At 66.7% G+C, this 111748-nt stretch carries 107 protein-coding genes (1 of these 107 cut by a window edge); 50 read left to right on the top strand and 57 right to left on the bottom strand.

Annotated features, from left to right (window positions below; translation table 11 throughout):
- Positions 1 to 471 carry the 3' end of a porin gene (locus AC3A6M_RS19245; protein WP_487854333.1) on the top strand. Its footprint begins 585 nt before the window's first position, so only the last 471 of its 1056 coding nucleotides appear in the window; the start codon falls outside the window, past its left edge; its stop codon occupies positions 469 to 471.
- 2 nt (positions 472 to 473) lie between these two features.
- Here AC3A6M_RS19245 and AC3A6M_RS19240 read toward each other — a convergent pair whose 3' ends face one another.
- The 3 genes from AC3A6M_RS19240 to AC3A6M_RS19230 all read right to left on the bottom strand — a co-directional run bounded on the left by AC3A6M_RS19240 (position 474) and on the right by AC3A6M_RS19230 (position 4396).
- Positions 474 to 1766 (bottom strand): ATP-binding protein, encoded by a 1293-nt coding sequence (locus AC3A6M_RS19240; RefSeq protein ID WP_487854332.1) that lies wholly within the window; start codon positions 1764 to 1766, stop codon positions 474 to 476.
- A gap of 163 nt (positions 1767 to 1929) precedes the next feature.
- Positions 1930 to 3009, bottom strand: a complete 1080-nt coding sequence (locus AC3A6M_RS19235; RefSeq protein WP_487854331.1) for a type II asparaginase — start codon at positions 3007 to 3009, stop codon at positions 1930 to 1932.
- Between the two features lie 115 nt (positions 3010 to 3124).
- Positions 3125 to 4396, bottom strand: coding sequence for a dicarboxylate/amino acid:cation symporter (locus AC3A6M_RS19230; protein WP_487854330.1), 1272 nt, complete (start codon positions 4394 to 4396; stop codon positions 3125 to 3127).
- A 161-nt stretch (positions 4397 to 4557) separates the two neighbouring features.
- On the opposite strand from AC3A6M_RS19230, the gene AC3A6M_RS19225 reads away from it, so the two are divergent.
- Positions 4558 to 5283 carry an amino acid ABC transporter ATP-binding protein gene (locus AC3A6M_RS19225; protein WP_487854329.1) on the top strand — a complete coding sequence of 242 codons (726 nt, stop codon included), beginning with the start codon at positions 4558 to 4560 and terminating at the stop codon, positions 5281 to 5283.
- Here the strand turns inward: AC3A6M_RS19225 and AC3A6M_RS19220 are convergent.
- Both AC3A6M_RS19220 and AC3A6M_RS19215 read right to left on the bottom strand, forming a co-directional pair.
- Positions 5280 to 6032 carry a GntR family transcriptional regulator gene (locus AC3A6M_RS19220; RefSeq protein ID WP_487854328.1) on the bottom strand — a complete coding sequence of 251 codons (753 nt, stop codon included), beginning with the start codon at positions 6030 to 6032 and terminating at the stop codon, positions 5280 to 5282. The two genes, AC3A6M_RS19225 and AC3A6M_RS19220, sit on opposite strands and share 4 nt — an antisense overlap.
- A gap of 103 nt (positions 6033 to 6135) precedes the next feature.
- A complete protein-coding gene (locus AC3A6M_RS19215) occupies positions 6136 to 7029 on the bottom strand; it encodes a LysR family transcriptional regulator (protein ID WP_487854327.1) in 894 nt (297 codons plus the stop codon).
- 96 nt (positions 7030 to 7125) lie between these two features.
- Between AC3A6M_RS19215 and AC3A6M_RS19210 the strand changes: the two genes are divergently transcribed.
- Both AC3A6M_RS19210 and dctA read left to right on the top strand, forming a co-directional pair.
- A complete protein-coding gene (locus AC3A6M_RS19210; RefSeq protein ID WP_487854326.1) occupies positions 7126 to 8157 on the top strand; it encodes a YeiH family protein in 1032 nt (343 codons plus the stop codon).
- A gap of 235 nt (positions 8158 to 8392) precedes the next feature.
- A complete protein-coding gene (gene dctA, locus AC3A6M_RS19205) occupies positions 8393 to 9706 on the top strand; it encodes a C4-dicarboxylate transporter DctA (RefSeq protein ID WP_487854325.1) in 1314 nt (437 codons plus the stop codon).
- Positions 9707 to 9781: 75 nt separating this feature from the next.
- On the opposite strand, the gene AC3A6M_RS19200 is transcribed toward dctA, so the two are convergent.
- From AC3A6M_RS19200 to AC3A6M_RS19140, 13 genes are all read right to left on the bottom strand, one after another.
- A complete protein-coding gene (locus tag AC3A6M_RS19200) occupies positions 9782 to 10285 on the bottom strand; it encodes a hypothetical protein (RefSeq protein WP_487854324.1) in 504 nt (167 codons plus the stop codon).
- Positions 10286 to 10546: 261 nt separating this feature from the next.
- On the bottom strand, positions 10547 to 11284 hold the full coding sequence (locus tag AC3A6M_RS19195) for a sulfite exporter TauE/SafE family protein (RefSeq protein ID WP_487854323.1): 738 nt from the start codon (positions 11282 to 11284) through the stop codon (positions 10547 to 10549).
- A 31-nt stretch (positions 11285 to 11315) separates the two neighbouring features.
- Positions 11316 to 12311 carry an Ldh family oxidoreductase gene (locus AC3A6M_RS19190; protein ID WP_487854322.1) on the bottom strand — a complete coding sequence of 332 codons (996 nt, stop codon included), beginning with the start codon at positions 12309 to 12311 and terminating at the stop codon, positions 11316 to 11318.
- Complete coding sequence (locus AC3A6M_RS19185; protein WP_487854321.1) at positions 12284 to 13258, bottom strand: hydroxyacid dehydrogenase; 975 nt, start codon at positions 13256 to 13258, stop codon at positions 12284 to 12286. The genes AC3A6M_RS19190 and AC3A6M_RS19185 overlap by 28 nt, the downstream gene beginning before the upstream one ends.
- A 12-nt stretch (positions 13259 to 13270) precedes the next feature.
- Entirely contained in the window at positions 13271 to 14146 is an 876-nt protein-coding gene (locus AC3A6M_RS19180; protein WP_487854320.1) for an ABC transporter permease, read from the bottom strand.
- Positions 14139 to 14948, bottom strand: a complete 810-nt coding sequence (locus AC3A6M_RS19175; RefSeq protein ID WP_487854319.1) for an ABC transporter ATP-binding protein — start codon at positions 14946 to 14948, stop codon at positions 14139 to 14141. The genes AC3A6M_RS19180 and AC3A6M_RS19175 overlap by 8 nt, the downstream gene beginning before the upstream one ends.
- A 26-nt stretch (positions 14949 to 14974) precedes the next feature.
- Positions 14975 to 15979: an ABC transporter substrate-binding protein gene (locus tag AC3A6M_RS19170; protein WP_487854318.1), complete on the bottom strand. Its 1005-nt coding sequence runs from the start codon at positions 15977 to 15979 to the stop codon at positions 14975 to 14977.
- A gap of 178 nt (positions 15980 to 16157) precedes the next feature.
- Positions 16158 to 17912: an L-aspartate oxidase gene (locus AC3A6M_RS19165; protein ID WP_487854317.1), complete on the bottom strand. Its 1755-nt coding sequence runs from the start codon at positions 17910 to 17912 to the stop codon at positions 16158 to 16160.
- Positions 17909 to 18532: a FumA C-terminus/TtdB family hydratase beta subunit gene (locus AC3A6M_RS19160; RefSeq protein WP_487854316.1), complete on the bottom strand. Its 624-nt coding sequence runs from the start codon at positions 18530 to 18532 to the stop codon at positions 17909 to 17911. The genes AC3A6M_RS19165 and AC3A6M_RS19160 overlap by 4 nt, the downstream gene beginning before the upstream one ends.
- A gap of 12 nt (positions 18533 to 18544) precedes the next feature.
- On the bottom strand, positions 18545 to 19420 hold the full coding sequence (locus AC3A6M_RS19155) for a fumarate hydratase (protein WP_487854315.1): 876 nt from the start codon (positions 19418 to 19420) through the stop codon (positions 18545 to 18547).
- 12 nt (positions 19421 to 19432) lie between these two features.
- Positions 19433 to 19801: a succinate dehydrogenase, cytochrome b556 subunit gene (gene sdhC, locus AC3A6M_RS19150; protein WP_487854314.1), complete on the bottom strand. Its 369-nt coding sequence runs from the start codon at positions 19799 to 19801 to the stop codon at positions 19433 to 19435.
- On the bottom strand, positions 19798 to 20142 hold the full coding sequence (locus AC3A6M_RS19145) for a succinate dehydrogenase (RefSeq protein ID WP_487854313.1): 345 nt from the start codon (positions 20140 to 20142) through the stop codon (positions 19798 to 19800). The genes sdhC and AC3A6M_RS19145 overlap by 4 nt, the downstream gene beginning before the upstream one ends.
- Positions 20139 to 20852 carry a succinate dehydrogenase/fumarate reductase iron-sulfur subunit gene (locus tag AC3A6M_RS19140; RefSeq protein ID WP_487854312.1) on the bottom strand — a complete coding sequence of 238 codons (714 nt, stop codon included), beginning with the start codon at positions 20850 to 20852 and terminating at the stop codon, positions 20139 to 20141. The genes AC3A6M_RS19145 and AC3A6M_RS19140 overlap by 4 nt, the downstream gene beginning before the upstream one ends.
- Positions 20853 to 20987: 135 nt before the next feature.
- Here AC3A6M_RS19140 and AC3A6M_RS19135 point away from each other — a divergent pair, with 135 nt between their 5' ends.
- On the top strand, positions 20988 to 21872 hold the full coding sequence (locus AC3A6M_RS19135) for a LysR family transcriptional regulator (RefSeq protein WP_487854311.1): 885 nt from the start codon (positions 20988 to 20990) through the stop codon (positions 21870 to 21872).
- A gap of 140 nt (positions 21873 to 22012) precedes the next feature.
- Here the strand turns inward: AC3A6M_RS19135 and AC3A6M_RS19130 are convergent, their stop codons facing one another.
- Both AC3A6M_RS19130 and AC3A6M_RS19125 read right to left on the bottom strand, forming a co-directional pair.
- On the bottom strand, positions 22013 to 23182 hold the full coding sequence (locus AC3A6M_RS19130) for a UxaA family hydrolase (RefSeq protein ID WP_487854310.1): 1170 nt from the start codon (positions 23180 to 23182) through the stop codon (positions 22013 to 22015).
- Positions 23183 to 23231: 49 nt separating this feature from the next.
- The gene (locus AC3A6M_RS19125) at positions 23232 to 23513 is read right to left on the bottom strand and encodes a UxaA family hydrolase (protein ID WP_487854309.1); all 282 of its coding nucleotides are present in this window, start codon (positions 23511 to 23513) and stop codon (positions 23232 to 23234) included.
- A 196-nt stretch (positions 23514 to 23709) separates the two neighbouring features.
- Here AC3A6M_RS19125 and pyrC point away from each other — a divergent pair, with 196 nt between their 5' ends.
- From pyrC to AC3A6M_RS19100, 5 genes are all read left to right on the top strand, one after another.
- The gene (pyrC, locus tag AC3A6M_RS19120) at positions 23710 to 24759 is read left to right on the top strand and encodes a dihydroorotase (RefSeq protein WP_487854308.1); all 1050 of its coding nucleotides are present in this window, start codon (positions 23710 to 23712) and stop codon (positions 24757 to 24759) included.
- A 6-nt stretch (positions 24760 to 24765) separates the two neighbouring features.
- Entirely contained in the window at positions 24766 to 25590 is an 825-nt protein-coding gene (locus AC3A6M_RS19115) for a DUF3025 domain-containing protein (protein ID WP_487854307.1), read from the top strand.
- Positions 25587 to 26573: a Gfo/Idh/MocA family protein gene (locus tag AC3A6M_RS19110; RefSeq protein ID WP_487854306.1), complete on the top strand. Its 987-nt coding sequence runs from the start codon at positions 25587 to 25589 to the stop codon at positions 26571 to 26573. Before AC3A6M_RS19115 ends, AC3A6M_RS19110 begins: the two co-directional genes overlap by 4 nt.
- A gap of 16 nt (positions 26574 to 26589) precedes the next feature.
- On the top strand, positions 26590 to 26964 hold the full coding sequence (locus tag AC3A6M_RS19105) for a 50S ribosome-binding protein YggL (protein WP_487854305.1): 375 nt from the start codon (positions 26590 to 26592) through the stop codon (positions 26962 to 26964).
- A gap of 150 nt (positions 26965 to 27114) precedes the next feature.
- Positions 27115 to 27531, top strand: a complete 417-nt coding sequence (locus tag AC3A6M_RS19100) for a hypothetical protein (protein WP_487854304.1) — start codon at positions 27115 to 27117, stop codon at positions 27529 to 27531.
- Positions 27532 to 27607: 76 nt separating this feature from the next.
- Here the strand turns inward: AC3A6M_RS19100 and AC3A6M_RS19095 are convergent, their stop codons facing one another.
- Positions 27608 to 28351: a CPBP family intramembrane glutamic endopeptidase gene (locus tag AC3A6M_RS19095; RefSeq protein ID WP_487854303.1), complete on the bottom strand. Its 744-nt coding sequence runs from the start codon at positions 28349 to 28351 to the stop codon at positions 27608 to 27610.
- A 231-nt stretch (positions 28352 to 28582) separates the two neighbouring features.
- On the opposite strand from AC3A6M_RS19095, the gene AC3A6M_RS19090 reads away from it, so the two are divergent.
- Complete coding sequence (locus AC3A6M_RS19090) at positions 28583 to 28957, top strand: hypothetical protein (protein ID WP_487854302.1); 375 nt, start codon at positions 28583 to 28585, stop codon at positions 28955 to 28957.
- 105 nt (positions 28958 to 29062) lie between these two features.
- Here the strand turns inward: AC3A6M_RS19090 and recG are convergent, their stop codons facing one another.
- The gene (gene recG, locus AC3A6M_RS19085) at positions 29063 to 31126 is read right to left on the bottom strand and encodes an ATP-dependent DNA helicase RecG (RefSeq protein WP_487854301.1); all 2064 of its coding nucleotides are present in this window, start codon (positions 31124 to 31126) and stop codon (positions 29063 to 29065) included.
- 87 nt (positions 31127 to 31213) lie between these two features.
- On the opposite strand from recG, the gene queA reads away from it, so the two are divergent.
- The 5 genes from queA to secF all read left to right on the top strand — a co-directional run bounded on the left by queA (position 31214) and on the right by secF (position 36920).
- On the top strand, positions 31214 to 32233 hold the full coding sequence (gene queA / locus AC3A6M_RS19080) for a tRNA preQ1(34) S-adenosylmethionine ribosyltransferase-isomerase QueA (RefSeq protein ID WP_487854340.1): 1020 nt from the start codon (positions 31214 to 31216) through the stop codon (positions 32231 to 32233).
- A 5-nt stretch (positions 32234 to 32238) separates the two neighbouring features.
- Positions 32239 to 33378, top strand: a complete 1140-nt coding sequence (gene tgt, locus AC3A6M_RS19075) for a tRNA guanosine(34) transglycosylase Tgt (protein WP_487854300.1) — start codon at positions 32239 to 32241, stop codon at positions 33376 to 33378.
- Positions 33379 to 33588: 210 nt separating this feature from the next.
- Positions 33589 to 33924, top strand: coding sequence for a preprotein translocase subunit YajC (yajC, locus tag AC3A6M_RS19070; protein WP_487854299.1), 336 nt, complete (start codon positions 33589 to 33591; stop codon positions 33922 to 33924).
- A gap of 65 nt (positions 33925 to 33989) precedes the next feature.
- Positions 33990 to 35882 (top strand): protein translocase subunit SecD, encoded by a 1893-nt coding sequence (gene secD / locus AC3A6M_RS19065; RefSeq protein WP_487854298.1) that lies wholly within the window; start codon positions 33990 to 33992, stop codon positions 35880 to 35882.
- 15 nt (positions 35883 to 35897) lie between these two features.
- The gene (secF, locus tag AC3A6M_RS19060; RefSeq protein ID WP_487854297.1) at positions 35898 to 36920 is read left to right on the top strand and encodes a protein translocase subunit SecF; all 1023 of its coding nucleotides are present in this window, start codon (positions 35898 to 35900) and stop codon (positions 36918 to 36920) included.
- 461 nt (positions 36921 to 37381) lie between these two features.
- Here the strand turns inward: secF and AC3A6M_RS19055 are convergent, their stop codons facing one another.
- Both AC3A6M_RS19055 and AC3A6M_RS19050 read right to left on the bottom strand, forming a co-directional pair.
- Positions 37382 to 38215 carry an HDOD domain-containing protein gene (locus AC3A6M_RS19055; RefSeq protein ID WP_487854296.1) on the bottom strand — a complete coding sequence of 278 codons (834 nt, stop codon included), beginning with the start codon at positions 38213 to 38215 and terminating at the stop codon, positions 37382 to 37384.
- Positions 38216 to 38233: 18 nt separating this feature from the next.
- Positions 38234 to 38515, bottom strand: a complete 282-nt coding sequence (locus tag AC3A6M_RS19050) for a hypothetical protein (RefSeq protein ID WP_487854295.1) — start codon at positions 38513 to 38515, stop codon at positions 38234 to 38236.
- A 143-nt stretch (positions 38516 to 38658) separates the two neighbouring features.
- On the opposite strand from AC3A6M_RS19050, the gene AC3A6M_RS19045 reads away from it, so the two are divergent.
- The 11 genes from AC3A6M_RS19045 to AC3A6M_RS18995 all read left to right on the top strand — a co-directional run bounded on the left by AC3A6M_RS19045 (position 38659) and on the right by AC3A6M_RS18995 (position 55130).
- A complete protein-coding gene (locus AC3A6M_RS19045; RefSeq protein WP_487854294.1) occupies positions 38659 to 39570 on the top strand; it encodes a DMT family transporter in 912 nt (303 codons plus the stop codon).
- An 18-nt stretch (positions 39571 to 39588) separates the two neighbouring features.
- The gene (locus AC3A6M_RS19040) at positions 39589 to 40530 is read left to right on the top strand and encodes a GlxA family transcriptional regulator (protein WP_487854293.1); all 942 of its coding nucleotides are present in this window, start codon (positions 39589 to 39591) and stop codon (positions 40528 to 40530) included.
- A gap of 229 nt (positions 40531 to 40759) precedes the next feature.
- Positions 40760 to 41998 (top strand): acetylornithine/succinyldiaminopimelate transaminase, encoded by a 1239-nt coding sequence (locus tag AC3A6M_RS19035; protein WP_487854292.1) that lies wholly within the window; start codon positions 40760 to 40762, stop codon positions 41996 to 41998.
- Positions 41999 to 42074: 76 nt separating this feature from the next.
- On the top strand, positions 42075 to 43127 hold the full coding sequence (locus tag AC3A6M_RS19030) for an arginine N-succinyltransferase (protein WP_487854291.1): 1053 nt from the start codon (positions 42075 to 42077) through the stop codon (positions 43125 to 43127).
- A gap of 13 nt (positions 43128 to 43140) precedes the next feature.
- Entirely contained in the window at positions 43141 to 44175 is a 1035-nt protein-coding gene (gene astA / locus AC3A6M_RS19025) for an arginine N-succinyltransferase (RefSeq protein ID WP_487854290.1), read from the top strand.
- Positions 44168 to 45643: a succinylglutamate-semialdehyde dehydrogenase gene (astD, locus tag AC3A6M_RS19020; protein ID WP_487854289.1), complete on the top strand. Its 1476-nt coding sequence runs from the start codon at positions 44168 to 44170 to the stop codon at positions 45641 to 45643. Before astA ends, astD begins: the two co-directional genes overlap by 8 nt.
- A 1-nt stretch (position 45644) precedes the next feature.
- Positions 45645 to 46988: an N-succinylarginine dihydrolase gene (gene astB / locus AC3A6M_RS19015; protein WP_487854288.1), complete on the top strand. Its 1344-nt coding sequence runs from the start codon at positions 45645 to 45647 to the stop codon at positions 46986 to 46988.
- A 196-nt stretch (positions 46989 to 47184) separates the two neighbouring features.
- Positions 47185 to 51912 carry an NAD-glutamate dehydrogenase domain-containing protein gene (locus AC3A6M_RS19010; RefSeq protein ID WP_487854287.1) on the top strand — a complete coding sequence of 1576 codons (4728 nt, stop codon included), beginning with the start codon at positions 47185 to 47187 and terminating at the stop codon, positions 51910 to 51912.
- A gap of 4 nt (positions 51913 to 51916) precedes the next feature.
- Positions 51917 to 52915 (top strand): succinylglutamate desuccinylase, encoded by a 999-nt coding sequence (locus AC3A6M_RS19005; RefSeq protein ID WP_487854286.1) that lies wholly within the window; start codon positions 51917 to 51919, stop codon positions 52913 to 52915.
- A gap of 123 nt (positions 52916 to 53038) precedes the next feature.
- The gene (locus tag AC3A6M_RS19000; RefSeq protein ID WP_487854285.1) at positions 53039 to 54154 is read left to right on the top strand and encodes an NADH:flavin oxidoreductase/NADH oxidase; all 1116 of its coding nucleotides are present in this window, start codon (positions 53039 to 53041) and stop codon (positions 54152 to 54154) included.
- Between the two features lie 112 nt (positions 54155 to 54266).
- The gene (locus tag AC3A6M_RS18995; protein WP_487854284.1) at positions 54267 to 55130 is read left to right on the top strand and encodes a head GIN domain-containing protein; all 864 of its coding nucleotides are present in this window, start codon (positions 54267 to 54269) and stop codon (positions 55128 to 55130) included.
- An 81-nt stretch (positions 55131 to 55211) separates the two neighbouring features.
- Here AC3A6M_RS18995 and hmpA read toward each other — a convergent pair whose 3' ends face one another.
- Positions 55212 to 56405: an NO-inducible flavohemoprotein gene (hmpA, locus tag AC3A6M_RS18990; RefSeq protein WP_487854283.1), complete on the bottom strand. Its 1194-nt coding sequence runs from the start codon at positions 56403 to 56405 to the stop codon at positions 55212 to 55214.
- Positions 56406 to 56497: 92 nt separating this feature from the next.
- Positions 56498 to 56971: an RrF2 family transcriptional regulator gene (locus tag AC3A6M_RS18985; protein WP_487854339.1), complete on the bottom strand. Its 474-nt coding sequence runs from the start codon at positions 56969 to 56971 to the stop codon at positions 56498 to 56500.
- A gap of 163 nt (positions 56972 to 57134) precedes the next feature.
- On the opposite strand from AC3A6M_RS18985, the gene AC3A6M_RS18980 reads away from it, so the two are divergent.
- On the top strand, positions 57135 to 58622 hold the full coding sequence (locus tag AC3A6M_RS18980) for an APC family permease (protein ID WP_487854282.1): 1488 nt from the start codon (positions 57135 to 57137) through the stop codon (positions 58620 to 58622).
- Here the strand turns inward: AC3A6M_RS18980 and AC3A6M_RS18975 are convergent.
- The 7 genes from AC3A6M_RS18975 to AC3A6M_RS18945 form a co-directional block, all read right to left on the bottom strand.
- A complete protein-coding gene (locus tag AC3A6M_RS18975) occupies positions 58619 to 59299 on the bottom strand; it encodes a hypothetical protein (protein WP_487854281.1) in 681 nt (226 codons plus the stop codon). The genes AC3A6M_RS18980 and AC3A6M_RS18975 overlap by 4 nt on opposite strands.
- A 2-nt stretch (positions 59300 to 59301) precedes the next feature.
- Positions 59302 to 60414: a hypothetical protein gene (locus tag AC3A6M_RS18970; RefSeq protein WP_487854280.1), complete on the bottom strand. Its 1113-nt coding sequence runs from the start codon at positions 60412 to 60414 to the stop codon at positions 59302 to 59304.
- A gap of 13 nt (positions 60415 to 60427) precedes the next feature.
- Positions 60428 to 61141, bottom strand: a complete 714-nt coding sequence (locus AC3A6M_RS18965; RefSeq protein ID WP_487854279.1) for a toll/interleukin-1 receptor domain-containing protein — start codon at positions 61139 to 61141, stop codon at positions 60428 to 60430.
- Positions 61142 to 61144: 3 nt separating this feature from the next.
- Entirely contained in the window at positions 61145 to 62014 is an 870-nt protein-coding gene (locus AC3A6M_RS18960) for a Tll0287-like domain-containing protein (RefSeq protein WP_487854278.1), read from the bottom strand.
- A 141-nt stretch (positions 62015 to 62155) separates the two neighbouring features.
- Complete coding sequence (locus AC3A6M_RS18955) at positions 62156 to 64315, bottom strand: S46 family peptidase (RefSeq protein ID WP_487854277.1); 2160 nt, start codon at positions 64313 to 64315, stop codon at positions 62156 to 62158.
- Positions 64316 to 64539: 224 nt separating this feature from the next.
- A complete protein-coding gene (locus AC3A6M_RS18950) occupies positions 64540 to 65817 on the bottom strand; it encodes a phospholipase D-like domain-containing protein (protein ID WP_487854276.1) in 1278 nt (425 codons plus the stop codon).
- 66 nt (positions 65818 to 65883) lie between these two features.
- Positions 65884 to 66153, bottom strand: coding sequence for a GlsB/YeaQ/YmgE family stress response membrane protein (locus AC3A6M_RS18945; protein WP_230029688.1), 270 nt, complete (start codon positions 66151 to 66153; stop codon positions 65884 to 65886).
- Between the two features lie 284 nt (positions 66154 to 66437).
- Here AC3A6M_RS18945 and AC3A6M_RS18940 point away from each other — a divergent pair, with 284 nt between their 5' ends.
- A complete protein-coding gene (locus AC3A6M_RS18940; protein WP_487854275.1) occupies positions 66438 to 67934 on the top strand; it encodes a hypothetical protein in 1497 nt (498 codons plus the stop codon).
- Positions 67935 to 68049: 115 nt separating this feature from the next.
- On the opposite strand, the gene AC3A6M_RS18935 is transcribed toward AC3A6M_RS18940, so the two are convergent.
- Genes AC3A6M_RS18935 through AC3A6M_RS18925 form a run of 3 tightly spaced genes read right to left on the bottom strand, consistent with a single transcriptional unit; the run spans position 68050 to position 69807 of the window.
- Positions 68050 to 68622, bottom strand: coding sequence for a YceI family protein (locus AC3A6M_RS18935; protein ID WP_487854274.1), 573 nt, complete (start codon positions 68620 to 68622; stop codon positions 68050 to 68052).
- A 35-nt stretch (positions 68623 to 68657) separates the two neighbouring features.
- Positions 68658 to 69236 carry a YceI family protein gene (locus tag AC3A6M_RS18930; RefSeq protein ID WP_487854273.1) on the bottom strand — a complete coding sequence of 193 codons (579 nt, stop codon included), beginning with the start codon at positions 69234 to 69236 and terminating at the stop codon, positions 68658 to 68660.
- A 10-nt stretch (positions 69237 to 69246) separates the two neighbouring features.
- Positions 69247 to 69807, bottom strand: a complete 561-nt coding sequence (locus tag AC3A6M_RS18925; RefSeq protein ID WP_487854272.1) for a cytochrome b — start codon at positions 69805 to 69807, stop codon at positions 69247 to 69249.
- A gap of 258 nt (positions 69808 to 70065) precedes the next feature.
- Between AC3A6M_RS18925 and AC3A6M_RS18920 the strand changes: the two genes are divergently transcribed.
- Positions 70066 to 72033 carry a TOL_0244 family TonB-dependent receptor gene (locus AC3A6M_RS18920; protein WP_487854271.1) on the top strand — a complete coding sequence of 656 codons (1968 nt, stop codon included), beginning with the start codon at positions 70066 to 70068 and terminating at the stop codon, positions 72031 to 72033.
- 88 nt (positions 72034 to 72121) lie between these two features.
- On the opposite strand, the gene purB is transcribed toward AC3A6M_RS18920, so the two are convergent.
- On the bottom strand, positions 72122 to 73501 hold the full coding sequence (gene purB, locus AC3A6M_RS18915) for an adenylosuccinate lyase (RefSeq protein ID WP_487854270.1): 1380 nt from the start codon (positions 73499 to 73501) through the stop codon (positions 72122 to 72124).
- A 174-nt stretch (positions 73502 to 73675) separates the two neighbouring features.
- On the opposite strand from purB, the gene AC3A6M_RS18910 reads away from it, so the two are divergent.
- Entirely contained in the window at positions 73676 to 74293 is a 618-nt protein-coding gene (locus AC3A6M_RS18910) for a glutathione S-transferase N-terminal domain-containing protein (protein ID WP_487854269.1), read from the top strand.
- Positions 74290 to 75273 (top strand): PfkB family carbohydrate kinase, encoded by a 984-nt coding sequence (locus AC3A6M_RS18905; RefSeq protein WP_487854268.1) that lies wholly within the window; start codon positions 74290 to 74292, stop codon positions 75271 to 75273. Before AC3A6M_RS18910 ends, AC3A6M_RS18905 begins: the two co-directional genes overlap by 4 nt.
- On the opposite strand, the gene bfr is transcribed toward AC3A6M_RS18905, so the two are convergent.
- The 3 genes from bfr to AC3A6M_RS18890 form a co-directional block, all read right to left on the bottom strand.
- On the bottom strand, positions 75260 to 75742 hold the full coding sequence (gene bfr / locus AC3A6M_RS18900; RefSeq protein ID WP_487854267.1) for a bacterioferritin: 483 nt from the start codon (positions 75740 to 75742) through the stop codon (positions 75260 to 75262). The genes AC3A6M_RS18905 and bfr overlap by 14 nt on opposite strands.
- A 40-nt stretch (positions 75743 to 75782) precedes the next feature.
- Entirely contained in the window at positions 75783 to 76472 is a 690-nt protein-coding gene (locus AC3A6M_RS18895; protein ID WP_487854266.1) for a PepSY-associated TM helix domain-containing protein, read from the bottom strand.
- A 186-nt stretch (positions 76473 to 76658) separates the two neighbouring features.
- Entirely contained in the window at positions 76659 to 76877 is a 219-nt protein-coding gene (locus tag AC3A6M_RS18890) for a (2Fe-2S)-binding protein (RefSeq protein ID WP_487854265.1), read from the bottom strand.
- A gap of 242 nt (positions 76878 to 77119) precedes the next feature.
- On the opposite strand from AC3A6M_RS18890, the gene AC3A6M_RS18885 reads away from it, so the two are divergent.
- The 3 genes from AC3A6M_RS18885 to AC3A6M_RS18875 are packed head-to-tail and all read left to right on the top strand — an operon-like array spanning position 77120 to position 79560.
- A complete protein-coding gene (locus AC3A6M_RS18885) occupies positions 77120 to 77386 on the top strand; it encodes a FeoA family protein (RefSeq protein WP_487854264.1) in 267 nt (88 codons plus the stop codon).
- Positions 77387 to 77396: 10 nt separating this feature from the next.
- Positions 77397 to 79295, top strand: coding sequence for a ferrous iron transporter B (gene feoB, locus AC3A6M_RS18880; RefSeq protein WP_487854263.1), 1899 nt, complete (start codon positions 77397 to 77399; stop codon positions 79293 to 79295).
- Between the two features lies 1 nt (position 79296).
- Positions 79297 to 79560, top strand: coding sequence for a DUF6587 family protein (locus tag AC3A6M_RS18875; protein WP_487854262.1), 264 nt, complete (start codon positions 79297 to 79299; stop codon positions 79558 to 79560).
- 83 nt (positions 79561 to 79643) lie between these two features.
- Here AC3A6M_RS18875 and AC3A6M_RS18870 read toward each other — a convergent pair whose 3' ends face one another.
- Positions 79644 to 80510, bottom strand: a complete 867-nt coding sequence (locus AC3A6M_RS18870) for a DUF72 domain-containing protein (protein ID WP_487854261.1) — start codon at positions 80508 to 80510, stop codon at positions 79644 to 79646.
- Between the two features lie 115 nt (positions 80511 to 80625).
- Complete coding sequence (locus tag AC3A6M_RS18865) at positions 80626 to 82554, bottom strand: CocE/NonD family hydrolase (protein ID WP_487854260.1); 1929 nt, start codon at positions 82552 to 82554, stop codon at positions 80626 to 80628.
- A gap of 129 nt (positions 82555 to 82683) precedes the next feature.
- Here AC3A6M_RS18865 and AC3A6M_RS18860 point away from each other — a divergent pair, with 129 nt between their 5' ends.
- From AC3A6M_RS18860 to AC3A6M_RS18850, 3 genes are read left to right on the top strand one after another with little or no spacing between them, the layout of a single operon-like run.
- A complete protein-coding gene (locus tag AC3A6M_RS18860) occupies positions 82684 to 83355 on the top strand; it encodes a glutathione S-transferase (RefSeq protein WP_487854259.1) in 672 nt (223 codons plus the stop codon).
- Between the two features lie 5 nt (positions 83356 to 83360).
- On the top strand, positions 83361 to 84137 hold the full coding sequence (locus AC3A6M_RS18855) for a 5'-3' exonuclease (RefSeq protein ID WP_487854258.1): 777 nt from the start codon (positions 83361 to 83363) through the stop codon (positions 84135 to 84137).
- 22 nt (positions 84138 to 84159) lie between these two features.
- A complete protein-coding gene (locus AC3A6M_RS18850) occupies positions 84160 to 84543 on the top strand; it encodes an ANTAR domain-containing response regulator (protein ID WP_487854257.1) in 384 nt (127 codons plus the stop codon).
- A gap of 5 nt (positions 84544 to 84548) precedes the next feature.
- On the opposite strand, the gene AC3A6M_RS18845 is transcribed toward AC3A6M_RS18850, so the two are convergent.
- The 3 genes from AC3A6M_RS18845 to AC3A6M_RS18835 form a co-directional block, all read right to left on the bottom strand.
- Positions 84549 to 85025: a chemotaxis protein CheW gene (locus AC3A6M_RS18845; protein ID WP_487854256.1), complete on the bottom strand. Its 477-nt coding sequence runs from the start codon at positions 85023 to 85025 to the stop codon at positions 84549 to 84551.
- Between the two features lie 153 nt (positions 85026 to 85178).
- A complete protein-coding gene (gene mnmA, locus AC3A6M_RS18840; protein ID WP_487854255.1) occupies positions 85179 to 86285 on the bottom strand; it encodes a tRNA 2-thiouridine(34) synthase MnmA in 1107 nt (368 codons plus the stop codon).
- A complete protein-coding gene (locus AC3A6M_RS18835; RefSeq protein ID WP_487854254.1) occupies positions 86285 to 86788 on the bottom strand; it encodes an NUDIX hydrolase in 504 nt (167 codons plus the stop codon). Before AC3A6M_RS18835 ends, mnmA begins: the two co-directional genes overlap by 1 nt.
- Before the next feature lie 258 nt (positions 86789 to 87046).
- On the opposite strand from AC3A6M_RS18835, the gene AC3A6M_RS18830 reads away from it, so the two are divergent.
- From AC3A6M_RS18830 to AC3A6M_RS18820, 3 genes are read left to right on the top strand one after another with little or no spacing between them, the layout of a single operon-like run.
- Positions 87047 to 88159 carry a Re/Si-specific NAD(P)(+) transhydrogenase subunit alpha gene (locus tag AC3A6M_RS18830; protein ID WP_487854253.1) on the top strand — a complete coding sequence of 371 codons (1113 nt, stop codon included), beginning with the start codon at positions 87047 to 87049 and terminating at the stop codon, positions 88157 to 88159.
- Between the two features lie 12 nt (positions 88160 to 88171).
- Complete coding sequence (locus AC3A6M_RS18825; protein ID WP_487854252.1) at positions 88172 to 88525, top strand: NAD(P) transhydrogenase subunit alpha part 2; 354 nt, start codon at positions 88172 to 88174, stop codon at positions 88523 to 88525.
- Positions 88522 to 89979, top strand: coding sequence for an NAD(P)(+) transhydrogenase (Re/Si-specific) subunit beta (locus tag AC3A6M_RS18820; RefSeq protein ID WP_487854251.1), 1458 nt, complete (start codon positions 88522 to 88524; stop codon positions 89977 to 89979). The genes AC3A6M_RS18825 and AC3A6M_RS18820 overlap by 4 nt, the downstream gene beginning before the upstream one ends.
- A gap of 4 nt (positions 89980 to 89983) precedes the next feature.
- On the opposite strand, the gene AC3A6M_RS18815 is transcribed toward AC3A6M_RS18820, so the two are convergent.
- The 7 genes from AC3A6M_RS18815 to AC3A6M_RS18785 form a co-directional block, all read right to left on the bottom strand.
- Complete coding sequence (locus AC3A6M_RS18815) at positions 89984 to 90703, bottom strand: class I SAM-dependent methyltransferase (RefSeq protein ID WP_487854250.1); 720 nt, start codon at positions 90701 to 90703, stop codon at positions 89984 to 89986.
- A complete protein-coding gene (locus AC3A6M_RS18810) occupies positions 90703 to 91698 on the bottom strand; it encodes a TRAP transporter substrate-binding protein (RefSeq protein ID WP_487854249.1) in 996 nt (331 codons plus the stop codon). The genes AC3A6M_RS18815 and AC3A6M_RS18810 overlap by 1 nt, the downstream gene beginning before the upstream one ends.
- Before the next feature lie 38 nt (positions 91699 to 91736).
- Positions 91737 to 92537 carry an HpcH/HpaI aldolase/citrate lyase family protein gene (locus AC3A6M_RS18805; protein ID WP_487854248.1) on the bottom strand — a complete coding sequence of 267 codons (801 nt, stop codon included), beginning with the start codon at positions 92535 to 92537 and terminating at the stop codon, positions 91737 to 91739.
- A gap of 3 nt (positions 92538 to 92540) precedes the next feature.
- Positions 92541 to 93908 carry an MmgE/PrpD family protein gene (locus tag AC3A6M_RS18800; protein ID WP_487854247.1) on the bottom strand — a complete coding sequence of 456 codons (1368 nt, stop codon included), beginning with the start codon at positions 93906 to 93908 and terminating at the stop codon, positions 92541 to 92543.
- A 117-nt stretch (positions 93909 to 94025) separates the two neighbouring features.
- Entirely contained in the window at positions 94026 to 95204 is a 1179-nt protein-coding gene (locus tag AC3A6M_RS18795; protein WP_487854338.1) for a CaiB/BaiF CoA transferase family protein, read from the bottom strand.
- Between the two features lie 22 nt (positions 95205 to 95226).
- Complete coding sequence (locus tag AC3A6M_RS18790) at positions 95227 to 96390, bottom strand: acyl-CoA dehydrogenase family protein (RefSeq protein WP_487854246.1); 1164 nt, start codon at positions 96388 to 96390, stop codon at positions 95227 to 95229.
- 26 nt (positions 96391 to 96416) lie between these two features.
- Positions 96417 to 97277, bottom strand: coding sequence for an HTD2 family dehydratase (locus AC3A6M_RS18785; RefSeq protein ID WP_487854245.1), 861 nt, complete (start codon positions 97275 to 97277; stop codon positions 96417 to 96419).
- A gap of 167 nt (positions 97278 to 97444) precedes the next feature.
- Here AC3A6M_RS18785 and AC3A6M_RS18780 point away from each other — a divergent pair, with 167 nt between their 5' ends.
- The 4 genes from AC3A6M_RS18780 (at position 97445) to AC3A6M_RS18765 (ending at position 100424) form a co-directional block, all read left to right on the top strand.
- Positions 97445 to 98101 carry a hypothetical protein gene (locus AC3A6M_RS18780; protein WP_487854244.1) on the top strand — a complete coding sequence of 219 codons (657 nt, stop codon included), beginning with the start codon at positions 97445 to 97447 and terminating at the stop codon, positions 98099 to 98101.
- Positions 98102 to 98292: 191 nt separating this feature from the next.
- Positions 98293 to 98622 carry a hypothetical protein gene (locus tag AC3A6M_RS18775; protein WP_487854243.1) on the top strand — a complete coding sequence of 110 codons (330 nt, stop codon included), beginning with the start codon at positions 98293 to 98295 and terminating at the stop codon, positions 98620 to 98622.
- 148 nt (positions 98623 to 98770) lie between these two features.
- Positions 98771 to 99412 (top strand): uridine kinase, encoded by a 642-nt coding sequence (gene udk / locus AC3A6M_RS18770; protein WP_487854242.1) that lies wholly within the window; start codon positions 98771 to 98773, stop codon positions 99410 to 99412.
- Positions 99413 to 99521: 109 nt separating this feature from the next.
- Entirely contained in the window at positions 99522 to 100424 is a 903-nt protein-coding gene (locus tag AC3A6M_RS18765; protein ID WP_487854241.1) for a LysR family transcriptional regulator, read from the top strand.
- On the opposite strand, the gene AC3A6M_RS18760 is transcribed toward AC3A6M_RS18765, so the two are convergent.
- Genes AC3A6M_RS18760 through AC3A6M_RS18745 form a run of 4 tightly spaced genes read right to left on the bottom strand, consistent with a single transcriptional unit; the run spans position 100421 to position 104709 of the window.
- On the bottom strand, positions 100421 to 101593 hold the full coding sequence (locus AC3A6M_RS18760; RefSeq protein WP_487854240.1) for a UbiH/UbiF/VisC/COQ6 family ubiquinone biosynthesis hydroxylase: 1173 nt from the start codon (positions 101591 to 101593) through the stop codon (positions 100421 to 100423). The genes AC3A6M_RS18765 and AC3A6M_RS18760 overlap by 4 nt on opposite strands.
- Complete coding sequence (pepP, locus tag AC3A6M_RS18755; protein ID WP_487854239.1) at positions 101590 to 102924, bottom strand: Xaa-Pro aminopeptidase; 1335 nt, start codon at positions 102922 to 102924, stop codon at positions 101590 to 101592. Before pepP ends, AC3A6M_RS18760 begins: the two co-directional genes overlap by 4 nt.
- A complete protein-coding gene (gene murU / locus AC3A6M_RS18750) occupies positions 102921 to 103640 on the bottom strand; it encodes an N-acetylmuramate alpha-1-phosphate uridylyltransferase MurU (RefSeq protein ID WP_487854238.1) in 720 nt (239 codons plus the stop codon). Before murU ends, pepP begins: the two co-directional genes overlap by 4 nt.
- Before the next feature lie 10 nt (positions 103641 to 103650).
- Positions 103651 to 104709: an aminoglycoside phosphotransferase family protein gene (locus tag AC3A6M_RS18745; protein WP_487854237.1), complete on the bottom strand. Its 1059-nt coding sequence runs from the start codon at positions 104707 to 104709 to the stop codon at positions 103651 to 103653.
- A 95-nt stretch (positions 104710 to 104804) separates the two neighbouring features.
- On the opposite strand from AC3A6M_RS18745, the gene AC3A6M_RS18740 reads away from it, so the two are divergent.
- From AC3A6M_RS18740 to rsmA, 4 genes are read left to right on the top strand one after another with little or no spacing between them, the layout of a single operon-like run.
- Positions 104805 to 107099 carry an LPS-assembly protein LptD gene (locus AC3A6M_RS18740; RefSeq protein ID WP_487854236.1) on the top strand — a complete coding sequence of 765 codons (2295 nt, stop codon included), beginning with the start codon at positions 104805 to 104807 and terminating at the stop codon, positions 107097 to 107099.
- 51 nt (positions 107100 to 107150) lie between these two features.
- Entirely contained in the window at positions 107151 to 108539 is a 1389-nt protein-coding gene (locus AC3A6M_RS18735; protein WP_487854235.1) for a peptidylprolyl isomerase, read from the top strand.
- A gap of 3 nt (positions 108540 to 108542) precedes the next feature.
- Positions 108543 to 109592 (top strand): 4-hydroxythreonine-4-phosphate dehydrogenase PdxA, encoded by a 1050-nt coding sequence (gene pdxA, locus AC3A6M_RS18730; RefSeq protein WP_487854234.1) that lies wholly within the window; start codon positions 108543 to 108545, stop codon positions 109590 to 109592.
- Between the two features lie 5 nt (positions 109593 to 109597).
- Positions 109598 to 110377 (top strand): 16S rRNA (adenine(1518)-N(6)/adenine(1519)-N(6))-dimethyltransferase RsmA, encoded by a 780-nt coding sequence (gene rsmA / locus AC3A6M_RS18725; RefSeq protein ID WP_487854233.1) that lies wholly within the window; start codon positions 109598 to 109600, stop codon positions 110375 to 110377.
- Here the strand turns inward: rsmA and AC3A6M_RS18720 are convergent.
- Positions 110372 to 111223 carry a DUF6851 domain-containing protein gene (locus tag AC3A6M_RS18720; protein WP_487854232.1) on the bottom strand — a complete coding sequence of 284 codons (852 nt, stop codon included), beginning with the start codon at positions 111221 to 111223 and terminating at the stop codon, positions 110372 to 110374. The two genes, rsmA and AC3A6M_RS18720, sit on opposite strands and share 6 nt — an antisense overlap.
- A gap of 230 nt (positions 111224 to 111453) precedes the next feature.
- Between AC3A6M_RS18720 and AC3A6M_RS18715 the strand changes: the two genes are divergently transcribed.
- Entirely contained in the window at positions 111454 to 111648 is a 195-nt protein-coding gene (locus AC3A6M_RS18715) for a hypothetical protein (protein WP_487854231.1), read from the top strand.
- Positions 111649 to 111748: the final 100 nt, after the last annotated feature.

Below are 111748 nucleotides of genomic sequence, written 5' to 3'. Positions count from 1 at the left end.
GATGCCGGCAAGGGCACGGCGCGCGCGGTGGGCTTCAGCTACGCCAAGGGGATGCTGCTGGCGGCGGGCGCCTACACGGACAAGCAGACCACGACCGGCTTCGACAACCATGCCTTCGTGGTCGGCGGCGGCGTCAGGATCCGCGCCTTCACCGTCAAGGCAGGCCTGTCGCGCGAGCGCCAGGAGACCGCGGCGGCGGGCACCTACCAGACCGAGACGCGCTTCGGCGGCGTCAATGTCCAGGTCAACGTGCCCGTCGAGCTCACCGCGGCCTTCTATCGCTCGGACTACGACAGCCTGGCCGGCGGCGGCCGGCGCGACCTGGCGCTGGTGGGCGGCGCCTACCACTTCTCCAAGCTCACCAACCTGTATGCGGAAGTCGATTTCAACCGCTACGCCGGCGCCCTGGTCCCGTCGACCAAGCAGACTTCCCAGCGCGCCGTGCAGCTGGGCCTGATGAAGATGTTCTGAGCTCAGGCCGCCGGCCGCTTCGAGGCCGGCGGCACGACCGGCAGCCGGAGGGTGAAGGTGGTGCCGACCTCCGGCATCGAGGCGACCTCGATGCGTCCGCCGTGCTTGTTGATGATGCTGTAGGACAGCGACAGGCCGAGCCCCGTCCCGCTGCCGACCGGCTTGGTGGTGAAGAAGGGCTCGAAGATGCGGTTCATGTTCTGCGGCGGGATGCCGCAGCCGGTGTCGCTGATCGCCACCCACACCCAGTCGCCTTCGACCCCGGTGGCGATGGTGATCACGCCGCGCTCGCGGATCGCCTGGGCGGCGTTGACGAGCAGGTTCATGAACACCTGGTTCAGTTGCGACGCCAGGCACTTCACTTCCGGCAGCCTGCCGTAGCGCCGCTCGACGGTGGCCTTGTACTTGATCTCGTTGGCGACGATGTTCAGGGTCGTCTCGAGGCCGGCGTGCAGGTCGGCGAAATGCCAGTCGGTCTCGCCCATGTGCGAGAAATCCTTGAGCGACTGCACGATGTCGCGGACCCGCTTGAGGCCGTCCAGCGACTCGCTCACCAGCTCGCCGATGTCTTCCTGCAGGAACGCCAGGTCCGCCTCGCGGTTGATCGCGTCGATGCGCGCCGCCAGCGCCGTCCCCGGCGCCGCCTGCGCCACCGCCTCGTTGGTGGAGCGCACCACCGACAGCAGGGTCTCGACGTAGCGGTTCAGGGTGCTCATGTTCGAGTTGACGAAGCCGATCGGGTTGTTGATCTCGTGCGCGACGCCCGCCGCCAGCTGGCCGATCGAGGCCATCTTTTCGGACTGCAGCAGCTGGTCGTGGGCCTCGCGCAGCCGGGTGATCAGCTGCCGCTGCTCCTGCTCCAGCTGTTTGCGTGCGGTGATGTTGCTGAGCGAGCCGATCACCTCGAGCGGCGCGCCGCGCTCGTCGCGGATCAGGCGCAGCTGGTCGCGCATCCACAGGTACTCGCCGCTGGCGGCGCGGAACCGGTATTCGTAGGTGCGCTCGCCATCCACGAACAGCAGCGCCAGGCTCGAAAAGATGGCCGGCGCGTCGTCCGGGTGGATATGGTCGAACCAGAAATTGGGATCGGCCAGCATCTCCTCGGGCGCGTAGCCGAGCACGTTGCGGGCGTTGGCGCTCACGAAGGTCATCTTGAAGTCCCCGCTGGGGACCGAGCTGTAGATAATGGCAGGGGTGTTGTCGATCAGGTACTTCAGCCGGACCAGGGGCGAAGCGACAGGCGCCGGTGGCGGGCTGGACGCGAAGGACTCGAATTCTTCAAACTGGATAGCCATGACGGACTCGGCGGACGGATGAGAGCACGATTCCATTATCGCGGCGAACCATCAATACGGAACGCATTCTTGCTTTTTCCGTACGGCAATATTTTGCTTGTATGGCCCCGTTACAACAAAAAAGGCCGCCCGAAGGCGGCCCTGTCCTGGCTGGCGCCCGGGATCAATAGGTGTAGAACATGCGCTGGATCTCCTTGGTGCTGCCGGTCTTCGTCAGCGCCAGCATCAGCAGGATGCGGGCCTTCTGCGGGTTCAGCGTATCCGACACCACGAAGTCCAGCTGGTCGTCGTTGGCCTCGCCGTTGCGCGCCACGATGCCCTGGCCGACGCGGCTCGAGCGCACGATGATCACGCCCTTTTCGCGCGCGGCGGAGAGGGCGGGGCGCACCTTGTTCGGCAGGCTGCCGTCGCCCACGCCGGCGTGGACCAGGCCCCTGGCGCCGGCGGCGACGAAGGCATTGACGGCGGTCGGACCGACGTTGGCATAGGTGTAGGCGATTTCCACGGCCGGCAGCGCATCGAGCCTGCTGACGTCGAATTCGGTGTCGAGCGTGTGCTTGCGGGTCGAGGCGCGGTAGAAGTGCGGCTGGTTGCCGACCACGTAGCCGAGCAGGCCCAGTTCGGTGGCCTTGAAGGTGTCGGTGGTGGTGGTGTTGGTCTTGCTGACGTCGCGCGCGCCGTTGATCTGGTCGTTCATCACCACCAGCACGCCCTTGCCGACGGCTTCCTGGCTGCCGGCGGTCAGCACCGCGTTGTACAGGTTGATCGGGCCGTCGGCCGAGATCGCGGTCGACGGACGCATCGCGCCGACCACCACCACCGGCTTCCGGCTCTTGACCACCAGGTTCAGGAAATAGGCGGTTTCCTCGATCGTGTCGGTGCCGTGGGTGATCACGATGCCGTCCACGTTCGGCTGGGCCAGCAGGGCGTTGACGCGCTTGGCCAGCACCAGCCACTGCTCGTTGCCCATGTTCTCGCTGGCGATCTGGAACACCTGCTCGCCGCTGACATGGGCCACCTTCTGCAGCTCCGGCACGGCGCGGATCAGGGCGTCGACGCCGACCGTGGCGGCGGTGTAGCCGACCGTGGTGGTGCTGGTCGCGCCGGTGCCGGCGATGGTGCCGCCGGTGGCGAGGATGACGACGTTCGGCAGTTTGCCGGCCGCGGTCTGGGCCTGGGCGGCCAGGGCGAACAGGCAGAGGAGCAGCGCGAACAGGGCGCGTGCGGGTTTCAGGTAAGTCATGCGATCTCCAGAAAGACGTCGTCCCCGCGGAGGCGGGGACCCAAGTTTGCATGCGTTTCGTTAGCTCACGCAGAACTTGGGTCCCCGCCTGCGCGGGGACGACGGTTTGAAAAATTCAGCGCAGCGGCGCCGTGGCGATATCCGCGCCGGCCGCTTTCGGGTCGACCAGCTCGCCTTCCCATTTCGCGACCACGGCGGTGGCGATGCCGTTGCCGATCACGTTGGTGGCCGAGCGGGCCATGTCCAGGAAGTGGTCGATGCCCAGCAGGAGCAGCAGGCCGGCTTCCGGGATGTGGAACTGGTTCAGGGTGGCGGCGATCACCACCAGCGAAGCGCGCGGCACGCCGGCCATGCCCTTCGAGGTCAGCATCAGCACCAGCATCATGGTCAGCTGGGTCGACAGCGGCACTTCGATGCCGTAGGCCTGGGCGATGAAGATGGTGGCGAAGGTGCAGTACATCATCGAGCCGTCCAGGTTGAACGAATACCCGATCGGCAGCACGAAGGCGGCCAGGCGGTTCTTCACGCCGAAGCGCTCCAGGCCTTCCAGGGTCTTCGGGAACGCCGCTTCCGACGAGGCGCAGGTGAAGGCCAGGATGGTCGGTTCGCGCAGTTCGCGCAGCAGCTGCAGGATGCGCGGGCCGACGAACAGGATGCCGATCGCGATCAGCACGATCCACAGCAGCGCGATGCCGAGGTAGAACTCGCCCATGAACACGCCATAGGTCGACAGCACGCCGACGCCGCTCTTGGCGATCACGCTGGCGACCGCCGCGAACACCGCGACCGGCGCGAAGTTCATCACGTAGCCGGTCACTTTCAGCATCACGTGGGCGGCGCCGTCGACGGCGTCGATCAGCGGGGTGGCGCGCGCGCCCACGGCGGCGGCGCCGGTGCCGAAGAAGATCGAGAAGATCACGATCTGCAGGATCTCGTTCTTGGCCATGCCGTCCGCGATCGAGGTCGGCACCAGGTGGGTGATGAATTCCTTGAGCGTCAGGCCGGTGACGGCGATGCCCGACGATTCGGTGACGGCCGGCAGGTGGCCGGCGGCGGCCATCGCATCGCCCGGGCGGAACACGTTCACCAGGATCAGGCCCAGGGTCAGCGAGAGGATCGAGGCGATGATGAACCAGCCCAGCGCCTTGACGCCGATGCGGCCGACTTCCGAGGCATCGCCCATCTTGGCGATGCCGACCACCAGGGTCGAGAACACCAGCGGCGCGATGATCATCTTGATCAGGCGGAGGAACAGGGTGGTCACCAGCGACAGCGTGTCCGCGAAGCCGGTCGGATTGGCCAGGTTCGTGTGCGCGACGTAGCCGGCGGCGATGCCGAGCACCAGCCCTACGAGGATGTAAGTGGTCAGGCGGTTTCGATTGTTCATAGGGCTTCCTTCTGGGAGATCATCCATCCTGTCGCCTGGCTTATCGGGCACAATGTCGGTGCTTTTAACGACAAGCCAAACGGTACTGATGATATTGACAAGTTCCGCAGTATCCTAGGGGCTGGTGGTGCTGTCAAGCACGCTCAAATGCTGATAAACATATGATTGAAATAGACAAGGTGAGCAAGTGGTACGGCGGCTTCCAGGTGCTCAGCGACTGCAGCACGCGGGTGGCGCGCGGCGACGTGGTGGTGGTTTGCGGGCCATCCGGTTCCGGCAAGTCGACCCTGATCAAGACCGTCAACGGCCTCGAGCCCTTCCAGCAGGGCAGCATCCACGTCGACGGCACTTCGGTGGGCGACCCCAGGACCCGCCTGCCGGCGCTGCGGGCCCGGATCGGCATGGTGTTCCAGAACTTCGAGCTGTTCCCCCACCTGTCGGTGCGCGACAACCTGAACCTCGCCCAGGTGAAGGTCCTGAAGCGCCCGCGCGAGGAGGCGACCGCCAACGGCCTGAAGTACCTCGACCGGGTCGGCCTGCTGGCGCACCAAGACAAATTCCCCAGCCAGCTCTCGGGCGGCCAGCAGCAGCGCGTGGCGATCGCGCGCGCGCTGGCGATGGACCCGGTGGCGATGCTGTTCGACGAGCCGACCTCGGCGCTCGACCCGGAGATGGTGGGCGAGGTGCTGGACGTGATGACCGGCCTGGCCCAGGAAGGCATGACCATGATGGTGGTGACCCACGAGATGGGCTTCGCGCGCAAGGTGGCCGACCGCATCCTGTTCATGGACCACGGCCGCATCGTCGAGGAAAGCGCCAAGGACGACTTCTTCACGGCGCCGAAGTCGGAACGGGCGCGCGAATTCCTCGCGCGCATCATCCACTAGGAGCGGTGCGCCTCGTCGCTGGCGACGTATTCGTGGTCGGTGCTCAGCACCCAGGAGTGGCGCACCTCGACCACTTCGTCGCGGAAGGTCAGGGCGCGGCGCACGATGTGCAGCAGCGGCGTGCCCTCGGCGATGCCGAGCAGCCCGGCGATCCTGGCGTCCGCGCCGACCGCGTCCAGGCGCTCCTCGGTGCGCAGCACGGCGACGTCGAATTCGTCCTGGTATAGCTGGTACAGCGTGGTGCGGCGCTCGCGCACCTGTTCTTCGGTCATCGCGGCGAAGAAGCGCTCGGGCAGCTGGATGTCGTCGATGATGACGGCGCGCCCGCCCAGGCTGAGGCGGTTCAGGATCCGCACCACCTTCGCGCCGCGGGCGGCGCCGAGCCGCTTGACGGTGTCGGGCTCGGCCTTCTCGCGCGTCAGGCTGATGAACTCGACCTTCGGATATTCCTTCTGCCCGGTCTTCGGGCAGATGTGGAAGAAGCCGAACATGTAGCGGTCCTGGCTGTGCGAGGCGACGAAGGTGCCGCGCCCCTGGTGGCGGATCAGGATGCTCTCGGAGGTGAGCTCGTCCACGGCCTTGCGCAGCGTGCCCACGCTGACGCCGAAGCGTTCGCACAGGCGCTTCTCGGCCGGGATGATCTCGCCCGGCTTCCATTCGCCGTCGCGCAGCGCTTCCATGATCTTGTGCTTGACCTCGCGGTACAGGGGCATGCCGAGGGCGAGGTCGGAACGGAAGACTTGGTCCATGATGGTATCTGCGATGTATGCGTGGATTTGGCGGAGCCGATGGGCGCATCATACCGCAAGCCTCCCCCGTTCGGCGGAAATTCATTTAAATCATCTAATTGAATCAGGACCGTGCCTGCGCCGTGCCGCACAGCGCCAGCAGCGCTTCGATGCCGTCGGTGCGGTACTTCTGCTTGTGCAGCAGGATGTGCAGCGAGCGGGTCAGCTTCAGGAAGGGCGTGTCGACCGCCACCAGGTTGCCGCGCTCGATCGCGCCGGCCAGCGCGACCAGCGACAGGCAGGAAATCCCGATCCCGGCCTCCACGGCGCGCTTGATCGCCTCGGTGCCGCCCAGCTCCATGGCCAGCCGGATGTCGCCGAGCTGGCCGGTCAGCAGCTGCTCGACCACTTCGCGGGTGCCGGAACCGCGCTCGCGCAGGATCCAGGCGGCCTGGCGCAGGGCCTCGGCGCTGGCGCCGCCGGGCTTTGCCAGCGGGTCGCCGGGGCGCGTGCAGATGGCCAGCTGGTCTTCGCGCCAGACGATGGTCTCGATGTCCGCATGCATGCATGGCCCTTCGACGAAGCCGACGTCGATCTCGAAATTCAGCACCGAGTTGATGACCTGCTGGGTATTGCCGACGTCCAGCCGGATCTGGCTGCCCGGCCGCTGCGCCTGCAGCTGGCCGATCAGGCGCGGCAGCAGATAGTTGCCGATCGTGGAGCTGGCGCCGAGGCGCAGGTTGGCCGTGCGCCGGTCGCCGTGGAACAGCTGTTCCATCTCGTGCGCGCGCTCGACCATCTCGACCGCCTTCGGATACAGCAGGCGGCCATCCTCGTTCAGGGCGACGCGCTTGCCGACGCGGTCGAACAGCCGGGTGCCGAGCTGGCGCTCGAAGTCGCCCAGGGCCATGCTGGCGGCCGACTGCGTCATGCCGATCTCCGCCGCGGCCTGGGTGACGCTGCCTTTCCGGGCGGTGGCGACGAAGACTTCGAGCTGCCTGAGGGTGGTGTGGAGCATTGCTTATCAGTTCTACTGATTAATCATATCAATATAACTCGTTTTCATAATGAATGGGAGGCGCGTAGCCTGTGTGCATTGACATAGGAGAATCCCATGACCCACACACCCAGCCGCCCCAGCCAGTTCGCCTGCGGCCTGTTACTGGCGGCACTGATCGCGGCGCTGGCGATCTGGGGGGCCGGCATGCCGGCCGTGCAGGGCCTCGGCATCAGCGCCCTGACCCTCGCCATCGTGCTCGGCATCGCGCTCGGCAACACGGTGTTTCCGCGCATCGCGCCGTTCAGCGCGGAAGGCGTGGATTTCGCCAAGGCCCGCCTGCTGCGCCTGGGCATCATCCTGTACGGCTTCCGCATCACTTTCCAGGACATCGCCCATATCGGCTGGGCCGGCGTCCTGATCGACGTCCTGATCATCGGCTGCACCTTCACCCTGGCCGTGCAGCTGGGCACCCGGGTGTTCGGGCTGGACCGCCAGACCGCGATGCTGATCGGCGCCGGCAGCTCGATCTGCGGCGCCGCCGCCGTGATGGCGACCGAGCCGGTGGTGCGCGGCCAGGCCCACAAGGTGTCGGTGGCGGTCGCCACCGTGGTCATCTTCGGCACGCTGGGCATGTTCGTGTACCCGCTCCTGTATCCCTACCTGCAGCTGTCCGAGACCGCCTACGGCCTGTACGCCGGCTCCACCATCCACGAAGTGGCCCAGGTGGTGGTGGCCGGGCGCTCGGTCAGCGAAGCCGCCGCCTCCGCCGCCGTGATCGAGAAAATGCTGCGGGTGATGATGCTGGCGCCGTTCCTGGTCATCCTCAGCAGCCGCATCGGCGCCGACGGCGCGGGCGAAGCCAATGCCGCGGGCGGGCGCCGCATCGCGATTCCCTGGTTCGCCGTGCTGTTCATCGGCGCCAGCGGCCTGAATTCGCTGCACCTGCTGCCGCCCGCCGTGGTGGCGCTCATCCTGCAGGTCGATACCGTGCTGCTGGCGATGGCCATGGCGGCCCTCGGCCTGCGCACCCATGCCGGGGCGGTGCGCCATGCCGGCGCCAAGCCGATCCTGCTGGCGAGCGTGCTGTTCCTGTTCCTGATGACGGGCGGTTATCTCATCAATCGGATCGTAACGGCAATAGTTTAACTACGGAAACATATAGATGATCTATTTGACAGTGAAAGAAGTGCTGCGTTAGCATGACTTCCACGGCCCACAGAGACCGACCTAGAGGAGACGAATATGATGTATTTCGTTACGCCCCACCCCTCCTGAGCCCGCGCCAGCCTCAGACACCGACGTTCCCCCGTGCCCGCCACAGAAGCGGATCCCCAGATGGCCACTGCCGCGCGGGTTCACAGAGCAGAACCAGGAGGAGAACATGAGGAGCTCGCTTTTTCGCAGTCTGTATTTCCAGGTCGTGATCGCCCTGGTCGCCGGCGTCGCCGTCGGCCACTTCTATCCCGCCATCGCCGTCGACCTCAAGCCGTTCGGCGACGCCTTCATCAACGGTATCAAGATGGTGATCACGCCCGTGATCTTCTGCACCATCGTATCCGGCATCGCCGGCATGGAAAGCCTGAAGAAAGTCGGGCGCGTGGGCGGCAAGGCCGTCCTGTACTTCGAAGTCGTGACCACGGTCGCGATGATCATCGGCCTGGTGGTCGCCAACGTGATGCAGCCGGGCGCCGGCATCAACGCCGACGTCGCTTCGCTCGACACCAGCGCGGTGGCGGCGATCGCCGACAAGGCCCACCCGCAGACCACCGTGCAGTTCCTGGTCGGGATCATCCCGTCCTCGGTGGTCGACGCCTTCGCCAAGGGTAACCTGCTGCAGGTGCTGCTGTTCTCGGTGCTGTTCGGCGTCAGCCTGTCGATGCTGGGCGAGCGCGGCCGCAAGGCGCGCGAGACGATCGACGAGTTCGGCAAGGCCCTGCTGGGCATCGTCTGCATGGTGATGAAGCTGGCCCCGATCGGCGCGTTCGGCGCGATGGCCTTCACGGTCGGCAAATTCGGCATCGGCACCCTGCAGCAGCTGGCCCTGCTGATCGCCTGCTACTACGCCACCACCATCCTGTTCATCGGCATCGTGCTGGGCTCGATGGCGCGCCTGGCCGGGGTCTCGCTGTGGAAGCTGATCAAGTACCTGCGCGAAGAGATCTTCATCGTGCTCGGCACGGCCAGCACCGAATCCGTGCTGCCGCAGCTGATGCTCAAGCTCGAACGCCTCGGCGTGTCGCGCTCGGTGGTCGGGATGGTGGTGCCGACCGGGTACTCGTTCAACCTGGACGGCGCCGCGATCTACCTCACCATGACCTCGCTGTTCATCGCCCAGGCCCTGAACATCGACCTGAACCTGTGGCAGCAGCTTGGCCTGCTGGCGATCCTGATGCTGACCTCGAAGGGCGGCGCAGGCGTGGCCGGCGCGGCGCTGGTGGCGCTGGCGGCGACGCTCGGCTCGACCCACATCCTGCCGGTGGCCGGCATCGCGCTGGTGATCGGCGTGGACCGCCTGATGAACGAGATCCGCGCGCTCACGAACCTGATCGGCAACGCGGTCGCGGCGCTGGTGGTGGCGCGCTGGGAAGGCGAGATCGACCTGGCCACGGCGCGCGGCGTGCTGGCCGGCGAGATCGTGCCGGTGGCCGAGGAGGAAGAGGAGCTGGGGATGCGGCCGGTGCCGGTGGCGCCGTAGGGCGCGGCTTGAGCCAGGCTGGAGCGAAGTGAGGAAGCAGCCGCGGCAGGCATCGACTGCCGCGGCTGCTTCGTTCTATCGTCCCGCAGTCGTGCGCCAGGCGAGCGCCGCCGCGAGCAGCGCTCCGGCGGCATCGGCCATCAGCTGGCCATATTGCACATGGCCGCGTGGCGCTCCACCGTACACCGACACCGTCGCCTGGTCCATCTCGAACCTAATGCACAGCATCAGGTACACGCCCGCCCAGATGAAGGGCGCATACTTGCTTGCCGCTGCGGCCGCGCAAGCCAGCCGGGATGGCCCTGGCCAGCGCCCGGGCATCGGGTTGCGCCAGGGGGCAGTCCGGCCCGGGCGCCCATCGGCCGCGCACAGGAGGAAGCTGTGCAATCCCAGGGGAACGGCAAGCGCCGCCAGGAAGTGCTCGAGCAATGCGCGCCTGTCGGCGCCGATGAACTGGGTGATTGCGTTCCGCACCGTGCAGTCCCAACAGCGCAAGCAGACTGCGACCGAGGCACAGAGCAGCGCGGCCAGCAGCAACGGGCCGGGGACGGGGGACTTGAAGGGATGCTTCGATTTCATGGGATTTCTCCATTTCGCGCTGGTTGCCGGTGCCAGCTCATGTGTTGGCCTGGCGTCCGAGCCAGGCCGGGCGATCGGCGCGCCTTCCCTGTATAGCGAGGAGCAGGGCAAAAACGGGGCCGATTCGGGCGCTCAATGAAGAAAAAAATCCGACGTCGAGAAACGCCGGAATTTCGCAAAAATAATTCTAAATTCGAGTGAAATTTAGAAAAATATTTCCATCGTGGTGGTGCCGCCGAGGGCCGGTCGTGGAAAGTGGTGTCAGATATTCCGCAGCACCAGGCTGGCCCCACCCAGAATCAGCACCCCCCAGATCGCCTGCACCACGCGCGCCGTCGGCAGCCGGCTGTGCAGATGGCTGCCGAGATACAGCCCGCCCATCGCGAAGGGGAACAGGATCGCCGCCAGCTGCAGCAGGCTGCGGTTGTGGTACAGGCCGGCGCTCGAGAACAGGGCCAGGCGCGCCAGGCCGCTGACGAAGATCACGCCGCTGATGGTGGCGCGCAGCACCAGCTTGTCGAGCTGGCGGCGGGTCAGGTAGATGGTGTAGAACGGTCCGCCGGTGCCGAACATGGCGGTGAACATGCCGCCGACCACGCCGAAGGGCAGGGCCCAGCGCGCGCCGACCGGCTCGGGCGCGCGCCGCAGCAGCAGGCTCCAGGCCGCATAGGCGAGGATGAACAGGCCCAGCACCAGCAGCAGGACGCGTTCCGGCGCCCGCACCAGGGCGAACACGCCGAGGCCCATCCCGGCCAGCATGAAGGGGATCAGGCGCATCACTTCGCGCCGTTCGATCACCTTCAGGTTCTTCAGGCCGAGCAGCAATCCCGAGCTCAGGTCGTACACGAGCATCAGCGGCACCGCCATCTTGAGGGGAATGACCTGGACCAGCAGCGGCATCGCCGTGATGGAGGAGCCGAAGCCGGTCAGGCCGAACACCGTGTAGGCAAAGATGACGATCAGCGCCAGCAGCGCGATCGTGTCGAATCCGAACGCCATTGAACCTTTCCAGCCCGGGACGGGTTTCTTTCTAGATCGAAGCCAGCTGTTCCAGCAGGGCGGCGGGCACCTCGATGCCTTCCTCCTGCGCGCGCCGGGCCAGCGCCAGCCTGCGCGCACCGGGCAGGCGCACTTCCTCGTCCGCCAGCATGGCCGACACCAGCGTCTCGATCCGCTCGTGGAACACCTCGGCGCCCGCCAGTGCCCCCGGGTCGATCACCATGAAGGCCTGGCCGATGCGCGGCCGGTTGCCTGCCTCGGTGAAGAACGAGTCGGCCTCGAAGCCGAACGCCGCACCTGTCAAAGAGCAACATAATAGCTCAACGACGAGGGCCAGCATCGCACCCTTCACGCCGCCGGCCGGCAGCATCATGCCTTCCAGCCCCGCCTTCGGGTCGGTGGTGGGATTGCCGTCCCTGTCGAGCGCCCAGCCCAGGGGAATCTGCTTGCCCTCTTTTGCCGCCACCATCAGCTTGCCGCGCGCGACCTCGGACAGTGACAGGTCGATCACCAGCGGCGGCGCGGCGCGGCGCGGGAACACCGCGGCGATCGGGTTGGTGCCGAACAGCGCGCGCTTGCCGCCCCAGGCCGGCATCGCCGCCGGCGAGTTGCCGAAGGCGAGTCCGACCATGCCGGCTTCCGCAACCGCCTCGAGGTGCCAGGAGGCGGCGCCGAAGTGGTGGCTGTTGGTGACGCCGGCGAAGGCGGTCCCGCATTCGCGCGCCGAGCGGATCGCTTCGCGCACCGCGAGCGCGCAGGCGGGAAAGGCGAGTCCCTCCTGGGCGTCGACCAGCAGCGCGGCCGGCCTGGCCTGCTTCAGGGTGGGCTGGGCGTCGCCGTTGACGCGGCCGTTGCGCAGGTGGCCGGCGTACTGCGGCACCCGCGACAGGCCGTGCGAGGCCAGTCCCTGGGCTTCCGCCGCCACCAGCGCTTCGGCGGTCACCTGCGCCATCTCGCGGCGCGCGCCTGCCCGCGCGAGCGCGTCGGCGGCCAGGAGGGTCAGCTGTTCAAGGCTAGATCTTGGCATGCGGTGTTCTCCTTGGATTGGATGGCGTCCAGGCTTGCCGCCACGCGCTCGGCGATCAGGCTGCTCACGCGCTGGTTCGATTCGCGGGTCACGCCGGCGATATGGGGCGTGAGGATCAGGTTCGGCGCGCCCGCCAGCGGGGAGCCGGCGGCCAGCGGTTCGTGCTCGAACACGTCGAGCGCGGCCCCGCCAAGATGCCCGCCGCGCAGCGCCTGCGCCAGCGCCGTTTCGTCGACGATGCCGCCGCGCGCCGTGTTGACCAGCACCGCGCCCGGCTTCATGGCGGCGATGCGGCCCGCATCCAGCAGCGCGCGGGTGGCGTCGGTCAGCGGCACGTGCAGGCTCACGGCGTCGGCCTGCGCCAGCAACTCTTCCAGCGACACGCGGGCGGTCCCGGTCTCGCGCCAGGCCGGCGCATCCGCGGGCAGCAGCGGATCGTAGGCGATGGCGCGCATGCCGAGCGCTCCCGCCATCCGCGCGGCCAGCTGGCCGATGCCGCCGAAGCCGACCAGCCCGAGCGTCTTGCCGGCGCATTCGCGCCCGTCCGACAGCGCCGTGCGCGGCCATTCGCCGGCCGCCACCGCCGCCGTCGACAGCCAGGCGCCGCGCAGCAGCAGCAGGCAGCTGGTGATCACGTATTCCGCGACCGCCAGCGCGTTGGCGCCGGTGGCCGGGATCACCTCGATCGCGCGGGCCCGGCAGGCCGGCACGTCGATGTTGTCGAGGCCGACGCCGAGGCGGCCGACCACGCGCAGGCGCGGCGCGGCATCCAGCAACGCGCCGCGGACTTGGGTACGGTTACGCACCACCAGCGCGTCGGCGTCGGCCAGGTGGCCGTGCAGCTCGGCGCCGCGGTCCACCAGCGCCGGGTCGTACACGACCTCGAAACGCTCACGCAGCACATTCACGGACGGCTCGTCCATGAATTCGCAGATCACGATCTTCATGTCGGCCTCCGTTCAGGACTGCATGCCCCACTTGCGCACCGTGTGGTTCTCGACGGTGCGGAAGACGAGGTTCTCGACCACCAGGCCGATCAGGATCACGGTCAGCAGGCCGGCGAACACGTTCGGGATCTCGAGCTGGTTCTTGTTCTCGTAGATGAACCAGCCCAGTCCGCCCGAGCCCGAGCTGACCCCGAACACCAGCTCCGACGCGATCAGGGTGCGCCAGGCGAACGCCCAGCCGATCTTCAGGCCGGTGAGGATGCTGGGGAAGGCGGCCGGGATCAGGATCTTGCTCACGTAGCTGAAGCCGCCCAGGCCGTAGTTGCGGCCGACCATGCGCAGCGTGTTCGAGACCGCCAGGAAGCCCGAGTGGGTGTTCAGCGCCACCGCCCACAGCACCGAGTGGACCAGCACGAAGACCAGGCTGCCGTTGCCGAGGCCGAACCAGATCAGGGCGATCGGCAGCAGCGCGATCGCCGGCAGCGGGTTGAACATCGAGGTCAGCGTTTCCAGGAAATCGGTGCCGATCTTCGAGGCGATGCCGAAGGCGGTCAGCACGGCGGCCAGGCCGATGCCGGCGCTGTAGCCCATCAGGAGCACCTTCAGCGAGGCCCAGATCTTGAGCGGCAGGCCGCCGTCCGTCATGCCCCTCAGGAAGGCTTCGACGGTGGCGACGAAGGTCGGGAACAGCAGCTCGTTGCCGAGCAGGCGGGCGCCGCCTTCCCAGGCCGCCATCAGCAGCACCAGGATCACGGTCTTGCGCACCACGCTGTAGTTGTACAGCTTCTCGAAAGTGGACAGCGGTTTTTCGACGACCCCGAAAGCCGACGAATCGACCGTCTCGCGGTGGATCGACGGGCGCCTCCATAACACGGCATCTTTAGACATGCTGCACCTCCTTCGCTTCGATATCGTCGGCAAAGAGCATCTTGTGGATCTCCTGCTCCAGCTCCTTGGCCACCGCCGGGTTGGTCTCCTCGCGCGGCACGCTGGCCAGCTCGGCCTTCACCTGGCCCGGGTGCGGCGACAGCAGCAGGATCCGGCTGCCGCACTTGATCGCTTCCGGGATCGAGTGGGTCACGAACAGCACCGTGAAGTGGGTGTCGTCCCACAGCTGCAGCAGCTCGTCCTGCATCTTGCGGCGGGTGAGGGCGTCGAGCGCGGCGTAGGGTTCGTCCATCAGCAGCACGTCCGGCTCCATCGCCATGCCGCGCGCGATCGCCACCCGCTGCTTCATCCCGCCCGACAGCATGTGCGGGTGGTGGTCGGCGAACTTGGCCAGGTTGACCTTCTCGATGTACTGCATGGCCTTTTCCTCGGCCGCCTTGCCGGACAGCTTGCCGGAGGCGCACAGCGGGAACATCACGTTTTCCTTGACCGTCTTCCAGGGCAGCAGCTGGTCGAATTCCTGGAACACCATCATGCGGTCGGGGCCGGGACGCGTCACCAGCCTGTCCTTGAGCCGGATTTCGCCCTCGGTGGGGGTGAGATAGCCGCCGACGGCCTTGAGCAGGGTCGACTTGCCGCAGCCCGAGGGGCCGAGCAGCACGTAGCGGTCCGATTTGAACACCTGGAAATTGACCCGGTAAGTCGCGGTCACCAGGTGCGCCTTGGTCTTGTACTGCAGCGTGACGTCACGCACGTCCAACAGCGGGACGGGCGCGCCTTGCTGGCCTTGAAACTTGTCCATGACACCATCCTCCGTTTGACGTTCCATCAGCTACCCGGCAGGGCGTGCGCGTTGGGGAAGAACAGGTCCTTCCACGATGCCGGTTTGACCTTGATCGCGCCGGTCCTGTTCATGAATTCAACGTACTTGAGCACGTTCTGCGGGGTGGTCGTGAAGGTGATCTGCGGATCGTTCAGCATCTTGACGATGTTGTCCAGGCTGTCCTTGTCCTTCGAGACGCGCAGGTAGGTTTCGGCCGCCCATTTCTTGTCGCGGCCGATCATCGCCATCGCTTCGTCGAGCGCCTTCACGAAGGCGCCGTAGACCTTCGGATTGTCGTTGCGGAATTTGCTGGTGGTCCAGACCAGGTTGAAGGTGGCCGGCCCGCCCAGCACGGTATAGGAATCGATCACCTTGTGGACTGCCTGGTTGTCCAGCTGCTGGTACTGGAACGGCGGCGCGCTGAACTGGGAAGTGACTTCGCTGGTGCCCGACAGCAGGGCGGCCTGGCCGTCCGGGTGGCTCATCGACACCGTCAGCCGGTCCAGCTTGTGGAACTGGCCGGGACCGAATGCCTGCTCGGACGCCATCTGCAGGGTCACCGCCTGGATCGACACCTTCACTGCCGGCAGCGCGATCTTGTCCTTGTCGGTGAAGTCCTTCAGCGTTTTCACCGCCGGGTTGCGGGTATTCAGGTACAGCGGCATCGAATCCAGCGCCGCCACCGCCTTGACGTCGTAATTGCCGCGGGTCTTGGCCCACAAGGTGACCATCGGCGCCACGCCGCCGGCGGCGAAGTGCAGGCTGTCCGACAGCAGGGCATCGTTCATCACGTTGCCGCCGGCGAACTTGGCCCAGGTGACCTTCAGGTCGACGCCGGCTTCCTTGGCGTACTTCTCGACCAGCTTCTGGTCCTCCATGACCATCAGGGGAAGGTAACCGATGCCGTACTGCTCGGCGACTTTCAATTCGGTGACTTCGGCACGGGAGGCGAACGCCGCGGTCAACAGCGCGGCGCCCACCATGTACGACAGGACGGATCTTGCTTGCATTGGATGTCTCCTCCAAGAGTTGGTGCTGGGCGCTGCTTGTGGCGCAGCGTAAGTTCTTTACCCCAACTGGATGCTTCGATCGATCACAGGAACATGAGTGTGAAAATCCATACTAGCCCAATTGTCATCTGAATTCAACTAGATGACCTGTATGACTTGAATGTATTTTCACGTGTTGTCAGGACGGCGCGCCGGCGGTCTCCTCCTGCAGGATGGTTTCGCCGGGCCGCACCCGTTCGAAACGCACCGGTTCGCGCGACAGCGCCACGCCGTCCGCTCCCATGCGCGCCACCGTGAAGCTCGAACCGTTCAGGTCGCCCGCCTGGGGGAAATCTTCGCGGAAATGGGCGCCGCGCGAATCCTCGCGCAGCAGGGCGGCATCCGCGATGACCCGGCTCACCGCGATCAGGTTGCGCAGGTTCATCCAGTCGTGCCAGCCGAGGTTGAAGGCCCGGTCGCCGCCGGCGATGCCGGTATCGAGCAGCTGGGCGTCGAGCTCCGCCAGCCGCTGCCGCGCGCGCTGCAGGCCGGCGGCGTCGCGCAGGATGCCGACGTCGTTCCACATGCAGTCGTACAGGGCTTCGCGGATCGCCTCCAGGTTGCCGGGCGCATGTGCGAACGGCCGCATGTGCTGGGCGATGCTGCGCGCGATCGCCTCCTCGTCCGGCGCGCGCCAGCCGGGATTGCGCGCCGTCCAGCGCGCCATGCTCTCGCCGGCGATGCCGCCGAACACGGTCGAATTCGCCACGCCATTGCCGCCCAGGCGGTTGGCCCCGTGCACCCCGCCGGTATCCTCGCCCGCCGCGAACAGGCCGGTGAGCTCGGTGCTGCAATCGACCCGGAACACCGCGCCGCCCATCATGTAGTGCGCGGTCGGCACCACTTCGACCTTGCCGCCGGCCAGGTCGAAGCCGCAGTCGCCGCAGCGTTCGACCATGCCCTTGAACTGCTTGCGCACCTTGTCGGGGCCCAGGTGCGACATCTGGATCCAGACCCCGCCGTTGGGCGTGGTGCGCCCGGCCCGCATCTCGGCGAAGATGCCGCGCGAGACGATGTCGCGGGTGGCGCGTTCGCCGCGCGGGTCGTAGTTGCCCATGAAGCGTTCGCCCTCGCCGTTGACCAGCCAGCCGCCGGCGCCGCGCAGGCCTTCTTCCAGCACCGTGCCGGTCATGCGCGTGTGGGTGCCGGCCAGCAGCCCGGTCGGGTGGAACTGCACCATCTCCATGTCGCGCAGCGGCAGGCCGGCGCGCAGCGCCATCGCCAGCCCGTCGCAGCTCTTGTCGCCGGACGGCGTGTGGTACTTGTACATGGTCGGGCCGCCGCCGGTGGCCAGCAGCACCGCCTTGGCCTGCACGAACACGAATTCGCCGCTGCGCATGTCGATCATCAGGACCCCGGCCAGCGCCGCGCCGTCGGCCGTTTTGACCAGCTCGACGGCGCGGTGTTCCTCGAGGCGCTCGATGCCGCGCGCCCACACCTGTTCCGACAGGCGGTTGATGATCTCGATGCCGGTCAGGTCGCCCTTGTGCACGGTGCGGTCGAAGGTCTGGCCAGCGAAGGCCTTCTGGTGCACGCTGCCGTCCGGGTTGCGGTCGAAGAAGCAGCCCAGTTCGTTTTCCAGCTCGTGGATCCGCTCGACCGCCTTGGTGACCAGGGTCCAGGCCAGTTCCTGGTTGGCCAGCCACTTGCTGCCTTCGATGGTGTCCATGAAGTGGCGCTCGACCGAGTCGCCGGGCGCCAGCGCCACGTTGTAGCCGCCCTGCACCATGCGCGTGCAGCCGCACTTGCCCAGCAGTCCCTTGACCGCGACCGTGATCGACAGCCCGGGGTTGGCCTGGTGCGCATGCAGCGCCGCGAACAGCCCGGCGCCGCCGGAACCGAGGATCAGGATGTCGGTCTGCAGGCGTTTCAGCGTATTCGTCACGGTGTTCATCGCGCTTCCCCCCGTTCTACTCCCAGGCTGGCCAGCACCCCGGCGCGGCGCGCGGCGACGTCGGCCCTGACATCGGTGTAGAGGCTGTTGCCGTGGCTGTCCATGCCCACCAGCAGCGGGCCGAAATCCTTGATGCGGAACTTCCACAGGGATTCGGGATTCAGGTCGTCCAGGTCGACGTCCTCGATCTGTTCGATCCAGGTGGTCTCCAGTGCCGCGGTGCCGCCGACGATCGCCAGGTAGACGCCGCCCAGATCGCGAAACGCTTCCGCGCTGCCCTCGCGCATGCCGCCCTTGCCGATGATGATGCGCACGCCGTACTGCGTCATCAGCGGGCGCGTGAAGCGCTCCATGCGGTCGGAGGTGGTGGTGCCGATGCAGATCGGCTGGTAGCCGGCCGGGAATTCCTCGCTCGGCGCGACCTTGCGCACGTTGGGCGCGGTGTGGATCACGGCGTGGCCGCGCAGGTCGAAGCGGGTGGTGCGGCCGCGGTCGAGCATGTGGATCTGGGTCGCGTCGCGGATGCCGAACAGGGTCTGCTGCAGGGTGACGGTGTCGCCGACGCGCAGCTGGCGCACCTGTTCTTCCGTGACCGGGGTGGTGAGTTCGTAATGCGCCATGGTGGACTCCTTTCAGTAGCCGTAGGCGACGCCGTCCGGCGTGATGGTCGCGCGCGAGCGCCGGGCCGAATGGCATTGCATATTGACGGCCACCGGATTCATCGTGATGTGGGTGGCGGCCAGCTCGATGTGGACGGCGAACGCGGTGGAATCGCCGCCCAGTCCTTGCGGTCCGACGCCGAGCCGGTTGACGGCCTGGGTCAGCTCGCGCTCCAGCTTCGCGCCCTCGGGGTCCTCGCACACGCTGCCCAGCGGGCGCACCGCCGCGCGCTTGGCCAGCGCCACGCACAGGTCGGAGGTGCCGCCGATGCCGACGCCGACGATGGTCGGTGGACAGGTCTTGCCGCCGGCATTGATCACGCAGTCGACCACGAATTCCTTGATCGCGTCGACGCCCTCGGCCGGGATCGCCATCTTCAGGAAGGAGTTGTTCTCCGAGCCGCTGCCCTTGGGGATCATCTGGATTTCCAGCCGCTCGGGCTGGGCGCTGAAATCGACGTGGATCACCGGCACCCCGATGCCGCACGAGGTATGTTCGTTCTTGCGCGTGAGCGGGTGCACGACCGACGAGCGCAGCGGATGCTCGCGGGTGGCGCGCTCGCAGCCGCGGCGGATGGCGGCGACCAGGTCCGCGCCGTCGATCTCGACGTTGCGTCCGATCGTGACGTTATAGATCGGCACCCCGGTGTCCTGGCACAGCAGGTTGTCGTTGGCCTCGGCCACGTCGATGTTCTTCACCATGGTGCGAAGGATTTCCTGCGCGCGCGGCGCGGTTTCCGTTTCGCTCAGGCGCGCGAAGCCGCCCTTGATGTCGGGCGGCAGCGCCTTCAGGGCCCGGATATAGGTTTGCTTCGCCGCTTCCTCCACGGCCTGCAGGTCGATCTTCATGTGTCGTCTCCGTTAAAACAGCAGTGCAAGGGCGAATGCCATGCCGGTGGCGGCGGCAAAGCCGGCGCCGGCCGCGATCAGGTTCTTGCGCAGCCCGGTCCAGTCGCCGAATTCGATCAGCAGCAGGCGGATGCCGCCGGCCATGTGGGCCGCCAGCAGCAGCACCAGGCCCCATTCGGCAAACTTGAACAGCGGCTGGTCGGTGAAGCGCAGGAAGCCGTCGAGCGAGGCCTCGCCCGCGATCGCGTGGCCCAGCGCCCAGAAGTGCACCGGCAGGAACAGCGCCAGCACCAGGCCGGACACGCGGTGCACCACGAAGGCCCAGTAAGCAGGATGGTTGCGGGCGCGGTAGTCGTTCCTGCGTTTTTTATCCGTGTTCATGCCAGTACCACTCCATAGACAGAGCGCAGCCCCAGCACCAGCAGGAGCAGCGCGGACAGCGCGGCCAGCAGGTTGACGCTGCGGTCGCTCCAGCCGAGTTCTTCGCGCACGATGCGCGCCAGCCCGAGCGGCACGTGGACCGTGCAGGCCAGCACGAACACCGTGTAGAACAGGCCGAAGGCCAGGTTGCCGTGGGTGCGCGCCAGCACTTCGGCGCCGCTCAGCCCACCGCGCACGGCGTAGATGATGACCGCCAGGTGCACCAGCACGCAGAAGGCCAGCACCATCGAGCTGATGCGGCCCCAGTACCAGAGCCGGACCTGGGTGGTGACGGCGCTCATTTCTGCCTCCTCAGCATGGTGACCGACAGGCGCTTGAGGCCGGCGATGGCCGCGGTCGGCGCCAGGTGCTTGGGACAGCGTTCGGTGCAGGAGCCCTGGGTGTGGCAGGCATGGCAGCCGGCGTCGCCCGAGACCGCCAGCACGCGCTCGATGCCGGCCACGTCGCGCACGTCGTTGAGCAGGGTCCAGGCCCGGTTCAGGGCGGCGGGACCGAGGAAGTCCGGACGCCAGGTCACCACGTCGCAGGAGGAGTAGCAGACCGCGCAGCCGATGCACTCGATGCCGGCGTCGGCCGCGCGCCGCTGCGGCGACTCGGGCTCGACCAGCGCGAACGGTTCGTGCCGCGTGCGGGCGCCCTGGAAGCTGCCCTTGGCCCTGGCCCATTTGTCGAAGAACTCGGTCATGTCCGACACCAGGTCCTTGACCACGGGCAGGTTGGACAGCGGCGCCAGTTCGAGCCGGCCGTGGGCGGCGACCTTGGACACGTGGGTGCGGCAGGTCCAGCGCGCCTTGCCGTTGACGTTCATGGCGCAGGAGCCGCACATGCCGACCCGGCAGGCGTAGCGGTAGCTCAGGGTCGGGTCGATATGGCGCTGGATGTGGGTCACCACGTCCAGCACCGTCTGGCTTGCCAGGCGCGGCACTTCGTAGCTCTCGAAATCGCCGTCTTCCTTGCCGCGCCAGACCTTCACTTCAAGCGTCGTCGTCATGTCGATCCACCTTGTCGTGTGCTGAAAATTCAGCTTTTAATGAGACATCTTTGATAAGTATTTTCAAAGAATGCAGATGCAAATAAAAGCTATTCTTTGTTTGTTCGAGCTAAAGAAATTCTTTATGATCCAGTCATGGCTTCCATCCGTACCTTCAAGACTTTCCTCGCCGTCGCCAGGCACGGCAGCTTTGCCGCCGCCGGCAAGGAGATCGGGCTGACCGCGGCCGCGGTCGGCCTGCAGATCCGCGCGCTCGAAGAGGAGCTGAACCAGGTGCTGTTCGACCGCAGCCAGCGTTCGGTGGTGCTGAACACGGCCGGCCGCAAGGCCGTGCCCCAGGTGGAGGAGATCCTGGCCCGCTACGAGGCGCTGGCGAGCGCCGGCAACAGCGACGAGCTGTCGGGCAACGTGGTGATGGGGGCGCTGGTCTCGGCGCTGATGGGCGCGTTCGCGGATGCGCTGTGGAGCCTGAAGCAGCAGCATCCGAAGCTGCGGGTGCAGTTGTTCGCCGGCCTGTCCAGCGATTTCGCCCTGCAGGTCGAGCGCGGCGAGCTGGATGCGGCGATCGTCACCCAGCCGCCGCGCGCACTGGCGTCGAGCCTGCTGTGGACGCCGCTGTACAGCGAACCGATGGTGCTGATCGTGCCGCGCCGTCCGCATTTCGACCTGCCGAAGGACCCGCTGGAAGCCTTGCGGCGCGCGCCCTTCGTGCGCTTCGACCGGCATACCTGGACCGGGCACCTGGTCAGGGACGTGCTCGCCGAGGCCGGCGCGACCACGCGCGACGAGCTGGAGCTGAATTCGGTGGAAGCCGCCGTCGAGATCGTGCGCCAGGGCTTCGGCATCTCGATCGTGCCGCAACTGGCCAACGTCCAGTGGGACAAGGACCGCGCCCTGCAGGTGATCCGCCTGCCCGGCGTGACGACCGAGCGCCGGGTGGGATTGCTGGAGCGGACCGGGCACCGCCGGACGCAGTTCACGGCGGCGATCAAGGCGTATTTCGAGGAGGGAAGGCCGTAACCCGCCGTCGTTCCCGCGCAGGCGGGAACCCAAGTTTGCATGATGAGCCGACATAAGCGGTGGTGCCCTGCAAAATACTTGGGTCCCCGCCTGCGCGGGGACGACGGGATGACGGGATTATTGCCGGAGCGACGGAACGATCAGGCGCTCTCGTACAACCTGGTCAGCACGAACTCGCGGTGCCCCAGCGCCTCGGCGGCGGTCAGGCGGCCGTTCGCGGTGCGCAGCATGCACTCCAGCAGCTTGTCGCCGGCGCCGTCCATGTTGATCTCGCGCTGCAGCAGGCCGGAGGTGTCGACGTCGATGTGCTCGGCCATCGTCCGCACCGTGCGCGGGTTGGCGCAGATCTTGATCACCGGCAGGATCGGGTTGCCGATCACGTTGCCCTGGCCGGTCGGGAAGAAGTGCACCGCATAGCCGGAGGCGGCGCACAGGGTCACCATCTCGGCCGCGGCCGACGAGGAGTCCATGAACCACAGGCCCGGCCCGGTCGGGGTCTCGGCCTTGTCCAGCACGCCGTCGACGCGGCACTTCTTGCCGATCTTCTGGATATTGCCCAGCGCCTTTTCCTCGATCGTGGTCAGGCCGCCGGCGATATTGCCCTTGGTCGGCTGCGAGTCGGACAGGTCCGAGGTCTTGTAGCGGTTGATCATGTCCTGGTAGCGGTTGAAGAAGGTCATGAACTTCTCGCGCACTTCGGGCGTCGCGCAGCGCTGCGCCACCAGGTGCTCGCCGCCGGTGAGCTCCGAGGTTTCGCCGAACACCAGGGTCGCGCCTACGCCGTACAGCTTGTCGAAGGCATTGCCGACGGTCGGGTTGGCGCCGCAGCCGGAGGTCGTGTCCGATTCGCCGCACTTGGTCGATACCCACAGCTCGCTGATATTGCACACTTCGCGCTGCTTTTCCGAAGCGAACTGCACCATTTCGCGTGCGGCCTTCGAGGCGCGGAAGATGGTGTCGTGGTCGCCGTGGTGCTCGATCGCGAAGCCCTGCACCGGCTTGCCGGTCTTGGCGATGCCGTCGACGATCAGCTGGGTCCACTGCGGTTCGATGCCGATCACGACCACTGCGGCGACGTTCGGATTCGAGCCGGTGCCGATCAGGGTGCGGAAGTGCAGCTCCAGGTCGGCGCCGAACTGCAGGCGGCCGTAGGGGTGGGGCAGGGCCATGGTGCCCTTGATGTTGTTCGCCACCGCCTCGGCGGCGGCGTTCGAGATGTCGTCCACCGGCAGCACGATGACGTGGTTGCGCACGCCGACGCGGCCGTTTTCACGGCGGTAGCCGAGGAAGGTGGTGTCCTGGTTGATCATTGCTTGTCTCCGTTCAGTTCGATGGCGGGTGGGCGCGGGGTGCAGCCGATCACCAGCGTTTGGTCTTGACGTTATGGACGTGCAGGTGCTCGCCGGCCGTGATCGGCGCCACGACCTTGCCGATGTCGACGCCGTACTTGATCACGGTGTCGCCGACCGCCAGCGGCTTCAGGGCGATCTTGTGGCCGATCGGGATGTCGCTCGCGGTGCGCATCTCCACAACCTTGTCCTGTTCCATGATCCAGCCGTTCAGCGACGCGCCGGACTTTACGCCCTCGACCACGACCGTTCCCACCGAGTCGCCTTCTTCGTGCACCACAAAATGAATCATCTTCGTCTCCTTTGTCCGGTCGGTTGGTTTGTAGACCGTGAATCCATGCTACGCCATGAATTCATACGTGTCAACCATATCATCTATATGAATTTTAGCGGTTCCGACGGGAAATAAACGCCCGAAACGCAGGCAGGCGCGTGCCGGGACGGAGGGGTGCGGGTAAAATGTCGGGGTTCGCAATCCGAGAGCCGCCATGTCCACCATCGAATCCCCCGACACCCTCACCCTCATCCGCCCCGACGACTGGCACCTGCACCTGCGCGACGGCGCGCACATGGCCAGCGTGCTGCCGCACACCGCGCGCCAGTTCGCCCGTGCCATCGTCATGCCGAACCTGAAGCCGCCGGTGACCACCGCCACCGCCGCCGCCGCCTACCGCGAACGCATCCTGGCCGCGCTGCCGCAGGGGATGCAATTCGATCCGCTGATGACGCTGTACCTGACCGACAATACCGACCCGGACGAGATCCGCCGCGCCCAGGACACCGGTTTCATCCACGCCGTGAAGCTGTACCCGGCCGGCGCCACCACCAACTCGGCGGCCGGCGTGACCGATCTGCGCAAGTGCTACAAGACGCTGGAGGTGATGCAGGAACTCGACATGCCGCTGCTGGTGCACGGCGAAGTGACGGACCACGAGATCGACCTGTTCGACCGCGAAGCCGTGTTCATCGAGCGCGTGATGCGCCCGCTGCGCCGCGACTTCCCGGAACTGAAGATCGTGTTCGAGCACATCACCACGCGCGACGCCGCCCAGTACGTGGCCGAGGCCGAAGGCCCGATCGCCGCCACCATCACGGCCCACCACCTGCTGTACAACCGCAACGAGATTTTCAAGGGCGGGATCAATCCGCACTACTACTGCCTGCCGGTGCTCAAGCGCGAGGAACACCGCCTGGCGCTGGTGACGGCCGCCACCAGCGGCGACGAGCGCTTCTTCCTCGGCACCGACTCGGCCCCGCACGCCGTGCACGCCAAGGAAAGCGCCTGCGGCTGCGCCGGCTGCTACACCGCCCTGCACGCGCTGGAGCTGTACGCCACGGCCTTCGAACAGGCCGGTGCGCTCGATAAACTGGAAGCCTTCGCCAGCCTGAACGGCCCGGCTTTCTACGGCCTGCCGGTCAACGAGGGGACCGTTACCCTCAAGCGCGAAACCTGGACCATTCCGCCGACCTTGCCGATGGGCGAGCACCAGCTGGTGCCGCTCGACGCCGGCGAGCAGATCCACTGGAAGATGCTGTAAGCGCAGATGTTTGCGGAGATCGACTGGACGCGTCCGTGGTATGACGCCGTGCGTCCGGCCTTCGACAGCCTGGAGCGGGAAGGCGGCGTGATCGACGCCTTCAATGCCAGTGCGGCCCGGCTCGGCCTGCAGAACCACCGCGGCCAGCCGATCCGCTTCGTGCCGCAGGCCGCGCTGCCGCCCGACGCCGCCTATGAAGAATTCATCGGCGCCACCGGCTGCGTGCCGACGCGCGAGAACCTGCACGATTTCTTCAATGGCCTGGTGTGGCAGACCTTCCCGCTCATCAAGCGCGAGCTGAACGCCTTGCAGGCGGCCCAGATCGCGGCCGCCGGCATCAAGCAGTCGCGCGGACCGGCGCGCGACGCCGCCACCATCTTCGACGAGAACGCCGCCCTGCTGGTGGTGCGCGACAACGGCGCCGGCCGCGCCCTGGTCGAGGGCCTGCGCGCCCACCAGTGGCACGACACGCTGTACCAGCGGCGCGCGATGTTCGGCGCCGGTATCCATGCCGATGCGGAGGTCTGGCTGTTCGGCCACGCGCTGATGGAAAAGCTGGCCGCGCCGCGCAAGGCGATCACGGCCCACACGCGGGTGCTGTTCGCGCCCGACGCCTGGTTCGGCCTCGGCTGGGATGACCGGCGCGCCTGGATCGATATGCAGGTGGCCGCCCAGCTGTGCACCGGAAGCCTTGCGACGTCCGCGTTCACGCCGCTGCCGGTGCTGGGTGTGCCGGGCTGGTGGCCCGGACAGGACGACGCCTTTTATCTCGACCAGACCGTATTCCGGCCGAAGCGGCCGGCCAAAGACCAGACACAGGAGGGAACATGACCGAGATGGTTCGCTGGGGCATACTCGGCACCGGCAAGATCGCCAAAGCCTTCGCCAACGCATTGAAGGACACCCCGGGCGCGGTGCTGGCCGGCGTCGGCTCGCGCACGCTCGCGGGCGCGCAAGCCTTCGCCGACGAATTCGGCGGCAAGGCGCATGGTTCGTACGAGGAGCTGGCGCAGGCCGGCGACGTCGACCTGGTCTACGTCGGCACGCCGCACCCGGCCCACGCCGACAACGTGCGCCTGGCCCTGGACGCCGGCAAGGGCGTGCTGTGCGAGAAGCCCTTCACCATGAACCGCCGGGAAGCCGAGGAACTGGTGGCGCTGGCGCGTTCGAAAAAGCTGTTCCTGATGGAGGCGATGTGGACGCGCTTCATGCCGGCGCTGGCGGAAGTGCGCCGCGTGATCGCATCCGGCGAGATCGGCAAGGTGACCCAGGTGATCGCCGATCTCGGCTTCAAGGCCGAGTTCGGGCATGAACACCGCGTCTTCAATCCGGTGCTGGGCGGCGGTGCGCTGCTCGACCTGGGCATCTATCCGCTGTCGATCGCGGTGGCCCTGCTCGGCCCCGTGGACTCGGTGGCGGCGCAGGCCGAGATCGGCCCGACCGGCGTCGACGAGCAGACCGGCTTCGTGCTGCGCCACCGCGGCGGCGGCATGTCGATGTGCAGCTGCTCGCTGCGCGCGCGCCTGCCGAGCGAACTGACGATCGCCGGCGAGCGCGGGCACGTGCGCATGAACACCATGTTCCACCGCACCCAGACGGTGACGGTGTCGCGCGCGGACGGCATCGCGCGCACCGTGCCCACGCCTTTCCTGGGCAACGGCTACGTGCACGAGGCGATCGAGGCCCAGCGCTGCTGGCGGGCGGGCCTGGTCGAGAGCCCCGGCATGACCCACGACGACACGCTGGCCCTGATGGGCGTGATGGACGAAGTGCGGCGCCAGATCGGCGTGCACTATGCCGCCGACAACGAATAAACAACAAGGAGAAACCATGAAACGCGACCCCCGCTCGACCAGCCGTATCCGGCGCCTGAACGGCCGCCAGCGCAAGAAGCTGCGCGTCGGCGAATTCAGGGAACACTGCTTCGACATCGAACTGGTATTCCACAGCCCGATGCGCGGCGAGCCGTACCACGACTTCATCAACGACTTCTTCGGCTTCCTCGAGCAGCGCGGCCTGCTGGGCGGCGGCTTCGGCGGCAAGGAACCGTTCAGCGAGACCGAAGGCGTGATCGCCAACATCGAGCGCGGCTCGCCGGGTGAAGAAGACCGCGAGGCGGTGGTGCAGTGGCTGCGCGCCCGTCCCGAAGTGGTCGACGCCCGCGCCAGGGACTTCAAGGACGCCTGGCACGGCTACGATTTCTGAAAGCTGCCCGATACTGCCGAGTTGTAAGCATTTGTCAGCGCGGTAAGCCTTTGTAAAGGCCGTCAACAGGGCAGTACCGGTCCTCGTTTTAGGGACAAGTGACACGCAAACGTGCACTGACAACCCCGAGACAACACTGAGGACCACATCATGCAAAAGACCATCGCTACCCTGATCGCCGGCCTGTTCGCTACCGCAGCATTCGCAGCACAGACTCCTGCTACCACCACCCCGGCGACGACTCCGGCAGTGGCGAAGGCCGAAGCCAAGCAAGAAAAGCAGGCTGCGAAGGCTGAAGTGAAAGAGACCAAGGCCGCGGCCAAGGCCGACGTCAAGGAAGCCAAGGAAACCGCCAAGGCCGACGTGAAGGACGCCAAGCTGGTGGCCAAGACCGAGGTGAAGGAAGCCAAGGCCGACGCCAAGGCGACCAAGGAAGCCGCGAAGGCAGATGTGAAGGAAGCCAAGGTGGACGCCAAGCAGGCCAAGGCAGAACACAAGGCCGAGCACAAGGCTGCCGTCAAGGCCGAAGCCCATACCACGGTGGCTGCCGCTACCCCGGCCAAGTAATCGGTTCCGACTCCGATGGGAAAGCCCGCGCGATGCGGGCTTTTTTACGTGGGCGCATGGCAGACCGAATGATCCCTCAGGCCGCGGCCGGCGCCTTCGCTGCCCGGCGGGCGCCGACGATGACCCAGGCCACCAGGGCGAGTTCGATGACGTTGGCGGCGCGCTCCACCAGGAACACCGTCGATTCGGCCGCGCCCTGGACGTTCGAGTAGATCATGCACAGGTTCAGCGCCATGTGCAGGATGACGCAGAGCCACAGGCTGCCGGTGCGGTAGCGCACGGCGGTGAACATCATGCCGGCGACCGAGGTCACCAGCATCTTCCAGCCGGCGGTCTTCCAGTCGGTGTCCATGAAGCCGTGGATCAGGTGCATGGCGCCGAACAGCAGGCCATTCAGCACGATGCCGCGCCATACCGGCAGCGACAGCAGCAGCGCGAAGATCACGCCGCGGAACAGCAGTTCTTCGCCGAAGGCATTGAAGAACTGGATCGTGAAATCGGAGAGCAGTTTGTCGCCATCGGCACTGCGCAGGCCCCAGGGCAGGAACAGCGCAGCGGTCGACAGGCTGGCGAGGAAGACCGGCTCCGGACGGATGCGGTTCAGGCCGAGCGCCAGCCGTTTCCACAGCCCGAAGGCCTGGGCCAGCGCCAGCGGATACAGGATGGTCGAGGCAAAAGCGATCAGCTTGACCTTGCCGAAGGCTTCGGGCGGGGCCAGGTTGCGGCCGATCTTGAGGATCAGGATGGTCAGCAGGAACTGGCCGGCGGCGCAGGCGATGGCGAAGGCGACGGCGGTCCTGGTGTCGTTGTTGGTATGCATGGCTGGTCTCGTTGTTGTTGTATTGACGAGCGCACTGTAGGGAATGCCGATGCGGGGGGCCATTCGTTTGCGACAGACTGCAGAAATCGCGGAATGGCCGGGATGTAAGCACTTGTCAGCCGAGTAAGCGTTTGTAAAGCCGGTCAACAGGGAGGCGGCGGCCCTCGTTAAGGAGACAAGTGACACGCGAATGTGCACTGCACCCCAACACTACCAAGAGGACCCTTCATCATGAAAAAAACCATCGCTGCCCTGATCGCCGGTCTGTTCGCCACCGCCGCATTCGCCCAGACCCCGGCTCCGGCCACTACCCCCGACTCCAGCACCTCGCCGGCTGTCGCCAAGGCCGAAGTCAAGCATGAGAAAAAGGCAGCCAAGGCCCACGCCACGCACGCCAAGAAAGCCAAGTCCTCGCACAAGGTGAAGAAGACCGATGCCGGCGACACCAGCAAGGAGAGCACGACCGCGGCTGCCACTCCGGCAACCCCGGCTACTCCGGCGACGCCCGCCACGCCGGCGACTCCGGCCACCCCGGACAGCGCCGCCACCCCGGCAACGCCCGCAACGCCGGCGACCGCTGCTACTCCGGCGGCTCCGGTCAAGTAATTTTCCGGTACACCGTCATCCCCGCGCAGGCGGGGACCCAAGTTCTGCGTGCGCTAACGATACGCATACAACCTTGGGTCCCCGCCTGCGCGGGGACGACGTGTTTCACACCTTCAGGAACTCCTCCCGCCCGCCCAGCCAGCGCGACAGGTGCGCATCCACGATCGCCTCCACCTCCGGCTTGTCGGACCCTAGCAGCCAGGCCGCGACGTCGCGCGCCTGTTCGACGATCCACTGGTCGGTTTCCAGGTTGGCGAAGCGCAGCATGGCCTCGCCCGACTGGCGTGCGCCGAGGAATTCGCCGGGGCCGCGGATCTCGAGGTCGCGGCGCGCGATCTCGAAACCGTCGGTGGTCTCGCGCATCGTCATCAGGCGCTGCTTGGCCACCTGGCCGAGAGGGCTCTGGTACAGCAGCAGGCACACGCTGGCCGCCGAGCCGCGGCCCACGCGCCCGCGCAGCTGGTGCAGCTGCGACAGGCCGAAGCGCTCGGCGTGCTCGATCACCATCAGCGAGGCGTTCGGCACGTCGACCCCCACCTCGATCACGGTGGTCGCCACCAGCACGTGCACCTGGCCGGCCGAGAACGCATCCATGATCACCTGCTTTTCCGCCGGCTTCATGCGGCCGTGGACCAGGCCGACCACCAGGTCGGGCAGGGCGGCGGCCAGCGTTTCGTAGGTGTCGGTGGCGGTCTGCAGCTGCAGCGCTTCCGATTCCTCAATTAACGGACACACCCAGTAGACCTGCCGTCCCTCCAGCGCGGCGGCGTGCACCCGCTCGATCACTTCGTCGCGCCGGTTCTGGTCGATCGCGCGGGTGACGATCGGCGTGCGGCCGGGCGGCAGCTCGTCGATCACGGAGACCTCCAGGTCGGCGTAATAGGTCATCGCCAGGGTGCGCGGGATCGGCGTGGCCGACATCATCAACTGGTGCGGCACCAAGCCGTCGCTGCCCTTGTTGCGCAGGGTCAGGCGCTGGCCCACGCCGAAGCGGTGCTGCTCGTCGACCAGCACCAGGCCCAGCTTCGCGAACTGCACCGAGTCCTGGATCAGCGCGTGCGTGCCGATCACGAGGTTCGCTTCGCCCGTTTCCGCCATCTCGCTGGCGGCCTGCTTTTCCTTCTTTTTCAGGCTGCCGGTCAGCCACGCGACCTTCACGCCCAGCGGTTCCATCCAGGCCGCGATCTTGCGGAAGTGCTGCTCGGCCAGGATCTCGGTCGGCGCCATCAGGGCCGCCTGGTAGCCGCTGTCGATGGCCTGGGCGGCCGCCAGCGCGGCCACCACGGTCTTGCCGCTGCCGACGTCGCCCTGCAGCAGGCGCTGCATCGGGTAGCCCTCGCGCAGGTCCCGGCTGATTTCCTGCACCACGCGCTGCTGCGCGTTCGTCAACTGGAACGGCAGGGCCTTCAGGAATGCCCCGGACAGCGCGCCGACGCTGGTCAGCTGCGGCGCGCCCTTCTCGCGGCGCGCCTGCTGGGCGCGTTTCAGCGACAGCTGCTGCGCCAGCAGCTCGTCGAATTTCACGCGGGTCCAGGCCGGGTGGCTGCGTTCGATCAGGGCGTTCTCGTCGACGTCGGGCGGCGGATAGTGCAGCAGGCGCACGGCCGGCTGGAATTCCGCCAGCTGCAGCTTCTCGCGCACCGCGCGCGGCACCGTGTCGGTCCAGTCGACGCGTTTCATGGCATCGGCGATCGCGCGCCGCAGCACGGTCTGCGACAGCCCTTCGCCGGACGGATAGACCGGGGTCAGCGAGGTCGGCAGCGGCGCGCCTTCGTTGACGACCTTATAAACGGGATGGACCATCTCGGCGCCGAAGAAGCCGTGCCGGACTTCGCCGCGCGCCCGCACGCGCGTGCCCTCGGCCAGCTGCTTGACCTGGCTGCCGTAGAAATTCATGAAGCGCAGCTGGATGTCCGAGGTCTCGTCGGCGATCGACACCAGCAGCTGCTTGCGTGGCTTGTAGGTGATTTCATTCTTGACCACGACGCCTTCGACCTGCGAGACGTGGCCGCCGCGCAGGCAGGCCTCGCGGATCGGCACGATCTCGGTCTCGTCCTCGTAGCGCATCGGCAGGTGCAGCACCAGGTCCATGTCGGTGCGCAGGCCGAGCCTGGCGAGTTTGCTCTCGATGGTCTTCTGGACCGGGGTTGCTGCTTTGGTTGCGGGCATAAAGGCTGGTGTAAAATAGAGGGTTCGCCGCATACGCTTGAGCTTATATTGTAAGGCTCCTGGCCCTGTTTTCCCATCATGAGCAGAATCTACTCCCTCTCCGATTTCGATTTCGACCTGCCGGACGAGCGCATCGCGCAGGTGCCGCTGCCGGACCGTAGCGCTTCGCGCCTGCTGCAGCTCGACGGCGACCGCATCACGGACCGCACTTTTTCAGACATCGTCGACCAGCTCCAGGCCGGCGACGTGCTGGTGATGAACAATACCCGGGTACTGAAGGCGCGCTTCTTCGGCCAGAAGGAATCCGGCGGCCAGGTCGAGGTGCTGGTCGAGCGCGTGCTCGACCACCGCACCGTGCTGGCCCAGGTCCGGGCCTCCAAGTCGCCCAAGCCGGGCAACCGCATCCGCCTGGCCGACGCCTTCGACGTCACCACAGGCGAGCGCGTGGGCGAATTCTTCACCCTGCATTTCCAGGGCGACGTGTTCGAGCTGATCGAGGCCCACGGCCGCCTGCCGCTGCCGCCCTACATCGCGCACGATGCCGACGAGTTCGACGAGCAGCGTTACCAGACCGTCTACTCGAAGGAGCCGGGCGCCGTCGCCGCGCCGACCGCCGGCCTGCACTTCGACCAGCCGCTGCTGGACAGGCTGGCCGCGAAAGGCGTCAACATCGCCTACGTGACCCTGCACGTGGGCGCCGGCACCTTCCAGCCGGTGCGCGTCGAGAAGCTGGACGAGCACAAGATGCACAGCGAGTGGTACACGATCTCCCCGCAGACCGTGGATGCGGTGCGCGCCGCCCAGGCCGCGGGCCGCGACGTGGTGGCGGTCGGCACGACCTCGCTGCGCGCGCTCGAATCGGCGTCGCAGTCGGGTTCTCTCCAGGCCGGCAGCGGCGATACCAACCTGTTCATCACGCCGGGCTACCGCTTCAAGACGGTGACCCGCCTGATCACCAACTTCCACCTGCCCAAGTCGACCCTGATGATGCTGGTCTCGGCCTTTGCCGGCTATGACGAGATCCGCAAGGCCTACGCGCACGCGATCGCCAGCGAATACCGCTTCTTCAGCTATGGCGACGCGATGCTGCTCACCCGTAAAGATTAAGACCCATGCTGGAATTTACCCTTCTTAAAAAAGACACCAGCGGCCTGTCGCACGCGCGCCGCGGCCGTTTGAAACTCAACCACGGCACCATCGAGACCCCGATCTTCATGCCGGTCGGGACCTATGGCTCCGTGAAGGCGATGGACCCGGTCGAGCTGAAGGAAGTCGGCTCCCAGATCATCCTGGGCAACACTTTCCACCTGTGGCTGCGCCCGGGCACCGACGTCATGGACAAGTTCGGCGGCCTGCACGGCTTCATGGGCTGGGACAAGCCGATCCTGACCGATTCCGGCGGCTTCCAGGTGTTCTCGCTGGGCGCGATGCGCAAGATCACGGAAGAGGGCGTGAAGTTCGCTTCGCCGATCGACGGCTCGCGCCAGTTCCTGTCGCCGGAAATCTCGATGCAGATCCAGCGCTCGCTGAATTCGGACATCGTGATGCAGTTCGACGAATGCACCCCCTACGAAATCGACGGCCGCCCGGCCACCAGCGAAGAAGCGGCCAAGTCGATGCGCATGTCGCTGCGCTGGGCCCAGCGTTCGATGAACGAATTCAATCGCGGCGAGAACCCGAACGCGCTGTTCGGCATCGTGCAGGGCGGCATGTACGAGCGCCTGCGCGACGAATCGCTGGCCGGCCTGGAAGACATCGACTTTCCGGGCCTGGCCATCGGCGGCCTGTCGGTGGGCGAGCCGAAGGAAGACATGATGCGCATCCTCGAGCACGTCGGCCCGCGCCTGCCCGAGAACAAGCCGCACTACCTGATGGGCGTCGGCACCCCGGAAGACCTGGTGGCCGGCGTGGCCAACGGCGTCGACATGTTCGACTGCGTGATGCCGACCCGCAATGCGCGCAACGGCTGGCTGTTCACCCGTTTCGGCGACCTGAAGATCAAGAACGCGCGCTACAAGGACGACCAGGCGCCGCTCGACGAGTCCTGCACCTGCTATTGCTGCAAGAATTTCTCGCGCGCCTACCTGCACCACCTGCACCGCTCGAAGGAAATCCTGGGCGCCCGCCTGAACACCATCCACAACCTGCACTACTACCTGAACCTGATGCAGGAAATCCGCGACGCGATCGATGCCGACCGCTTCCACGAGTTCCGTCTTCAGTTCAACGCCGACCGCGCCCGCGGGGTGTAATTTATGCAGCGTGGGCACGGTGTGCCCACCCTACACGTAGCGTAATTCGTAGGGTGGGCACCACGTGCCCACGCCCAGCAGCATTAATTTTCCGGCAACGTCTTGCAATCAGGCACGGCGCTCCCACATGCCCGGAAACTGGCTGTTGACAGTTTGCGAGTGCTAGAATACAGCGCTTGTTTTTTCACATTCTTATAAATCGGAGTCCTTGTGTTCATTTCCAACGCTTACGCCCAAACCGCCGCCGGCGCCGCCGATCCTGGTCTGATGGGCAGCCTGACGACGTTTGCCCCGATCATCATCATGTTCGTGGTCATGTATTTCATCATGATCCGTCCGCAGCAGAAGCGTCAGAAAGAACTGAAGACGATGATGGACGCGCTGGCCAAGGGCGACGAAGTGATCACCGTCGGCGGCATGCTGGGCCGCGTCTCGAAAGTCGCCGATGCCTACGTCACCATCGAAGTGGCGGCCGGTACCGAAATCGTGGTGCAGAAGAATGCCGTCACCACCCTGCTGCCGAAGGGCACGCTGAAGGCCCTGTGACGCGAAAGCCCTGACAGGTCGCGCGGCTCGCGCCGCGCCTGCTCAATTCTGAACGCAGGAACATCATGAATCGCTATCCCCTCTGGAAATACATACTGATCCTCGTGGCGGTGCTGCTCGGCCTCCTGTACACGGCGCCGAACTACTTCGTCGACTCGCCGGCGCTGCAGGTCACGACCTCGAAAGCGACGGTCAAGGTCAACAGCGACACCGCCGGCAAGGTCGCCGAAGCGCTCAAGCGCGACGGTATCCCGGCCGAGGCCGTGAGCCTGGAAGGTAGCGGCGACACCAGCGCCGTGCGCGCGCGCTTCGCCAGCACCGACGCCCAGTTCAAGGCCAAGCTGGCCCTCGAGCGCGACCTGAACCGCGACCCGGCCGATCCGGACTACATCGTCACCGTCGGCCTGGCGAAGAACACCCCGATGTGGATGCAGAAGCTGGGCGCACAGGCGATGAACCTGGGCCTGGACCTGCGCGGCGGCGTGCACTTCCTGCTGCAGGTCGACACCAAGGCGGTCCAGGAAAACCGCATCAAGGGCATCCTGTCCTCGTCGCGCACCCTGCTGCGCGACCAGAACGTGCGCCACGCCGGCATCGACCGCGTCGGCGACCGTGTCGAGATCCGTTTCCGCGACGCCGAGACCCGCGCCAAGGCGCGCAGCGTGCTGGCCAACGCGAACCCCGACCTGGCCTTCCTTGACGCCGCCGACGGCACCGACCTGAAGCTGGTCGTGACCCTGAAGCCGGAAGCGCTGCAGAAAGCGGTGGACGAGGGCGTGAAGCAGAACATCAGCACCCTGGGCAAGCGCATCAACGAGCTGGGCACGACCGAGCCGGTGATCCAGCAGCAGGGCCGCGACCGCATCGTCGTGCAGCTGCCGGGCGTGCAGGACGTCGCCCACGCGAAAGACATCATCGGCCGCACCGCGACCCTCGAATTCCGCGTGACCGACGACACGATCACCCCGGGCACCGAACTGACCGCCGCCATCCCGCTGAACTCGGAACTGTTCACCCAGGGCCAGGGTGCGCCGGTGGTGGTGTCGAAGGACGTCGTGACGACCGGTGAATCGATCATCAGCGCCGTGCCGGGCTTCGACCAGAACCAGCGTCCGGCCGTGAACCTCGAGCTGAACGCCGAAGGCGGCCGCAAGATGCGCGCCATGACCCGCGAACGCGTCGGCAAGCGCATGGCGACGCTGCTGAAGGAAAAGGGCAAGTACACCGTGCTGCAGGTCGCCACCATCCAGGGCGAATTCGGCGCGAACTTCCAGACCACCGGCATGCCCAGCCCGCAGGCCGCCGCCGAGCTGGCCCTGCTGCTGCGCGCAGGCGCCCTGTCGGCGCCGATGGAATTCGTCGAGGAGCGCGTGGTCGGCCCGCAGCTGGGCGCCGACAACATCGCCCGCGGCCTGCACTCGACCGTGTGGGGCTTTGTCGCGATCGCGATCTTCATGATCATCTACTACCAGCTGTTCGGCTTCTTCAGCGTGCTGGCGCTGGCCTGCAACCTGCTGTTCCTGCTGGCCATCCTGTCGACGCTGCACGTGACGCTGACCCTGCCGGGTATCGCGGCAATCGCGCTGGCGCTGGGCATGGCGATCGACTCCAACGTGCTGATCAACGAGCGCATCCGTGAGGAACTGCGTGCGGGCAATACGCCGCAGGCGGCGATTTCGGCCGGCTTCAGCCACGCCTGGGCCACCATCCTGGACTCGAACGTGACCACCCTGATCGTCGGCCTGGCCCTGCTGGTGTTCGGCTCGGGCGCGGTGCGCGGCTTCGCGGTCGTACACTGCCTGGGCATCCTGACCTCGATGTTCTCGGCCGTGTTCGTCTCGCGCGGCGTCGTGAACCTGTGGTACGGCCGCAAGAAGAAGCTGGGCAAGCTCGCCATCGGCACCGTCTGGGAACCGGGCATCACCGCGGCGGGCGCCAAGTCCGTGGCCAAGAAATAAGCAGCGAGGAAAGACATGGAATTTTTCAAGATTAAACGGGACATCCCGTTCATGCGCCACGCGTTGGTCTTCAACGTGATTTCGGCGCTGACCTTCGTCGCCGCGGTGTTCTTCCTGGTGACCAAAGGGCTGCACTACTCGGTGGAGTTCACCGGCGGCACCACCATGGAAGTGCGCTACCCGCATGCGGCGGACCAGGAAAAGATCCGCCGCAGCCTCGAAAAGCTGGGCTACGAGCAGCCCGAGGTGACCAGCTTCGGCACCGCCCAGGACGTCATGCTGCGCCTGCCGATCCGCAAGGACCTGCCCGGCGCGACCGCCTCGACCACGGTCTTCAATGCCCTGTGCGCGGCCGAGAATGGCACGCCGAAGCAGGTCCAGGAAACCACCGAGAAGGGCGAGAGCGTCACCCGCACCAGCTGCGTCAATGCGGCCGGCGCCGAGGCGGTGCACCTGCAGCGCGTCGAGTTCGTCGGCCCGTCGGTCGGCGACGAGCTGGCCCAGAACGGCCTGAACGCGCTGATCATGGTGGTGATCGGCGTGGTGCTCTACCTGGCCGTGCGCTTCGAAAAGAAATTCGCGGCCGCCGCGATCATCGCGAACCTGCACGACGTCGTGATCATCCTGGGCTTCTTCGCCTTCTTCCAGTGGGAATTCTCGCTGACCGTGCTGGCCGCGGTGCTGGCGGTGCTGGGTTACTCGGTCAACGAATCGGTCGTGATCTTCGACCGGATCCGCGAAACCTTCCGCAAGCAGCGCAAGATGAGCGTGACCGAAGTCATCGACCACGCGATCACCAGCACCATCTCGCGTACCATCATCACCCACGGTTGTACCGAGATGATGGTGCTGTCGATGCTGTTCTTCGGCGGCCAGGCCCTGCATTACTTCGCCGTCGCGCTGACCATCGGTATCCTGTTCGGTATCTACTCGTCGGTGTTCGTGGCTGCGGCACTCGCCATGTGGTTTGGCGTCAAGCGCGAAGACCTGATCAAGCCGGTCAAGGAGCGTGACGAAACCGACGGCGCCGTCGTCTGATCTTCGTCAACACAACAAAAGCCGCCCGGCCTGGCCGTGGCGGCTTTTTTATTTATTCATTGCGAGCGATTTTTTAATTGTGTGAAGCAACGCACAGAGCACCCCTTGAGGCGGGCTTAAGATGGACTCGTCTCTTTCAGGACATCCCTAGTTTTGGACTTCACCCGCTCCACTGGAGCGGGTTTTTTTTGCGCTGTTGAGCTTGCGGTATAGCAGACACAAAAAAGTCAAAAAATTTAACAAAATGTGAGTCAGCGCACAGAGTGCTCGGGTTGGCGGAACTAATATGGACTCGTCTCTTTCAGGACATCCCTAGTTTTGGACTTTACCCGCTCACTGAGCGGGTTTTTTTTGCGTGCTGCAAGGAGTAGCGGTTGGTCCTGGCCAACGCTTGTGCTGGACTGCGGTTTTGCCGTATGGATCGCGCCCCTTGCCGAAACGGCGGAGCCCGGGCTGCGCGCTTAATCCAGCGCCATCACCAGGCTGCGCACTTCCTCTTCCGACTCCTGCAGGATCAGCGCCAGGGTGCCGTCGCCGACCGCGAAGTCGATGGTGGCGCTGGCCTGGGTCGGACTGAACCCCGGGCGTTCGAGCAGGGGAGAGGGAACCGGCGCCAGGTCCTTGGCCAGCATCAGGGTGTCGCCCAGGGTTTCCGGCGGCAGGGCGCGCATGCCGTTCCACAGGGCTTCGATCGCATCCATCACCGGCGCCGGCACGCCCAGCTTGCGCAGGACCCCGCGGCCGATCTCGATCTGGCCATGTTCGATCCACTCGTCGGCGCCGCCGTCCAGCAGGCCCGGGAACTCGCTTGCTCTCGACAGCAGGTAGAAACCGCCGACCTCGTGCACGATGCCGGCGAACATCGCGGTGTCCGGATCGACGAAGGAGACGCGCCGGGCGATCACCAGCGCCAGCGCGGCCACGTTGGCCGAGTGCTGCCACAGCTGGTCGGCCTTGGCGCGCAACAGGGGATCGGTGACGCCGCCGGCCAGCTGGCGCACGATCACGGAAGCGGCCAGCGCGCCCAGGGTGCGGAAGCCGACCCGCGCCACGGCGGCCTTGACGTTGGTGACGTCGTTGCCGGCACGGTTGTAGGCGGCCGAGTTGGCGATGGCGACGGTGCGCGCGGCCAGCAGCGGCTCGGTCTGCACCAGGCGCGCGGCTTCCTCGATGTGGCAGTCGGGATCGCTCAGCGCCTGTTGCAGCTTGAGCGTGGCGTTGATGTGGGTCGGGAAGGCCAGCTCGCCGCGTCCGGCCTGGGCGGCGATGCTCTTGAGGGCGTCGAGTCTATCCATGGGGAAAGATTATACGCGTCAGGGCTCGCTGAAGATCGCGTCGCAGCCGTCTTTCGGCTCTTCGGTATCCTGCAATTCGTCGACCAGGCCCAGGTCGAACAGTTCCTCGACCGCGTTCATGAAGCTGTTGAGCTTGGTCGCGCCGATCAGGCGGTAGATCTCGCCTGCCTCGTTGCGCACGCCAATCAGCATTTTTTCCTTGAGCACTTCGTCGGGCGGCGCAACGTCGAGCAGCAGGTTGCCAATGATGTGCTTGTCGAAATGGGCGGGTTTCTTACCTTCGAGCAGGGCGGTTTTCACGAGTGGGTCTTCCTTTCCTTGTGCGCGGGAGGAAACGCTTCGGATGTCGTTCCCCTCCGGACCGATTATAGCGGGCCGCGCGTCCTGCGGCTCGGCGCCCCGGGGATTCGCGTTTTACGGCCGGGCCGGGTACCATATTGCCCATGACCCAGCAGCTGCGCGGCATCGCCGCACTCATCCTCGTCGTCCTCGTGTGGGGCACGACCTTCCCGGCCATGAAAGACCTCACCGCGACCTTCTCGCCGGTGTGGATCATCCTCACGCGCTTTGCGCTGGCAGTGCTGATCCTGTCGCCCTTCCTGTGGCGCGCCCACCTGGGCGACCTGCGCTCCGGCGTGCTGCTGGGGCTGGTCCTGTTCTTCTGCTACCTGTTCCAGGTCGAGGGCCTCGCGCTCACCAGTTCGAACCGCAACGCCTTCATCACCGGCCTGAACGTGCTGGTGGTGCCGCTGCTGGGCGTCCTCGGCGGACGCCTGCCCGAGCGCCGCATCGTGTTCGCCCTGGTGCTGGCCGTGGCCGGCCTGGCGGCCCTGTGCTGGGACGGCGGCGCCTGGAGCACCGGCGACACGCTGGCGCTGCTGGGCGCCTTCTGCTTCGGCGCCTACGTCAAGATCATGGAAATCCGCACCCGCAGCGCGCAACGCCTGCTGACCGTGACCGCGGCGCAGATCGGCACCGTGGCCGTCTGCGCGGCCGTGTGGCTGCTGGTGCGCGAAGTGCCGCGCGGCTTCAGCGTGCTGGAAGACGCCAACAATTACTGGCGCTACATCGGCGGCAACCTGGCCGCCTACTGGCCGAACTTCGCCTACCTCGGCGCGGTCTGCACCGCCGCCATCATCTCGCTGCAGGTCTGGGGCCAGTCGCGCACCACCGCCAACGAGGCGGCCGTGATCTATGCCTTCGAGCCGGGCGCGGCCGCTTTCTTCGGCTATTTCTGGCTGGGCGAGGCGATGACCGCCCGCGGCTGGCTGGGAGCGGCCCTGTTGATCTCCGGTATGATTGTCAGCCAATGGAATGCCGAGAGCCGGCCGGCCGCCGCGCTCGCCCCCGAGTGATGACCCTGCCCAACCTACATGCAGCACGCTGACCTGTCCCGCCTCGCGCAGGAAACGCCGCTGCGTGTCCTGCTCGTGAATGCCGGCGAGCCGGATTCCCTGACCTGGTCCGGGATCGTGCAGCCGCTGCGCCTGGCGGCCAAGATGGTGGGGCCGCAGCGCCTGATCGTCGACGTGCGCAGCCCGGACAAGTTTGCCGGCGACAGCCAGCGCCACTGGCACCTGGTGCTGCTGGTCGCCGACGAAGCCGAAGCCGGCCTGCGCCCGGCGAACATGCGCCTGCTGGCCCAGCGCTGCCGTGCGGCGCCGTGCTGGGGCGGGGTCGGCGCCGGTGTCCTGTGGCTGGCCGAGACGGGCGCCTTCAACGGCGTGCGCACCGCGCTGCCGTGGTCGCTGTACCCGGACGCCGACGCCATCGCCGAGCAGGCCCTGCTCAGCCCCCACCTATTCGAGATCGACGGCCCGCGCCTGAGCTGCTGCGGCGGCGGCGCCAGCATCGACTTCGCGCTGAACCTGGTCGATATCCTGTTCGGCGCCACCGTCCAGGCCCAGGTCAAGGAAATCCTGTGCGTGGACCGCGTGCGCGGCCAGGAAGAGCGCCAGCGCGTCGCCCTGCAGGCCCGTTTTGGCGTGCTGCAGCCCAAGCTGACCGAGGCCGTGACCCTGATGGAAGCGAACATCGAAGAGCCCCTGTCGACCGACGAGATCGCCCAGCTGGCGGGCGTCTCGCGGCGCCAGCTGGAGCGCCTGTTCAAGCAATACCTGGGCAGCCTGCCGTCGCGCTACTACCTCGAACTGCGCCTGAAACGCGCCCGCCAGCTGCTGCGCGACACCAACCACTCGATCGTGCAGGTCGGCCTGATGTGCGGCTTTTCCTCGGGCTCCCACTTCTCCACCGCCTTCGGCGCCCTGTTCGGCAAGACCCCGCGCGAAGAACGCCAGCGCAAACTCGCCGAATGATGCGCCACCTCAAACCGGGGTCAGACTCCCGATTTAGGCAATTGTTTAAATGACATTTCCAAAAATCGGAGTCTGACCCCGGTTTGTTGGCGCGCAAATGTTGCTCGTCCAAAAATGAAAATGCCTGTCGCAGTTTGAAAAGAACTGCAAGGGTTGGCTTTCTATAATGGGTCGCTCGGCGCGGCTGCTGGAGTTCGCGCGACTCTTTATTTGGATGAGGAAGAACGTCATGAATGCTAAGCTCGAATCGGTCACCACGCGGCCTGTCACACGCCAGACTTTCGACGAGGTCCTCGTCCCGACCTACGCACCGGCCGCGATGGTGCCGGTGCGCGCCGCCGGGCTGGACGTGTGGGACCAGGAAGGCAAGCATTACCTCGACTTCACCTCCGGCATCGCCGTCTCCAGCCTCGGCCACTGCAACCCGGTGCTGGTCGACGCCGTCACGCGCCAGGTCAACACCCTGTGGCACCTCGGTAACGGCTACACCAACGAGCCGGTGCTGCGCCTGGCCTCGGCCCTGACCGCCGCCACCTTTGCCGACCGCGCCTTCTTCTGCAACTCGGGCGCGGAAGCCAACGAAGCCGCCCTGAAGCTGGCGCGCAAGTACGCGCACACCAAGTTCGGCCCGCACAAGTCGCGCATCGTGTCCTGCCTGTCGTCCTTCCACGGCCGCACCCTGTTCACCGTCTCGGTGGGCGGCCAGCCGAAGTACACCGAAGGCTTCGAGCCGCTGCCGCAGGAAATCAACCACATCGCCTACAACGACATCGAGTCCGCGCGCGCCGCGATCACCGACGACGTCGCCGCCGTGATCGTCGAGCCGATCCAGGGCGAGGGCGGCGTGATCCCGGGTGACGTCGCGTTCCTGAAAGCCCTGCGCGAGCTGTGCGACAAGACCGGCGCGCTGCTGGTGTTCGACGAAGTGCAGTCGGGCGTGGGCCGCACCGGCGCCCTGTACGACTACATGAACGTCGGCGTGACCCCGGACATCCTGACCTCGGCCAAGGCCCTGGGCAACGGCTACCCGATCGGCGCCATGCTGACCACCGAGGAGATCGCCCAGCACTTCAACGTCGGCTCGCACGGCACCACCTACGGCGGCAACCCGCTGGCCGCGACCGTCGCCCTGAACGTGCTCGACCAGATCAACCAGCCGTCCTTCCTGGCGCGCGTGAACGAAGCCAGCGGCAAGCTGTTCGCCCAGCTGGAAAAGCTCTCGAGCGACTTCCCGCAGCTGTTCGGCAAGCCGCGCGGCAAGGGCCTCTTGATCGGCCTGCCGATGGCCGAAGGCTTCAAGGGCCGCGCCAAGGACTACACCAAGGTCGCCGAAAAGCTCGGCCTGATGCTGCTGATCGCCGGCCCGGATGTCGTGCGCCTGGCGCCGGCGCTGGTCGTCTCGGACGCCCAGCTGATCGAAGCCGACCGCATCATGCGCGACGCCGCCGAGGCCTTCATCAACAGCTGATGACCGCCGGCTGATCCAGCCCTCCGGCCGGCTGCGCATGCGGCCGGCCGACCCTGACCTCTGATCGGGAGTTCCCATGTATGTTGTTCGTCCGGTAGAGCCCGCGGATATCGGCGCCCTCGAGACGCTGCTGGCCACCGCCATGCCGGGAGTGCACACCCTGCCGCGCACGCGCGAGAAGATCGCCGCCCTGGTCGAGCGATCAAGCGCTTCGTTCGCGGCCCACGTCGACATTCCCAGCGAGGAAACCTACCTGTTCGTGCTGGAAGACCTCGAGCGCCGCGAACTGGCCGGCACCGCCGCGATCCACGCTTCGGCCGGCTCGAACGGCACCTATTTCGCGTTCCGCAACGACGTGATCCAGCAGGTCTCGCGCGACCTGAACATCAGCCACAGCGTGCACGCGCTCACGCTCTGCTCGGAGCTAACCGCCTACTCGCAGCTGTCGGGCTTCACGCTCCGCCACCGCAGTCAGGCCGACTACAGGGCCGGACCCGAAGCGGCCCTGCTGTCGCGTGCGCGCCTGCTGTACGCGGTGCTGGCCCCGCACCGCTTCGGCGACCGCTTCTTCGTGCCGCTGGCCGGCGTCACCGACGATGCCGGCCAGTCGCCGTTCTGGGATGCGCTGGGCCGCAAGTTCTTCAAGATGGACTTCCTGGATGCCGAGCGCACCATCGGCGGCGCCCGCAACCGCACCCTGATCGTCGAGCTGATGCCGCACTACCCGGTCTACGTGCCGCTGCTGCCCGGCCCGGCGCAGGCGGCGATGGGCCAGATCCACCCGGACGGCCAGCTCGCGTTCGACCTGTTGACGGAGGAAGGCTTCGAGGCGGACGAGTACATCGACATCTTCGACGGCGGCCCGATCCTGCAGGCGCACAAACACGCGCTGCGCTCGTTCTCCGGCTCGATGGTGCGCAAGGTCGCGAATGCGGAGCTGCAGCCGCCCACGCGCGGCGGCAGGGCGGCGATGGTCGAGTACGCGGTCGCCAGCAGCGAGCGTAAGTTCCGCGCGGTCGTGCTGCCCTGCGATCCGGTCGAGAGTGGCGAAGCGATCTGCCTGCCGCCGGCGGCGCGCCAGGCGCTCGGCGTCGAGACCGGCGAGAACGTCATCTGCGTGCGCATTTAAAGGAAACGGACTTATGCTCTTGATTCGCGCAATCACCCTGGACGACATCGATCCGCTGATCGAGATGGCGCGCCAGGTCGGCAGCGGCATGACGACGCTGAAGCCCGACCGCGCCATGCTCGGCGAACGCGTCGAAACCGCGGTCGCCTCGTTCGCCCAGACCATCCCGCCGGAACAGCGCGACTACATGTTCGTGATGGAAGACACCGCGAACCACCGCCTGGCCGGCGTGTGCGCCATCAAGGCGGCGGTCGGCATGACCGAGCCGTTCTACAACTACCGGATCGGCACCCTGGTCCACTCCAGCCGCGAACTCGGCGTGTTCACGCGCATGGACACGCTCTACCTGTCGAACGACCTGACCGGCTCGAGCGAACTGTGCTCGCTGTTCCTGATGCCGGAATACCGCACCGGCCACAACGGCAAGTGGCTCTCCAAGAGCCGCTTCCTGTTCATCGCCCAGTTCCAGCAGCTGTTCACCGAAAAGCTGATCGCCGAGATGCGCGGCTACCAGGCCGAGGACGGCACCTCGCCGTTCTACGAAGGCCTGGGCCGGCACTTCTTCAAGATGGACTTCGACCACGTCGACGGCCTGACCGCGATCGGCAAGAAGTCCTTCATCGCCGAACTGATGCCGCGCCAGCCGCTGTACGTGGCCTACCTGCCGGAAGACGCCCAGGCCGTGATCGGCCAGGTGCACCGCTCCACGCTCCCCGCGCGCAAGCTGCTCGAGCAGGAAGGCATGCACTACGAGGGCTATGTCGACATCTTCGACGCCGGCCCGGTGCTCCAGGGACGCGTGTCCGAACTGCGCGCCGTGCGCGACAGCGTCCTGACGGCGGCCGAGGAAGGCGCACCGGAAGGCGAGTGCGACACCACCCTGGTCTCGAACACGAAGCTCGACGATTTCCGCATGATCCTCACGCAAACGTGCAATGGCGGCACCAGGGTGGCGCTGTCCGTGCGCGAACTGCAGCTGCTGCATTGCCAGGCGGGCGACCCGGTGCGCACGCTGTCACTCAATGTAAGGAAGAACACGAATGGCTGATACCAACCTCTCCAACTACATCGACGGCGAGTGGCTCGCCGGCAGCGGCCGCGAACTGGTCACGATCGACCCGTCGACCGGGCGCCAGACCTGGGCCAGCAAGGAATCCACCAGCGACGACGTGGCCCGCGCGGTCGCCGCCGCACGCGCGCATTTCGAAGACTGGGCCCTGGCCCCGCTCGAGCAGCGCATCGCCATCTGCCAGCGCTTCCGCGACCTGCTGAAGGAGCACAACGAGGAACTGGCCGCGATCATCGCCGAGGAAGTCGGCAAGCCCCTGTGGGAAGCCCGCACCGAAGTGACCACCATGGCGAACAAGGTCGACATCTCGGTGCAGTCGCACAGTGCGCGCACCGGCGAAACCAGCGCGAAAGTCGCCGACGGCAATGCCGTGCTGCGCCACCGCCCGCATGGCGTGTTCGCCGTGTTCGGCCCGTATAACTTCCCCGGCCACCTGCCGAACGGCCACATCGTGCCGGCCCTGATCGCCGGGAACACCCTGGTCTTCAAGCCCAGCGAATACGCGCCGCGCACGGCCGTCCGTACCGTGCAGCTGTGGGAGCAGGCCGGCCTGCCGAAGGGCGTGCTGAACCTGGTCAACGGCGGCCGCGAGACCGGCATGGCGCTGGGCGCGAACCCCGACGTGGACGGCATCCTGTTCACCGGCAGCAGCCAGACCGGCGCCGCCCTCCACAAGCAGTTCGGCGGCATGCCGGGCAAGATGCTGGCGCTGGAAATGGGCGGCAACAACCCGCTGGTGGTGTGGGACGTGAAGGACATCGATCCGGCCGTGCACCACGCCGTGATGTCGGCCTTCATCTCGGCCGGCCAGCGCTGCACCTGCGCGCGCCGCCTGATCGTGCACGACACCCCGGAAGGCCAGGCTTTCATCGACCGCCTGGTGGAAGTCGCCGCCAAACTGGTGGTCGGCCCCTCGAACGCCGAGCCGCAGCCCTTCATGGGCCCGGTCGTATCGAGCGCAGTGGCCAGGCGACTGGTCGAAGCCCAGCAGATGATGGAAGAGAAGGGCGGCAAGGTGCTGCTGCGCATGCGCCAGCTCGATCCGGATAACGGCTTCGTCACCGCCGGGATCGTCGACGTCACCGACGCGCACGGCATCCCGGACGAGGAATGGTTCGGCCCCCTGCTGCAGGTCATCCGCGTAAAAGACTTCGACAGCGCGATCAAGGCCGCCAACGCCACCGAGTTCGGCCTGGCCGCCGCGCTGCTGTCGCCGTCCGAGGATTTGTGGAAGCGCTTCGCGGTCAAGGCCAGGGCCGGCGTGGTCAACTGGAACCGCCCGACCACCGGCGCGGCCAGCTCGGCGCCGTTCGGCGGCGTGGGCAAGTCGGGCAACCATCGCCCGAGCGCCTATTACGCGGCCGACTACTGCGCCTATCCGGTCGCCTCGATCGAAACGGCCGAGCTGGAAATGCCGGCCAAACTGTCGCCCGGATTGAGTTTTTAAGATGCGTAACGCCCGTGAATTCAACTTCGACGGCCTGGTAGGCCCGTCGCACAACTACGCCGGCCTCTCGTTCGGCAACGTCGCTTCCTTCAGCAACGTCAGGAGCGCGTCGAACCCGCGGCAGGCGGCCCTGCAGGGCCTGGCCAAGATGCGCGCCCTGGCCGCGCGCGGCTTCGCGCAGGCCGTGATGCCGCCGCAGGCGCGCCCCAACTTCCGCCTGCTGCGCCGCCTCGGCTTTTCCGGCACGGACGCCGACGTGCTGGCCCAGGCCTACCGCGACGCCCCGGTGATCCTGGCCTGCGCGTATTCGGCCTCGCCGATGTGGACCGCGAACGCCGCCACCGTCAGCCCGTCAAGCGACACCGCGGACGGCCGCGTGCACTTCACCGCCGCCAACCTGAACAACAAGCTGCACCGCGCCGAGGAGCACGTCCAGGCCACCCGCACGCTGCGCGCGCTGTTCGCCAACCCGGACCGCTTCGTGGTGCACGAGCCGCTGCCGTCCACCCCGGCGTTCGGCGACGAGGGTGCGGCCAACCACACGCGTTTCGCGAGCGCCCACGGCGCCCTGGGGGTCGAGTTCTTCGTCTACGGCCGCGTCGAGTTCGACCCGTCCGCGCCGGCCCCGAAAAAATACCCGGCGCGTCAGACGCTGGAGGCCTCGCAGGCGATCGCGCGCCTGCACGGCCTGGACGGCGCGCGCACCGTGTTCGCGTCGCAGAATCCGGACGTGATCGACCAGGGCGTGTTCCACAACGACGTGATCGCAGTCGGCAACGGCAACGTGCTGTTCTACCACGAGCAGGCCTTCGCCAACGAGTCGGCGACCCTCGACGCGCTGCGGCGCGCACTGGCCGGCGTCGGCGCCGACCTGCAGGCGGTGCGCGTGGAGACCGGCATGGTGCCGGTGGCGGACGCGGTGGCCAGCTACCTGTTCAACAGCCAGCTGCTGTCGAAGCCGGACGGCGGCATGGCGCTGGTGGTGCCGCACGAATGCCGCGAGAACGCCGCCGTGTCGCGCTACCTCGAAGCGCTCGTCCATGCGGGCGGCCCGGTCGACGAGCTGATCGAGTTCGACCTGCGCCAGAGCATGCGCAATGGCGGCGGCCCGGCCTGCCTGCGCCTGCGCGTGGCGCTGACCGACGACGAGGCAGCCGCGATGCACCAGGGCGTGATCATGACCGAGGAGCTGTACGCGGTCCTGGTGTCCTGGGTCGAGCGCCACTACCGCGACCGCGTCGAGCCGAAGGACCTGGCCGACCCGCAGCTGGCGATCGAATGCGCCACCGCGCTGGAAGAGCTGGAACGCCTGCTCGGCCTGCCTGGATTGTATGACCTGACATGAGCCCCACGCGGCAATTTGTTGCCGCGTGGATACAGAACGCCTGCCGCATCCCGAAGTCGGCATGTTCTAATAGCGAAGCAGCTTTCGGGATAAGGAAGCACGAATCTGGACGGGACAACCCCGTCCGCATAAGCCGGCGGACGCGTGGCCACAAGCCGCGTCGGACCTGGCACAACACTCAGCATTGGAGATGCAAATGAACAAAGACATGCCAGCAGACCTGCGCACCCGCACGCTCGCCCTGGTTAACGAGAAAAATTCGGACAACAAGCCTGCCGAACCGGTCGGCGCCCTGATCGGCGCCTGGCTCGGGTCCCTCGACGACGAGGACCTGGCCGGCGTTTCGCCGGATAGCCTGGCGGCGATCCTGCAGGACGGTTTCGCCCAGGTCGCGCAGCGTACCGGGCCGGGCTGCCAGATCGCGCAGATGCGCTACACCGACGGGCGCTGCGGCATGTCGACCGCTCTCCTGATCCTCAACGAGGACATGCCCTACCTGGTCGACTCCTTCGTGATGGCGCTGCGCCGCCAGCGCGTGGTCGCCTCGGGCGTGATGAATGCCGTGCTGCCGGTACGCCGCGACGCGAATGGCGCCGTGACCGCGGTCGGCGAAGCCGGCGCGCCGCTGGAATCGTACGTGCTCTGCCTGCTGGCCGAAGACCTGCCGCAGGACGAACTGAACGCGCTGGTCGAGCGCCTGCAGATGGTGGCGCGCGACGCCGCCGTCGTGCACCGCGACGCCGTCGCCATGGGCGACCGCATGAGTGCCGTCGCCGCCGCCGCGGCAGCGCAAGGCACCCCGGACGGCCAGGAAGTCGCCGCCTTCCTCGAGTGGGCCAGGAACGAAGGCTTCGAGCCCTTCGGCTACGCTTACTACTTCGTCAAGCCGGGCGTGCGCGAACTCGAGCGCGACATCCCGAGCCGCATCGGCGTGCTGCAGGACACCTCGCACCCGGTGTACGCGACCAGCATCCAGAACATCCCGGGCGACTTCGAGATCCTGTCGAAGCGCGAAGACACCCTGTCGATCGTGAAGGCCGACGTGGCCGGCACCCTGCACCGCGACCAGCCGCTCGACTTCATCGGCGTGCGCGCCACCGATGCCCAGGGCAACACCATCGGCGAGCACTGCTTCCTCGGCCTGTTCACCCGCGCCGCCACCTCGACCCCGCTGGCGCGCCTGCCGTTCGCGCGCGGCCGCGTGGCCAAGGTGCTCGGCATCGCCGGCGTGCGCCAGGAAGGCTTCCGCGCCGAGAAGTTCCTGGAAATCCTGGAGTCGCTGCCGCGCACCGAAGCGCTGGAAGCCGATCCGGAATGGCTGGCCCAGGTCTGCAGCGCCGTGGTCTCGCTGTACAAGCAGCCGCGCGCCAAGGTGTTCGCGCGCCGCGACGTCTATGGCCGCCACCTGAACGTGCTGGTCTACCTGCCGCGCGAGCGCTACAGCGCCGCCGTGGTGGCCTCGCTGGCCCAGGCCCTGAAGGACAGCTCGGGCGCGAGCGACGTGCGGACCCAGACCCTGGTGGCCGACGGCCCGCTGGCCCGCGTCTACCTGATCGCCCAGGCCGCGCGCAATCCGCTCGACCTCGAAGCCGACATCCAGAAGCCGCTGCTGTCCGTGCTGGACGGCTGGCATGACCGCTACACCGTGCTGACCGAGGACATCGCCGACGTCCCGACCCGCAACGCGCTGCGCAAGCTGATGCCGACCCTGCCGGTCAACTACGTGGCCGCGACCAATCCGGAAGTCGCCTTCCGCGACCTGTGCGCGCTGCTGGGCAACGGCAAGCCGAACCACGTCTCGGTGCGCATCGAGAACGACGCCTCGACCGGCGCTTCGATCCGCCTGTACTCGACCGGCGGCGTGCCCTCGCTGTCGCGCATCCTGCCGGCCCTGCAGAACGCCGGCGTGGCGATCGACCGCGAGCAGGCCTTCGCGATCACCACCAACGACGGCACCCGCCACTTCGTGACCAGCCTGCTGGTCGATGCCGAGAGCGTCGCCAAGCTGGCCAAGCCGGGCATCGCCGAGGTGGCCGAAGAGCTGTTCGCCGCCCTGTTCAACGACGAAGCCGAAGACGGCCGCCTGAACGGCCTGACCATCGAAGGCGGCCTGTCGACCCGCGAAGTGCAACTGGTGCGCGCCTACATCAGCTACTGGCGCCAGGCCGGCAGCAAGTTCTCGACCCGCTACATGGCCGAAACCCTGCGCCTGCGCGCCGGCCTGGTGCGCGAACTGGTGGAAGGCTTCAAGCTGCGCTTCGATCCCAAGCTGGGCGAGCAGGAGCGCGCTTCCGGCAACGCCAAGCTGGCCGAGCTGAAGGCCAGCCTGGCCAAGGTGAACCACGCCGACACCGAGGAAATCATGGCCGCCCTGGTCGACCTGGTGATGGCGACCGTGCGCACCAACTACTTCCAGAAGCTGGAGCAAGGCTCCAGCGGCGAGAAGATCATCTTCAAGTTCGACACCAGCAGCCTGGCGCTGGTGCCGGAACCGCGTCCGTTCCGCGAAATCTACGTGTTCTCGCGCCGCTTCGAAGGCGTGCACCTGCGCGGCGGCCCGGTCGCCCGCGGCGGCCTGCGCTGGTCGGACCGCATGGAAGACTACCGCACCGAGGTGCTGGGCCTGGTGAAGGCGCAGATGGTCAAGAACGCCGTGATCGTGCCGGCCGGCTCGAAGGGCGGCTTCGTCTGCAAGCAGATGCCGAAGGATGCCGCGCGCGAGGTGGTGGCGGCCGAGGGCGAAGCAGTCTACCGCCTGTTCATCGCCAGCCTGCTGGAAGTGACCGACAACCGCGTGCAGGGCGCCATCGTCCCGCCGGGCGACACCGTGCGCTACGACCAGGACGATCCGTACCTGGTGGTCGCCGCCGACAAGGGCACCGCGACCTTCTCCGACATCGCCAACAGCATCGCCGTCTCGCGCGGCTTCTGGCTGGGCGACGCCTTCGCCTCGGGCGGCTCGAACGGCTACGACCACAAGAAGATGGGCATCACCGCGAAGGGCGCCTTCGAAGCCGTCAAGCGCCACTTCTACGAAATGGGCCACGACATGGCCACCACCCCGATCACCATGGTCGGCGTGGGCGACATGTCGGGCGACGTGTTCGGCAACGGCGTGCTGCTGTCGCGCCAGCTGAAGGTGCTGGCCGCCTTCGACCACCGCCACATCTTCCTGGACCCGAACCCGGACGTTGCCGTGTCGTTCAATGAACGCCAGCGCATGTTCGCGCTGCCGCGCTCCTCGTGGGACGACTACAACAAGGAGCTGATCTCGGAAGGCGGCGGCGTGTTCCCGCGCAGCGCCCGCCACATCGAGCTGTCGCCGCAGGTGCGCGCCGCGCTCGACATCGAAGAGACCACCCTGACGCCGGAAGAGCTGATGCACCGCATCCTGCTGGCGCCGGTCGACCTGTTCTACAACGGCGGCATCGGCACCTACATCAAGGCGTCGACCGAGACCCACGCCCAGGTGAAGGACCGCGCCAACGACAACATCCGCGTCAACGGCAGCGAACTGCGCTGCAAGGTCGTGGCCGAAGGCGGCAACCTGGGCGCGACCCAGGCCGGGCGTATCGAATTCGCGCTGGCCGGCGGCCGCATCTTCACCGATGCGATCGACAACTCGGCCGGCGTCGACTGTTCCGACCACGAAGTCAACGTCAAGATCTGGCTGGATACCGAAGTCAACGCCGGCAAGCTGCCCGAAGCCGACCGTAACCGCCTGCTGAACGAAATGACCGGCGACATCGAGAAGCTGGTCCTGCGCGACAACACCCTGCAGACCCACCTGCTGGTGCGCGAAGCCCAGGCCCAGTCGAACGGCGCCGTGGTCGACGGCTATGCCGCGTTGATCACCAGCCTGGAGCTCGAGGGCGCCGTCTCGCGCGAACTGGAGCAGCTGCCTTCCGAGACCGAGCTGCAGCGCCGCAAGGCACTCGGCCTGGGCCTGACCACGCCGGAACTGGCGGTGGTCATCGCCAACGTCAAGAACCGCTTCAAGCGCATCCTGGCGGCGCTGCCGCTGACCGAGCAGCCGTGGGCCGAGACCGTGCTGCGTCCGTACTTCCCGGAGCAGCTGGTCGCCACCCGCGATCCGCTGGCGCACCCGCTGGCCAACGCCATCCTGGCGACCGTGCTGGCCAACGAATCGGTCAACCGCTGCGGTCCGCTGATGCTGCGCGACCTGGCCCTGGAGCACCGCATCGACGACGCCGAAGTGGTCAAGGCCTGGGGCCAGGCCTGGTCGGCCCTGCACCTGGCGCCGGTGTTCGAGGCGCTCGACGCCGACGCCCTGACGGTGCCGCGCGACGTCTCGCAGGCGGTCGATGCGCGCACCCGCGTGATGCTGCGCACCGTGATCGAAGGCGTGCTGTCGCTGCCGGCTTCGCTCCCCGGCGCCGGCGGCATGGCCGAGCTGTCGAACCTGTTCTCGCAGCCGGAACAGCTGCGCCAGCTGATGCCGCCGAAGTCGGACGCCGACGCCCACGCCGGCCTGCCGCAGTCCTTCGTGCAGGCATGGAAGGCGGTCGACACGGTCGAATCGCTGGCGGCCTTCCTGTTCGCCGCGGTGTCGGTGCAGCGTCCGGGCGGCATGTCGCTGGCCGAGTTCCTGCAGGTCGGCATGGTGCTGCGTGCGGCCTCCGGCATCGACACGCTGGAGCGCGGCCTGAAGCTGCCGGCCACCAGCAAGTCGCAGGAACAGCTGCGCAACTACGCGATGCAGGCCCTGCGCCGCACCCAGCAGCGCCTGCTGCTGACCGTGCTGGAGCGCGCCAAGCAGACCGGCGACATGCAGGCTGCCGTGCGTGACACCACCGGCGCCATGGGCCTGACGGGCTTCGCCCAGCCGCTCGACCTCGAACAGGCGATGCTGAACGTCTGGTCGCTGTCGGAAGGCTCGAACCCGGAACGCCTCGCGGCGTAATGGCATGAGCGCGGCATCTTTTGACGCGCTGCCGGAATCGGTAAGGGCCCTGGCCCAGGCCGACTTCGGCCAGGTGGCCGGCCTGTTCCGCGACGCCGGCTTCACGGTCGGCCTGCCGGCCAGGGGCGTGCTGACCGTGAAGGGCGCGCAGGCTGACGCGGCGCGTCCGGGCGTGCTGCTGTCGGTGGGCGTGCACGGCGACGAGACCGGGCCGATCGAGATGGTCGCGCACACGGTCGACGCGCTGTCGCGTTCTCCGCACGCGCTGAAGGTGGACCTGATGCTGTGCGTCGGCAGCATCGATGCCATCGCGGTCGGCAAGCGCTTCATCGACGCCGACCTGAACCGCATGTTTCGTGCCGATCGCGGCGACCTCGCCGGCACCTTCGAGGCGGGCAGGGCGGATACCCTGATCGACGCGACGCGCGCGTTCTTCGATGGCGCCGGCCCGCAGCGCTGGCACCTCGACCTGCACACGGCGATCCGCGCCTCGCGCTATCCAACCTTCGCGATCGTGCCGGAGCTGATCGAGGAAGGCGCGCGCAAGCGCTTGATCCAGTGGCTGGGGCAGGGCGGCATCGAGGCGGTCATCATGAACCCGAAGTCGGCCGGCACCTATTCGTACTGGACCGCGGAGCAGCATGGCGCCGCGTCGAGCACGGTGGAGCTGGGCCGTATCGGCACGCTGGGGCAGAACGACCTGTCGCAGTTCGCCGCGATGAGCGCCGCGCTGCATGCGCTGCTGCGTGGGCTTCCCGCGCCGCAGGGTGCTGCGCCGCTGGTCTTCCATACCGCGCAGTCGATCACCAAGCTGTCCGGCGCTTTCCGCATGGGCTTCGGGCGCGACACCGAGAACTTCACGCCGCTGAAACGGGGCGAGACGATCGCCACCGACGGCGACACCGTCTACACCGTCCAGCACGACGAGGAATTCGTGGTGTTCCCGAATCCCGACGTGCGTGTGGGCCTGCGCGCCGGGATCATGGTGGTCCGCGCCGATTGACCATCGCGTGCGGCCATCCCCGGCCGCACGTTTATTTTTGCTTCCCAGTCACAAATACCCGCGCTCAAGCAGCATTCAAGCGCGCGCGCTAGACTAGCCGTTTCGACCGAACGGGAGTCTTCCATGAGCATGCTGTTTTCTCCGATCAAGCTGGGTCCGCTCGAGCTGGCCAACCGCATCGCCATCGCGCCGATGTGCCAGTACTCGGCCGAGGAAGGCTTGCCGACCGACTGGCACATGATCCACCTGGGCCACCTGGCGCTGTCCGGGGCCGGCCTCCTGATCATCGAAGCGACCGCGGTGACGCCGGAGGGACGTATCTCGCCCGAAGACCTGGGCCTGTGGTCCGACCAGCATGCGGCGGCGCTGGAGCCGATCGTCAACGCCATGCGCAGGCACGCGCCGATCAAGATCGCGATCCAGCTCGGCCATGCCGGCCGCAAGGCGTCCAGCGAAGTGCCGTGGCAGGGCGGCGCGAACATCCCGCCCGGCCACCAGCGCGGCTGGCAGACCGTCGCGCCGTCCGCGGTGCCACATGCGGAAGGAGAAACGGCGCCGCTGGCGCTCGATGCGGCCGGCCTGCAGCGCGTGAAGGAAGGTTTTGTAGCCGCCGCGCGCCGCGCCGACGCGCTCGGCCTGGATGCGATCGAGATCCACGGCGCGCACGGCTACCTGCTGCACCAGTTCCTGTCGCCGCTGGCCAACCGCCGCACCGACGACTACGGCGGCTCGCTGGAGAACCGCATGCGCTTCCCGCTGGAAGTGTTCGAGGCGATCCGCGCGGCGGTGTCGCCGGAGATGGTGGTGGGCATGCGCATCTCGGCCACCGACTGGGTCGAGGGCGGCTGGGACCTGGGGCAGAGCCTGGCCCTGGCCGAAGCGCTGGAACAGCGCGGCTGCCAGTTCATCCACGTGTCGAGCGGCGGTGTGTCGCCGCTGCAGAAGATTCCGGTGGGACCCGGCTACCAGATCGAATTCGCGGCCCGCATCAGGCAGGAGACCAGCATGCCGGTCATCGGCGTGGGCTTGATCACGGAGGCCAAGCAGGCCGAGACCATCATCCAGACCGGCCAGGCCGACATGGTGGCGCTGGCGCGCGCGATGCTGTACGACCCGCGCTGGCCATGGCATGCGGCGGCCGAACTGGGCGCCAGCGTGAGCGCGCCGCCGCAGTACTGGCGCTCGCAGCCGCACGAGTTCAAGAACCTGTTCGGCGATACGCGGCTCGGCCAGCGCTGATCCGCCGCAGTAACCGTTCGTTCCGCGTTTCTTGCAGTTTGTCGCATGGGCCGGGCCGGCCGCGAATCGTCTTGCTAGAGTTCGATCACTCATACAAGAAGAAAGGCCTCCCATGCGTACCCTGATTGCCATCGCCTGCATCGCCGCCCTCGGCGGCTGCGCCATCATCGTCGCCCCCGGCGCCGACGGCGACTACCAGGTCCGGACTCCCTTCAACAGCAACACGGTCGAAGGCGACGGCGTCGCCGCGCGCGACCAGCGCATGGTCGGCACCGTGAACGGGCTGGACGTGAACGGTGCTATCGTGGTCGACGTGCGCGTCGGTCCGGCCACCTCGCTGGTGGTGGAAGCCGACAGCAACCTGCTGCCGCTGATCCGCACCGACGTGCGCGGCGATACCCTCAACATCTACACCGACCGCTCGTACCGCAGCCGCAATCCGGTGCACGTGATCTACACGGTGCCGCGCCTGACCGACCTGCGCCAGAACGGCTCCGGCCGCGTCTCGGTGGAAGGCCTGGGCGGCACGCCGCTGACCGTGCGCCGCAACGGTTCGGGTGCGGTGTCCTTGTCCGGCCAGGTGGCCAGCCTGGAAGCCGACAGCAACGGTTCCGGCAGCCTCGACGCCTCCCGCCTGCAGAGCGCCAGCGCCAAGGTGTCGCTGACCGGGTCCGGCCGCCTGGAAGTCGGGCGGGTAGCCGGCGACTATGCGATCGTCAACCTGAACGGCTCGGGCCAGCTGCGCGTCGGCGGCGCCGTGCGCTCGCTGACGGCACGCGCGAACGGCTCCGGCCACCTCGACCTGGGCGGGCTGTCCAGCGACCAGGGCGACCTCTCGTCCTCGGGCTCGGGCGGCATCACCGCCAACGTCCGCCAGTCGCTGATCGCGCAGAACGGCGGCTCGGGCGGGATCCGCGTGTACGGCAATCCGGGGCAGCGTTCGGTGAGCGGCAACCACGTGCAGATGCTGAATTGAAAAAAGGGCGCGTGACGGCATCCGTTCACGCGCCCCATTCATCGGTAGGGTGGGCACACCGTGCCCACCATGAGCCGCCGATTACAGCAGGTGATCCAGCAGCTCCGGCCCGAACACCTCGCGGTGCAGGCGCGCAGGCGGCACGCCCGCATACAGCAGCGACAGCCACTGCGCCTGCATGAACTTGTGCGGGCCGCACATCCAGACTTGCGCTTCCTCGCGCTTCCAGGCCGGCAGCAGGTTCACGTTCATGCGACCTTCGATTGCATCCTGCGCATCGCCGCGCTCTTCATAGAAGGTCACCACCGACAGGTTCGGCATCACCGCCTTCAGCGCTTCGATTTCGGCGCGCAGCGCATGGTGGGACGCATCGCGCGCCGCATGGGCGAAGATCACGCGGCGCTGCGGGTTCACCGCGGCGATGCGCTTGAGGCTCGACACCATCGGCGTGACGCCAACGCCGGCCGACAGCAGCACGATAGGCTGCCCGTCTTCCGTGTTCGGGGTGAACTCGCCGAACGGGTGCGAGACCTGCAGGACCGAACCCACCTGCACGTTCCGGTGCAGCCAGTTCGAGACCGTGCCGGCCGGGGTGCCGGCATCGGCATCTTCGCGCTTGACCGAGATGCGCCAGCTGTCGGTGGCGGGGGCGTCGGACAGGCTGTACTGGCGCAGCTGGTGGGCGCCGTCCGGCAGGTCGACCGCGACGCTGACGTACTGGCCCGGCTGGAAGGCCGGCAGCGGCTTCCCGTCGGCGGGCACGAAGCGGAACGAGACCACGTTGGCGCTCTCGCGGACCACTTCGGTGACGCGCATCGGGCGGGTCTCGCCCGGCTGGATGCCGGCGGTGCTGTACATCTCGGCTTCGGCTTCGATCAGCAGCCTGGCCAGCGAGCCGTAGGCTTCCTTCCAGGCGTCCAGCAGCGGCTGGGTGGCGGCATCGCCCAGGGTTGCGGCGATCGCCCCCAGCAGGTGCTGGCCGACGATCGGGTAGTGCTCGGCGCGGATGCCGACCGAGACGTGCTTGTGGACGATGCGCTTGACCACCGGTCCCAGCGCGCCCGGGTTGCCGATGTTGGCCGCGTAGGCGAACACCGCCGACGCCAGCGACTGCTGCTGCGCCCCGCTCGCCTGGTTGCCCATGTTGAAGATGCTGGTCAACTCAGGGTGCGCCTTGAACATGTTCTCGTAGAACAGCTTGGTGATGGTCAGGCCGTGTTGGCGCAGGACCGGCACGCTGGCGTCGATGTAGGGGCGGGAAGCGTCGGAAATCATGATTCGTCCTTATTGATGCATTTAAAATGCAGATTTAACGTTCAAAAAAATGCCCGCAAGGGGCTTACTCCAGGCACTACAAAAGCTAGTACTTACTTCTGTTCCACGATGGCTGGCGCGCCGCTCAGGAACATCCGGTGCATGCGGATGACCTGTTCGCCGGTGGCGCCGGAGGTAGCCTGGGCCAGCGTGTAGCGGTCCATCGCCTCGTAGAAGGCGCGCATGCCGGCGCGCAGCATGCCGCGCAGCTGGCAGTCGAACTTGAGGGCGCAGCGCGTACCCTCGCAATCGACCAGCTCGTCTTCCTCGCCTTCCAGCTTGCGCAGCACCTGACCGATGGTGAGCGTGGCCGGGTCGGCCGCCAGGCGCAGGCCGCCGTTGCGTCCGCGCGTCGCCGTGATCCAGCCCAGCTTGGCCAGCTGCCCGACCACCTTCACCAGGTGGTTCAGCGGAATATCGAACTGGGCGCCGATCTCGGCGACCGTCACCGGCTGCGCACGTTCGCCGGCCCGCTCCAGATACATGAGCACGCGCAAGCCAATATCGGAGAAACGGGTGAGGCGCATCGGATCGGTCCAGGTGGTAACGGCCATATTCTAGCGTAAAGATGCATAAGAAATGCATATTTAATGGAACTATTTTTTCTGGGCATTGCAAATAGTTATTCATAAGTGGCTACCAACTGGCCCTATAATCGCAAACTTTGGAAGTGCGACCAGAGGACACGCCGTGAATCAGACATTGGGCCAAAAGCTCTTTAGAACCAAGACCTCGGAGCGCAAGCCCGACGACGGATCCGCCCACGGCGGCCTTGGCCGTACCCTCGGCCTGTTCCCGCTGACCATGATCGGCGTCGGCGCCACCATCGGCACCGGCATCTTCTTCACCATGGTCGAAGCGGTGCCGAAGGCCGGTCCGGCGGTCGTGCTGTCGTTCCTGCTGGCCGCCATTACCGCCGGCCTCACCGCGCTGTGCTACGCCGAACTGGCGGACCGCGTGCCGGCCTCCGGCTCGTCCTATTCCTTCGCCTACGCCACCGTCGGCGAGTTCGCCGCCTTCATCGTCGCCGCCTGCCTGCTGCTGGAATACGGCCTGGCTGCCAGCGCCACCGCGATCGGCTGGTCGGACTACCTCAACAACTTCCTGCAGAACGCGATCGGCTGGCAGATCCCGGACGCCCTGCGTTCGCCGATGGTCGTCTCGGGCAAGAACGGCATCGAATTCCACGCCGGGCACATCAACCTGCCGCCGATCCTGCTGGTGGTGCTGTGCTGCGTCCTGCTGATCCGCGGCACCAAGGAATCGGCGACCACCAACGCCATCATGGTGGTCATCAAGCTGGCCATCCTGGTGTTCTTCGCGGCGATCGCCCTGACCGGCTTCGACGTCAACAACTTCCATCCCTTCTTCGCGTCGAAGGATGGCCACAGCCTGGGCGGCATGGCCGGCGTGACGGCCGCCGCCGGCACCGTGTTCTTCTCCTTCATCGGCATCGACACCATCGCCACCGCCGGCGAGGAAACCCGCAACCCGACCCGCGACGTGCCGCTCGGGATCCTGGCGGCGCTCGTCATCGTGACCGTGTTCTACATGCTGGTGGCGATCGCCGCCATGGGCGCCCAGCCGGCCCACATGTTCGAGGGCCAGGAAGCCGGCCTCGCCGTGATCCTGCAGAACGTCACCGGCAAGGCCTGGCCGGCGCTGGTGCTGTCGGCCGGCGCCGTCATTTCCGTGTTCTCGGTGACCCTGGTGACGATCTACGGCCAGACCCGCATCCTGTACGCGATCTCGCGCGACGGCCTGATTCCGAAGGCTTTCCAGACCGTGAACCCGCGCACCCTGTCGCCGGTGACGAACACCCTGATCGTCTCGGTCGTGGTGGGCGCGGTGGCCGGCCTGGTCGACGCGACCTTCCTGTGGGACATGGTGAGCATGGGGACCCTGGTCGCCTTCATCGTGGTCTCGGTCGCGGTGCCGGTGATCCGCCGCAAGCAGGGTGACACGGGACGCAAGGGATTCCGCGTACCGTTCGGTCCCTACCTGGTGCCCGGCCTGTCGATCCTGGCCTGCCTGTACCTGGTGTTCGGCCTGTCGCGGGTCACCTACACCGTGTTCGCGGTGTGGATGACGGTGGCGATCCTGACCTACTTCTTGTATGGCATCCGCAACAGCCGCTTGAACAGGGCCGGGGCGGAGCAGGCGGAGCTGACGCACTAGGAAGCTGGCCGGACCCCGGCCAGGTAGCGGGCCAGCGCCTGCGGCGCCTCGTCGCGGCGCAGCCGGCCGGCGGCATCGAGCGCCAGCACGGCGGGCAGGCCCTGCGCCGCGATGCCCTCGCTGCCGGCGCGCCGTACCGGCAACTGCAGCACCGCGCGTCCCGGCACGGCAAGGAAGCGCATCACCACGTCGAAGGTGCCGCCGGGCTGGCGCGCCGCACCGGTGTCGCCATCCCACAGCGCGACCAGCAGGCCGGCCTCGGCCACCAGGTAGTCCGCCAGCCGTTCGTAGGGCGCGGCGCCGGTGAGCGGGCCGCCGTCCGCCGGGACCTCGAACACGGCCTGCGCCCGGGCGCGCAAGGCGAGGTAGCTGTCGCGGAATGCCGCCGATCCGGGCTGCTCCTGGCTCTCGATGTAGGCCGCTTCCGGCAGCGGCAGCGGCACCAGTAGCCGCAGTCGTTCCGTGCCGAGCCTTCCCTGCAATTCCAGCACCTGCTGCGCGAACAGCTGGTCGGCGCCCGCCGCCAGCGCGGACAGGCAATCCAGACGCACGCCCGGCAGCGCCCGCACGATCGCGGCCAGCGCCGCCGCGGATTGCGCTCGCGCCCGCGCGCAGTCGTCCGCATGCAGCGCGCGGTGGCCGCTGACGGCGATCACGAAGGAAGAAGGAGTCGCCATGCTCAGCCCAGGTGGTACAGGCCTTTTTCGCCGAACAGGCGGTGCCAGTCGTGGACCTCGGACATCAGCAATTCCACCAGCGTCGACAGATGCTCCTGCACGTCGGCGATGCCGGTATTGCCGTCCAGGGGGACGTTCAGCCACGCGTCCAGCCGGTGCGCCATCGCGCCGTAGGATGCCGTCAGGCGCTCGGACTCTTCCTGCGCCGAGAAGCCCTGCAGCGAGGCGGCAAACGCCGGCACCCCGGTCGAGATCAGGCTCAGGACCGGCGCATGCCAGACCAGGTGGGCCATCACGGCCGCGATGGTGACCACGAAGCAGGCCAGCGAAACCGCATGGACGCGGTGCACGATCACCTGCTCTTCCTGCGCCCGCCGGCAGTGGTAGCGCAGCTGCTGGCGCGCGAGCTGGCGCGCATAGTCGAACGCGGTGGTGGTGTAGGTCCACGGGTCGTCGCGGCAGACGCGGTCCAGCTTCGCCAGCAGACTGGCGCGCAGCGCGTGCCGTTCATGCTCGTGCGCGGCGGCGCGCGCATCCCCGCTGGCGCGGTGGCGGCGCGACAGGGCGGCCAGGTGGGGCGGCAGGACCGCGTCCCCGGCATCGATCTCGTCTTCCGCGCGGCCGTGCAGGCGCAGCGGCGCGCGCTCCCGGTCGAGGGCCACCAGCACCGGCAGGCAGCGCAGGAATTCCGCGTGAAAGCGCAGGCCCAGCCAGTGCTCATGCCAGTTCACGCGGTGCGCCTTGCGGAAGGTGAGGAACAGCACCACCAGCGTGCCCAGCTCCGCCACCGCCAGCCCGAGGCGCAGGCCGGACGACGAGGATGCGGTGGCCCAGGCGGCCAGCACCACGGCCAGCGCCGAGCAGGCATACAGCACCGTGTAGGCATCGCGCGCGCAGCCGCCGATCCGCTGCGCCAGCGCATCGGATTCCTGCAATGCGCCGGTCAGCCGCTGCAGAAGGGCCGGGCCGACCAGGCGTTCGAGCAGGGACTGGCTGCTGTCCAGGGACGGCGCGGCCGGCAGGTCGTGCGCCTGCCAGCCCGCCAGAAGGAAGCGCCGGCGGATGAGATTGCGGATGCGGCCGGCGCTCCGGCAGCGGATATCGGTATCGGACATGGCGTGGTGAAGGTCAAGTAAGCTGGGCGCCGCAGCGGCTCAGGAACTGCCTGCGTTCCGCGGCGTCGTCGATTTCCTGCGCCACCGCCGCGATCACGTCCTGGCGGCTGCGGCCGGGCAGGGCCGCGCGCTTGACCAGCTGGCGCGCGATCGGACCGAGGACGCGGGCGAGTTCGAGGGCGAGCGGCTCCTGTTCGGCCGGCTGCAGCGCGGGCGCGACCTGGATCGGCGGCGGCGGCGCAGGAATGAAGCCCGGCGCGGCCGATGGCGCAGATGGCGGCGCCGGTGCGGGAACAGGGCCCGGCGCCGCATCGTCTTCCCGGCGCGGCCCCTGCACCGCGTTCACGCTGTGCAGGAGTTCCGCCAGGCAGGCGTCCAGGTCGCGGTCGAATGCGTCGAGCCAGTGCTGGGTGCTGATGAAATACTCGAGGCTCTTGGACGGCGGCACCGCTTCGATCCGGAACGGCAGGATCGTCAGCCCCTTGTTGACCGCGCGCTCCACTTCGCGCCGCACTTGCGGCGAGTTGTTGGAGCTGGACGAAAAGACCAGCAGCAGGATGCGGCACTGGTCCATGCCGTTGATGATGGCTTCCGCCCAGTCCTCGCTGGCGCGGATATCGCGCGGCGCCATCCAGCAGCGCATCCCGGCGTTTTCCAGGCAGTGGCAGATCGCGTCGGCGTAGCGCTTGTCGACGTGCGAGTGGCTGAGGAAGATATCGTAGGCCATGGCTCAATCCAGCAGCGCGAGGGCTTTTTCCATGCTGCGGCGCATGCGCGTAAAGGCGGTACTGAGCATCGCCAGTTCGTCGCTGCCGCCTTTCGGGAAGGGCGGGACGTCGGCGCGGCCTTCGCTCACCGCGTCGGCGATGCGCGCGATGCGCTGCATGGGCCGCAGCACCAGCCAGTACATCACCGCGTTCACGAACACCAGCAGCGCGGCGAAGGAGAGGGCGAAGCCGGTCATGATCATGTTCACGGTGCGCTCGGCCTGGCGCATGGCCACGTCCAGCGGCACCGAGACGATCTGGCTGCCGACGGTCTCGCCCAGCTTCCAGCCGAAGCCGTTGTTCGATCCGTACAGGGCCAGCATGCTGGGCGGGGCGGAAGCCGGCGTGCTGTGGCAGCTCAGGCACTGTTCGTTGTTGATGCGGATCGGACGCGCAAGGTACAGCGATGGGCCGGATTCACTGTTGCGCTGCCCGATGAATTCCTTCATTTCGGGATGGTCGCGCAGGCGTTGCACCACGTCCGCTTCCCAGTCGACCACGCGGTCGCGCGGATTGGTCGGGTTCAGCGTCGCTTCCTTGTAGGAGTAGTCGGGATTGGACTTGTGCAGGGCCGCGAAGCTCTGGGTCGCCGCATACGAAGGAACGGTCTGCGGCAGGAAGGTCTTGAGCAGCTGCGGCGTGAGCAGCGGTTTGATCTCGCTGGTGGTATAGCCGCGCGCCGCCATGGCCGCCTCCATCATCAGGCGCGCATTGCCGATCACTTCCTGTTCCGCATGCTGCTGCAGCACCTGGCGTGTGAAGAAGCCGGTCGCGAGAAAGCCGACTCCGAACACGGCGGCCAGACCCAGGTTGATTTTGAGCAGCAGCTTCATAGGGCGGCAAGGGGATCGCGGCTAATCGCAAAATGATATCAAACTAAATACTTTTTCAAATACTTTTTGTAATAAAAAAAGCCACACCGCCGGGCGGTGTGGCTTTCCGGAGCAGGCGCCGGGCGGCGCCGGTGCGGACGGTTACTTGACGCCCATTTCCTTCAGCAGGTTATCGGCGTGATCCACCTTGTCCATGTTCCACAGGATGTAGCGGATGTCGACCTGGATGTCGCGCGTGGCTTCCTTGTTGAAGTCCCAGTCCGAGATGATCGAATCCAGGGTGCCGTCGAAGGCCAGGCCGATCAGTTCGCCCCGGGCGTTCAGTGCGGCCGAACCCGAGTTGCCGCCGGTGATGTCCAGCGTCGCCAGGTAGTCGACCGGCACGGTCTTCAGCTTCGGATCGGCATACTTGCCGAAGTCCCTGGCGCGGATCGCGGCCAGCTGGCGCTCCGGCGCGTTGAACTCGCCTTCGCCGGTGTGCTTGGCGACCACGCCCTTCACGGTGGTGAAGGCGGTCCAGGAACCGGTGCCGTCGGCGCCGTAGCTGCGGCCCTTGATGTTGCCGAAGGTCACGCGCAGGGTCGAGTTGGCGTCCGGGTAGACGGCTTGTCCCTTGCTGTTCATGTAGGCGATCTTGGCCTTCATGTAGCTGGCGTAGGCTTTCTGGATGTTGCCGCCCAGTTCTTCTTCCTCGGCTTCGTCCTTGCGGTCGGCGTCATACAGGGCGACGGCGGCCTTGATGAAGGCGTCGTTGCTGGCCTGGAACTCGGCCGGCGACTTGTTCAGCCACGCGGTGCGGAAGTCCTTGTTCTGCAGCTGCGAACCGGCGTACAGCTTGTCCAGCGCGGCCTTCAGCTCGGCTTCGCTCATGCCCGGCTTGATGCCCAGCGCGGCGTCGAAGGCGGCGTTGTGTTCGTTGCCCGGCTGGGCGTTGTACTGTTTCAGGAAGTTCAGCACCAGCGCCTTGTCGACCTTCTCGTCGTAGGTGCGGTCCTGGCCGGTGATGCCGGCGGTCAGGCGCGGCAGGTCGCGGTCCTGGAAGCCCGACTTGCGCTCGGCGTTCGGCTTGGTGCGCTCGTTGGCCAGGCGGTACAGGGTGCGCGCCGAGTTCAGGAAGCGCGGGGTCGAGTAGCTCAGGAAGAACTCGGCCTTGACCTTGGCGTCGCGCTCGGCGATCAGCTTCTCGACGGCGTCGATGTCGGCGCCGAATTCCGCCTTGCGCTGCGGGTTGGCGTTGATCCAGGCCTTCAGCGCATTGTGCTCGGCGGTCTTGCGCGCCAGGATGTCGCTGCCTTCGTAGCTGGCGATCATGCCCTTGCGGTTCTTGTAGTAGTTGTTGACGCCGGCGACCTGGCCCGCGTACTTCAGCTTGGCGGCCGGATCGTTCTTGGTCTCGCGCTCGATGACGGCCAGGGTCTCGCCCGATGCCTTCACGAAGGCCGGGTAGTTCCAGTCGAAGGTGAACGCCACTTCCGACGGCAGGCGGTGACGGTTGGTGCGGCCCGGGTAGCCCATCGCCATGATGAAGTCGCCTTCCTTCACGCCTTCCTTCGCGATCTTCAGGAAGTGCTTCGGTTTGTACGGCACGTTGTCCTTCGAGAACTCGGCCGACTTGCCGTCGCGGCTCACGTAGCCGCGGTAGAAGCCGTAGTCGCCGGTGTGGCGCGGCCACATCCAGTTGTCGGTGTCGCCGCCGAATTTACCCACGCCCGACGGCGGGGCGTGCACCAGGCGCACATCGCGGATTTCCAGCTGCTTGATGCGGTAGAACTCGAGGCCGCCGTAGAAGCTCGGCACCGTGCAGCGGTAGCCCGGTTCCTTTTCGCACTCGGCCACCAGGGCTTTCTGGTTCTTCTCGATCGCGTCGACGCGCGCCTTGCCGGTCAGCTTGGCGACTTCCGGGGTGATCACGCGGTTGCTGACGTTGGTCACTTCCTCGGTCACGAAGATGCGGCTGCCCGGCGCGGCCGGCAGTTCCTCGTCCATGGTCTTGGCCAGGAAGCCGTCGGCCAGCAGGTCGCGCTGCGGGGTCGAGTTGATCGCCACGCTGTTGTAGACGCAGTGGTGGTTGGTGATCACCAGGCCCTCCGGCGAGACGAAGGAGGCCGAGCAGCCGCCCAGGCTCACGATCGCGCCGGCGGGGAATTCGGTCAGCTTGGTCAGGGTGGCCGGGTCGAGCTTGAGGCCGGCGGCTTTCAGTTGCTTGGCTACTTGTGGCAGCTGCTGCGGCATCCACATGCCTTCGTCCGCGTGTGCGGCGAAGCTGGCGAGGACGGCGAGCGAGATCAAGGATTTTTTCATGCGCTGTGGTGGGGGCTTCCAGAACCTGCTGCGCGTCGGATTTTCGCCCTGCGATGCTCGCCGTACCGTCAGTACGGCTGCGCTTCTCGGACGAAACTCCTTCCGCTCGCTACGGTTCTGGAAGCCCCGATACGTTGGTTGGCGGGTTGGATTCTTGGCTCTGGGAGCCGCCACAGTATGCGTATGAGAAAAATTACCGTCAACCGATATTTGCCATCCTGTAATTACAACTGGGCGCCGATCAGGTCGGCCAATTTGCCCGCCGCCTTGTCGCGCCAGGGGCGGTTTTGCCACTGCTGCAGCGAGATCGGGCGCGCGTGGCGCCAGTCGTCTTCGAAGATCTCTTCCTGGCGCTTCGCGAACGCCGGGTCGAGGACGTTCAGGTTGGCTTCGTCGTTCAGGCTGAACGAGCGGTTGTCGAAGTTGGTGGAGCCCACCGACACCAGCAGCGAATCGACCACCAGCGACTTCACGTGGTACATGGTCGGCTGGTACTCGGCCATCTTGACCCCGGCCGCCAGCAGCGTCCCCCACTGGTCGCGCGAGGCGGCGCGCACCACGTCCGAATCGATGATCTTGCCGGGCGTAATGATGCGCACGTCGACCCCGCGCCTGGCGGCCGCGACCAGGGCCTTCACCGCCAGCTCGTCCGGCACGAAATAGGCATTCGACAGGTGGATCGAGTGGCGCGCGGCGGTGATCGCCAGCAGGTACATCAGGTGCATGCTCTCGCTGCCGCCGGTGATCGAACTGGAGAACATCTGCGCCGCCGCATCGCCCTCGTGCTTGAGGGCCGGGAAATACGCTTCGCCGTCGAGCACGGTGCCCGTGGCCTTGGTCCAGTTGTCGTTGAACACGGCCTGCATCTGGCCGACCACCGGCCCCTCGACGCGGAAATGGGTGTCGCGCCAGTGCTCCGGGTCCTGGGCGTGGCCGCGCCACTTGTCGGCGATGCCGACCCCGCCCGTGAAGCCGATGCGGCCGTCGACGACCAGCAGTTTGCGGTGGGTGCGGTTGTTCAGCCGGGCAAGCTTCCACCACACCGGCTTGTGGTAGCGGTGCAGCTGCACGCCGGCGCGGCGCATCTGGTCCATCTCGGCGTCGGTGATCTTCATGCTGCCGATCCAGTCGAGCAGCACGTGGACCTTGACCCCGGCCCGCGCGCGTTCGGACAGCGCGTCGGTGAATTCGCGGCCGATCGAGCCGGACCAGTAGATATAGGTTTCGAAGGTGATGGTTTTTTCCGCCGAGCGGATCGCCTTCAGCATGGCGGGGAAGATCTCGTCGCCGTTGCGCAGGGCCTCGACCTTGTTGCCTTCGACCAGCGGCGGGCCGAGCAGCACGCCGAGGGAGCGGCGGAATTGCGGATCGTTGGTGTCGTACTGGCGGGTGAGCTGGGTTTCGATCTGCTTCTCGTTCGGCATGAGGTTCAGTACCAGCAGGCCGGCCACCACGGTGGCGATGCAGGCGATCAATGCAACGAGAGGACGTTTCAGGCGCATGGGCGAATAGGGGCAAAAAAAAACCAACGCTGGAGAGCGTTGGTTTTAGCGAAAGGTCCGCACTGCTTAGCGGGCGCGGCCGCGGCGCAGCAGGTTGACGATGGCCAGCAGGATGACGGCGCCGAGGAACGAAACCAGCAGCGACGAAACACTGAAGTCATCAGAGTTGATGGTGCCGGTGCCAAACAGCGGCGACAGCAGCCAGCCACCCAGGAAGGCGCCAACGATACCGACCACGACATTCAGGATCATGCCTTGTTCAGCGTCCGTTTTCATGACCATGCTGGCGAGCCAGCCGAGAATACCACCGACGACGATCCAGATAATGAATAACATGTTGATTCCTCCTCAAGTTGGGAAAACATACTCCAGGCCAATTGATTGCCGAGGCCATGGGCAAAGTCTAGTGACGCGCAGGTACCCGGGTCGGTGCGGCAACGAACGTTAGACGCGCAAAGTCCTGCAGTGTTCTGTTGATGATTGGAATGTCGGGGTAGGGTGCGTCAGCGAACAGAAGCGCACTGATGGGCAGGCATATCTTGTTTCTTACGCATTACCCGATCTTACTAATAGAAATGCAACACGTGCATGGCACACCGACCTTGAGAGGACACACAACCATGAGCAGCTTCGACACCACGAAAACCAACCAGAATCGCATGGTCACCGGCCTGTTTCCCGACCGCGCCAGCGCTGAACGCGCCTACAGCACCATCTCGACCCGCGGCTATACCAAGGACGACGTCAACCTGATGATGTCGGACTCGACCCGCAAGACCCACTTCAACGACACCGAAACCGAGCTGGGCAGCAAAGCGGCCGAAGGCGCCGGCGTCGGCGCCGGCATCGGCGGCACCATCGGCGCCGTGCTGGCCGGCGTGGCTGCACTGGGCACCAGCCTGGTGATCCCGGGCGCAGGCCTGGTGGTGGCCGGTCCGCTGGCGGCGGCCCTGGCCGGCGCGGGCGCCGGCGGCATCACCGGCGGCCTGATCGGCGCACTGATCGGCGCCGGCATTCCGGAAGAACGCGTCAAGCACTATGAAGAAGGCATCAACCAGGGCGGCATCGTGATGGGCGTGACCCCGCGCTCGGACGACGACGTCGAGTACATCCAGCGTTCGTTCACCGACAACGGCGGCTCGCACGTGATCGGCACCGGCATCGGCGCCGCCGCTGGCGCGGCCGTGGGCGCCGGCATCGGCTCGGCCGCCGGTCCGATCGGCACCCTGGCTGGCGCCGCGATCGGCGGCATCGCCGGCGGCATGGCTGGCAAGGGCGCCGGCGAAGTCGTGAACCCGAAGACCGGCGACGACCTGGGTGAACACTACATGGCCAAGGGCGTGGGCGCCGGCGCGGGCGCCGCGATGGGCGCAGCCGCTGGCGCCGTGGCCGGTCCGGTCGGCATGGCTGCCGGCGCCGCGATCGGCGGCCTGGCCGGCGGTGCTGCCGGCCGTGGCGCGGGCGAAGTCGTGAATCCGCATTCGGAAGACCGCCTGCATGAGCACAACCTGGCCCAGGGCACCGGCGCCGCCGGCGGCGCGCTGGCCGGTGCGGCCCTCGGCGCAGCGGGCGGCCCGATCGGCGCAGTGGCTGGCGCGGTGGCAGGCGGCATCGCCGGCGACATGGCCGGCAAGGGCGCGGGCGAAGTCGTGAACCCGAAACCGGGCGACCAGCTGCACGAGCATAACCTGGCCGGCGGCGTCGGCGCGGGCGGCGGCGCGGCGGCCGGTGCGGCGCTGGGCGCGGTCGGCGGTCCGGTCGGCATGGCTGCCGGCGCGGCGATCGGCGGCCTGGCAGGCGGCGCAGTCGGCAAGGGCGCCGGCCACATGGTCAACCCGACCGAGGAAGACAACTACTGGCGCACCAACTACCAGACCCAGCCGTACTACTCGCCGGGCTACACCTACGACGACTACTCGCCGGCCTATGCGCTGGGCTACAACAATGCCCGCCGCTACCCGAGCTACGACCTGGCCGAGCCGCACATGGCCGACGAATGGGATCGCGTGAAGGGCCATTCGCGCCTGTCGTGGGAGCAGGCCAAGTCGGCCAGCCGCGCGGCCTGGGACAAGGTCGAGCGCGCGATGCCGGGCGATTTCGACCGCGACGGCCGTTAATGTAGGGTGGGCACCACGTGCCCACGCGTAAACGTAAAAAACCCCGGTGCCTTGCGGTTCCGGGGTTTTTATTTAGCGAACCGCACGCGTCACGCGTGGGCACGGTGTGCCCACCCTACTGCTTGACGGCTTCCACCTGGATCGCCAGCTTGACTTCCGGATTGAAGCCCATCTGGGTGCCGTAGCTCACGCCGAAGTCGCTGCGGTTGAAGGTGGCCGAGGCGTCGGCGCCGCACACTTCGCGCTTCAGCATCGGGTGCTGGATGCACTTGAACTTGTTGATGGTGAGGGTGACCGGCTTGGTCACGCCGTGCAGGGTCAGTTCGCCGTCGACGCTGGCCGGCACGTCGCCCTTGAACACCAGCTTGCCCTTGTAGGTCGCGTTCGGGAACTTGGCGGTGTCGAACATCTCCGCCTTCTTGGCGTGCTCGTTCAGCTTCTCGTTGCCGAAGTCGATGGTGGTGGCATCGATGTTGATGTCCACGCTGCCGGTCCTGGCCGCGCGGTCCACCACGATGCTGCCTTCGGTCTTGTTGAATTTGCCGCGCCAGGTCGACAGGCCGCCAAAGTGGTCGGCCTCGAAGCTCGGGTAGGTGTGCGAGGAGTCGATGGCGTAGGTGTCGGCTGCGAAGGCGCCGGTTGCGCACACGGCGGCCAGCAAAGCAATGCTCAGGTGCTTCATTTTCATATGACGGGTTTCCTTGGTTGAGGTGATGCGACTGCTTACTGCCCCGCGGCGACGCGGAACTTGATGACGACTTCGTCGGCGACCATGCTGGTGTCCTGCCACTCGCCTTCGCCGACGTTGAAGGCCAGGCGCCTGATCGGCAGCTGGCCTTCGAATACCTGCTGGCCGCCTGCAGGCTTGACGCTGAGCGGGAAGCTGACGTCGGCGGTCTTGCCCTTGATGGTCAGCTTGCCGGTGACGTTCAGCTTGCCCGCGCCTGCCGGCTTGATCGACGACGAGACAAAGGTCGCTTTCGGGAACTGGGCCGAATTGAACCACTCCTTCTTCGCGATTTCCTTGTTGTAGTCGGCCTGGCCCATGTCGAAGCTGGCGGTGTCGATGTCCACGCGTGCCGTCGCCTTGTCGGGATGCGCGGCGTCGTAGTCGATTTGCGCATTGAAACGCTTGAAGTTCGATTCGACCGGCACGTTCATCTGCTTGAACACGGCCGAGACGCTGCTGTGGGCGAGGTCGGTCTTGAGCGGTGCGGCGCCGGCGCTCAGGGCGGCGCCGAGCAGCGCGGTGGACAAGGCCGCTGCCAGGGCAGGGCGGACGTTGGCACGGATGGATTTCATGGGTTCTCCTTCAATGGGAACGGCTTGGCAGCATGCGGCGCATGGTGCCGTCGCGGTCGATGAGCTGGTGCTTGAGGGCGGCCAGCACGTGCAGGGCCACCAGGGCGGCGAGCAGCATGTTCAGCCAGTAGTGCACGCCCTTCAGGGTTTCGGCCAGCGCCGGATCCTTGGCGATCAGCACCGGCAACTGGAACAGGCCGAAGTAGACCACCGGGAAGCCGGTCGCCAGCGTATAGAAATAGCCCGACAGCGGCACCGCGAAGATCAGCAGGTACAGCAGGTGGTGCAGGCCGTGCGCGGCGCCGCGCTGCCAGGCCGGCATCGATTCGGGCAGCGCCGGCGGGCGGTTCTTCAGGCGCCACAGCAGGCGCAGGGCCGCCAGCAGCAGCACCGTCACCCCGGCCCACTTGTGCCAGGAGTAGTAGTGCAGCTTGGTGGGCGAAAAGCCGGGGATGTCCGTCATCACCAGGCCGAGCGTGAAGGCGCCCACGATCAGCACGGCAATCAGCCAGTGAAGCACGATCGCGGTCGTGGTATAGCGTTCCTGGTCCTGGCGCTGCTGGTCCCGCATGGTCTCTCCGGAATTCTTTCTTGTCGGAACACGATCTTAACAAAATAGTCGTGTATGGATTCCCGTACTTTAACGGTTCCACCCTGCATCAGGAAGACAGGCAAACGGATAACATTGTTCAGCTGGCGGGACAATCCGGATGGCTTGCGCGGAGAAGGCCCACGCCGGCGAGCGAAAGAGCCGGGAGGAAAGTAAAATGTTGACGAGGTCGATTTATCAATGATAATGGGCGGCTATGAAAATTTCCGCAAAAAATACATGAGCTTGTCCGTTTCCTGCCGCGCCCCGTTTGCGCTGCGCCTGCCACTCCTTTTGCTGGGCGTGGCCCTGGCCACCTGCGCGCACGCAGGCGAACGCCCCGGCACCGAGCGCCAGACCGAGTTCGCCGACCTGTCGATCGAAGAACTGGCAAACATCGAAGTCACCTCGGTATCCAAGCGCCCCGAGCGCCTGCAGGACGCGCCGGCTTCGGTATTCGTGATCACGGCCGACGATATCCGCCGCGCCGGCAGCCGCAGCCTGCCCGAAGCGCTGCGCCTGGCGCCCAACCTGCAGGTGGCGCGCGCCAGCAATACCGGCTACTACATCTCCGCGCGCGGCATGAACGGCACCAGCAACAGTCCCGCCAACAAGCTGCTGGTGATGATCGACGGCCGCTCCGTGTATTCGCCGCTGTTCTCCGGCGTGTTCTGGGACGAACCCGACGTGATGCTGGAAGACGTCGAGCGCATCGAAGTGATCAGCGGCCCCGGCGGCACCCTGTGGGGCGTGAATGCCGTGAATGGCGTCATCAACATCATCACCCGCCATGCCGCCGACACGCGCGGCGACCTGCTGGTGCTGCGCGGCGACAGCGACGGCGCGCAGGCCGCGTTCCGCCATGGCGCGGGGGGGCCGGACCATCGCTGGCGTGTGTACGGCAAGGTGTTCGGCCTCGGCCACGGCGAGACGTCCACCGGCGCGCGCATGGACGACGCCTGGGAACAGGGCCAGATCGGTTTCCGCTCCGACTGGGAGCGCGACGGCGACCGCTTCAGCGTCAATGGCAATGCCTGGCGCGGCAACCAGGGCCAGCCAGCCCCGGGACTCATTTCCGCGCCGGGCGCCAGCACCGGCATCGACGACATCGCCACGCGCGGCGTCAACCTGACCGGGCGCTGGGAACATGCGCTGGACGGCGGCGGCAGCGTCAGCGCCCAGGCCTATTACGACTACCGCTACCGCCAGGTGCCGCCGACCTTCACGGATGCGGTCGACACCGCCGACATCCAGGTCCAGCACTCGCTGCCGGCGCTCGGCGCGCACAGCATCGTGTGGGGCGGCGAGTACCGCCAGAACTGGGACCGAGTCACCAACAGCCGCTTCGTCGCCTTCCTGCCAGCCAGCGACCGCCAGTCCTGGGCCAGCCTGTTCGCCCAGGACGAGATCGCGCTGCGCGACGACCTGCGCCTGACGGCGGGCGCGCGCTACGAGCGCAACCCCTATACCGGCGCCGAGTTCCTGCCGACCCTGCGCCTGTCCTGGCGCACCACGCCGGCGCATTCGCTGTGGGCCGGCTACTCGCGCACGGTGCGCGCGCCGTCGCGCCTGGACGTCGACGCCTACGTCCCCGGCGTGCCGCCCTACCTGCTGGCCGGCGGCCCGCGCGTGCGCTCCGAAGTGGCGCGCGTGTTCGAACTGGGCTACCGCGGCCAGGTCGGTTCGGGCCTGTCGTATTCGGTCACGGCCTTCCGCAACCTGTACGACCACCTGCGCACCCAGGACGTCAGCAGCGACGGCCGCAGCATCACCTTCGGCAACCTGATGGAAGGGCAGGCCAGGGGCATCGAGGCCTGGGGCAGCTACCAGATGAGCGAGGCCTGGCGCCTGAGCGCCGGCGTGACGGCGCTGCGCGAACGCTTTTACCTGAAGCCGGGCAGCCATGACGTGGGCAGCGTGGCGACGAGCGGCGCCGACCCGGCCTACACGGCCCAGCTGCGCTCCGGCTACGCCTTCGACAGCACGCGCGAACTGGAAGTGGCGGTGCGCCGCGTCGGCGCCACCGGACGCCCTGCGGTACCCGCTTACACGGCGCTCGACCTGCGCTTCGGCTGGCGTTTCGCACCGGGCATGGAGCTGTCGGTGGTGGGGGCCAACCTGAACGGCAGCCATGGGGAATACGGCGTGGCGAACTTCCGCACCGAGGTGGGGCGGAGCGTGGGGGTGAAGCTGGTGTGGCAGCGCTAGAACGTCATTCCCGCCAAGTTTGCGCGTATCGCTGCCCACCGAACTTGGGTCCCCGCCTGCGCGGGGACGACGGTTCTGAGTTTGCGGCTTAGATCGCCTTCGCCAGCTGGGCCGCCAGGCCCGTGTAGTTCGCCGGCGTCATCGCCAGCAGCAGGTCCTTGGCTTCCTGCGGCATGGCCAGTTTGCCGATGAATTCCTGCAGCGCTTCGCGGGTGATGCCCTTGCCGCGGGTGAGTTCCTTCAGCTGCTCGTACGGGTTCTCGATGCCGTAGCGGCGCATCACGGTCTGCACCGGCTCGGCCAGCACTTCCCAGTTCGCGTCCAGGTCCTGCTCCAGGCGCTGCGGGTTCACTTCCAGCTTGTTCAGGCCGCGCAGGCAGCTGTCGTAGGCCAGCAGGGCGTAGCCGAAGCCGACGCCGATGTTGCGCAGGACCGTGGAGTCGGTCAGGTCGCGCTGCATGCGCGAGACCGGCAGTTTATCGGCCATGTGGCGCAGCACGGAATTGGCCAGGCCCAGGTTGCCTTCCGAGTTCTCGAAGTCGATCGGGTTGACCTTGTGCGGCATGGTCGACGAACCGATCTCGCCAGCCTTCAGCTTCTGCTTGAAGTAGCCGAGGGAGACATAGGTCCAGATGTCGCGGTTCAGGTCCAGCAGGATCGTGTTGGTGCGCGAGATGGCGTCGAACAGCTCGGCCATGTAGTCGTGCGGTTCGATCTGGATGGTGTACGGGTTGAAGGTCAGGCCGAGCCGCTGCTCGATCACGTTCTTGCTGAACGCCGGCCAATCGAAGCCCGGGTAGGCCGACAGGTGCGCGTTGTAGTTACCGACCGCGCCGTTCATCTTGCCGAGGATCTCGACGCCTTCGATGCGCTTGACGGCGCGCTGCAGGCGCGCGACCACGTTGGCGAATTCCTTGCCCAGGGTGGTCGGGCTGGCAGTCTGGCCGTGGGTGCGCGACAGCATCGGCAGCTCGGCGTTGACGTGCGCGATCTCGGTCAGCCTGGCGATGATCGCCTGGAGCGCCGGCAGCATCACGCCGTCGCGCGCGGCTTTCAGCATCATGCCGTGCGAGGTGTTGTTGATGTCTTCCGAGGTGCAGGCGAAGTGGATGAATTCGCTGGCCGCGACCAGTTCCGGCACGTCCTTGACCTTCTCTTTCAGCCAGTATTCGACGGCCTTGACGTCGTGGTTGGTGACGGCTTCGATTTCCTTGATGCGGGCGGCGTCGGCATCGGAGAAGTCGGCGGCCAGCTTGTCGAGCAGGGCGCTGGCGTCTGCGGAGAAAGGCTTGAGTTCGGCGAAGCCCGCCTGCGACAGCGCCTGCAGCCAGGCGATCTCCACCTTCACACGGTGGTGCATGAAACCGGCTTCCGACAGGATCGGGCGCAGCTTGTCGGTCTTGGCGGCATAGCGGCCGTCCAGCGGGGACAGGGCCGACAGGGTCGAGGAGGAGGCGGTAGAGGTCATGGCAGGCGGGGGATGAGTGCAAAAGCGCGATTTTACCACCTGGAGCCTGTTCAAACCCGGTTTGTCAAGCCGGACGTGGACAGCGTTGCAAGGCTTTCCCGGACCGCGCGGAGGGCGCTATTGCAGCCATGGCCCGATGCTATACTGTCAGCCAGTCCCCTAATCTGAGCATTTATGAAACTCATCGGTTCTGTCACCAGTCCCTATGTGCGCAAGGTGCGCGTCGTGTTGGCAGAGAAGAAGCTCGACTATGCGTTCGAGCTGGAAAACGTCTGGTCGCCGGACACGAAGATCACCGCTTCCAACCCGCTCGGCAAGGTGCCCTGCCTGGTCATGGAAGACGGCAGCGCGATGTACGATTCGCGCGTGATCGCCGAATACCTCGATACGCTGACGCCGGTGTGCAAGCTGTTGCCGGCGAATAGCCGCGACCGCGCCAACGTCAAGGTCTGGGAGGCGCTGGCCGATGGCGTCGGCGATGCCGCCGTGCTGGCCTACCTGGAGCGCACCCAGCGCCCCGCCGAGCTGCAGAGCCAGGCCTGGATCGAACGCCAGATGGGCAAGGTGCGCAACGGACTGCAGGTCATGTCCGACAACCTCGGCGAGCAGCCGTTCTGCATGGGGATCCACTACACCCTGGCCGACGTCGCCGTCGGCTGCGTGCTGGGCTGGCTGTCGCTGCGCTTCCCCGCCATCGACTGGCGCGCCGACCATCCGAACCTGGCGCGCCTGTTCGACAAGCTGTCCGAGCGCCCCTCGTTCAAGGACACCGTGCCGGTGATCCCGGCGTGAGCGCGCCGCTGAGCACGCGCGCGCCGACCACGGTCGTGTTCGGCGAGGCCCTGGTCGACGAATTCCCGACCGAGCAGGTGGTCGGCGGCGCGCCCTTCAACGTCGCGCGCCACCTGGCCGCCTTCATGGCGCCGGCCCTGATGATCACCCGCATCGGCAAGGACCGCAACGGTCACGCCGTGCGCGGCGAGTTCGAGCGTTTTGCGATGAGCGACGCCGGCCTGCAGCTCGATCCGATCGAGGAAACCGGGCGCGTGACGGTCGAGCGCAATGGCCAGGGCCACCGCTTCCATATCCTGCCGCGCCAGGCCTACGACTTCATCGATGCCGCGACCGCCGCCGCCAGCCTGGCGGCGGTCGACGCCGGCGTCGTCTACTTCGGCACCCTGGCCCAGAGGGAAGAGCGTTCGCGTGCGGCCCTGGCCGCCGTGCTCGAAACGACCTCGGCCAGGCGCTACCTCGACCTCAACCTGCGCCCCGGCCAGTACGATGAAAGCACGGTGACGCGCTCGCTGACGGCGGCCGACATCGTCAAGGTCAACGAAGAGGAATTGCAGGCCCTGTTCCAGTGGTATTTCCAGATCGGCCCGGACGATGTGCCGCTGGCCACCGAGGAAGTGCACGCGGCCTGCCGCGCGCTGATGGACCGCTTCGCGCTGGAAATGCTGATCGTGACCCTGGGCCACCGGGGCTCGGTGGTGTTCCTGGCCGACGGCAGCCTGGTCGCCAACCGCGACAACCCGGCGCCGCCCTTCGTGATCGACACGGTGGGAGCGGGCGACGCTTTCTCGGCGATCTTCCTGCTGGGACGCGCGCGCGGCTGGCCGCTCGAGCTGACCCTGGCGCGCGCCAACGAATTCGCCGGCGCGATCTGCGCGGTCGCCGGCGCAGTGCCGCGCGACCTGAACTTCTACGACAAGTGGGTCACGCGCTGGCGCGAAGGGGCGCCGGCGATGCCGTCGGCATTTACATCTCGCTGACGTCGCCCATCTGGCTCTGTAAGTAATTCTGGATGCCCACCTTGATGATCAGGTCGAGCTGGGTCTCCAGCCACTCGATGTGCTCCTCGGTGTCTTCGAGGATCTCCAGCAGCAGGTCGCGCGACACGTAATCGCGCGCCGCCTCGCAGGCGGCGATGCCGTCCTTGACGGTCTGCTGGGCGCCGCGCTCCAGCTTGAGGTCGCATTCCAGCATTTCCTGCACCGACTCGCCGATCAGCAGCTTGTGCAGGGCCTGCAGGTTGGGCAGGCCGTCCAGCATCAGGATGCGGTCGATCAGCCGGTCCGCGTGCTTCATCTCGCCGATCGATTCGTCGTACTCCTTCTTGCCGAGGCGGGTGAAGCCCCAGTGCCTGTACATGCGCGCATGCAGGAAGTACTGGTTGATCGCGGTGAGCTCGTTGGTCAGCTGCGCGTTGAGTGCGCGGATGATGTTCGGATCGCCCTTCATGGAGTGCCCTTGGTTATTGTTGAATTAGCGGCATCATAGCTTATATCGAAGCCAGCGCGACGCCCCCGGCCAGCAGCAGCGAAACCGAAGCGATCGCGATGCCCACCGTGCGCTTGCGGTTAGTGAGCGCCCACAACACGACCCCGGACAGCGACAGCAGGATGATCGAGCCGGCCAGCGTATCCACCAGCAGGATCCAGCCCACGCTCATGCCGACGCCCTTGTGCAGGTTGGTCAGTGTGGCGAAGACATTGTTCTCGTTGCGCTTGAGGGTCACGTAGCTGTTGCCGACCCAGTACTCGGCCTGCACCCCGCCGGTGGGGGAGGTGAAGCTGGCGCTCCAGCGCGGCGGCTGGACCACGGCGCGGTCGCCCCAGGCGACGGCGCGGGCCGGTTCGAGCTTCACGCGGGTAGGGTCGGGTTCGAGCTTCAGCGAACGTTTCAGCCAGGCGGCGAGCGCCTGCGGATCGGCCGGGGCCGGATCGGGAAGCGGGATCTGGACCGTGCTTTCCTGGGTCTGCGCGGCGGGAATCCTGAGGATGGCGCGGTGGTTCAGGAGGATGCCGGTGCTGCCGAACAGGAGGCCGAGCACGGCGCCCCACAGGCCGATCCATCCATGCATCTTGCGCAGCCACTTGACGGCGATGGCGCGGCGGGAAGGGGCGGGCGGTGGCTGGACCGTGAAGGGATGCGGCGGCGTCCTCGGAGAGCGGAACGGGATGACGGGCATAGGACGGACACGATGGCTGCTTCGGAAGCACCATGTTATCAGGACGCGCCGCAGATCGGACGGCGCACGCATCGATATGGTGCGCAGCAATCCCGGGGTTTGCGCAGGGTTATTTGCGCAGGAAAATTGGACCGGCGTCGCTGGCGCCGCGGGCGCGGCGACGGCCGGGACGATTCGGGAGAAAGGTCAGGCGACCAGTCCGTCGCGGGCGGTGCGGCGCAGTTCGGTCACGGTCGTGCCCGACTCCAGGTGTTCGTTCATCACCTGGCGGGCATAGCTGACGCACTTGCCGCAGCAGGTGCCGACGCCGAGTTCCTTGTACAGGTCGGACATCGAAGTCAGGCCGAGGTCGACGGCCTGGCGGATTTCACGGTCGGAGATGTTGTTGCAAACGCAGACGATCATGGTCGGGTTCCAGTGTGATGTCGATTCGCGCGCCAGCCGGTGTTGTCTGGTCTATAATGCGAATCATTCTCATTCAGATTCTATTTTCCTGAAGTCGGCAGCGGAATGCAAGCGTTTTGTTGCGCAAATCAAGCTATCTCAACCAAAGTAGACAAACCGCAAATAGAAATAATTCGCATTTAGGTTTATGATGCTCACATGTCTCATCAGCGCTGCATCCGAATCCGATTGGAAGCGACACCATGACTCTTGCACCTACCCTGACCACGCTCGAATCCCTGAAGGCCGGCCAGAGCGCCACCGTGATCCACCTTGCGCCCAGCCATGACCATGGCGCCGCCGGCGCCGATGTGTCGCGCCGCCTGATGGAGCTCGGCTTCGTCCCCGGCGAACGCATCCGCATGCTCAAGCGCGGCCTGCCGGGCGGCCCGGTCGCGGTCAAGGTCGGCCAGTCCACCTTCGCCCTGCGCCGTTTCGAAGCGGCGCTGATCTCGATCCAGCCGGAGTAACGGAAACAACATGGGAGCAGCAGAACAGCAGGTCCAGGCGGCCGCAGTCACGAAAGCGCCGCTGATCGCCCTGCTGGGCAATCCGAACTGCGGCAAGACCGCGCTGTTCAACCGCCTCACCGGTGCGCGCCAGAAGGTCGCGAACTACGCCGGCGTCACCATCGAACGCAAGGAAGGCAGCTTTACCCTGCCGGGCGGCCGCGCCATGCGCGTGCTCGACCTGCCGGGCGCCTACAGCCTGTCGGCCCACACCCCCGACGAAGCCATCACGCGCGACGTGGTCGCCGGCCTGCGCGCGGGCGAACAGGCGCCGGACGCCGTGGTCTGCGTCGTCAACGCCACCAACCTGCGCCTGAACCTGCGCCTGGTGCTCGAGATCCAGCGCCTGGGCCTGCCGATGGTGCTGGCCTTGAACATGGTCGACGTCGCCAACAAGCGCGGCATCGAGATCGATACCAAAAAACTGTCGCAGGAACTGGGCATGCCGGTGGTCGAGACCGTCGCCGTGCAGTCGGGCGGCGAGAAGGCCCTGCTGGCCGAGCTCGGCGCGATGTCCTTCGACACGCCCGTCAAGCCGCGTTCCCTGTCCGCGATCGACGCCGTGCCGGTCGAGGAAACCCAGCGCGAAGTGCGCCGCATCATCGACGCCTGCGTCAGCTTCGACAAGGACACCGGCAACCTGAGCGAGCAGATCGACCAGGTCGTGCTGCATCCGGTGCTGGGCCCGGTGATCCTGGCCGCGCTGATGTTCCTGGTGTTCCAGGCCGTGTTCAGCTGGGCCGCGGTGCCGATGGACATGATCAAGGCCGGCGTCGAGGGACTCGGCGCCTGGGTCGGCTCGAGCATGGCCGACGGTCCGCTGCGCAGCCTGATCGTCGAGGGCATCTTCGGCGGCGTCGGCAGCGTGCTGGTGTTCCTGCCGCAGATCCTGATCCTGTTCTTCTTCATCCTGATCCTCGAGGATTGCGGCTACCTGCCGCGCGCGGCCTTCCTGCTCGACCGCCTGATGGGAGGCGTTGGCCTGTCGGGGCGCGCCTTCATCCCCTTGCTGTCTTCGTTCGCCTGCGCGATCCCTGGCGTGATGGCGGCGCGCACGATCCAGAACCCGCGCGACCGCCTGGTGACGATCATGATCGCGCCCCTGATGACCTGTTCGGCGCGCCTGCCGGTGTACGCGCTGGTGATCGCCGCCTTCATCCCGAGCCGCCAGCTGGGCGCCGGCATCAACCTGCAGGGCCTAGTGCTGTTCCTGCTGTACGCGGCCGGCATCGTCAGCGCGATGGGCGTGGCCTGGTTCTTCAAGCGCGCCGCGGGCAGCAAGGGCCAGCATCCGCTGATGCTGGAACTGCCGGCCTACCACTGGCCGCACCTGCAGAACCTGGGCCTGGGCCTGTGGGAACGCGCCAGGATCTTCCTTACCCGCGTCGGCACCGTGATCCTGACCCTGATGGTGCTGGTCTGGTTCCTGTCGAGCTTCCCGGGCGCGCCGGAAGGGGCGACCCATCCGCCGATCTACTACAGCGTGGCCGGCATGCTGGGGCGCGCCCTGTCGGTCATTTTCGAGCCGATCGGCTTCGGCTGGCAGATCTGCATCGCGCTGGTGCCCGGCATGGCCGCGCGCGAAGTGGCGGTCGGCGCGCTCGGCACGGTGTACGCGCTCTCAAGCGCGGGCGACGACGTGGCGAGCTCGCTGGCGCCTCTGATTTCCCACTCCTGGAGCATGGCGACCGCGCTGTCGCTGCTGGCCTGGTACGTGTTCGCGCCGCAGTGCCTGTCGACCCTGTCGGTGGTCCGGCGCGAGACCGGCAGCATCCGCTACGCCTTCCTGATGGCCGGCTACATGTTCGCGCTGGCCTACACGGCCTCCTTCATCACCTACCACGTCGCGCGCTGGGCACTGGGGGGCTGAGATGATCGTCCAGTACCTGGTGGTTGGCCTGATCGTGCTGCTGGCGGCGCTGTACGCCGCCAGCAAATACCTGCCGCTGGCCTGGCGCCGCCGCATCGTCTACCAGTTCACCGACGGCAGCGGCAAGGGGCTGCTCGCGCGCTGGCTCGACAAGGACGCCGGCTGCGGCAGCGGCTGCGATACCTGCGGCACCTGTGCGCCGGAGCCGATGCCGGAAAAGGATGAAAAGGGGCGCAAGATCATCCAGGTGCACGTGAAGCGCTAATACGTCGTTCCCGCGCAGGCGGGAACCCAAGTTCGTGGCGGATCGCAAAACCTGGATTCCCGCCTGCGCGGGAATGACGGTCTTCAGGCCAACAACTCCATCAAGCGCTTCGCATCGAACGGCGCCCGCACCTTGATGTCGTTGTCGAAGTAGCAGTACACATCCCGGCTCTTCAGCGTCGATGGCGCCCTTGACGACACCAGCCGCGCATCCTCCGGCTGCCCGCCCGCGCTCCATGAGCGTATCCTCGCCGCCCAGCGTTCCAGCGCATCGTCTTCGTAGCCGCTGGCGTACAGCTCATGTTCGCCATGCAGGCGGATGTAGACGAAATCCGCGGTCACGTCTTCCCAGTCCGGCCATTTGCCGGCCGTGTCGGCCACCACCAGCGCCACCCCGTACTTGCGCAGCAGGGCGATGAAGGCCTCGTCGCGGAAGCTCTCGTGGCGCACCTCCACCGCATGCCGCAGCGGGCGCACGGCGTCGATCTCGAGCAGGCTGCGGCCCGCCATCTTTTCGTCGTGGCCGCGCGCGATCGCCAGCGCCTGGCGGGTATCGCGCGGCAGCAGGGACAGGAAACGTTCGATCTTTTCCGGCTCGAAGCGCAGCTGCGGCGGGAACTGCCACAAAATGGGGCCGAGCTTCTCGCGCAGCGCGAACACGCCCGAGGCCAGCACGTTGGCCAGCGGCGTCTCGATGCCGCGCAATTTGAGCATGTGGGTGATGAAGCGGTTGCCCTTCACGGCAAAGATGAAGCCGGGCGGCGTGGCGGCATACCAGGCCGCGTAGCTCGCGGGCCGCTGCAGCGCATAGAAGGAGCCGTTGATCTCGATGGTGGGGAGGTAGCGCGAGGCGTAGTCCAGTTCGCGCGCCTGCGCCAGCCCCGGAGGATAGAACACCCCGCGCCATGGTGCGTACCGCCAGCCCGAGATGCCGATGTAGATTGCGCCCATGCCTCGATGGTAGGCCGGGGCGCGGATGCGGCTCGGTGCGTTGCCGAACCGTGCCCGCGATGGCGCGATGATGTGTCTGGACGCTGGCCACGGCACGCGGCCAGCCCGGCGGTTTTTATTTCCCGCTCGAAACGACAGGCAGCTCGATCGCGCTTTCCATGCCCGGCGCGTGGTAGACCCGCTGGGTGGCCTTGCGGTAATCGCCCGGCCTGGCGTAGAAAATGTTCGGCACGAAGGTCTGCGGGTTGCGGTCGTACAGCGGGAACCAGCTGGACTGGATCTGCACCATGATGCGGTGGCCGGGCAGGAACACGTGGTCGACGTTCGGCAGGGCGAAGCGGTAGCGCTCGGCCTTGTTGGCCGGGATCGCCGCCGGCTTGTCGAAGCCCTGGCGGTAGCGGCCGCGCAGGATGTCCATCGCGATCGGCAGCTGGTAGCCGCCCAGCTCCGGCTGCGCCGCGACTTCGTCCGGATAGACGTCGATCAGCTTGACCACCCAGTCGCTGTCCGTGCCCGAGGTCGAGGCGAACAGGTTGACCATCGGCGCGCCGGCCAGTTCCAGTGGCTTGGCCAGCGGTGCGCTCACATAGGTCAGCACGTCCGGGCGGTCGGAGTAGGAACGCTGGTCGGTCACCAGCCAGGGCTTCCACACCGCGCCATCGCTCATGCGCACGGGACGCGGCACGAAGGGCACCGGCTTCATCGGATCGGACATGTATTCGTCGAAGGCCGCGCCTTTCGCATCGCCGCGCATCTCATCCTTGCTGAAACCGAGCCCGAAGCCCGCCTTCAGATACATCGGCGTCGCGCTCTGCGCCAGCGGCCACTGCTCCAGCCGGCGCCAGCGGTTCACGCCGGTCTGGTAGGACCACACGGGCGGCGTGTCGAACTTCGGTGCGCCATCCTTCAGGTACTGGTTAAAGAAGGGCAGCATGACGTCGCGGCGGAACTGCTGGGCGGTGTCGCCGGTGAATTTCAGGGCGCCCAGCGAGGAGCCCTCGTAGTTCACGCCGCTGTGGCGCCAGGGGCCGACCACCAGCGAATTCATGCGGTTGTCCTTGTCCTTCGGTTCCACCGCCGCATAGGTCGCGTAGGCGCCGTAGATGTCTTCCTGGTCCCAGCGGCCGACCACGGTCATGGTCGGCACCGTCAAGGGCTTCCTGGCCAGGATGCGGTCCAGCGCCTGCTCCTGCCAGTAGCTGTCGTAGGCCGGGTGCTCGAAAATCTTCTTCGTGAAGTTCAGCCGGTCGACACCGTAGAGGTGGGCGAAGTCGGCGGTCGAGCCGGCGCGCAGGAAGGCGTCGTAGTCGTCGTGGGTGCCGGTGACGATATGCTCGCCCTCGCCGCGCGCCGAGTTCTGGCCGGCGATGTATTCGAGGTTGGTGTTGCGGAAGGCGCCGTTGTGGAACCAGTCGTCGCCGCGCCAGCCGTCGACCATCGGGCTCATCGGCACCGCGGCCTTCAGCGCAGGATGCGGCTCGGCCAGGGCCATCAGCACGGTAAAGCCTTCGTAGGACGAGCCGACCATGCCGACCTTGCCGTTCGATTCCTTCACGTTCTTGACCAGCCAGTCGATGGTGTCGTACGCATCGGTGCCGTGGTCGACCGGAGTGTCGTTCAGCGGGCCGCGCAGCGGGCGCGTCATCACGTAATCGCCTTCCGAACCGTACTTGCCGCGCACGTCCTGGAACACGCGGATATACCCGTTCTCGATGAAGGCGTCGTCGCCGTCGCCCAGGATCGAGCTGATGCGCGGACTCTTCATGCGGCCGGCGCGGCGCGAGGCGTTGTAGGGGGTGCGGGTCAGCATGATCGGCGCGTGCGCCGCCCCTTTCGGGATCACGATCACGGTGTGCAGCTTGACGCCGTCGCGCATCGGGATCATCACTTCCTGGCGGATGTAGTCGGCGTTCGGCACCGTGGTGGAGAATTTATCGTCCGGGATGTCGGGCGCCATCGGCGAGGTCTGGGCCATGGCCGTTCCGCCGAGCGCGGCGAGCAACAGGGAAAGGACGGACAGGGACGGCAGGCTGGGGCGCGACATCGTTTTCTCCACTTGGTGATTTAATGAGTGGCAACATTGTTAAAAAGTTGCATTCAAGCATATTACCCAAGCTTCAGGTAAACAGGCAACAGTGCTAAGCTAGCGCCATTTCACCGCCCCCGGCCTTTCATGCTCATCGTCCACCACCTGAACAACTCCCGCTCCCAGCGCATCCTGTGGCTGCTGGAGGAACTCGGCCTGGACTACGAGATCAAGAAGTACCAGCGCGATCCGAAGTCGATGCTGGCGCCGCCCGAGCTGCGCGCCGTGCACCCGCTCGGCAAGTCGCCGGTGGTCCAGGACGGCGACACCATCGTGGCCGAATCCGGCGCCATCATCGAGTACCTGGTCGGGCGCTACGGCGACGGCCGGCTGGCGCCCGCGCCCGGCACGCCCGAGCGCCTGCGCTGGACCTATTTCCTGCACTACGCCGAAGGCTCGGCGATGCCGCCGCTGCTGCTCAAGCTGGTGTTCGACCGCGTCGGGAGCACGCCCGCGCCGTTCTTCGTGCGCCCGATCGCGCGCGCGATCGCGAACAAGGTCAAGGACGGTTTCGTGCTGCCGCAGATCCGCCAGCACCTGGCCTTCCTCGAGGGCGAGCTGGCCGAGCGCGCCTGGTTTGCCGGCGACGACTTCTCGGCGGCCGACATCCAGCTCAGCTTCCCGCTGGAGGCGGCCGCCGCGCGCGGCGGGCTGGACGGGAAGTATCCGAAGCTGAGCGCCTTCCTCGAACGGATCCACGCGCGCCCGGCCTACCGGCGCGCGCTCGAGCGGGGCGGCAAGTACGACTTCGCGAAGTAAAGAGTATGGCAAAGCTGCTGGCCATCGACGGCCTGAACATCGTCCGGCGGGTGTACGAAGCCAGTCCCGAACCGGACTCCGACCTGAAGGCCAGCATCGCCCTGCGCCACGCCTTCTCGTCCTTCCGCAACCTGCTGGAGGCGCACGCGCCGACCCACGTGCTGGCGGCCTTCGACTACGGCGGCCAGACCTGGCGACACGCGCTGTATCCACGCTACCGCGAGGGCCGCGCGCCGATGCCATCGGATTTGCGCAACGCGCTGCCCGAGTTCCACGAGCGCCTGCGCGCGGCCGGCCTGCACGTGCTGATGGTGCCCGGGGTCGAGGCCGACGACGTGATCGCCACCGGCGTCATGCGCTGGCTGCTTGAGGCGCGCGGCGACGCCGTGGTGGCCACCACCGACAAGGACCTGCACGCGCTGATCGCGCACGGCGCCCTGGTGTGGGACCATTTCAAGGGCGAGTGGCATGACGACGCCTGGGTGCGCAACAAGTTCGGGGTCGCGCCCGAGCGCCTGCACGACCTGCTGGCCCTGATGGGCGACCCGACCGACGGCGTGCCGGGCGTCTCGAAGATCGGCATGAAGACCGCGGCGCGCCTGCTCAACGCCTACGGCGACCTGGCGGCCGTGATGGCCGGCGCCGGCATCCTCAAGACGCCGCTGGGCGAGCGCCTGCGCGCCGAGCGCGAGATCCTCGAGGTCTCGCGCCAGCTGGTCGAGCTGAAGACCGACGTGAAGCTCGGGGTGAGCTGGAAGATGCTGGCCTGGGACGCGAACTGACAGGAATCACAGGGAACCAACGATGCTCAAGGCAGTGATTGTCGACTCGAACGCGATTTCGCGCGGCCTGCTCAACACCGTGCTGCTGGACGGCGGCTACGAGGTGGCCGGCCAGACCCATACCAGCACCCTCGGCTACGCGCTGGCGCTCAAGCACCATCCGCACCTGTTCTGCATCGCCCGCGAGCAGGTCGAGGACGGCAACGACGTGGTCGAGCAGTTGCGCGCCCACCTGCCGAAGACCCTGGTCTTCATGGTTTCCGGCACCCTCGACGCGCCCGCGGTGCAGGCCGCGCTGGGCCGCGGCGTGCAGGGCTTCATCGTCAAGCCCTTCAAGGCGGACGCGGTGCTGCGCACGATCCGCAATACCGTGCTGGCGATCGTCAAGCAGCATCGGGGCGGCTGAGGCCCTCAGGCGGCGCGGCGCGCGGCGGCCAGCAGGCCCATTTCCTCGGAGCTGAGCAGCTTGTCGATGTCGAGCAGGATCAGCATGCGCTCGTCCACCGTGCCCAGGCCCTGCAGGTATTCGGCGGCGACGCTGGCGCCCAGGTCCGGGGCCGCCTTGATCTGGTCGGGCGTCAGGGTCACGACGTCGGACACGCTGTCGACCACGATACCGATCGTGTGGCCGTTGATGTTCAGGACGATCACCACGGTGAAGGTGTCGTAGGTCGGGTTGCCGACGTTGAACTTGATGCGCATGTCCACGATCGGCACGATGATGCCGCGCAGGTTGATCACGCCCTTCAGGTAGTCGGGCGCGCTCGCGATGCGGGTGACGGCGTCGTAGCCGCGGATTTCCTGGACCTTGAGGATGCTGAGCGCGTATTCTTCGCCGCCCAGCCGGAACGACAGCACTTCCGTCGTGTTGTTGATGTCTTCAGCCATTGCTGCTCCTGTTTGCCAAATATTTTTGCCTTACGGCAACTTTGGTGGAGATTACGGCATTTTGCTGCGTAACTCGATGGCGAAATGGCAAGCAGGGCAAAATTTGTGGACTTTTGCCCACGCACGTGGCCCCCGGCTGCGCGGGGGCGACGATCATACAATGGCCGTATCGATGATCCCGCCACCCAAACAGACATCCCCGTCATACAGCACGGCCGACTGTCCCGGCGTCACCGCCCACTGCGGCTCGTCGAAGCGCAAGGTGAAGCGGTCTGGGCCTTCCGGCGCCACCGTGCAGGGCACGTCGGCCTGGCGGTAGCGGGTCTTGGCCGAAAGGGTACGCGGAGCGGGCGGTTCGCCCGCGATCCAGCTGGCCTGGCCCGCGCCCAGTTCGCCCGACAGCAGCCACGGGTGATCATGGCCCTGCACGATGTACAGGGTGTTGCTGGCGATGTCCTTGCGGGCCACGAACCACGGCTCGCTGGTGCCGTCCGCGTTCTTGTGCGACTTCAGGCCGCCGATGCCGATGCCCTTGCGCTGGCCCAGCGTGTAAAAGGAGAGGCCGACGTGCTCGCCGACCGTCTGGCCGTTATCGAGCTTGATCGGGCCCGGCTTGTGCTGCAGGTAGCGGCCCAGGAATTCGCGGAAGGGGCGCTCGCCGATGAAGCAGATGCCGGTCGAGTCCTTCTTGGCCGCGTTCGGCAGCTGCAGCTTCTCGGCGATCTTGCGCACTTCGGTCTTGGCGATTTCGCCCAGCGGGAACAGGGCTTTCGACAACTGCGCCTGGTTCAGGCGGTGCAGGAAGTAGCTCTGGTCCTTGGTCGAATCGAAGGCCTTCAGCAGCTCGAAGCGGTCGGTGGCCTGGTTGTGGCGCACGCGCGCGTAGTGGCCGGTCGCGATCAGGTCGGCGCCCAGCTTCATGGCGTGGTCGAGGAAGGCCTTGAACTTGATCTCGGCGTTGCACAGCACGTCCGGGTTCGGCGTGCGGCCGGCCTGGTATTCGCGCAGGAACTCCGCGAACACGCGGTCCTTGTATTCGGCGGCGAAGTTGACGGCCTCGATGTCCACGCCGACCACGTCGGCCACGCTGGCCGCGTCGATCCAGTCCTGGCGCGTGGAGCAGTATTCGGAATCGTCGTCGTCTTCCCAGTTCTTCATGAACAGGCCGACGACTTCATAGCCCTGTTCCTTCAGCATCCAGGCCGCGACCGAGGAGTCGACGCCGCCCGACATCCCGATCACGACTTTTTTCTTACTCATTACGTTACGTCCGGTTTGATAGAGAGACCGCCATCGAATACCGAATGGTCGGTGTACAGCAGGTCCAGGGAGGTGCGCTTGCCGGCCAGGTAATCGTCCACGCACTTCAGCACGATCGGGCTGCGGTGGCGCTCCTGGCAGGCCGCCAGCTCGTCGCGCGTCATCCACAGGGTGCGCAGGATGCCGTGGTCGAGCGGCTGGTCGTACTGCTTGCCCGGCCTGCCGCAGAAGGTGAAGCGCAGGTAGGTGACGTCGGTGCCGCGCGATTTCGAGTGGTAGCGCGAGATGTACATGCCGACCAGCCCTTCCGGGATGAACTCATGTGCGGTTTCTTCCATGGCTTCGCGCACGACCGCCTGTTCGAGCGATTCGAACGGGTCGAGGTGGCCGGCCGGCTGGTTCAGTCGGATGCCGTCGCTGGTTTCCTCTTCGATCAGCAGGAAGCGGCCATCGCGTTCGATGATCGCGGCGACGGTCACTGATGGTCTGAAGGTATGGGTCATGCGCGTCCTTGAAAATGTGCCGACATTCTACCTTGATGAAAAGGTCGTTGCTTGCACGCACGCTGCATTGCAACAGCTCCGGTCTGGCTTTTTACTTGATTTGATACAAAAAACGGTGAGATATGCCTAGGTCTGTACCACGTTGGGCAGCAAAATTGCCGATCTGTTTACGAAATACCACTGATCGGTATTGACATCGGCGCTTGCCCCGCTTTGCATGCTAGATTGTGGACAGTTTATCAATTATACGGAGGCATCATGAGAATTGGTGTGCCGGCCGAGACGAGGCCGGGCGAGACGCGCGTCGCAGCAACTCCCGAAACCGTCAAGAAGCTGGCGGCCCAGCACGAAGTGATCGTGCAGTCCGGCGCCGGTGTGCACGCTTCCGTGATTGATGACGCCTACGTGGCCGCCGGCGCCCGCATCGGCAGCGCCGAAGAAGCCTTCGGCGCCGACATGGTGCTGAAGGTGCGCGCGCCGAATGCCGACGAACGCTACCTGATGCAACCCGGCGCCATCCTGGTCGGGATGCTGAATCCCTTCGACGCCGAGAACAACGCGGCGATGGCAGACAAGCGCCTCACCGCCTTCGCCCTGGAAGCCGCGCCGCGCATCACCCGCGCCCAGTCGATGGACGTACTGTCCTCGCAGGCCAACATCGCCGGCTACAAGGCCGTGATGCTGGCCGCGAACGCATACCAACGCTTCATGCCGATGCTGATGACGGCCGCCGGCACCGTGAAGGCGGCGCGGGTGCTGATCATGGGCGTCGGCGTGGCCGGCCTGCAGGCGATCGCCACCGCCAAGCGCCTGGGCGCCGTGATCGAAGCGTCGGACGTGCGCCCGCCGGTCAAGGAGCAGGTCGAATCGCTGGGCGCCAAGTTCATCGACGTGCCATTCGTGACCGACGAGGAGAAGGAAATCGCGGTAGGAGCGGGCGGCTATGCGCGGCCGATGCCGGCCGACTGGATGCGCCGCCAGGCCGAGCTGGTGCACGAGCGCGCGAAGCTCGCCGACATCGTCATCACCACCGCGCTGATCCCGGGCCGCAAGGCGCCGGTCCTCATCTCCGAAGACACGGTGCGCGCCATGAAGCCGGGCTCGGTGATCGTCGACATGGCGATCGAGCAGGGCGGCAACTGCCCGCTGACGGAACTCGGCAGGACCGTGAACAAGTACGGCGTGACCATCATCGGCGAGCCGAACCTGCCGGCCCTGGTGGCGGCCGACGCCTCGGCCCTGTACGCGCGCAACGTGCTCGACTTCCTCAAGCTCATCGTCGACAAGGAAGGCAAGCTGGCGATCGACCGCGAGGACGAGATCGTGAAGGCCGTGCTGGTGTGCGCCGATGGCGAAGTGTTGCGCAAATAAAGGAGCGGAAACATGGAAATCAGTCACACGATCATCAACCTGATCATCTTCGTGCTGGCGATCTACGTCGGCTACCACGTGGTGTGGACCGTCACGCCGGCCCTGCACACGCCGCTGATGGCGGTGACGAATGCGGTGTCGGCCATCATCATCGTCGGCGCCATGCTGGCGGCCGGCCTCACCGAAGGCCTCACCGGGCAGGTCGCGGGCACGCTGGCGGTTGCGCTGGCGGCCGTGAACGTGTTCGGCGGCTTCCTGGTCACCCAGCGCATGCTGGAGATGTTCAAGAAGAAGGAGCCGAAGGCCCGCGCCGGCAAGGATGCCGCGCCGAACGCCATGTCCGCGGGCGCGAAGGAGGCCGCATGAACCTCATCAGCATGAATATGGTGACCCTGCTCTACCTGGTAGCGTCGGTGTGCTTCATCCAGGCGCTGAAAGGCCTGTCCTCGCCGTCTTCGGCGCGGATGGGCAATGTGTTCGGCATGAGCGGGATGGCGATCGCGGTGTTCACCACGATTGCGCTGATGCTGAAATTGCAGGAGCAGATCCGGAGCGGCGGCATGGGCTTCGGCCTGGTGCTGCTCGGCGTGGTGGTGGGCGGCACCATCGGCGCCATCGCCGCGCGCCGGGTCGAGATGACCAAGATGCCGGAGCTGGTGGCGGCCATGCACTCGCTGATCGGCCTGGCCGCGGTCTGCATCGCGATCGCCGCCGTGTCCGAGCCCTGGGCCTTCAACATCGCCGCGCGCGGCGCCGCGCTCCCCTTCGGCAACCGGCTCGAACTCTTCATCGGCACCTTCGTCGGCGCGGTGACCTTCTCCGGTTCCGTGATCGCCTTCGGCAAGCTGGCCGGCAAGTACAAGTTCCGCCTGTTCCAGGGCGCGCCGGTGCGCTATCCGGGCCAGCACCTGATCAACCTGCTGGTGGCGATCGCGATCGTCGCCCTGGGCCTGGTGTTCTGCTTCTCGGACGGCGCGGCGCCGGCCTGGACGCCCTATATCGTGATGGCGGCGCTGTCGTTCGTGCTGGGCGTGCTGATCATCATCCCGATCGGCGGCGCCGACATGCCGGTGGTGGTGTCGATGCTGAACTCGTATTCCGGATGGGCGGCGGCCGGCATCGGCTTCTCGCTGAACAATTCGATGCTGATCATCGCCGGTTCGCTGGTCGGTTCGAGCGGCGCGATCCTCTCGTACATCATGTGCAAGGCGATGAACCGCTCCTTCTTCAACGTGATCCTGGGCGGCTTCGGCGGCGAGGCGGCCCAGGCAGACGCCGGCGGGGCGAAGGAGCAGCGCCCCGTCAAATCCGGTTCGCCCGAGGACGCCGCCTTCATCCTGCAGAACGCGGAATCCGTGATCATCGTGCCGGGCTACGGCCTGGCGGTGGCGCGCGCCCAGCACACGGTGAAGGAACTGGTCGACAAGCTGACCGAACACGGCGTGACGGTGCGCTACGCGATCCATCCGGTGGCGGGCCGCATGCCGGGCCACATGAACGTGCTGCTGGCCGAGGCCGAGGTGCCTTACGACCAGGTGGCGGAAATGGAGGACATCAACGGCGAGTTCGGCCAGACCGACGTGGTGCTGGTGCTGGGCGCGAACGACGTGGTGAACCCCGCCGCCAAGGACCCCAAGTCGCCGATCGCCGGCATGCCGATCCTGGAGGCCTACAAGGCCAAGAGCATCATCGTCAACAAGCGCTCGATGGCCTCGGGCTATGCCGGCCTGGATAACGACCTGTTCTACCAGCCGAACACGATGATGGTGTTCGGCGATGCGAAGAAGGTGATCGAGGCGATGGTCAAGGCGGTCGAGTAATCGATCACGCCTTGCGCAGCAGGTCGACCCGGAACGGCGCCAGGAATTTCGCGCCGTCTTCGCCCAGGTGCGCTTCGAACTTCGCCCGCACCCGTTCGTACAGCGCGGGCGACAGGCGGTGCTCGGTATGCGTCACCTGGATCACCTTCTGCTCGAACTCGGCAAAGCTCTTGTAGCGCACCGGCGACAGGAAGAAGGTCTCGGACACCAGCTCGAACAGCCCGCTGTCCACGGCATCGCGGGTCGCCTCGAAGGCGGCTTCGCGCACCCGCTCCTCGTCGTGGAACAGGCGCAGGATCTCGTTGTACTCGCCGCCGAACACCGGCTCGGAGATGTACACCAGGCCGCCGGGCGCCAGCACCCGGTGCATCTCCCTGAACGAGCGGCCCAGCAGGTCCACCGGCACGTGGTGCAGGGACTTGAACAGGAATACCGCATCCACGCTGCCGCTAGGTGCCGGAATCTCCTGCGCCCCGCCCAGCGCGAACCGCACGCCGGGCAGGTCGTCGATGGCCAGGTTCTTCTCATGCTGGCGGCGGTCGACTTCCAGCGCCAGGATATCCTCGAACCTGCCGCCGGCGGCGAGCAGCCGGGTCTGGCGTGCGGTGCCGCACCCCAGTTCCAGCGCCCGCGCCGGCGTCGACGCGAGTGGCAGCGCATCGAGCAGCACCCGTTCGTCCAGCACGGGGCCGCCGTCGGCGTCACGCAAGCGCATCGTTGCCATCACTTGCCCTTGGTCGCTTTTTCCATCGCGTCCAGAGTCTCCTTGCCGACCCGGCTTTCCATCTGCTTGTACACCGGCGCCATCGCCTTCTTCCAGGTTTCGCGCTCGGCCGGGGTCAGGGTGTAGACGGTGGTGGTGCCGGCTGCCTTGATGGCTGCGACCGCCTTGTCGTTCTCTTCCTGGGCGATGTCGTTGGCGTACTTGGTCGCTTCGGCCATCGCGCCATCGAGCTTGGTGCGGATGTCGGCCGGCAGGCCGTCCCAGAACTTCTTGTTGACGATGACCGCGTAGCCGATATAGCCGTGGTCGGAAATCGTCATGTGCTTCTGCACCTCGTGCATCTTCTGGGTGTAGATGTTCGACGGCGTGTTCTCGTTGCCGTCGACGACGCCGGTCTGCATCGCCTGGTAGACCTCGGAGAAGGCCATCACCTGCGGGTTGGCGCCGAGCGCGCGGAACTGGGCGTCCAGCACCTTCGAGCTCTGGATGCGCATCTTCAGGCCGCGGAAGTCGGCCGGGGTGTGCAGCGGCTTGTTGGCGGTCATGTCCTTGAAGCCGTTATCCCAGTAGGCCAGGCCCTTGACGCCTTTCGGTTCGAGCTTGGCGAAGAACCACTTGCCCAGCGGGCCATTGGTGACGCGGTACAGCGCCTGCTTGTCCGGGAAGATGAAGGGCATGTCGAAGGCTTCGAATTCCTTCACGCCCAGCGGGCCGAACTTGGCCAGCGAGGGCGCCAGCATCTGGACGGAACCCAGCTGCAGCGCTTCCATCTCTTCCTTGTCCTTGTACAGGGTGCTGTTCGGGTAGACCTCGACCTTCACCTTGCCGGCGGTGGCTTTTTCCGCCAGCTCCTTGAAGCGCAGGGCCGCCTTGCCTTTCGGCGTGTCGTTGGCGACCACGTGGCTGAACTTGATGACGATCGGGGCCTGGGCATAGGCGCCGGCGCTGGCGAAGGTGGCGGCGAACAGGACCGCGTGCATGAACTTGAATTTCATTGTTGTCTCCTTTGTCGTTGAGTGGGACTGCTTCTTTGCTACTTGCGCCGCTTTGCTTCTTCGAGCATTTGCTGCGCGATGAGGATAACAGGTCGGTCGACCATCTTGCCGTCGAGGGCGACCGCGCCGCCCTGCGCCGCCTCGGCCGCGGCGACGACGCGCCCGGCCCAGGATACTTCTTCCGCCGTCGGCGCGAACGCTTCATGCACGGGAGCCACCTGTTTCGGGTGAATGCATAATTTACCGCCAAAGCCGAGTGCGCGGGCGCGCAATGTGTCGGCGTGCACGCGTTCGGGCTGGTCGAAGGTGGTGGTCACGCCATCCACCGGGGCCGCGATGCCGGCCACGCGCGAGGCCAGCACCAGCTGGGAACGCGCATGCAGCAGGGTTTCGTGGCCTTCCTGGATGCCCATGTCGAAACTGAAATCGATGGAGCCGAACACCAGCCGGCTGACGCGCGGCAGGCGCGCCAGCGCGGCGGCGTTCCACAGTCCCAGCCCCGATTCGATCAGGGGCAGGATGGCGGGCGCGCCGGCGGCGGCCAGCTTCGCCAGCGAGGCCTCGTGCTCGGCCTTGGGCAGCACGATGCCGGCCACGCCCGCTTTGGCGGCGAGCAGCAGGTCGTCCTCGAACCATTCGCTGTCCGCACCGTTGATGCGCACCAGCACCTGCTGCCGGGGCGACAGCCAGTCCGCGAGGGCCGCGCGCGCGGCCGCCTTGTCGGCGGGCGGCACCGCGTCCTCGAGGTCGACGATCACCGCGTCGGCGCCGGCCGCGCAGGCCTTGTCGAAGCGTTCCGGCCGGTTGCCGGGCACGAACAGGTAGGAGCGCGCCAGCATGGCTCAGCCCTGGGCGGGAAGCAGGATGCCGACTTGTGCGGCGTCGGCCAGCGCCCAGATGCGGGCGAAGGCGGTGCGCATCTCGGCCGGGCTGGCGGCGTCGGCAAACTCGGCCAGGCGCAGGGCCTTGCTTTCGAGTTCATCGCGCGACAGGGTATTGCCCGGATCGCCCTTCGGCTCGTCGACCCGGCCCTCGAAGCTGCGGCCGTCGACGGTCTGCACGGTCACCTTGCCGATCCAGCGCGCCGGATAGGCCTGGTCGACCTCCTCGTCCAGCACCATCTCGACCTTGTCGCGGAAGCCCGCGATGCGCTGGTCGTTGTAGAAGCGCTCGAACTCCTGCAGGCCGGCGTTGCCGAATTCGGCGATCAAGCCGAGCACCGTCCCCATCGAGAACTTCGCCTGGTGCACCGTGCGCGGATCGACCACCGGCCCCAGCACGTCGATCGCGCCCTGGTGCACGCGCGCCGTCACGCGCGCGACGTCGCTTGGCCGCAGCCCATGCGCCTGCATCACCTGCAGCAGCGCGTCGGCCGCCGGGTGGGTGTGGCGGCAGGAGGCGTGGAACTTGAACGAGGTCTCGGCCAGGGTCCAGCGCTCGCCCAGGCGGTCGGTCAGTTTGGCCGGGTCGGCGTCGCGCGACATGCCGGCGGCCATGCCCTGCGCGCCCTCGAGGATGCGGCGCGCACCGGTGAAGCCTTCGTGCGCCAGGTAGGCCGCCGTCAGGCCGCCGGCCGCCGCGTGGGCGGTGTGCAGCTGCTTGGAATCGGCGGCGTCGCGCAGGAATTCCCACAAGCCGGCGGCCTGGGTGCCGGCCGAGCCGAAGGCATGCAGCATCTGCTCCGGGTCCAGGCGCAGCAGGTGGCCGACGGCGGCCGCGGCGGCCACCGTGCCGGCGGTGCCGGTGGTGTGGAAGATCTTGTAGTGCGAGCGGCCGAGGAATTCGCCGACCCGGATCCCGACCTCGTAGCCGGCCACCGAAGCGGTCAGCAGGTCCCGTCCGCTGGCGCCGATCGACTGCGCGACCGCGAGCGCGGCCGGGAACACCACCGCGGCCGGGTGGAACACCGAACCGTTGTGCACGTCGTCCTGCTCGGCGAAGTGCGAGGAGGCGGCGTTGACCATCGCGGCGAACAGCGGCGTGCTGCGGCGGCGCGAGATCAGGACTTCGGAGGGACCGTCCTGCGGTCCCATCTGCTTGGCGAAGGACTCGATGACCTGCACCGGGCGCCCGGTCTTGCCGGCCAGCGCCGAGCCGAACCAGTCGAGGAACAGATCCTCGGCGCGCCGCATCACGGGGGCCGGGATGTCGTCGAAGCGCAGCCTGGCGGCGAAGGTGGCGAGTTCCTGGCTGGGGTGGTTGCTATTCATTTGAAGCGTCTCCTCTTCTCGTATTCGTGGATCCGTCGTCCCCGCGCAGGCGGGGATCCAAGTTTGCGTGCGTGGCTGCGGCTCCAACTTGGGTTCCCGCCTGCGCGGGAACGACGGCTAGATTGCCTTCTGTTCGTGCAGCGCCGCAATCCGCTCCGGCCCGTAACCCAGCTCGGCCAGGATGGCATCGGTATGCGCCCCGAGCGCCGGGATCGGGTCCATGCGCGGGTCCCATTCCCTGGGCACGCCGGGCGGCAGCAGTGCGGGCAGGGGGCCGGCGGGCGTCGCCACTTCCGACCAGCGCTGGCGCGCCTTCAGCTGCGGGTGTTCCCACATGTCGTGCATCGTGTTCACGTGCGCGTTCGCGATCGGGGCCGCCTCCAGCCGTTCGATCACCTGCTCGGCCGTCAGTTTGGAGAACACGTCGACGATGATGGCGCGCAGCTCCTCGCGCGCGGCGGTGCGCGCCGCGTTCGAGTTGAAGCGCGGGTCCGTGGCCAGCTCCGGCTGCTCCAGCACTTTGGAGCAGAACAGCACCCATTCGCGCTCGTTCTGCAGGCCCAGCATGATCACCTTGCCGTCGCCGGCCGGGAACGGGCCGTAGGGGTAGATGGTGGCGTGGGCGGCGCCGGCGCGCGGCGGCGGGGAGGCGCCGTCCATCGCGTAGTACAGCGGGTAGCTCATCCACTCCATCATGGCTTCCAGCATGGCGACCTCGATGTGGCTGCCCTTGCCGGTGCGGCCGCGCTGGATCAGCGCCGCCAGGATGTTCGAGTAGGCGTACATGCCGGCCGAGATGTCGGCGATCGAGCAGCCGGCCTTGGCCGGCTCGTCCGGGGTGCCGGTGATCGACAGGAAGCCGGACTCGCTCTGGATCAGCAGGTCGTAGGCCTTCTTGTCGCGGTACGGGCCATTGTCGCCGTAACCGGAGATGTCGCACACGATCAGGCGCGGGAAGCGCTCGGACAGCGCTTCCCAGGACAGGCCAAGCCGGGCGGCGGCGCCGGGCGCCAGGTTCTGCACCAGCACGTCGGCCTCGCCCAGCAGCTTGTCGAGGATGGCGCTTGCTTCCTCGTGCTTGACGTCGAGGGTCAGGCTTTCCTTGGAGCGGTTGGTCCAGACGAAGTGCGAGGCCAGGCCGCGCGCGCGGGTGTCGTAGGCGCGCGCGAAGTCGCCCACGCCGGGGCGCTCGACCTTGATGACGCGCGCGCCGAGGTCGGCCAGCTGGCGCGTGCAGAACGGCGCGGCGATCGCGTGTTCGAGGGTGACGACGGTGATGCCTTCAAGTGGGCGCATGCTTAGTGACATGATCGACTCCTCAGAACGAACGCGGCATGCCGAGCACGTGCTCGCCGATGTAGGCCAGGATCAGGTTGGTCGAGATCGGCGCCACCTGGTACAGGCGGGTCTCGCGGAACTTGCGCTCGACGTCGTATTCGGCGGCGAAGCCGAAGCCGCCGTGGAATTGCAGGCAGGCGTTGGCCGCTTCCCAGGACGCGTCCGCGGCCAGCATCTTGGCCATGTTCGCTTCGGCGCCGCAGGCCTGGTGCGCATCGAACAGAGCGCAGGCCTTGTAGCGCATCAGGTTGGCCGCTTCGATGTTCACGTAGGCTTTCGCGATCGGGAACTGCACGCCCTGGTTCTGGCCGATCGGGCGGCCGAACACTTCGCGCTCGTTCACGTATTTGGTCACCTTGTCGATGAACCAGTAGCCGTCGCCGATGCACTCGGCGGCGATCAGGGTGCGTTCCGCGTTCAGGCCGTCGAGGATGTACTTGAAGCCCTTGCCTTCTTCGCCGATCAGGTTCTCGGCCGGGATCTCCAGGTTCTCGAAGAACAGCTCATTGGTCTCGTGGTTGACCATGTTCAGGATCGGCTGCACCGACAGGCCGCGGCCGACGGCCTCGCGCAGGTCGACCACGAAGATCGACATGCCTTCCGATTTCTTCTTCACTTCCGACAGCGGCGTGGTGCGCGCCAGCAGGATCATCAGGTCGGAGTGCTGGATGCGCGAGATCCACACCTTCTGGCCGTTGATCACGTACTTGTCGCCCTTGCGCACGGCGGTGGTCTTGATCTTGGTGGTGTCGGTGCCGGTGGTCGGCTCGGTCACCGCCATCGACTGCAGGCGCAGTTCGCCGCTGGCGATCTTCGGCAGGTACAGCTCCTTCTGCTCCTTCGAGCCGTGGCGCAGCAGGGTGCCCATGTTGTACATCTGGCCGTGGCAGGCGCCGGAATTGCCGCCGGCGCGGTTGATCTCTTCCATGATCACCGACGCTTCGGTCAGGCCCAGGCCCGAGCCGCCGTATTCCTCGGGGATCAGCGCCGCCAGCCAGCCGGCCTGGGTCAGCGCGGTGACGAATTCCTCGGGATAGGCGCGCGCCTCGTCGACCTTGCGGAAGTACTCGGAAGGGAATTCGGCGCACAGGGCGCGCACCGCTTCGCGGATGTCCTGGTAATCGTGGTTCTGTTGAATCGACATGATGAAGGTTCCAGTAAGAAGGGCGGTCAGGCGAGAACGGCTTCGGCCTGCATGGCGAGTTCGCCGCGGATGTTCTTGGCCCACAGGCGCACCGTGCGCCCGTCCGGGTCGGGAGTGCCGCACACCGTGAACGGCTCGATGTCGAACAGCGGGCCGACGGCGCGGAAGGAGAACGAAGCGATGCGCGCCTGCGGCAGGTTGCGCTGCACGAGGTCGACCAGCAGGGTGGCGATCAGCGGGCCATGCACGATCAGGCCGGGATAGCCTTCGACTTCGGTCACGTAGCTGCGGTCGTAGTGGATGCGGTGGCCGTTGAAGGTCAGCGCCGAGTAGCGGAACAGCAGCACCGGATCGGGAATGATGGTGCGCGACCAGGCCGATTCAGCCGGCGCCATCTTCGGCGCGGGAGCAGGCGCTCCCGGCTGCGGCAGGTCACGGTAGACGATGTCGTGCTCTTCGGTGAGGCAGGTGGCGCCGTCCTGGGCCAGTTCGTGGCGCACGGTGACGAACACCAGCTGGCCGGTTGCGCCGTGTTTCGCGTTCACGCTCTTGATTTGCGAGGTACGGGTCGCTTCGCCCTCGATCTGCAGCGGCCGTTCGAAAGTGAGGCGGCCGCCGGCCCACATGCGGCGCGGCAGCGGCACCGGCGGCAGGAAGCCGCCGCGCGCCGGGTGACCATCGGGGCCGAGTTCGGATTGCGGCGCGGCGGGCCAGAAATACGCCCAGTGCCAGAGCGGCGGCAGGGCGGCGCCCGGCCCAAAGTGGTCCGGGCGGTCGAGCGTGGCTGCCAGCGCGTTCGCGGTGACGGCGTTGACGCGCCCGCCGACGGTCTCGGTTTTTCCGACCCACTGCTGGAGCAGGGATTCATCGAAAGCTTCGGTAGTCATGATGGGTGGCCTCAGGTGACGAACGGCCAGTCTGAACCCGATAGTAGAAAGACACAATCGGTGCTTTTGGAAGGGGGGGTACGGTTTTGGTGAAGCTTGGGTTGCAATACGGGAATATGGTGATTACATTGGGTGATTCGTTCGGACCAAATCAAACGGGAAACTCCATGACTTTTTTCCTATGGGTAGCCATCACGGCATTGTTGCTTGCAGTGGTGGCGCGAACGTTCAGTTCGGTTTACCTGGCGAAGCTCCGGCGCTCGGGTCGCTATCCTGAACGCGGCAAGGCCACGATGGCAGATGTGGTGCGACTACTGAACAATGGCTCACGCGGATTAGCGAACAATAGTTCGCACGACGCGATGCGAAGCGGCCTGAAGACAATCGCCCTTGGCTCGGTTCTGCTGGGGCAGGCCTTCCTTCCTGATACGGCTGGTGCTGTCTGCCTGGATCCCAGGACGTTCGTATCGGGTGATACAGTCCCGCTCTCTTCCGAAGTCCGTACCGCCGACGCAATCGTGATTGGCCGGGTGCTGGCGGAGCAAGGCCTGCGCGAAGACCCGATGGATCCCGACGGCTATACGGCTTTCAACGTGAAAGTGAAGGTCATCACCCGGCTGAAAGGGAACTTGCCGAGCGTGGTCGTCATCAGGAACGACAACACGTCTGCGCGATATCCCATGTCGACCGGCGAAGAACACCTCATCTTCGTTTCCAGGGACCGTCAAGGCTTATGGATTAATAGTTGCGGAAATTCATCAGCAATGCCCGAAGGGAAAAAAGTCGCGGCGCAAATTCGGGCGCAACTGCAAAGACTGCAGTAGAACTACCAGTTGGCGGCGCCTGTTGGATATGTCCAGGTTTGAGCAGGCAGACATCGGCACTGGCGTCGCCATTCTTTACAGCGTATTGCAAAAAATACCACATTAAATTACTTGCCTTCTTACAATTCAATGACTTACAGCGCTGGCCCGAAATTTGCTCATGATAAGCAACTACTTTTCGGGAGGAAACCATGGAAAATGAAAAGACTTCGGGCCAGACCTACAACCCCAATCGACTGCTCGACGCTTTGCTGGAGAGTATGCGATTGAAGAACGACGCCGCGCTGGCGCGCATGCTCGAGGTCGCACCGCCAGTCATCAGCAAGATTCGCCATCATCGCATGCCGGTCAGCTCGTCGGTCCTGATCCGCATGCACGAGGCTACCAAGATGAGTATCGGGGATCTGCGCTTCCTGATGGGCGATCGCCGCAACAAGTACCGCCTGTCCGATGCTCAGGGGCGTCCCAAGCGCGAAACCGGGGCCGCAGCCGGCGCGGACCTCCAGCAACAGCCGGCTTAAGCGCGCACTTCCCCGATACCGGACGGCAGACACCGCCCGGAGCAGCGTTCACGCGCATCCCCGGCCACGCGTCAACCGGCTGCCGAACACGTCGCTCCGGAGCAACCGGCCTCTGTCGGTTCGGCCCTCGCTCCGGTATCATTCGGGGATGAACGAGATTTCCTTCCTTCCGTTTGTCATTGGCGTCGCTGGCGGAAGCGGCAGTGGCAAGTCAACGGTGACCCAGCAGGTGCTGGCGTCGTTCGGCGCCGAGATGGTCTCGGTCGTGATGCAGGACGATTACTACCGCGACCAATCCGATCTCACCCCGGAAGTCCGCCGCAAGCAGAATTACGACCACCCGCAGGCCTTCGACTGGCCGCTGCTGGTGGAGCACGTCCAGGCCTTGCGCAATGGCGAAGCAATCGCCATGCCGATGTACGATTTCACGATCGACAACCGCTCCAGCGAGACCATTCCCGTCAAGCCAGCTCCAGTGATCGTGATCGAAGGCCTGTTCGCCCTGTATGACGCGGACTTGCGCAACATGATGTCGCTGAAGATCTTTGTCGACACCGCCCCCGACATCCGCTTCATCCGCCGCATGCAGCGGGACATCGCCGAACGCGGCCGCTCGATGGAAAGCATCGTCGGCCAGTACCTGGAAACGGTGCGCCCGATGCACAAGCAATTCATCGAACCGACCAAGCGCCACGCCGATGTCATCCTGCCGCACGGCGCCAATGGCCCGGCAGTCGATGTCATCACCACCAAGGTGGCCAGCGTCATCGGCCAGCTCAAGCGGCCCTGAGGCGGCCCCGATCGCCTGACATTCTCCCGGCATCTGACAATGGCGGTCCCTTGACAGGCCTGGCCCGGTCTCTTGGGCTAGAATCCTGTCATCAAACAAGGAACCGCCAATGTTGTTCGACCTGACCGACCTGCGCCTGTTCATCCTGGTCGCGGAATTGAAAAGCCTGACCCGCGCCGCCGAGCGCATGCATCTGTCGCTGGGCGCCGCCAGCAACCGGATGAAGGAACTGGAATCCCGTTTCGGGATGCGCCTGCTGTACCGCGAAAGCAAGGGTGTCTTGCTGTCGCCGGCCGGCGAGACCCTGCTGGGCCATGCGCAGCAGTTCATGCAGCAGGTCGAGCGCCTCAAGAGCGACATGCAGCAGTACAACAATGGCATCAAGGGGCATATCCGCATCTTCGCGAACACCACGGCGGTGACCGAATTCATGCCGCAGGTGCTGGGCTTGTTCCTGGCCTCGCATCCGCAGGTGAACGTGGCGCTGGAAGAGCGGCTCAACCACGACATCGTGCGCGGGGTGCAGGAAGGCACCGCGGACATCGGCATCGCCGCCGGGCCGGTACAGGGGCAGGGCATCGAGATCATCAACTTCTCGACCGACCGGCTGGTGCTGGCCACGTCCATCGACCACCCGCTGGCCAAGGCGGGCAAGCTCAGTTTCGCCGAGACCCTCGACTATCCGCACATCGGCCTGCACGAGGGCAGCACCCTGCAGCATTTCCTGAACAAGGTCGTGGTCGACAGCGGCCACCGCCTGCAGCTGCGGATCCAGGTGCGGGGCTTCGATGCGATGTGCCGCATGGTGGAAGCGGACGTCGGGATCGGCATCCTGCCGCAGTCGGCGGCGCTGCGCCATAGCCGCAGCATGCGGCTGGCGCTGGTGGAGTTGAGCGACCTGTGGGCGGTGCGCGAACGCAGCGTGCTGGTGCAGGAACTGGAGCGGCTGCCGGCGTATGCGCGCGAACTGGTCGATTTGATCCGCTCGGAAGCGGCCCGGAACGCCGGCTAGCGCCGCCCGAACATCATCAATTCGGCAAGCAGCGTCCGCGCCGGCCTGACGGTATCGAGCGCGGCCAGCGCCAGCCCGAACAGGGCTTGCCGCGGTCCCTTGTCCGCGAACACGCGCGCCATCGTGTCGGTGGCGCGGATCACCATCTGGCGGTCGCCTTCGCGCTCGCTCGCAAAGCGGTCGAGCGAAGCCGGCGACATGTCGCGCGCCAGCAGGCGCGCCAGCACGGCGGCGTCGCGCAGGCCCAGGTTCAGGCCCTGGCCGGCCACCGGGTGCAGGGTCTGGGCCGCGTTGCCGATCGCGACCGTGCGGGCGGTCGCGCGCGGGTCCGTGTTGAGGCCGAGCGGGAAGGCCACGCGCTTCGAGGTGCGGGTAAAGCGGCCCAGGCGCTCGCCGAAGGCTTCGCCCAGCTCGCGCAGGAAATCGTCTTCTCCCAGGTCCAGCAGGTGCTGGGCGCGCTCCGGCTGCACGCACCACACCAGGGCGTACTGGTGGCCGTCGGCGCCGTCCTGCGGCAGCAGGGCCAGCGGGCCTTCGTCGGTGAAGCGCTCGAAGGCGCGGTGCGCAATCGCCGCGCTGCTCGACACGCGCGCGATCACGGCGGTCTGGCCGTAGTCGCGCGTCCGGGCTTTGTCCTGCTGTTCGCCGAACACGCCGCCCTCCGCCTGCACCGCGATCCCGGCGTGCAGCGTGCGGCCGTCGTCCAGCTGCAGTCGCACGCCGTCCGAGGTTTCGTCGATGCCGCTCACGCGCAGCGGGCGCAGCACCTGCACGCCGGCGCGCTCGCAGGCGCGCGCGAGGGCGTCGACCACGTCGCCGTAGCGGGCCACGTAGCCCAGCGCCTCGACGTCGTGCTCCGCGCGGTCCATCAGGCTGCGGCCCAGGTGGCCGCGGCGCGAGACGTGGATCTGGTGGATGGGGGTGGCCGATGCGCCGATGCCGGGCCAGGCGCCCAGGTCTTCCAGCAGCAGGCGGCTGCCCCAGGCCAGCGCGATCGAGCGCGGGTCCGAGATCGCCTGGCCCAGCGACTTGCCGTCGATCAGGGCGATGCGCGACCCCGGCACGCCGCGCCGCGCCAGCAGGGCGGCCAGCGCCATGCCGACCGGGCCGGCGCCGCAGATGGCAACGTCCGCCTGCAGCGCTTCCTGGCTTGTCGTGACGCCGCTCATCGTGCCGTGCCTACCAAGGCTTCGATCTCTTCCACCGTCTTGGGCGCGCTCGCGGTCAGGATGCGGTAGCCGTGTTCGGTGACGATCACGTCGTCCTCGATGCGGATGCCGATGTGCCAGTATTCCTTCGGCACGCCATCCGCCGGGCGCACGTAGATGCCCGGCTCCACGGTCAGCGCCATGCCCGGGGCTAGCTGCCGCGACGGCTTGTCGGCCTGCGCGAGGTCGCGGTAGGCGCCGACGTCGTGCACGTCCATGCCCAGCCAGTGGCCGGTGCCGTGCATGTAGAAGGGCACATGGGCTTTCGCGGCGATGGCGTCGTCGACGTCGAGGAACTTCCCGGCCGGGATCAGGCCGAGGTCCAGCATCCCCTGGGTCAGCACGCGCAGGGCCGCTTCGTGGAAGGCGCTGTACGGGCGGCCGGGGGCGATCTCCGCGAAGGCCGCCTGCTGGGTCGCCAGCACCAGTTCGTACAGCCTGCGCTGGGCGGGGCTGAAGCGGCCGTTCACCGGGAAGGTGCGGGTGATGTCCGAGGCGTAGCCATCGAGCTCGCAGCCGGCGTCGATCAGCACCAGGTCGCCGTCCTGCATCAGGCGGTCGTTGACGTTGTAGTGCAGGACGCAGGCGTTCGGGCCGGAAGCGACGATCGGGGTGTAGGCCGGGAACTGGGCGCCGTTGCGGCGGAATTCGTGCAGCAGCTCCGCCTCCAGCGCGTATTCGTGCAGGCCGGGGCGGGCGGCGCGCATCGCGCGCGCATGCGCCTGGCCGGAGATCACGCCGGCGCGCAGCATGATCTCCTGTTCCTGTTCATCCTTGATGAGGCGCATCTCGTCCAGCAGCGGCAGCAGGTCGTGGAAGGCGGCGGGCGCCGTCACGCCGCTGCGCGCGCGGGCGCGCACCGCCTTGACCCAGCCCTCCACCCGGGCGTCCAGCGTGCTGCTTGCGGCGGTGGCGTAGTACAGGGCGGGGGCGTCGGCCAGCAGGTCGGGCAGGCGGGCATCGAGTTCGGAAATGGGCCAGGCTTCGTCCATGCCGAAGGCTGTTCTTGCCGCTTCGGGGCCATGGCGGTAGCCGTCCCAGATCTCGCGTTCCAGGTTCTTCTCGCGGCAGAACAGGATGGCGCGGGCCGGCCGCTCGCCTTGCGCGGCGACCAGCACCAGCACGCTCTCCGGCTCCGTGAAGCCGGTCAGGTAATAAAAATAGCTGTCGTGCCGGTAGGGGTAGTCGCTGTCGCCGTTGCGCAGGACCTCCGGCGCGGTCGGCAGCACGGCCACCGCGCCCGGCAGCATTTGCGCGGCCAGGCGCGCACGGCGTGCTGCGTAGTCGGTCATGGCTTTGCTTTGCTTGCGTAAGGGGCGTTGAGTTCTTCGAGCTGGCGCACGGTGCCCACGTTGACCCATTCGCCATCGTAGATTTCGCCGCCGACCCGTCCCTGGTCGATGAACTTGCGCATGAGCGGGCCGAATTTCAGGAACTCGCCGGCCTTGATGCCGTCGAACATTTCAGGACGGTAGACGCCGATGCCGGCGAAGTTCCACTTCGGAAATCCCTCGTTCGACAGCGTGTACATCGTCAGCCCGAAGTCGCCTTCCGGGTTGTGCCAGGGGTTCGGCGTCAGGTACAGCCAGGCGATGTCGCGCTTGTCGGCGGGTATCAATCGGCCCACCGCATCGGTGTCCTTCAGCGCATCCAGCACCTGTTCGAAGTCGAAGTAGGGCGCATAGATGTCGCCCGACACGGCCAGGAAGGGCTCGTCGCCCAGCAGGTGCAGGGCGTTGGCGATGCCGCCGGCGGTTTCCAGCGGCGTCGGCTCGTGGGAATACACGATGCGCGCGCCGTAGCGGCTGCCGTCGCCCAGTTCCTCCTCGATCATGTGGCCGAGGTGGGAGTGGTTGATGACGATGTCCCTGATGCCGGCGCGCACCAGGTTCATCACGTGGTAGGTGATGAGCGGCCGGCCGCGCACCTTGAGCAGGGGTTTCGGACAGGAGTCCGTCAGCGGACGCATCCGCTCGCCGCGGCCGGCGGCGAAGATCATGGCTTTCATGCGCGGGTCTTCAGAAGGTGTAGCCGACTTGCGGCGCCTTGTCCTCGAAGGCATCGAGGAGGCGCACCAGCGGTTTGAGTTCGATGTAGCGGTTGGCGGTCTTGCGCACGTAATCCAGCACGGTCGGCAGGTCGCCCATGTAGACCGGCTTGCCGTCACGGTAGTTCAGGCGGCAGAAGATGCCGAGGATTTTCAGGTGGCGCTGCAGGGCCATGTATTCGAAGTCGCGGTAGAAGGCGTCGATGTCCGGATTGACCGGCAGGCCGACCTTCTTCGCGCTTTGCCAGTAGCGCACCACCCAGTCGAGCACGAATTCCTCGTCCCACTGGATGTAGGCGTCGCGCATCAGCGAGGCCAGGTCGTAGGTGATCGGGCCGAACACGGCATCCTGGAAATCCAGCACGCCCGGGTTGCCCTGGTCGAGGAACATCAGGTTGCGGGAATGGAAATCGCGGTGCATGAACACCTGCTGCTGGGCCAGCACGTTGGCGGTGATCGCCTCGAACACCTTGTCCAGCTGGGCCTTCTGGATGTCGTTCATCTCGATGCCGAGGTGGCGGCCGATGAACCATTCCGGGAACAGGTTCATCTCGCGCAGCACGAAGGCGCGGTCGAATTCGGGCAGCACGCCTGGCTGGCTGGTGAGCTGGAACTTGATCAGGGCGTCGATCGCGTCCGAGTACATGAAGGCGGCGTTGTCGACGCTAAGCCGCTGCAGGTAGGTGGTGGTGCCGAGGTCGGACAGCAGCAGGAAGCCGTCTTCGACCTTGCGGGCGACGATGGCGGGCACGGTCACGCCGGCGTCGAACAGCAGGCCGTCCACGTGGATGAAGGCGGGCACGTTTTCGCGCTCGGGCGGCGCGTCCATCGCGACCAGGGTGTCGCCCAGCTTGGCGCGTAGCGCGGGCACAACATCGAGCCGGAAGTAGCGGCGGAAGCTGGCATCGGACGAAGCAGGGCGCAGGCTCCCGACGTCGACCAGGTCCAGGGTGCCCAGCCATGCGGTCAGCTGGGCCAGCCGGGTATCCTTGTCGGCGGCAGTGGGAGAGTGTTGAGACAGAGAAGACATGAAGCGTCCCGGTGAATCCGGTTGGTGATGGGAATTCCCATATAATAAGGGATTCAATCCAAAAAATCGCCCTCTATGGTGCAACGCGATCTTTCATGAGCTGGATTACGGCCCTCCCTTTCCCGCCGCGGCGTGCCGCCGCCTTGTCCGCCCTTGTCGCCGTGGCCACGGGACCGCTGTATGCGCAGACCGCGCCGGCGAGCCCGCGCGGTGACGACCAGGACCAGCCGACGACCATGCGCGCCGAGGAGTTCACCGGTCGGCCCGACCGTGAGCTGAACATGGTCCGCAACGTCGAAGTGACGCGCGGCGCCACCGGCATCACCGCCGATACCGCCTGCTTCCGGCAGGTGGAAGACGAGGTGACCGCCCAGGGCCACATCAACATGTGGCGCTTCGGCGACCGTTACAAGGGCGACGCGCTGCAGCTGAACCTCGACACTGGCAAGGGCTGGGTGCTGAACCCGGCCTACCATTTGCAAATGAATAACGGCCAGGGCAAGGCCGCGCGCATCGACTTCCTGGGCGAGAACCAGGCCGTGGTGGTGGACGGCACCTACAGCACCTGCGAAGGCCCGGATCCGGACTGGTACCTGAAGTCCAGCACCCTGAACCTGGACAGCGGGCGCGACGTCGGCACCGCCGGCAAGACCGTCATCTACTTCAAGGACGTGCCCATCCTCGGCACCCCGGCGCTGTCGTTCTCGCTGTCCGGCGCGCGCCGTTCCGGCTGGCTGCCGCCCTCGATCGGCTTCGGCTCCAAGGGTTCGGCCGAGGTCATGGTGCCGTACTACGTCAACATCGCGCCGAACCGCGACCTGACGCTGTATCCGCGCTACATGTTCGACCGCGGCCTGCAGATGGGCGCCACCGGCCGCTACATCGGCGAGACCTCGCGCGGTCCCTACAGCGGCGAGACCCACATCGAGGTGCTGCCGAACGACCGCGTGGCCGACCGCGACCGCTGGTGGATCGATACCCTGCACAACCAGACGCTGGCGCCGGGCTGGAGCTACGGCTGGAATGCGCACGCGGCGTCCGACAACGAATACCCGTCCGACTTTTCGCGCACGGTGGCGGCCAGCGCCCAGCGCCAGCTGCTGCGCGAGCTGCGCACCGACTACTGGGGCCATTACTGGAGCGTGAACGCGCGCGTCCAGAGCTACCAGGTGCTGCAGGACCCGGCGTCGCAGGACCCGAACAACCCGAACGCGGCGGCGCTGACGGTGCCGCGCCCCTACGACCGCCTGCCGCAGATTAATTTCCACGCCGGCCGCTACGACGTGCTGGGCGGCTTCGACTGGTCGCTCGACGCCGAGCTGGTGCGCTTCTCGCACCCGGACGACAACATGGTGCAGGGCAACCGCGCCAACATGGTGGGCCAGGTCAGCTACCCCATCGTGCGCCCGGGCTGGTTCGTCACGCCCAAGCTGATCATGCACGCGACCCAGTACGACCTGGATCACAATATCGACCCGGCCACCAAGCTGGAGCGGAACAAGATCTCGCGCGTGCTGCCGACCGTCTCGCTGGACAGCGGCCTGATCTTCGAGCGCCAGACCGGCCTGTTCGGTGAAGGTTCGACCCAGACCCTGGAGCCGCGCCTGTTCTACGTGCGCACGCCGTACAAGGACCAGGGCGCGATCCCGAACTTCGACACCGCGGTGGCCGGCTTCAACTACGCCCAGCTGTTCACGGAAAACCGCTTCGTCGGCGCGGACCGGGTGTCGGACGCCAACCAGCTGACGGCGGCGGTGGTGTCGCGCTTCATCGAGTCCAACGGCGCCGAGCGCCTGCGCCTGGTGGCCGGCAGCCGCTACTATTTCAGCGACCCGCATGTGAATCCGCGCGTGCAGCTGAATCCGTCGGAAGCGCCGGAAGTGACCCGCTCGGACGCCCTGCTGGCCGCCTCCGGCCGGATTTCCGAATCCTGGAGCTTCGACAGCGGCGTACAATACGATGCGCAGAGCCGCAGCCTGTACAGCAAGAACTACGGGGTGCAGTGGGCGCCGGCGCCGATGAAGGTGCTGAACTTCGAGTACCGCTACCAGCGCGATACCCTCGGCCTTGCCAGCGGTTTCCGGAATGCCGACGTGTCGGGCCAGTGGCCGCTGTCGCGGCGCTGGTATGGCGTGGCGCGGGTCAGCTACTCGCTGCGCGACCGCAAGCTGCTCGAGAGCCTCGTGGGGCTCGAGTACAAGGCGGACTGCTGGGTGTTCAGGCTGGGGGCGCAGCGCTTCGTGACCGCGCTGCAGACCACCTCGACGCCGATCTTCTTCCAGCTCGAGCTGAACGGCCTGTCGCGCCTGGGCTTCGGCAATCCGCTGGAATCCTTTAACAAGAGCATCCCGGGCTACACCCGGCTGAACACCAACGTCGGTCGCCCCTGAGCGGCCGGGCCATGGACAACTAGAAACCCTGAAATGAGTGCTTCCCTGAATATGCGTACTACCCGTTTGCATCAAGTCAAGCTGGCAGCAGTGCTGCTGTGCGCCCTCGCAGCCGGCGACGTCCTGGCCCAGGCCGCCGGTGCCGCCGCTCCTGCAACGAAGCCGGGCGCCGGCTTTCTGCCGCCGGCATCGAGCTCCGCAAAAGTGATCGATTCCGTGTATGTCATCGTCAACGACGAAGTCATCACCAGGCGTGAAGTCGACAACCGCGTGGGCGAGATCACCGCGCGCCTGCGCGCCCAGAACGCGCAATTGCCCGATCCGGAAGACCTGCGCCGCCAGGTGGTCGAGGCCATGATCACCGAGCGCGCCCAGCTCCAGCTGGGCAAGGAATTTGGCATCCGCGTCTCGGATATCGAGCTCGACCGCGCCATCGGCCGCATCGCCGAATCGCAGAAGATGAGCGTGCAGGAAATGCGCAACCAGATGGAAAAAGAAGGCATGACCTTCTCCCAGTTCCGCGAACAGATCCGTAACGAGATCATCCTGCAGCGCCTGATCGAGCACGAGGTCGACAGCAAGATCCAGGTCTCGGACGCCGAGATCGACACCTACCTGGCCGCCGAGAAGGCCGCCGCCGCCGACCGCGTCGAGATGGACATCTCGCAGATCCTGGTGCGGATCCCGGAAAACGCCTCGCCCGAGCAGATCGCCGCGCGCAAGGCGCGTGCCGACGAAGTCGCACGCCAGCTGCGCACCGGCGCCGACTTCGCCAAGATGGCCGCCACCTATTCGGACGCGCCGGACGCCCTGCAGGGCGGCGCGATCGGCTGGCGCGACCCGGACCGCCTGCCGCAGACCTTCGCCTCCGAGCTGCGCAAGCTGAAGCCGGGCCAGGTCACGCCGGTATTGCGCACCAACTTCGGCTTCCTGATCCTGAAGCTGGCGAACGTGCGCAAGCCGGAAGCCCAGCAACAGCAGCAGGAGCAGGCCGTGGTGCAGCAGACCCACGCCCGCCACATCATGCTGAAGGTGACCCCGACCCAGACCGAGGAAGAGGCCCGCAAGAAGCTGCTTGATTTCAAGGCCAAAATCCAGAGCAAGCAGGCGACCTTCGAAGACCTGGCGCGCCAGAATTCGCAGGACAGCTATGCGGTCAAGGGCGGCGACATGGGCTGGGTGGAATCCGGCGACGTCCCGGCTGAATTCGAGACCGCGATGAACGCGCTGAAACCGGGCGAGATCTCGGACGTGGTCAAGACCCCGTTCGGCCTGCACATCATCGAGGTGGTCGAGCGCAAGAGCCAGGACACCTCGAAGGACAAGGAACGCGCGGCGGCCCGCCAGGTGCTCACCGAGCGCAAGCGCCAGGAAGCGATGGAAGACTGGGCACGCCAGATCCGCGACCGCGCCTACGTCGAGTTCCGCGAGGACAAATAAGCCATGGCCATCCCGGGCGCACGTCCCACGCTGGCCGTCACGGTCGGCGAGCCGGCCGGGATCGGCCCGGAAATCGCGATCCGCGCCGCCTGGGCCCTGCGCGGGCAGGCCAGGTGCGTGCTGGTCGGCGATGCCGCCTTCCTCTCGCTGACGGCCAGCCTGATCGACCCGGCCATCCGCCTGTCGGCGCTGTCCACCATGGCGGTGCGCCACAGCGGGGTGCCGCACTTCGGCCCGGAGACGATCCCGGTGATCGACGTGCCGCTCGACGCCCACGTGGTGCCGGGCCAGCTCGACGCCGGCAACGGGCGCGCGGTGCTGGCCACGCTCGACCTGGCGGTGGAAGGCGTGGGCGCCGGCTGGTTCGACGCCATCGTCACCGCGCCGCTGCAGAAAAGCACCATCAACGATGCCGGGATCGCGTTTTCCGGCCACACCGAATACCTGGCCGAGAAGACCGGCACCCCGAAGGTGGTCATGATGCTGGCCGGCCCACTTGGCCAAGACCAGCCCTGGCTGCGGGTGGCGCTGGCCACCACCCACCTGCCTCTGAAAGACGTGCCGGCCGCGATCACGCGCGAAACCCTGGACCAGGTGCTGGACATCCTGCACGCCGACCTGCGCGGCAAGTTCGGCATCGCGAGTCCGCGGATCCTGGTCACGGGCCTGAACCCGCACGCCGGCGAGAACGGCTACCTGGGCCGTGAAGAGATCGAGGTCATCGAACCGGCCCTGGAAGCGGCGCGCGCGCGCGGCATCGACGCCCGCGGCCCGTATCCGGCCGACACCCTGTTCCAGCCGAAGTACCTGCAGGACGCCGACGCCGTGCTGGCGATGTACCACGACCAGGGCCTGCCCGTGCTCAAGCACGCCACCTTCGGGCGCGGCGTCAACATCACGCTGGGCCTGCCCCTGATCCGCACCTCGGTCGACCACGGCACGGCGCTGGACCTGGCCGCGCAGGGCCTCGGCCTGGCCGATTGCGGCAGCATGGAGGAGGCGATCCGCGTCGCCCTGTCCATGGTCCGCGCCCAGGCAACAACACAAGCATAAGAACCATGAAACACGTAGCCCGCAAGCGCTTCGGCCAGAACTTCCTGACCGACGACCAAGTCCTCTATCACATCATCGAATCGATCGGTCCGCGCAAAGGCGACACCATGGTCGAGATCGGCCCCGGCCTGGCGGCGATGACCTCGCTGCTGCTCAAGGAGCTCGACCACATGCACGTGGTCGAACTGGACCGCGACCTGGTCGCACGCCTGGAGAAAGCCTATCCGCGCGAGCGCCTGACGGTCCACTCCGGGGACGCATTGAAATTCGATTTCGGCGCGATCCCGGTGCCGGAAGGGAAGAAGCTGCGCGTGGTCGGCAACCTGCCGTACAACATCTCGAGCCCGCTGCTGTTCCACCTGGCCGAGTATGCGCACCTGATCGAGGACCAGCACTTCATGCTGCAGAAGGAAGTCGTGGAGCGCATGGTGGCCGAACCCGGCACCAAGGCCTACAGCCGCCTGTCCGTGATGCTGCAATGGCGCTACGACATGGCGATGCTGTTCGTGGTGCCGCCCACCGCCTTCGATCCGCCGCCGCAGGTGGATTCGGCGATCGTGCGCATGGTGCCGACCAAGCGCCAGCTGCCGGCCGACGCCGCGACCCTGGAAGCGGTGGTGGCCAAGGCCTTCTCGCAGCGCCGCAAGGTCATCAAGAATTGCGTGGCCGGCATGTTTACCGAGCAGCAGCTGGTGGAAGCCGGCATCGATCCGGGCGCGCGTCCGGAAGCGGTCGGGCTGGAGCAGTATGTGGCGCTGGCCAACCTGCTGAAGCCGGTTTCATAATTTCCCTTCCCAGTAGCGGCGCGCATCCTCGAATGCGCGCGCGCCCACCTGCCTTCCGGGTTCCTGGCCGGCCGCGTCCCCGCTGCGCGTGCCGTCCTGCGTCCCGCCCCGCATCGCGCTCCCGAAGCGCCTGATCACTTCATCCGCGGCCGCGCCGGCGCTGCCGTGGACGGCAACCGTTTCGCCCTCCCGGGCGCCGCCCCAGCCGGCAATGGCGGCATTCGCGAGCGCGTTGGCGAGCGCAAAAAACAGGCGCACGTCCTGGTCGTCGCCGTAGCCCTCGCGTTCGGAAAGGCGGTGCGCCGCCAGGCACCAGCGGCCGGGCGCCGGTTCGGCGACCGGCAGCGCGGCGGCCGCGCTGCCGGCAACCAGGCCATCGGCCAGTCCGGCGCCGCCGCGGCGGTAGAAGTCGAGCATGGCGGCGGCCTGGGTGCGGCCGATGCCGGTCGGGGTCAGCGGGCCGCCCGGCGCCGCCGGGTCCAGGCCCAGCCCGGCCATCCCGGCGTCGAACATGGCTTGCTGCGCGGGGAAGCGGCCGGCCAGGGCGCCATACGCCGCATGGCTCATGGCGCAGGCCTTGCTGGCCGCGCTGCGCTCGGCGCGCGGCAGGCGCACCGCCACCCCGTGCGCGGTCTGGCGGGCGGTCGCATCGTAGGCGGCCCAGGCGTTGTACATGCAGGTGTGCAGGATCGCCAGCGCGCGCGCCGACGGCGCAGGACCCGGTTGCGCAGTTCGGATCGCCTGCAGGGCCAGCCGGTTCCAGCCGATGACCGTGCCGGCCGCCCGCCCGGGCTCGTCGCCGGTCGCCGCGCCGGAACCCAATTTTAGAAAGTTCTCTCGCTTCATTTCGCCTCCGCATCCGTGCCGCCGTCGAGTATGGCGAGCACGGGCGCGTGCGCTGTTGAGCGTTCTCAGGCGTCAACCAGGGCCGGCGCAACGCGCAGCCCCGGTTTTGGGGCTTCCATCCCGCGTTTTACGCAGTTCGTCGCAGTCCGCTGGAAGGTGGCGGCGCCGGCGCCTACAGTGACACCATCGACAGACACAACGCAACGTCATCCAGACGAAGGAGAACCGAAATGAACATCATGAAAAACATGGAAGCGATCTTCCTGGCAGCCGTCTTCCTGGCCGGTGTCACCGGCGTGGCCAGCGCCGCCAGCGAGAACGCCCGCGAGCGCTACGCTGCCCAGGTCGCGACCCAGGGCCAGCAGATGGCGGTGGTGAAGGTGACCGCCAAGCGTCTCAGTGCCGCCGAAAAGGCCCGCATCTGAACCCTGCTTCCTGAAAGAGGCGAAAAAAAAGGTTCATCGCGCTTTGCCGGGGAATGCATCCTTGATTTTGAGGAAGAAATAAGATGCGTCTCGAAAACCG

It is taken from the genome of Telluria sp. Soil_C_11, assembly GCF_057657395.1.
The sequence above is the reverse complement of the archived record's forward strand: the minus strand, read 5'-3'. Positions and strand labels throughout refer to the sequence as shown.

Coding starts and splice junctions, on each gene's coding strand:
- AC3A6M_RS19240 (WP_487854332.1), bottom strand. CDS start 1,766: ATGGCTATCCAGTTTGAAGAATTCGAGTCCTTCGCGTCCAGCCCGCCA.
- AC3A6M_RS19235 (WP_487854331.1), bottom strand. CDS start 3,009: ATGACTTACCTGAAACCCGCACGCGCCCTGTTCGCGCTGCTCCTCTGC.
- AC3A6M_RS19230 (WP_487854330.1), bottom strand. CDS start 4,396: ATGAACAATCGAAACCGCCTGACCACTTACATCCTCGTAGGGCTGGTG.
- AC3A6M_RS19225 (WP_487854329.1), top strand. CDS start 4,558: ATGATTGAAATAGACAAGGTGAGCAAGTGGTACGGCGGCTTCCAGGTG.
- AC3A6M_RS19220 (WP_487854328.1), bottom strand. CDS start 6,032: ATGGACCAAGTCTTCCGTTCCGACCTCGCCCTCGGCATGCCCCTGTAC.
- AC3A6M_RS19215 (WP_487854327.1), bottom strand. CDS start 7,029: ATGCTCCACACCACCCTCAGGCAGCTCGAAGTCTTCGTCGCCACCGCC.
- AC3A6M_RS19210 (WP_487854326.1), top strand. CDS start 7,126: ATGACCCACACACCCAGCCGCCCCAGCCAGTTCGCCTGCGGCCTGTTA.
- dctA (WP_487854325.1), top strand. CDS start 8,393: ATGAGGAGCTCGCTTTTTCGCAGTCTGTATTTCCAGGTCGTGATCGCC.
- AC3A6M_RS19200 (WP_487854324.1), bottom strand. CDS start 10,285: ATGAAATCGAAGCATCCCTTCAAGTCCCCCGTCCCCGGCCCGTTGCTG.
- AC3A6M_RS19195 (WP_487854323.1), bottom strand. CDS start 11,284: ATGGCGTTCGGATTCGACACGATCGCGCTGCTGGCGCTGATCGTCATC.
- AC3A6M_RS19190 (WP_487854322.1), bottom strand. CDS start 12,311: ATGCCAAGATCTAGCCTTGAACAGCTGACCCTCCTGGCCGCCGACGCG.
- AC3A6M_RS19185 (WP_487854321.1), bottom strand. CDS start 13,258: ATGAAGATCGTGATCTGCGAATTCATGGACGAGCCGTCCGTGAATGTG.
- AC3A6M_RS19180 (WP_487854320.1), bottom strand. CDS start 14,146: ATGTCTAAAGATGCCGTGTTATGGAGGCGCCCGTCGATCCACCGCGAG.
- AC3A6M_RS19175 (WP_487854319.1), bottom strand. CDS start 14,948: ATGGACAAGTTTCAAGGCCAGCAAGGCGCGCCCGTCCCGCTGTTGGAC.
- AC3A6M_RS19170 (WP_487854318.1), bottom strand. CDS start 15,979: ATGCAAGCAAGATCCGTCCTGTCGTACATGGTGGGCGCCGCGCTGTTG.
- AC3A6M_RS19165 (WP_487854317.1), bottom strand. CDS start 17,912: ATGAACACCGTGACGAATACGCTGAAACGCCTGCAGACCGACATCCTG.
- AC3A6M_RS19160 (WP_487854316.1), bottom strand. CDS start 18,532: ATGGCGCATTACGAACTCACCACCCCGGTCACGGAAGAACAGGTGCGC.
- AC3A6M_RS19155 (WP_487854315.1), bottom strand. CDS start 19,420: ATGAAGATCGACCTGCAGGCCGTGGAGGAAGCGGCGAAGCAAACCTAT.
- sdhC (WP_487854314.1), bottom strand. CDS start 19,801: ATGAACACGGATAAAAAACGCAGGAACGACTACCGCGCCCGCAACCAT.
- AC3A6M_RS19145 (WP_487854313.1), bottom strand. CDS start 20,142: ATGAGCGCCGTCACCACCCAGGTCCGGCTCTGGTACTGGGGCCGCATC.
- AC3A6M_RS19140 (WP_487854312.1), bottom strand. CDS start 20,852: ATGACGACGACGCTTGAAGTGAAGGTCTGGCGCGGCAAGGAAGACGGC.
- AC3A6M_RS19135 (WP_487854311.1), top strand. CDS start 20,988: ATGGCTTCCATCCGTACCTTCAAGACTTTCCTCGCCGTCGCCAGGCAC.
- AC3A6M_RS19130 (WP_487854310.1), bottom strand. CDS start 23,182: ATGATCAACCAGGACACCACCTTCCTCGGCTACCGCCGTGAAAACGGC.
- AC3A6M_RS19125 (WP_487854309.1), bottom strand. CDS start 23,513: ATGATTCATTTTGTGGTGCACGAAGAAGGCGACTCGGTGGGAACGGTC.
- pyrC (WP_487854308.1), top strand. CDS start 23,710: ATGTCCACCATCGAATCCCCCGACACCCTCACCCTCATCCGCCCCGAC.
- AC3A6M_RS19115 (WP_487854307.1), top strand. CDS start 24,766: ATGTTTGCGGAGATCGACTGGACGCGTCCGTGGTATGACGCCGTGCGT.
- AC3A6M_RS19110 (WP_487854306.1), top strand. CDS start 25,587: ATGACCGAGATGGTTCGCTGGGGCATACTCGGCACCGGCAAGATCGCC.
- AC3A6M_RS19105 (WP_487854305.1), top strand. CDS start 26,590: ATGAAACGCGACCCCCGCTCGACCAGCCGTATCCGGCGCCTGAACGGC.
- AC3A6M_RS19100 (WP_487854304.1), top strand. CDS start 27,115: ATGCAAAAGACCATCGCTACCCTGATCGCCGGCCTGTTCGCTACCGCA.
- AC3A6M_RS19095 (WP_487854303.1), bottom strand. CDS start 28,351: ATGCATACCAACAACGACACCAGGACCGCCGTCGCCTTCGCCATCGCC.
- AC3A6M_RS19090 (WP_487854302.1), top strand. CDS start 28,583: ATGAAAAAAACCATCGCTGCCCTGATCGCCGGTCTGTTCGCCACCGCC.
- recG (WP_487854301.1), bottom strand. CDS start 31,126: ATGCCCGCAACCAAAGCAGCAACCCCGGTCCAGAAGACCATCGAGAGC.
- tgt (WP_487854300.1), top strand. CDS start 32,239: ATGCTGGAATTTACCCTTCTTAAAAAAGACACCAGCGGCCTGTCGCAC.
- secD (WP_487854298.1), top strand. CDS start 33,990: ATGAATCGCTATCCCCTCTGGAAATACATACTGATCCTCGTGGCGGTG.
- secF (WP_487854297.1), top strand. CDS start 35,898: ATGGAATTTTTCAAGATTAAACGGGACATCCCGTTCATGCGCCACGCG.
- AC3A6M_RS19055 (WP_487854296.1), bottom strand. CDS start 38,215: ATGGATAGACTCGACGCCCTCAAGAGCATCGCCGCCCAGGCCGGACGC.
- AC3A6M_RS19045 (WP_487854294.1), top strand. CDS start 38,659: ATGACCCAGCAGCTGCGCGGCATCGCCGCACTCATCCTCGTCGTCCTC.
- AC3A6M_RS19040 (WP_487854293.1), top strand. CDS start 39,589: ATGCAGCACGCTGACCTGTCCCGCCTCGCGCAGGAAACGCCGCTGCGT.
- AC3A6M_RS19035 (WP_487854292.1), top strand. CDS start 40,760: ATGAATGCTAAGCTCGAATCGGTCACCACGCGGCCTGTCACACGCCAG.
- AC3A6M_RS19030 (WP_487854291.1), top strand. CDS start 42,075: ATGTATGTTGTTCGTCCGGTAGAGCCCGCGGATATCGGCGCCCTCGAG.
- astA (WP_487854290.1), top strand. CDS start 43,141: ATGCTCTTGATTCGCGCAATCACCCTGGACGACATCGATCCGCTGATC.
- astD (WP_487854289.1), top strand. CDS start 44,168: ATGGCTGATACCAACCTCTCCAACTACATCGACGGCGAGTGGCTCGCC.
- astB (WP_487854288.1), top strand. CDS start 45,645: ATGCGTAACGCCCGTGAATTCAACTTCGACGGCCTGGTAGGCCCGTCG.
- AC3A6M_RS19010 (WP_487854287.1), top strand. CDS start 47,185: ATGAACAAAGACATGCCAGCAGACCTGCGCACCCGCACGCTCGCCCTG.
- AC3A6M_RS19005 (WP_487854286.1), top strand. CDS start 51,917: ATGAGCGCGGCATCTTTTGACGCGCTGCCGGAATCGGTAAGGGCCCTG.
- AC3A6M_RS19000 (WP_487854285.1), top strand. CDS start 53,039: ATGAGCATGCTGTTTTCTCCGATCAAGCTGGGTCCGCTCGAGCTGGCC.
- AC3A6M_RS18995 (WP_487854284.1), top strand. CDS start 54,267: ATGCGTACCCTGATTGCCATCGCCTGCATCGCCGCCCTCGGCGGCTGC.
- hmpA (WP_487854283.1), bottom strand. CDS start 56,405: ATGATTTCCGACGCTTCCCGCCCCTACATCGACGCCAGCGTGCCGGTC.
- AC3A6M_RS18985 (WP_487854339.1), bottom strand. CDS start 56,971: ATGCGCCTCACCCGTTTCTCCGATATTGGCTTGCGCGTGCTCATGTAT.
- AC3A6M_RS18975 (WP_487854281.1), bottom strand. CDS start 59,299: ATGGCGACTCCTTCTTCCTTCGTGATCGCCGTCAGCGGCCACCGCGCG.
- AC3A6M_RS18970 (WP_487854280.1), bottom strand. CDS start 60,414: ATGTCCGATACCGATATCCGCTGCCGGAGCGCCGGCCGCATCCGCAAT.
- AC3A6M_RS18965 (WP_487854279.1), bottom strand. CDS start 61,141: ATGGCCTACGATATCTTCCTCAGCCACTCGCACGTCGACAAGCGCTAC.
- AC3A6M_RS18960 (WP_487854278.1), bottom strand. CDS start 62,014: ATGAAGCTGCTGCTCAAAATCAACCTGGGTCTGGCCGCCGTGTTCGGA.
- AC3A6M_RS18955 (WP_487854277.1), bottom strand. CDS start 64,315: ATGAAAAAATCCTTGATCTCGCTCGCCGTCCTCGCCAGCTTCGCCGCA.
- AC3A6M_RS18950 (WP_487854276.1), bottom strand. CDS start 65,817: ATGCGCCTGAAACGTCCTCTCGTTGCATTGATCGCCTGCATCGCCACC.
- AC3A6M_RS18945 (WP_230029688.1), bottom strand. CDS start 66,153: ATGTTATTCATTATCTGGATCGTCGTCGGTGGTATTCTCGGCTGGCTC.
- AC3A6M_RS18940 (WP_487854275.1), top strand. CDS start 66,438: ATGAGCAGCTTCGACACCACGAAAACCAACCAGAATCGCATGGTCACC.
- AC3A6M_RS18935 (WP_487854274.1), bottom strand. CDS start 68,622: ATGAAAATGAAGCACCTGAGCATTGCTTTGCTGGCCGCCGTGTGCGCA.
- AC3A6M_RS18930 (WP_487854273.1), bottom strand. CDS start 69,236: ATGAAATCCATCCGTGCCAACGTCCGCCCTGCCCTGGCAGCGGCCTTG.
- AC3A6M_RS18925 (WP_487854272.1), bottom strand. CDS start 69,807: ATGCGGGACCAGCAGCGCCAGGACCAGGAACGCTATACCACGACCGCG.
- AC3A6M_RS18920 (WP_487854271.1), top strand. CDS start 70,066: ATGAGCTTGTCCGTTTCCTGCCGCGCCCCGTTTGCGCTGCGCCTGCCA.
- purB (WP_487854270.1), bottom strand. CDS start 73,501: ATGACCTCTACCGCCTCCTCCTCGACCCTGTCGGCCCTGTCCCCGCTG.
- AC3A6M_RS18910 (WP_487854269.1), top strand. CDS start 73,676: ATGAAACTCATCGGTTCTGTCACCAGTCCCTATGTGCGCAAGGTGCGC.
- bfr (WP_487854267.1), bottom strand. CDS start 75,742: ATGAAGGGCGATCCGAACATCATCCGCGCACTCAACGCGCAGCTGACC.
- AC3A6M_RS18895 (WP_487854266.1), bottom strand. CDS start 76,472: ATGCCCGTCATCCCGTTCCGCTCTCCGAGGACGCCGCCGCATCCCTTC.
- AC3A6M_RS18890 (WP_487854265.1), bottom strand. CDS start 76,877: ATGATCGTCTGCGTTTGCAACAACATCTCCGACCGTGAAATCCGCCAG.
- AC3A6M_RS18885 (WP_487854264.1), top strand. CDS start 77,120: ATGACTCTTGCACCTACCCTGACCACGCTCGAATCCCTGAAGGCCGGC.
- feoB (WP_487854263.1), top strand. CDS start 77,397: ATGGGAGCAGCAGAACAGCAGGTCCAGGCGGCCGCAGTCACGAAAGCG.
- AC3A6M_RS18875 (WP_487854262.1), top strand. CDS start 79,297: ATGATCGTCCAGTACCTGGTGGTTGGCCTGATCGTGCTGCTGGCGGCG.
- AC3A6M_RS18870 (WP_487854261.1), bottom strand. CDS start 80,510: ATGGGCGCAATCTACATCGGCATCTCGGGCTGGCGGTACGCACCATGG.
- AC3A6M_RS18865 (WP_487854260.1), bottom strand. CDS start 82,554: ATGTCGCGCCCCAGCCTGCCGTCCCTGTCCGTCCTTTCCCTGTTGCTC.
- AC3A6M_RS18860 (WP_487854259.1), top strand. CDS start 82,684: ATGCTCATCGTCCACCACCTGAACAACTCCCGCTCCCAGCGCATCCTG.
- AC3A6M_RS18855 (WP_487854258.1), top strand. CDS start 83,361: ATGGCAAAGCTGCTGGCCATCGACGGCCTGAACATCGTCCGGCGGGTG.
- AC3A6M_RS18850 (WP_487854257.1), top strand. CDS start 84,160: ATGCTCAAGGCAGTGATTGTCGACTCGAACGCGATTTCGCGCGGCCTG.
- AC3A6M_RS18845 (WP_487854256.1), bottom strand. CDS start 85,025: ATGGCTGAAGACATCAACAACACGACGGAAGTGCTGTCGTTCCGGCTG.
- mnmA (WP_487854255.1), bottom strand. CDS start 86,285: ATGAGTAAGAAAAAAGTCGTGATCGGGATGTCGGGCGGCGTCGACTCC.
- AC3A6M_RS18835 (WP_487854254.1), bottom strand. CDS start 86,788: ATGACCCATACCTTCAGACCATCAGTGACCGTCGCCGCGATCATCGAA.
- AC3A6M_RS18830 (WP_487854253.1), top strand. CDS start 87,047: ATGAGAATTGGTGTGCCGGCCGAGACGAGGCCGGGCGAGACGCGCGTC.
- AC3A6M_RS18825 (WP_487854252.1), top strand. CDS start 88,172: ATGGAAATCAGTCACACGATCATCAACCTGATCATCTTCGTGCTGGCG.
- AC3A6M_RS18820 (WP_487854251.1), top strand. CDS start 88,522: ATGAACCTCATCAGCATGAATATGGTGACCCTGCTCTACCTGGTAGCG.
- AC3A6M_RS18815 (WP_487854250.1), bottom strand. CDS start 90,703: ATGGCAACGATGCGCTTGCGTGACGCCGACGGCGGCCCCGTGCTGGAC.
- AC3A6M_RS18810 (WP_487854249.1), bottom strand. CDS start 91,698: ATGAAATTCAAGTTCATGCACGCGGTCCTGTTCGCCGCCACCTTCGCC.
- AC3A6M_RS18805 (WP_487854248.1), bottom strand. CDS start 92,537: ATGCTGGCGCGCTCCTACCTGTTCGTGCCCGGCAACCGGCCGGAACGC.
- AC3A6M_RS18800 (WP_487854247.1), bottom strand. CDS start 93,908: ATGAATAGCAACCACCCCAGCCAGGAACTCGCCACCTTCGCCGCCAGG.
- AC3A6M_RS18795 (WP_487854338.1), bottom strand. CDS start 95,204: ATGCGCCCACTTGAAGGCATCACCGTCGTCACCCTCGAACACGCGATC.
- AC3A6M_RS18790 (WP_487854246.1), bottom strand. CDS start 96,390: ATGTCGATTCAACAGAACCACGATTACCAGGACATCCGCGAAGCGGTG.
- AC3A6M_RS18785 (WP_487854245.1), bottom strand. CDS start 97,277: ATGACTACCGAAGCTTTCGATGAATCCCTGCTCCAGCAGTGGGTCGGA.
- AC3A6M_RS18780 (WP_487854244.1), top strand. CDS start 97,445: ATGACTTTTTTCCTATGGGTAGCCATCACGGCATTGTTGCTTGCAGTG.
- AC3A6M_RS18775 (WP_487854243.1), top strand. CDS start 98,293: ATGGAAAATGAAAAGACTTCGGGCCAGACCTACAACCCCAATCGACTG.
- udk (WP_487854242.1), top strand. CDS start 98,771: ATGAACGAGATTTCCTTCCTTCCGTTTGTCATTGGCGTCGCTGGCGGA.
- AC3A6M_RS18765 (WP_487854241.1), top strand. CDS start 99,522: ATGTTGTTCGACCTGACCGACCTGCGCCTGTTCATCCTGGTCGCGGAA.
- AC3A6M_RS18760 (WP_487854240.1), bottom strand. CDS start 101,593: ATGAGCGGCGTCACGACAAGCCAGGAAGCGCTGCAGGCGGACGTTGCC.
- pepP (WP_487854239.1), bottom strand. CDS start 102,924: ATGACCGACTACGCAGCACGCCGTGCGCGCCTGGCCGCGCAAATGCTG.
- murU (WP_487854238.1), bottom strand. CDS start 103,640: ATGAAAGCCATGATCTTCGCCGCCGGCCGCGGCGAGCGGATGCGTCCG.
- AC3A6M_RS18745 (WP_487854237.1), bottom strand. CDS start 104,709: ATGTCTTCTCTGTCTCAACACTCTCCCACTGCCGCCGACAAGGATACC.
- AC3A6M_RS18740 (WP_487854236.1), top strand. CDS start 104,805: ATGAGCTGGATTACGGCCCTCCCTTTCCCGCCGCGGCGTGCCGCCGCC.
- AC3A6M_RS18735 (WP_487854235.1), top strand. CDS start 107,151: ATGCGTACTACCCGTTTGCATCAAGTCAAGCTGGCAGCAGTGCTGCTG.
- pdxA (WP_487854234.1), top strand. CDS start 108,543: ATGGCCATCCCGGGCGCACGTCCCACGCTGGCCGTCACGGTCGGCGAG.
- rsmA (WP_487854233.1), top strand. CDS start 109,598: ATGAAACACGTAGCCCGCAAGCGCTTCGGCCAGAACTTCCTGACCGAC.
- AC3A6M_RS18720 (WP_487854232.1), bottom strand. CDS start 111,223: ATGAAGCGAGAGAACTTTCTAAAATTGGGTTCCGGCGCGGCGACCGGC.
- AC3A6M_RS18715 (WP_487854231.1), top strand. CDS start 111,454: ATGAACATCATGAAAAACATGGAAGCGATCTTCCTGGCAGCCGTCTTC.